Genomic DNA, 115,343 nt, shown 5'->3' on the forward strand with positions numbered 1-115,343 from the left:
ACGGCTGAAAGTTATCTTGGCTTTGTTGACGTCACTTCAATCCGGCTCTGGGTCCGCCATTTGTCAACATGACCTAGGCGACATTGCATTGAAAAATCTTTTAGTGCTGGCAGGTGTGCCGATTGCCTTTCTGCTCGCTCTTTATGAAACAGTGACGCTCTTTTGGGAGGGCCAATTTAGGATCTTCTGCGCAGTCTTTCTGGTCGGCCTCCTTCTGATATGGGTCGGAGCGTGCAAGCTGCAACCGGTCCAAGGCGTTTGGGCGACCCTCTTACTGCCCCCAATTCTTCTGGTATTGGCATCATCTCTGCAGGCCCAGCTTACTGACAAAAAAGTCGCCGCGGCCATAGTCGAAATCGCACCAGACTGTGCTGTGCACACCCCGTTTGCTGCTTATTTTTGGAGCTCTAAACACAACAGATTCTCCTTCCACACATACATTCGTAAAGACAGCACCTATTTCAATTGGAGCTACCGGCAAGATCGTTTTGTACCGATCCCGAATTCACGTATTTCAAACGCTTCAAAATGCCATAAACGACTCTGAGCTGCCGACCCTGCCACAGCGCTGCCTCACTCTCCCGTCGGCAAGGCGCCATAGGGTCGACAAAAAAATTCCAAAAATCGCATAAAATCAATTCCCTACTCACCCCACGATAAGTGCAGATATTTTCACGTGACGGCGGCTTCCTCGCCCTGCCCGACAAGGTTTCAGAAACCTTTTGCTGCCAGTTTATGGGCTCAAATAGCGAGATGAGTTTTTACGGCCACTTGACGTGTGCGGCCGGAGTTTCAGGAATTTCAGATGCAGCAGATGCAGCGCCCGTATAATCCCCATGCGCCCCGCCCGCAGCCAACGCAGCCCGAAGCGCGTAAACTGACGGCGGAGGACAAGCAGAAGATCGGCGATTGGGTGGCCTCTAAATGCACCAGCCATGACTGCCCCGTCTGCGGTCAGAATTCATGGGCGATTGGCGATTATCTGATCCAGAACGGCTCTTATGTGGCGGGCAGCTCCAAACCCGGTCGCGCGTCCTATCCGGCGGCGATGCTGATGTGTTCGAACTGCGCCTATTTGCGCACCTTTATGGCCGCCCCCATCGGGCTGGTGGAGTAAGGCCACAGGCGTTCAGCCTCTCTTACCCATTTTGCGTTAAACCCATCCCCATCCTGCGGGACCCGTGATAGGGTCACCCCATGTAACGAGGAGTGGTTTTGCAATGAGATTTGGGAACATCAGTCGCGGTTTCTCTGTTATCACACGCATGCTGGCGGCGCTGTTGGTCTGCACCCTGCCCCTGTCGGCCTTTGGTGGTGAAAGCGGTGGCGGTTATGACGACGATGACAGCGGCGCAGGCGGCACGGTCAACCGGCGCACCACCAATGAACTGGTTCGCGCGCTGAGGGCCGGATCCGATCGCTGTGAACGGGAACAGAAGATCTATAAATGGGACTGCTACCGGTTGGTTTACCGCGATGTAGCCCGGATCTCCAAACGCAACAGCGATTATGATGAGGCGACCAAAGCGTTGAAACTGGTGGAAACCCGCATCGATGCCGTGGTGAGCAAGAACCTGGATCCTGAAACGCCCAAACGCCGCAAGCTGCTGCACACCTATCGCGCGGTAAAGCCAGAAGCCCTGCCCGAGATCAAACGCGAGACCGCAAAGGCGCTGGATGACGCGCAGAAAATCCTGCTGCGTTCGCCTGAGCGGAAGTCTCTGCATTACACACGGATCGCGGACGCGCTGGAATCAAACAAGGTTCTCTTGCGCTCAGCCCTCTTGTTGCTGCCTGACCCCATGGCCGCGCCGCTGGCCGCCGGGCTGCGCATCGCTGGTCTGGCGCTCGCCCTGCGAACGCCAGCCTAAGGCAACCGGGTCACCGCTTAATCAAACGTGGCGGTGACCTCATACATCACCGGTTCAAAACTGCGGCACATCGTGTTGAACGCGCGGGAGCGCTCTCGCATCTCGGGCGTGCGCAACATGGCCATAAAATCCTCACGGCGTTGCCATTGGGAATAATTGGCAATCCGGGTCTGCGCATCATTGACGTGCAGGCCAGCCGACACAAAACCCGGCTGTTTTGAGATGAACTCCTCCAGCGCGACCTGCAGCGCCTCCAGCAGGTCCTGGCAGGTGCCCGGCGTCACTTCAAATGTGGTGATCACGGTCTGGATATCGTTGGATGTCTTGATCGTTGGCATAAAATCCTCCCTCTCCTGACCAGCTTAGGACGTTTACGCCGGATGCCGAGGATTTTTTGATCGACGGATGCAAAATTGTCGCCTTGGCGGGCGTGGTCCCCCCATGCAAGATGCGCGGAAACGGAGGCACATTATGGTCAACCCCATCCGCGAAACCGATGACGCGGCACGCACGCAAGCGCAGAGCTTTCTGCAGACATGCCGCCACGCGGCGCTTGGGGTCTTGATCCGGGACGGCCAGCCCATGGTCACACGCATTGCCTTTGCCCCCGATCTGGACGGCCAACCGATCAGCCTCATTTCCGATCTGTCCGCCCACACCCAAGCGTTAAAGGCCCGCCCTGCCTGTTCCCTGCTGCTGGGCGAGCCGGAAGAGCGCGGCGACCCGCTGACTCATCCCCGCCTCAGCCTGATGGCGCAGGCAGAGTTTCTGCCCCGCGACAGCGCAGATCACGCCGCCCGCGCCGCCCATTATCTGCAGATCAACCCCAAAGCCAAACTCTACCTTGGGTTTTCTGATTTCACCTTTGTACGGTTTCGCATCACAGAGGCCGCCCTGAATGGCGGCTTTGGCAAGGCCTATCAGCTAACGCCACAAGACCTTGGCCTTTAGAAACGCGAGATCACGTATCCATGCGGAGCTGAACCATCACCGTGCCACGCAGGCTTTCGGACCAATGGAGTGTCACCCGATCACGCTGATTGCCCTGGCGAAGGTTCACAAAGGGAAAGACAAATCGATCCGCGCCACCTGCGGTCTCAATCGGCCCCAACGGCACGATACTGTCCACGCCCCGCGCCTCTCCCTCAAAGGGCAGCTGCCCCTCCGCATCCACAGTCCAGGTGCCCGAAGCCGAGCCCTGACTGTGGCGCAGCCGCAGCGGGTTGGCCACCTGAACATCCACATTGTGAAACGTATTGCCGTCAAAGAACACATCATTGGCACGGTTCATATCCAGATCGGAAAAGCTTGTATCGACCCGCTCGGCCCGTTCGATCCGCCCGCTGGAGGTTCGAAATTTATTCCCGGACACCGTGACACCATTCAGGAAATGGCCCGACCCATAAGGTTTGACCACGATCGGCGTGAACCAGGGCACCACATGGCTGGACAGGAACACATTGTCGCTGATTGACAGCGCGGAAAACGAAAACCCGCCGTCGAAATCCGGATCCTCATCCTGCTCATTGGTCCATTCGATAAAACAATTGTCTACGTAATTGTCCGAAATTGTGGTCGAGCAATAAGTCGACGTCAGCACAATGCCCGCGGTGCGCACCCCTTCGGTTGTGTCATCACCCTGAAAGAAGTGATTGCCGATGATCGTATTGTTCACCCCCGCCAGGACGCAGAAATGGCGGAACCGCGTGGCCCGGCAATTGCGCACCTTGGGGTCATTGGCGTTGACGTTAAACGCAATCGAGACGCGATCTGGCACCTCAAGCCCTTCTTCGGCAGAGAGGAACTGACAGTGATCCAACAACATTCCCTGGCAGCCCGTGTTAAAGGAGGTGATTCCACGGTCTTTGGGACGAGAGATAAAGCAGTTTTCCATGGAAAACGTGGCGCCGGTCTGCGCCAGCCGGATAGCGCTGCAGCGAGAGTTACACTGCAGTTCGATCTCAGCCATGTTGAATTTCGACAGCCGGTCAAAACCCGAAAAATCCAGCATGCATTTGAAATGACGGAAGGTGAAAGTCTGGGTGCCGGCCGCATCAAACAACCCTTGGTTCAGGGTCACCTCTCCTGCGCCCACATTCACCGCTGCCACATAGATCTCGCGCCCGACCCCATTGCCTTCGACCACCGATCCAACCTTGATATTGGCGGCATTGGACACATTGGTCAGCTTGCGTTTGTCATCGGGGTCATAGGTCGCCTGCGCGGTCACCGTTTCCGTGTCCCAGTTGCTGCTGTCCGCCGCCGTAAACTGCCCGTTGCGGATCATCCGACGGGTGGAATAAGAGCTGTGATTGGACACCGCCGCCTGCATATCAATTGGCGCGTTCACGGTGATCATACGCCCGCCCAGATCCAGTGAATCGTGATCCACATTGTTCAGCAACGCCTGAAACGCCTTTTTGAACCCTTCTTCCTCATCGCCAAAGGCTGCCGCATAGCTTGGGAAATCAAAGGTCTTGGTCAGCAACAGGATCCGGTTTTCTGGCATCCTCAGCCTGCCTTCAAACACCACCTCATGGTTCAACGACAGGGTATCGCCCAGGTAAAACTGCCCCTCAGGCACCAGAATACGCCGCCCATCGGCGGCTTGATCCGCGGCCTCAAATGCGGCGGTATTGTCGGTGGAATTGTCGCCCACCGCGCCAAAATCCACCACATCTACCAGGCTCAGCATGTCCCGCAGATAGATCCCGGTGACATCTTCCACCACCAGATCCTCAATGCGCACAACGGCCCCATTGGCTCCGGTCAGATCCAGCCCCACATGGCCATATTGCGCATCACGCCCCCAGGCCATATCCACGCCGCCGCGCTGGCCAGAGCCGATAATGGCGCTGACGTCAAAGACCTGCCCATATTGGGTCAGTGGTACAGAAGGCCCAACCTCAACCACCCCGTCCAGATGCGTGGTCCCGCCCGAACTGGCCCAGGCCGCAATCCGCACCGCAGGCAAGGCGCCGCTCAACACTTTGATGCGCGCCCGCACCTGCAGATAACAGCCGGGCGAAACCGGCGTCTGCCCCATATACCGCAGGCGCTGGGTGTTGTTTACTTTCTGCAGCTCCAGACAATCACCAAAATCCGCATCCGCCGCCACAAGCGTCGCATTGGCCGCCCCATCATAGGTATCAGACCCCGCGGTCCCATTGCCACTGGACCATTGATCCAGACCTTCGGCAAAGGCGGGGGGCATCAGGTTCAGGTTTTCGGTGATGGCCTTGTTCATGGGGGCTTCCTTTTCCAGCTGAGGATCGGATCACAAGTGGCCTCCGGTTCTACGGCCTGCGTCTTAAAAACCCCGATCCGATGCGCGCGCTGGGGGCGCAACACCGCTACCGATGCTTCGCTTGTGGAGCCGCCCATCGCCTGCGCCCCAAAGGACAGCGGCATAGGTCTTTGGGGCCAGAAAAATTGCGGAGGCTCCGCGCCCCTTGGGGCGTGGAAACCGTCATTTTACTTGCCGTAAAGGGCGGCGCTGTCATGCCGGGCAGCTGGGGATGGGCGGGGGCACAAGCTTCGCTTTGGAGAGTCCCTGAACCCCCTTTTCTTTCTTCCAAAAACAAAAAGGGCACCCATTGGATGCCCTTTTAAATCTGGTCTCAAACTTGGATCAGCCCAGCTCGCCCGCCAGACCCCTCTCGATCAGTTTAATGGTATCCTCAACACCATAAAGCGCGATAAACCCGCCAAAACGCGGACCTTGGCTTGCCCCCAGCAGCACCTCATAGATCGCCGTGAACCAGTTGCGCAGCGGTTCAAAGCCGTGGATTTTCCCGATGGCAAAGACCACGGACTGCAGGAATTCTTCAGAAGCAAAATCAGCCTCCGGCAGCGGATCCTCATTGCCGACGATCTCGTTTTTCTTGGCAATCGCCGTCAGCGCCGCCTCGGGAGTGCGCAGCGCATCGGCCAGATCCTGCAACGCAGCACGCTCTTGGTCGGTGGGCGCGCGGAAGGTCTTGGTCGGGCGGACCTTGTCGTTGAAATAGGCCACCGCAAAGCCTGCCGCCTTGTCCATGCCGGGGTGGGTTTCAGCTGTTGCATCGGGGGCGTATTTGTTGATGAAGCCCCACATGGTTTCCTTGTCCTCAGCGCTGGACGCCGACGCCAGATTGAGCAGCATGGAGAATGGCACCACCATATCCGATTCCGGCACGTCGCCGCCATGGATGTGCCACACAGGGTTGTTCAGCTTGCCCTTGGCATCCTGCGTCGCATAGGCGCGCAGCTGCTGGTGATACTCGTCAACCGCCTTGGGGATCACATCAAAATGCATCCGCTTGGCGGTTTTGGGCTTTTGATACATGAAATAGGACAGGCTCTCGGTCGAGGCATAGGTCAGCCATTCGTCGATGCTGACGCCGTTGCCCGAAGACTTCGAAATCTTCTGCCCGTTCTCATCCAGGAACAACTCATAGGAGAAATGCTCTGGCTGACGGCCGCCCAGCGCACGGCAGATCGCGTCATAGATCTTCTCGTTCGTGGCGTGTTCCTTGCCGTACATCTCAAAATCGACACCCAGCGCGGCCCAACGCGCGCCAAAATCCGGCTTCCACTGCAATTTCACATTGCCACCGGTCACCGGCAGGGTCCATTCCTTGCCGTCCTCATCGTCAAAGGTAACGGTATAGGTCTCGGCGCAGACTTTTTTCATCGGCACGTACAGAACACGGCCGGTTTCCGGGTGGATCGGCAGGAAGATCGAATAGGTCGCCGCACGCTCTTCGCGCAGGGACTTCAGCATGATCTTCATGATCGCATCATAATTGTCGACGGCCTTTTTCAGGATCTCGTCGAACTGGCCGGATTGATAAAACTCCTTGGCCGAATAAAATTCATACTCAAAGCCAAAGGTGTCCAAAAAGCGGCGCAGCATGGCGTTGTTGTGCGCACCAAAGCTGTCATGGGTGCCAAAGGGATCCGGCACCGAGGTCAGCGGGCGCTGCAGATGTTCTTCCAGCGCTTCGGGGTTCGGCACGTTCGATGGCACTTTGCGCAAGCCATCCAGATCGTCCGAGAAGCAGATCAGCTTGGTCGGAATGTCCGAGATTTCCTCGAACGCGCGTTTGATCATTGTAGTGCGCGCCACCTCACCAAAGGTGCCGATATGCGGCAGACCCGAGGGGCCATAGCCGGTTTCAAACAGCACATAACCCTTCTCTGGCGCGCCCTTGGCGTAACGTTTGACGATGCGGCGTGCTTCTTCAAACGGCCAGGCTTTGCTCTTCAGAGCTTCTTCGCGCAGTTCAGACATGGGTGTTCTCCAAAGGGTGTCTGTGTGTTTCAGGGATAACAGGTGCGGTCCAATCATAGTCCACAGGCGCACCGACGCACTCCTCTATTGTGCGTGGGGGGAGCGAGTCAACATGGCCCCGCGCTTTCACAGGGAATTCAGATAGGTTTCGTAAAGAAAACAAGGCGGTTTTCGTCCATTCCTCGGGCATCACACCTTGTCGGCGACCGGTGGGCCGCTTATCCTTGAACACTGTGCGTTATGGAAAAGGACCGTGCCCATGTCTGAACAAGACCCGCATCTGTTGACCCCGCAGGATTGCCTGGTTGCGCTCATGGTTGCGGTTTCCGCATCGGATGAGAACATCCGCACCGCAGAGCTGGTGAAAATCCAGAATGCGGTCAATATGTTGCCTGTTTTTGCCAGCTATGACGCGGATCGCACCAATGCGGTCAGCCAGACGGTTTATGACCTGTTTGAACAGGAAGACGGGCTGGATGCGCTGTTTGGATTGATCCGCGACAACCTGCCAGAGCGGCTGTTTGAAACGGCCTATGCGCTGGCCTGCGATGTGGCGGCGGCCGATGGCAGCCTTGCAGAGCCAGAGCTGCGCCTGCTGGAAGAGATCCGGTATGAGCTGAATATCGACCGGCTGCATGCGGCGGCGATTGAACGGGGCGCGCGGGCGCGTCACATCACCTAACGACGCCCAAACCAAGAGAGCCCGCAGTGTGAAAGACGTCCACAGCACCATGATTTTGGATGTGCTCGAGGCCGAGATCGTCTCGGGCCAGATCGAGCCGGGTGCGCGTCTGAACGAGGCTGCGCTGGCGGAACGCTTCGGCGTCTCGCGCACGCCGATCCGCGAGGTATTGCAGAACGTTGTTTCGCGGTCTCTGGCAGAGCGGGTGCCGTTCAAGGGTGTGGTTGTGCGTGCCTTTGACGAGGCGCGGATCCGGTCGATGTTTGAAGCCATGGCCGAGATCGAGGCGACCTGTGGCGGCCTTGCCGCACTTAGAATGGGGCCCGAGGCGTTGGATGCCCTGGAAACCGCGCATCTCAGGATGTCCGAGATGGCGTCATATAAGGCTGCGCGGGAATATGAGGCGATGAACATCGAGTTCCACAACCAGATCTTTCTCGGGTCGGGCAATGATGATCTGGCGCAGATGGCGATGGATATGCGGTTGAAGCTGGCGCCCTTTCGCAAGTCACAGCTGATGAAGCTGGACCGGATGCTGCAGTCCAATCGCGAGCATGGGATGATCGTGGCGCTTTTGCGGGCGCGCAACAAGGGTGGTGTCGAAACCGCCTTGCGGCAACATCTGGCGGGCGCTGCGGAAACTGTGGTGCAGACCCGCCAGTAAATCGACGTCTTTTGCTTAGCCCAGCAACATACGGATCGCGGTGATCCCCAGAAACAGCGCAAAGCCGCGTTTGACCCATTGCGGCTCGACCTTATGAGCCAGACGCGCGCCTATGGGGGCCAGCGCCGTGGTAAACGGGATGATCAGCACAACAGCGGGCAGGCTGACATAGCCCAGCGACAAAGGCGGACGTCCCGGCACCGTCGCGCCCGAGATCATAAACCCAATGGCCGCAGGCACTGCAATGATCAGGCCAAAGGCCGCCGCAGTGCCAACCGCACGTTTGATTGGAACCGAAAAGGCCGAAAGGGTTGGAACCCCAAGCGTGCCGCCGCCAATCCCCATCAAGGAGGAGACAAAGCCAATCGTGCCGGACATGCCGTAATTGGCCACCCGCGATTGGGGCAGCGTATCCGCCAGAACCAGACTGCGCGGCATCAGGAAGTTCGCCGCAACCAGCAGCCCCACGATGCCAAACACCGCCTGCAGGCCCGCCGGGTCGATAAACCGCGCCACCAAACCGCCTGCCAGCGCCCCCAGCGCGATGGGCGCGCCCCAGGCCCGCAAAAGCGCTGTATCGACACCGCCGCGTTTATAGTGGGAGCGGGCCGAGGAGATCGCGGTGAAGACAATCGTCGTCAGCGAGGTTGCCACCGCCATATGCATCGACAACGCCTCGGGAAAGTTGATCAGGTTAAACATCCAGAACATGGCGGGCACCAGCACAATGCCGCCGCCCACCCCCAGAAACCCGGCCAAAAGCCCTGCAAAAACCGAGGCACCGGCCAGTCCCAGCACCAGCGGGACAAAGGTCATCAGATCATGCCCCATCTTACCACCCGATCGCCTGGGGCAGCCAGGTCGCGATGCTGGGCACGCAGAACAGCAGAACCAGCGCCACCGCCTGAATACCGATAAAGGGCAGCACTCCGCGATAGATCATCGAGGTCGACACACCCGGCGGGGCCGCCCCTTTGAGGAAGAACAGGGCCCAGCCAAACGGCGGCGTCAGGAAGGACGTCTGCAGGTTCAGCGCAATCAACGTAGCCAGCCAGATCATATCGGTGCCCTGCGCCTGGAAGAAAGGCAACAACAGCGGTAGCGCGATATAGCTGATCTCGATCCACTCCAGGAAAAAGCCGAGGATAAACAGCAGCAGCATCAGGAAAATCAGCGCGCCGGTTTCGCCACCGGGCAGGACCGCCAGCATATCCTTGACCAGATCTTCGCCATGCAGACCCCGGAAGGCGATAGAGAACACCTGCGAGGCCACAAGAATGAAAAAGATCATCGCAGAGATGCGCAGCGTGCTTTGCGAGGCTTCCCAGATCATCGGCAGCGTCAGGCGGCCATAGATCGCGGCAATCAGGATGGAAAACACCGCGCCCACACTGGCGGCCTCGGTCGGGGCCGCGAAACCTCCAATGATCGACCCCAGCACACCACCCACCAGGATCAGCGGCGGTGCCAGCGCCTTTATCGCCTGCAGCGCCAAGGGCCAGCCGGTGATTTCGCCGCGTTCCTGTTCGGGCAGGGCCGGCACCATATCCGGACGGATTTTGCCCAGGATCACGATAAAGACGATGTAAAACCCAGCCAGCATCAGACCCGGCATCATCGCCGCCGCAAACAGCGTGCCCACGCTTTCACCCATAATGTCCGCCAGCAGGATCAACACCAGCGACGGTGGAATGATCTGTCCCAGCGTGCCGGATGCACAGATTGCCCCAGCGGCGATCCCGCCGTCATAGCCGCGTCGAAGAAGGACCGGCATTGTCAAAAGCGTGAGCGTCACCACGGTTGCTCCGACAATGCCGGTGGATGCGCCCATCAACACCCCAACCACGATGAGCGCAATGGCCATGCCGCCGTTCAGACGGCCAGAAAACCGCCCGACGACCTCTAACATATCTTCGGCGGCGCGGGATTTTTCCAGCATCACCCCCATAAAGATAAACAGCGGGATGGCCATAAATTCGTATTTTGTAACAACGCCATAGATCCGCGCAGGCGCCAGGTTAAAGAGGAAATCTCCAAATCCCATCCAGCCAAAGATAAAGCCAGCAACAGCAATGCCGATGCCCACCTGCATGCCCAGAAGCAAAAAGCCCATAAAGCCGAGGATCAAACCAATTGCGAGAATGCTTTCCATCGCCTTATGCCTCCCCGTTCAAAAAGGCATCGCCGTGGCGGATGGCATTGGCCAGACATTGCAGCGCCAAAAAACCAAAACCCACGGGAATAAACCCTTTGACCAGCCAGCGCCCCGGCAGACCTCCGGGATCGGGGGACCCTTCGAGGATGGAAAAGGAATTGGCGACATAGCCGCTGGCGTATTTGATAAACAGCAGCGACACGCAGACGCCCAGGATCATGGTCACACAGTCGATGGCGTGCTGGACCCTGCGGGGAAAACGGTCATACAGCATATCCACCCGCACATGGCCGCCATCCATCATCAAAACGGTGATGCCCAACAGGGCAATGGGCACCAGAAAATGCCATTCCAGCTCTTGCATCCAGATCGGGCTGGCACCGAACACATATCGGCCGGCCACATTAAAAAACACCAGGGAGATCATTCCCAGCAACAGGGCCGAGGCGATCCGGCCAATCAGCCGGGTCAGCCAGTCGATGCCATCCGCGAGGCGAAGCGCGTAACTCATGAGGGTCTCGTGTCTTGTCTTGAACGTGAAAAAGGGCCAGGGAGTCGAACACCCCCTGACCTTGGACCTTGTGCGCGGGGCTGGATCAGCCGTTGCGCAGCTGCTCGTGCCAGACTTCTTCGGAGGCGGCGGCCCAGAAATCATGCTCTGCTTTGAAGGCAAAGTAGTTGTCCATGACCTTCTTGAACAAAGGATCGCTGGCGCCCAGCTCCTCATAGACGGCTTTCATCTCGACACGCAGCGCCTCGACCACCTCTGTGGGCAGGGTGCGGATTTCGGTGCCATTGGCTGCAAACTCTTTCAGGGCAGCAGCGTTGTTCGCCTCACCCCAGCTGTGAGAGATCAGGTTACAGGCCACAGCGGCATTGGTGACAACCGCCTGCAGATCCGGTGCCAGACCGTCCCATTTGGCCTTGTTGATCGCCAATTCGGTAACGGTGGTCGGCTCGTGCCAGCCGGTGGTATAGTAATACTTGGCCGCCTTGTTCAGGCCCAGGATCTTGTCCTGTGCGGGGCCAACCCATTCTGCCGCGTCAATCACACCGCGCTCCAGCGCCGGGAAGATCTCACCACCTGGCAGGACTTTTACGTCCACACCGATGCGAGAGTAGCCTTTGCCCGCAAGGCCCGGAATACGCATGCGCAGGCCTTCCATATCGCTCAGCTGGTTGATTTCCTTGTTGAACCAACCGGTCATCTGAACGCCCGTTGTGCCGATCGGCATGCCCACCAGACCCAGCGGTTCGTAAACTTCGTTCCACAGCTTGATGCCGTCGCCAATATAGAACCAGGCGTTTTTCCCTTGGGTCGACATGCCAAACGGCGCCGCGCCAAAGAACTGTGCGGCCGGGACCTTGCCCGCGCCAAAGTATGAAATCCAGCTGTTCATCTCGACGATACCCTGACGGGCTGCGTCAAAGCCTTCAAAGGCCGGAACCAGCTCACCTGCATGGTAAACTTGGATTTCCATCTTGCCATCGGACATGGCTTTGACCCGATCTGCAAAATCGGTCAGCGAGCCGGGACCATTGGAATAGAACGGCTGGCCTGCCGGAAAGGCAGAGGTGAGCTTCCATTTTACCGGCGCACCGGCGGCAACGGCCGGCGCGGCCAATGAGGCGGCACCAACGGCACCAGCGGAGGTCAGAAAGGAGCGACGATCCATGAGTATTCTCCCAGTTGTATACGATATAGCGCGTTTTCTCGTTTTTCTTCGCCACATCCATGGGTCAATCATCAATTTGTACACAATAATAAAACTCACAAAGGGGCAAGAATTCATTTTTCCCGCTTCAAATGCCTATTTATTAACCCATTTGTCCGGACAAGGCCTAGTTTTCGAACGCACTACGGACAGAATTGTGTACAAAATGTCTCACGCGCCCTAGGGGATAAAGATATGAAACTGAATCACCACAACCGCTACAGCTACTCTGACATCACAACCCGTCCGCAATTTGACTGGCCCAATGGCACGCGGCTGGCGGTTTATCTTGGTATGAATCTAGAATGTTTCTCTTTTTCCGAAGGTCTGGGCGCTGAGCTTGCACCGGGAGGGCCGCAGCCAGACGTGCTGAACTACGCCTGGCGCGATTATGGAAACCGGGTTGGCGCGCCCCGCATGTTGGAGCTGTTTGACCGGTTAAACCTGCCAACAACCGCGTTGATCAACAGTGAATTGTACACAATGGCCTCAGGGTTGGCGCAGGCCTTTGCCGCACGCGGGGATGAAATTGCAGGTCATGGACGCAGCAACGCCGAGCGACAGGGCACCCTGGATGAGGCGCAGGAACGCGCCCTGATCACCGAGGCAACCGAGGTTCTGACAAAGCAGCATGGGCGCGCGCCCAAAGGGTGGCTGGGCCCTTGGATCTCACAATCTCTGGTGACGCCCGATCTGTTGCAGGAGGCCGGGTATGAATACTTGCTGGACTGGTGCCATGACGACCAGCCGACCTGGATGGAGACCCGCCAAGGGCGGATCCTCTCGGTGCCCTATCCGCAGGAACTGAACGACATTCCGCAAATTGTCGGACGCAAACGCGAAGGCGCAGAGTTTGGCGATATGATCATCGACGCCTTTGACGTGATGCTTGAGGAAAGCCAGAGCCGCCCTCTGGTGATGGGGATCGCGCTACATGGCTATCTGATGGGGCACCCACACCGGCTGAAACATCTGGAACGCGCGCTGCGCCATATGCTGGACACCGGTGGCGATGCGGTCTGGTGGACCACCGCCGGTGCCATCAACGACCATTTCCGCGGGCTCGGCCTTTAACGGGCGTAGCCTGCACCATCAGATCGGGGATCTGTTGCCGCCTCAACCAGACCATCGTTGTGGCGCACCACGGCACCGGCCTGCCCCATAACTCCGTGATGGGGCGGCATGACTTCCAACTCGTGCCCCGCTGCCCGCAGCGCCTCGATCAGCTCTGGGCCAAAGTCCGCTTCGACCTTCAATGTGGTTGAATCCTCGCCCCAGGATTTCCCCAACAGCCAGCGCGGCGCGGTGATGGCCTGCTGCAGGGGCGTGTCAAAGGCCGCATAGCGGGTAAAGATCGCCGCCTGTGTCTGTGGCTGCCCCTCGCCGCCCTGGGTGCCATAGGCCATGACGCGCCCGTCCGACAGCTCTGCCAGCGCGGGGTTCAGCGTGTGGAACGGGACCTTGCCCGGTGCCAATTGATTTACCCCCGGCGTCAGGGTGAAATCCGCGCCCCGGTTCTGGAACAGAACACCGGTTGTCGGGCATGTCAGACCGGATCCGAACTCCCAGAAAATCGACTGGATAAAGCTGACCACCGTGCCATCGGCATCCGCTGCACCCATCCAGATGGTATCGCCGTGCTGCGCCACTTCGGGCCAGTCCATTGCGTGTTTGGGGTCAATCTCAGCCGCCAGCGCATCCAGCCGTTCGGGCTGCAACAGCTCTTGCGCTGCGATCCGCATATGCGCGGGGTCGCCCAATTCCGCATTGCGCACCCGATAGGCACGTTTGATGGATTCCACGGCACCATGGATGTGGTCAAACCCTTCGCCCGTGGTGATGCCAAGGCGTTCAAAAATTCCAAGGATCGCCAAAGACGCCATCCCTTGGGTCGGGGCCTGAGTGTTATAAAGCGTGCCCCATTTGGTTTTGAGGCTCAGAGGCTCTGCAACCTTGGGCGCATAGGCGGCCAGATCCCCGGCGCGCAGAGGGCTGCCGACTTGCTCCAGAAAGGCCGCCATCGCCTGGGCGATGTCGCCTGTATAAAAGCTGTCAACACCGTCGCGGCCAATGGTTTCCAGCGTTGCGGCCAAAGCGGTCTGGCGCAGCACAGCCCCCGGTGTCGGGGCCTGCCCCTGATCCAGGAACACCTCTGCAAAGCCCGGAACATCCTGCAATTGGTCCAGCTTCGCAGCCGCAAGCCCGGCCTGATGACGGCTGGTGGCCACCCCGTCGCGCGCTGCCGCCACAGCCGGGGCCAACAGATCCACCAACGGGATATGCCCGCCCGGCAGCTGGTCCAGCGCCGCCTGCCAGCTGCCAACCGCCCCTGGCACCGTCAACGCCGCCTTGGGTCCACGGCTGGGGATCGCGTCAACGTTTGTATACCATTCGGGCGTCGCCAGCCCCGCCGCCCCACCGCAGCCCATAATCGACACCGGCGCTTGTCCGGGACGTTTGATCAGCCAGAACGCATCACCGCCGATCCCGTTCATATGGGGGTAAACCGCAGAAATCATAGCGGCCGCTGCCACCATCGCTTCAATCGCAGAGCCGCCGGCCTCCATCACGTCAGCGCCAGCTTTGGTTGCGATACGGTGGGGCGCAGTCATCGCGTAGCGCCGGCCCAATGCGGTCTCGATCATGTCAGCTCTCGATCTTTGTATACAATTCTACGGCATCTGTCCCCGTCTTAGGCACAAAGTCAAGTGCCCCCGCCCTCCAAAAGGGCAAGGCATTGCAACCGTTTTCCAACTTGAATGTGCAATCGCTGTCAGCGGCCGTACACCGCGTCCCAGCGTTCGATCAGCTGTTGCTGCAACTGTTTGGCGCGTTTGTTCCAGCTGCGCGCGCCTTGGGGGCGTTCGCGATTGGCGCGGGAAATCCCGGCACGCGCATCTTCATCTGCCGTAAAGATCGCAAAGGCCAGCTCGCGCCCATCCTGCGCGGTGACAAAGCCACCAAGGCCCGAAACAAAATTCAACGTGCCGGTTTTGGCCGCAACTTTGATCGGGTGCCCTTTGACAATCCGCCCCTGGCTATCGCGCAGCGCAAAGGGTTTGAGCAAGGGTTTCAACTGCCCATCCCGATGCGCCACAACCAATGCGCCCACCAGATCATTTGGCGTCATCCGAGATTTGGAGCCAAGCCCCGAATGATCCACCAATTTGGTCTGTGTCATGCCAAATCTGTCGGCGGCCCAACGGTTCATCTCGGAGGCGGACTGCGCCAAGGTTTTGGCCGCGACACCACGGGCGCGGCTGGCCGACAGCCCGATCATCTCGGCCATCAGATTGTTTGAATATTTCAGCATGCCCTTCAACATCACGGCCAGCTCGGGGCTTTGATGTACGGCAACCACCTGTCCACGGGGCGCAAGCTTGGCCCGTTTCGGCGCACCAAGGATCACGCCATGGGACCGCGCAAGGGTGCGAAACACATCCCCCGCATAGGCCGCAGGCCTGCGCACCGGCAACCAGCGCGCCCCCCCTTTGCCAAGGGCTGCGCTGGCGACGGTCCACTGATCCACGCCGCCCTTGTCCGCATAGGTATAGATCGGCGTTTTGCGCTGCGCGATCTTCATCCGCGCCATGGTGACGCCGGGTTTGTATTTGGCGGTGCGCGCATCCATAGCGACATTCCAGCCGCCGCTGCCACGCTTCCATTCGAAATGCACCCGGTTGAAATTCAACGCAATTCCGGAAATCGCAGGGCTATATCCCACGTGATCAGGCTGGCCGGGATCAATTGTGTCCACTTCGGCCAAAGCGCCGGACCAGACCCGAAAATCACCGCGCACCTCGCGGATGCCCGCGGTTTTGAGGCTGCGGGCCAGCTGGGCCAGATCATCGGTCGACAACATGCTGTCACCGCCGCCTGACAAGACCAGATCCCCCTGTAGAACCCCACCAGATACGGGGCCTGTGGCCACCAGCTCTGTGGAAAACCGATGCCCCGCGCCCAAGGTGTCCAGCGCATAAAGCGCCGTCAAGGCTTTGGCCACGCTGGCCGGTGGCAAAGCGGTGGTCCCGCCCGCCTCCTCCAGCCGTTTGCCGGTCTTAACATCTGCCACGGCACAAACGGCACGCCCCGGCAGGCCCGCGCGCTGCAAAAGCCCCAAAAGCCCGCCATTTGCATCGGCCCCCAAGGGACCGCCTGCGCGCGCCAATGGACGCAGCGACACAAGCGGCGCATTGGCCTGTGCCACATTGGCGGATACAGCAGCCCACAGCCCAGCAGCTAGGCTGTTTCGAAGGAAGGAACGACGGTTGGTCATCGCGCTCATTATGTTGTCAAACCCTTGCCAAACGACAAACGATCAGACCGGATTTGACAAGTCACTCTTTTGTATTTTCCTGGATTTGCGCGGCTTGGCCCCGCTCTGTTGCCCAGCCGCCGCGCGCCCGGATTTCAGAAGACGACAGATCCACCATCGGGACATTCACAAAACACCAGGCCGATCCCCCCCGACGGGCCAAAGCCTGGCTTTGCCGTCCTGTTAGACGTTTGTGCCGGAACATCCGTGCCGCAGGCGACAGCCGGGCGGAAATCTGGTCTCCCGGCCGGGCCAGAACACCGACGGACACAGTGTCCAGGATCTCACGCCAGTCGCGCCAGAGGTGAAAATGTTTGAGATTATCCGCCCCCATCAACCAGACAAAATGCACACCCGGATGGGCATGGCGCAGCAGGCGCAGGGTCTCGGCCGTATAGCGCGTGTTCAGATGCGCTTCGATGTCGCTGACATGGATCCGTGGATGGCTCTGCATCTCGCGCGACACCGCGATGCGGCGCGCCAGCGGCGCGGGCGCATGGGCTTTGAGCGGATTGCCCGGCGAGACCAGCCAAAACAGATGGTCCAGCCCAAACCGGCGCAGCGCCGCATGGCTGATCGCCACATGACCCCGGTGCGGCGGGTCAAAAGACCCACCGAGCAGGCCCACGGTCTGGCCAGGTCGGATATGAGGCAATCGATGCAGCACGCAAGCACTGATGCACAGAAAATTGCGCAAGTTCAATCGGAAGAGGCATATTTTCTGCGCAACCTTCAGTATGTTGACTCGTGCAAACTATTTGCCTATGTCAACCAAATGACTTTAGACCCGATATCCCGCATTCGCCGTTTCAACCGCGCGGTCACAACCGAAGTGGGCGCGTTGAACCAATCCTTTCTGGGGCGCGGACGCCCCCTGGGCCATGCCCGTGTGCTGCATGCCATTGACCACTTTGGCAGCGATCTTGGCACCATCCGCCGCCATCTGGATCTGGACAAAACCGTTCTGAGCCGGACGCTTAAGGCGCTGGAGCACGAGGGGTTGGTGCAGTTTGAAGACAATCCCAACGACGCCCGCAAACGCCGCGCGCTGTTGACAGAGACCGGCCAGGCAGAGGCCGCCGCCTATAATGCGCTGTCAGATGCGCAGGCACAGAAAGTGCTGGACCGCCACCCGCGCCCCGATGCCCTGTTGGCGGCGATGGATCTGGTGGCCTCGGCCTTGGCGGCAGAGCGGATGGAGATTGTGACCACAGATCCCCGTGCGCCGGATGCAATTGCCTGCCTTGAAGCTTATTATGCGGAGCTGGCCCAACGGTTGGAGCGCGGCTTTGATGTGTCTCTGTCTGCGGATCCAGAGGCTGCGGATATGCTGCCCCCCCGCGGCGCGTTTTTTGTCGCCCTGTCGGATGGGCTTGCGCAGGGCTGTGTGGGGTTGAAAGGCACCGACAAAGGTTATGCCGAGATCAAGCGCCTGTGGGTTGCGCCATCCGCGCGCGGATTGGGTCTGGCGCAACGGTTGATGGACTCTTGCGCGGCAGCGGCGCGGGACCTTGGCATTGACCTGTTGCGTCTGGACACCAATTCAGCCCTGCCCGAGGCAGCCGCACTTTATCGCAAATTGGGTTGGGCAGAGATCGATCGGTTTAACGACGATCCCTACCCGGATCTGTTCTTTGAAAAGCGGCTTTAACGTCAAGGGCCGCTGGCGTCGGTTTTTGGCGCGACCCTTGGGTCTAAGTACTTTTGAAAAGATGAAAGCAAGGGCTTACACCCGGTCTATCCGCGCCGCAAAACAGCCGCGTTGGGCAAAATGGGCGTGGATATAGGCGATGTCGGGGTTTTCAAACAGCCGCAGGATCAGTGGTTCGATGGCATCGCCGGTGGCCAGATCGGCGTCGACGATGTTTCCTGCGTCGTTTATACCCCGCAGTGCCAGGGTGCGGCGCTTCATCACTGCGGGCACCTCATCCGTCTGGCTGTAGGGGGTTGTTGCGCCTTCTTTGACATAGATCGCGTGGCGCGACCGATAGGGGCTGTCGACCGGCAGGTGTTCGTAGTTCAGCAAAAGTGCGGTTTCACCCGGTTCCAGATCCACCATGGTGATGCGATCCGGGCAGGCGTTTGGCGCGCTCACGTGGTGGCGCTGGATATGTCTTTCGGCAAGCTCCGCGTCCGAGAGGCCAAAGAGCGGCGCAAACTGCGCGGGGTCCAGGCCGGTGATGTGATAGGTCATAAGCGTCTCTCCAATTTAATGAGGTCTGCTTGTGGGTTTATTGGGGGTGAATGATCTGAGCAGCCCGGATCTTGCGGAAAGGTTGAGCGCAACTTTCTCGGGTATCTTACCGAGAACTATCTCGAGGTGTTTCAATTATAGAACTCGCTGTCCCTCGGTTTAGACCCGGCCCCCAGTGGCCCACCCGGTGTACCACATAAGGCCCGGGCCTGACCTTGGGGAGGTGCGAATGCGCCTTCCCGGGGGGAAGGTCAGGCGCGGGCCGTGCGGCTGACGCCTCACGTCCCAAAGACCAATTTGCGTTGGATCCAAAGACGAGTATGCGAAACGTAAGTATACAGGCTGCGTCCACTGTCCTCTTACTGCATCCCGCATTGCCCCCGCCCCTGCCATCCGCTATCACATCCGGCAAACTCATTCCCCTCTTTGACGGAGCTTTGCCATGGCGGCCTATCAATATGTCTACCACATGCAGGGGGTCTCTAAGACCTACCCCGGTGGCAAGAAATGCTTTGAAAACATCCACCTGTCCTTCCTGCCCGGTGTGAAAATCGGTGTGGTCGGCGTCAACGGTGCCGGTAAATCGACGCTGATGAAGATCATGGCCGGTCTCGATAAGGATTTCACCGGCGAGGCCTGGGCGGCGGAAGGGGCCAAGGTTGGCTATCTGCCGCAGGAGCCGCAGCTCGATGAAAGCCTCACAGTGCGTGAAAACGTCATGCTGGGTGTGGCCGAGAAAAAAGCCAAAGTGGATCGGTTCAACCAGATCGCGGTTGAGATGGCCGAGAACTACACCGACGAGCTGATGGAGGAGATGACCAAGCTGCAGGATGAGATCGACGCGGACAATCTGTGGGATCTGGACAGCCAGATTGACGTCTCGATGGAGGCGTTGCGCTGCCCGCCGGATGATGCTCCGATCAAGGATCTGTCAGGTGGTGAAAAACGCCGAGTGGCCTTGTGCAAGCTGCTTCTGGAAGCGCCGGACATGCTGCTGCTCGACGAACCGACCAACCACCTGGACGCCGAGACCATTGCCTGGCTGCAACAACACCTGATTGATTACAAGGGCACCATCCTCTGTGTGACCCACGACCGCTATTTCCTGGACGACATTACCAGCTGGATTCTGGAACTGGATCGTGGGCGCGGCATTCCTTACGAAGGGAACTACTCCAGCTGGCTGGAGCAGAAGGCCAAACGTCTGGAGCAGGAAGCGCGCGAAGACAAATCCAAGCAAAAGACGCTGGAACGCGAATTGGAATGGATGCGTCAGGGTCAAAAGGCCCGTCAGGCGAAATCCAAAGCGCGTATTGCTGCCTATAATGAGATGGCCTCGCAGTCCGAACGTGAGAAGGTCGGCCGCGCCCAGATCGTCATTCCAAACGGTCCGCGCCTGGGGTCCAAAGTGATCGAAGTGTCCGGTCTGAAAAAGGGCTTTGGCGACACGGTGCTGGTTGAGGGGCTGGAGTTCTCTCTGCCGCCGGGTGGCATCGTCGGTGTGATCGGCCCCAACGGCGCCGGTAAGTCGACCCTGTTCAAGATGCTGACCGGTCAGGAGCAACCTGACGAGGGCACCGTGGAATATGGTGACACCGTCAAACTGTCCTATGTGGATCAGTCCCGTGATGATCTGAACGACAATGAAACCGTCTGGGAAGCGATTTCCGGCGGGGCCGAGATTATTGAACTGGGCGACGCACAGGTGAACTCGCGCGCCTATTGTTCCTCATTCAATTTCAAAGGCGGCGACCAGCAAAAACCGCTCAACCTTCTGTCAGGGGGTGAACGCAACCGCGTCCATATGGCGCGTTTGTTGAAAGAAGGCGGCAACGTTCTGCTGCTTGACGAACCGACCAACGATTTGGACGTGGAGACCCTGCGGGCCTTGGAAGACGCGCTGGTGGATTTCGCGGGCTGCGCCGTGGTCATCTCGCACGACCGTTTCTTCCTCGACCGGATCTGTACCCACATCCTGGCGTTTGAAGGCGATGCGCATGTGGAGTGGTTCGAGGGCAACTTTGAGGATTACGAGGAAGACAAAAAGCGCCGCCTCGGCCCCGATGCGCTGGAGCCCAAGCGCCTGAAGCACAAGAAGTTCGCGCGTTAAAAGGTGGATGCCGATCATTTGATCGGCATCCTACCAAAGGGGTTGCGTGCCGCAACTTAGTTGCTAATATGTTCTCATTCACATAGAGCTTTTTGATAGTGTCCGTCGGTCTAAAACTGAGCCGCTCTCAACAAGGAGCCGCAAGTTACGACCCACCGTCGTCTGTCGAGACTCTCCATTTGACTAGCGCTTAGCGGCGCTGTGTGATCCCCTAGCGGGGTGAGCTAAGGCGGCCTCGAAAACGGGACGTTTTCGAGACAACCGCCGTGGGGTCGGACCAAGTGGCCATAGGTTTCGACCGAACTGCTATAAAGGGCAGTATAATCCACTGAGCGAACTTTAACGCTCATCCGGATGAGCATCGCTAGAGGCTTTAGCTAATGCGGTTTTCATTTAGATTGGAAGGGCGAGTGACTTATGGTGACGTAATCGGAACCGTTTCACTCTTGCTGACTATCATCGGATTATTCCTTTGAAGTTGGGCGGCCTTAGGCCGCCCTTCCCGTCATCTATTGCGTGAAAACCGCCAATATTCTTGGGGGCACTGTGCCTTTACGGCAGAAAAAACAAGTACTGGAGGAGCAACTTTGTGATATCCTCTAATGTCTCCGAGGAGTGATCAGCTACAAAAGCGCGCGGCAGCGGTCCTGTTACTCGGAGCACCACTAAGCGAACACATAAAGAACACTTCGCCGGGGCTGCTGCCCCTTCGCCGCTACTGCACATCCTATGTGCCCTGTGGACAAGTTTTACGAAGAACTACCTAAGGGGCGCATTTTCCACATTTCTCCCCACCAGAATCTCTTGCCGCACGGGGTTTGGACTGCCATATCTATAGGTGCTACTGCTTCTTTATCGACCTGCTGTTGTCCCCACTTGGGCGGCGTTCAGTCTTTCGATCAAGACTTGAATGCCGGGCTGTCGCATCTACGTGGACAGCAACAAACTTGGAGAGACCCGATGCCCTCAGGCACCGTGAAATGGTTCAACACCACCAAAGGCTATGGCTTCATCGCACCCGATGATGGCGGCAAAGACATCTTTGTACATATCTCTGCCGTTGAACGCGCCGGTTTGACCGGCCTGGCCGACAACCAGAAAGTTACCTTTGAACTGCGTGCCGGCCGTGACGGCCGCGAAAGCGCGGATCAGATCGAACTGGCATAAGCCCTTTTTCGATTAGGTTACCGAAACAGCCCGCCTTTGGTGGGCTGTTTTGCTTTGTCGCACCCCATGTCTCTCAGGGTTTCTGGGCATTGCATACTTATTCGGGCATTGGTAAGAAAAATTTACCAGTCGCCGAGGAGAGCATAGAATGCCGGTCATTACCAATATCCAGGATCTCAAGCGGATTTATGAACGTCGGGTGCCGCGGATGTTCTTTGATTATGCCGAAAGCGGCAGCTGGACCGAGCAGACCTTTCGCGACAACTCCTCCGATTTCGACCTGATCCGCCTGCGTCAGCGGGTGGCGGTGGATATGGCGGGGCGGTCAACCGCCAGCCAGATGATCGGCCAGGATGTGGCGATGCCTGTGGCGCTGGCTCCGGTCGGGCTGACCGGCATGCAGCACGCGGATGGGGAAATCAAAGCGGCCCGTGCCGCCGCCGCATTTGGCGTGCCCTTTACCCTGTCGACCATGTCCATCAATTCAATCGAGGATGTTGCAGCCGCGACGGACACGCCGTTCTGGTTCCAGCTTTATACGATGAAAGACATGGATTACACCGCGCGGCTGATCCAACGGGCCAAGGACGCGGGCTGTTCGGCGCTGGTGATCACGCTGGATCTGCAGATCCTGGGCCAGCGGCACAAAGATCTGAAAAACGGCCTGTCCGCCCCGCCAAAACTGACCCCCAAGACCATTGCCAACCTGATGACCAAATGGCGTTGGGGCATCGAAATGCTTAGCGCCACACGGCGAGAGTTTGGCAATATCGTGGGCCATGTGGATGGGATCTCGGACAATTCCTCGCTCAGCGCTTGGACCGCGGAACAGTTCGACCCCTCCTTGGATTGGGGCAAGATCGAGAAACTGATGGAGATGTGGGGCGGCAAGGTGATCCTGAAGGGGATCCTGGACGCCGATGACGCCAAAATGGCCGCCAAACTGGGGGCCGATGCGATTGTGGTTTCCAACCATGGCGGTCGTCAGCTGGACGGGGCGATGTCTTCGATTCAGATGCTGCCCGCGATCATGGATGCCGTGGGCGACCAGGTCGAAGTGCATCTGGACAGCGGCATCCGCTCGGGCCAGGACGTGTTGAAGGCGCTGGCACTGGGGGCCAAGGGCACGATGATTGGCCGCGCCTTTGTTTATGGTTTGGGCGCGATGGGCCAGGCGGGCGTGACCCGCGCGCTGGAGGTGATCCACAAAGAGCTGGACACCACAATGGCGCTGTGTGGTGAGAAGAACGTGGCCAATTTGGGCCGTCACAACCTGTTGGTCCCCCAAGACTTTGGCGGCCGCTGGCAGGCGTAACAGCGCCGCTTTTACACCGGGTCCGGGGCTGGGGCGTCGCTTGCGTCTCCCTGCCCGCCGGACCGCGCCAGATGGCGCAACATGGGCACCAGAACCAGCGTGATTGACGCCAGCGACGCGGCAATCACGGTAAAGGCAATGCGCAGGCCAAAGACCTCGGACAAAACGCCCAGCATCGGTGGGCCAAAGAAGAAGCCGGCATAGGCCACCATCACCACGCGGGAAATCGCCTGCGCGCGCAGATGGGGTGGCACAACCTTGCCCACCCAGGCCAGCGCCATCGGACCAGTGACCGAAACGCCCAGCCCAAACAGCGCAAACCCCAGATAAGCCAGCCAAAGGACCGGCGCCCAGACCCCAATCAGCACGCCCAAGGCCGAAAGCGCCCCAGCCATGCGCAACACGCGCCCTTCGGGCCAGCCCTGCAGCACAACCTGCCCCGACAGACGTCCGATGCCCATTGTCAGCCCCAAGATGGCGGGGCCCAAGGCGCTTTCATGGGCACGCACGTCGAACATCCGCTCCAGATGGAGGGCCGACCAATTGTCCACGGCCTGCTCCGACATAAAGGCAAACAACGTCACCAACCCCGCCATCAGCAACAGCATGTGTGGCAATCGTGGTTTGGTGACGGTTTCCTCAGGTGCCTGGTGCGCCGGATGGTGGCGCATCCCAAGACACAAGGCCAAGGTCATCAAAGCGGCGATGAGAAAACATTGCGCCGCGCCAAGCCCCTGCCCACGTGCGACACCTGCCAGGATCGCCGCCAGCCCATAGGCAAAGGAATAGATCGCGTGGTTCAGGTTCATCAGGGACCGCCCTGTCTCCGCTTCGATCTGGCTGACACGGGTGTTCATGATCACGTCCAGAACGCCAGTGAACCCCATGGCAAACAGCATCGCAATGGCAAACGGCCACCAGCCGGTCACGAGCCCCGGCACAACAAAGCAGACCGCCATCAGCCCCGCGCTGACGGACATGGCCCAGCGCCCAAGCTGGCGGTCCACCCAAGGGCCCAGGATCATCGACAGCGCCGCGCCAAAGGCCGCCAGAAACAGCGCCCCGCCAAAGGCCGCATCGCCCAGATCCACCTGCGCCTTGATCGCCGGGACATAGGCCCCAAAGATGCCCCAGAACAGCCCCATCGCCAAAAAGGCGCGCGCCGGTGCGCCGCTGGCGCGAATGTCAGTCACAAGTCTCATGACGCAAGCGGTAACAGTCGCGCTCCCCCTTGGGCCAGCAAAAAACGCAGGCTCCAAAACCTGTGGCGGGTGTGGGGGAGGTCACACCCGCCTGGACCGCGCGCTTAGGCTGTGAACATCGCCTGATACTGCGCGCGCAGAATGTTCTTTTGCACTTTGCCCATCGTGTTGCGGGGCAGCTCGTCCAGAACCACCAGTTTGCGGGGATGTTTGAACCGGGCAAGCGAGCCTTTTACCGCCTCCATCAGCTGATCCGTATCCGGCGTGGCACCGGGCGCGGGCACAATCACCCCCAGAACGGTTTCGCCAAAATCAGGATGGGGCACGCCGATCACAGCGCTTTCCAGAACACCAGGCTGGTCATCCAGGACCAGTTCGATTTCCTTGGGATAGATGTTATATCCACCCGAGATGATCAGATCCTTGTTGCGCCCAACGATATGGACATAACCATCCGCGTCGATCTTGCCCAAATCCCCGGTGATAAAGAACCCGTCCGCGCGCAGCTCGGCGGCGGTTTTCTCGGGCATCTGCCAATAGCCTTTGAAGACATTGGGGCCGCGGACCTCGATCTGGCCGACCGTGTCCTTGGCCAAGGTCTGGCCGGTTTCGGGATCGGTGATTTTCAGCTCCACGCCCGGCAGCGGGAAACCCACGGTGCCCGCCCGGCGTTCGCCGTCATAGGGGTTGGACGTGTTCATATTGGTTTCGGTCATACCATAGCGTTCCAGGATCCGATGACCGGTGCGTTCCTCAAACTGGATATGGGTTTCCGCCAAAAGCGGTGCCGAGCCCGAGATAAACAGGCGCATATGGGCGGCCAGGTCTTTGGTGAAACGCGCATCTCCCAGCAGACGGGTATAAAATGTGGGAACCCCCATCATCGTGGTCGCCTGCGGCATCTGACCAAGGATCTGATCCAGGTCGAATTTTGGCATAAAGATCATGCTGGCCTCGGCAGCCAGCACCACATTGGTGGCGACAAACAGACCATGCGTGTGAAAGATCGGCAGCGCATGCAACAAGACGTCGTCAGCTGTGAACCGCCATTCTTTGACCAAAGCATACGCGTTTGACAGCAGGTTGTTTTGGGTCAGCATGGCCCCTTTGGAACGGCCGGTTGTGCCGGATGTATAGAGGAAGGCGGCCAAATCTTCACCATCGCGGTCCACGGTCGAAAAACTGGCGGGCATGACCTGGGCCTGCGCCATCAACGTGCCGCTGCCATCGCCATTCAGCGTTTCAACCTTGGCCCCCAAGGTGGCGGCAACCTCGCCCAGTTTCTCTTCGCTTCTTTCATCACAGACAATCAGCGCGGCGCCGCTGTTTTCAATGAAGTAACTCAACTCATCCACGGTATAGGCGGTATTGAGCGGCAAAAACACCAGCCCAGCCTGCGCACAGGCCGCATAAAGCGCCAACGCTTCGGGGGATTTTTCGACCTGAACGGCGACGCGATCGCCCGGTTTCAACCCGATTTGCGCCGTCACATTGGCAATCTGGGCGCTGGTCGCAAGAAAGTCCTGATGGGTGATCACCTGACCGTCGGCCAGACGCAGGAACGGAGTTGTGTGCCCGGCGTGCTTGCCGAACAGACCGTCATAAAGCGGGTTGGACATGGGGTTACCTTTCTTCGGTCGTAGGAAGCGTGACCAGCCCGGCCAGAGATTGGACATCAGGCGTGGCAACAACTTCACGTGTATTGGCAAAGTTTTCGTGGTTCTGCGCGATCCGTGGCAGGTCGTAAAGATAGTTGACCATTGTTCCACCGGACTGGGCCCGGCCCTTGTCCGAGACATCGGCATCTGCGTGGACCGCATGGACAATGGCCCCATTGCCCAGGTGGAAGCGTGCCACCGGATCAAAGGGAAGATCACCGCGGGATTTGGCATTCAGCAGGTAATGCGCCGCAAGCGCCTGCATGTGTTCAGGCGCATCCGTGTTCCATGTCAGCCCCACCTGATCCAGCCATTTGGTCAGACCTGGAATGGGCGACAGTGTGACAAAGGTGCTGAGCCCCGACAATTCGGCCGAAAGATCCGCAGCAACCTGTTTGATCAGCGAATTGCCAAAAGAAATGCTGGCCAGACCTGCCTGGCAGTTGGAAATCGAATAAAACACCGCCGTATCCGCCGCTTCCGCAGGCAGCGCGTCCCGGTCCTCGGCCAGCAGCGCCTGTACAGATCCGGGCGTGCCCTTGGTCAGGGCCACCTCAACAAAGATCAACGGCTCGTCCGGCATCGATGGGTGAAAGAACGCAAAACAGCGGCGGTCTGTTGGCTCTAACCGGCGGCGCAGGTCGTCCCAGCTGTCGATGGCATGCACCGCCTCATAGGCGATGATCTTCTCCAGAATATGAGCCGGGCTTTCCCAGCTGATCGGGCGCAGCACAAGGAAGCCGCGATTGAACCACGAGGCAAAGAGATGGCGAAAATCCAAATCCAGCGCCTGCAGCTCTGGCTCCTTGCCACCCAGCCGCAACAGATCCGCGCGCATTTCAACCAGGCTGCCGGTGGCGCCCGGCACCCGGTTCAAGCGGCGCACGAACTCTTGCCGGGCTGGTTCCGCCGCCGCCGCAAAGGCGCGATAGGTGGCTTTGGACGGGCTTTCTTCATAGGCATCCAGAGTGGCGCGCACCGTCTCGGGATCCAGGTTCATGGTTGATGCGATGTTCCGGAAAAACGCAAGTTTTTCATCATCATCCAGCGCGCCAAACCGGGTCAGGATCTCTCGGGCCAAGGCCAGGCCCGAGGTTTCGCCAGCCGATCCCACCAAAGCGGTGGCCATTTCGGTTAGGGGGCGGCCATCCTCGGCCCCCTCTGATGCCTCGCGGCGATACCGCCGTTCAAACACCGTGGACAGAAGATCGGCAAGCAAGGTCATACTGCAACTCCCATGATTACATTGGGCAGCCAGGTCGCAAGGCCCGGGAACAGACACAGCAGGACAATCGCCAGCACCATACAGGCCACAAAAGGCAGCGACCCGGTCAGGATGGTTTTCAGCGAAATATCCGGCGCAATCCCGTTGATCACATAGAGGTTCAGGCCAACGGGCGGTGAAATCAGTCCAATTTCCATATTGATCGTCAACACCACCGCAAACCAGATCGGGTCAAACCCGGCGGCGTCAATGATCGGCAACAGGATCGGCGCGGCCATCAGGATCACGGCCACGGGCGGCAGAAAGAACCCCGCAATCAGCAGGAAGACGTTCACAACCCCCATCAAAACCCAGCGGTTCACGTCCAGCGTGCCGATCCATTCGGCAATTGATTGGGTGATGAACAGCGAGCTGAGCATATAAGAGAACACGCCAGCGGCTGCGATGATGAACAGGATCATCACGCTTTCCTTGGTGCTGTCGCGCAGGACCAGCCACAGATCTTTGGGGTTCCACAGTTTATAAATGATCATCGCGATCATCAGGCACAGCAAGGCCCCAACCGCTGCGGTTTCTGATGGTGTGGCGATGCCACCGTACATGGCATACAGCACGCCAAGGATAATCAGCAGGAACGGCAGCACCCGTGGCAGGATTTCAAAGCGTTGCGCCCAGGTGTAGCTGCCCGCGCTCAGCCGGGCGGCGTTGCCGGATTTCCAGGTCGAATAAAGCGACCAGACCATAAACAGGCCCACCAGCAATAGCCCCGGTATGACACCCGCCAGGAACAGGCGACCAATCGAAGTCTCGGTTGCGATGCCATAGACGATCATGGTGACCGAAGGCGGGATCAGAATGCCCAGCGTCCCGCCCGCCGCAATGGATCCCGCCGCAACACCATCGGGATAGCCGCGTTTGCGCATCTCTGGAATGCCCATCTTGCCAATGGCAGCACAGGTGGCAGGGGACGAGCCGGACATGGCCGCAAACAGCGCACAAGCGCCCAGATTGGACACAACCAGCCCACCGGGAACACGGGTCAGCCAGCGCTCCAGCGCCTCATACAAATCGGCCCCAGCCCGTGTCGAGGCAATCGACGCCCCCATTATGATAAACATTGGGATCGACAGAAGCGCAAAATTGTCCAGCTTGCCAAACAGCAGCTCGGGCATCAGCTCCAACGAGCGCGGCCCATCAAAGATCAGCAGAAAACTGGCCGAGACGATCAACAAGCCGATGGCCACGGAGACGCCGGAAAAAAGCACAAGGATGGTGGCAATGGCCACAATCGCGCCAAGCAGAAGCGGGTCCATCAGCGATCCTCCAGACCAAAAGGTTTGTCAACACCGGTCAAAACAGCGACCAGATCCGCGACCAGTTGCAACAGCAGCAATCCAAAACCAACCGGAATGGCCAGATAAGGAATCCACAAACGAACACCCCAGACCGTGTCGGATCTCCATCCGCGGTCCCAGGCAAAATGCCAGTACTCATAGCCGTAAAACAGCATGACTGCGGTGATGGCGATGGACAGGGATGAGGTCAGGATCGCCATGTAAAACCGCGGACGCGGTGGCAATGAGATCGGGATCAGGTCCACATTGACGTGCCCGCGCAGACGCTGAACATAGGGCAGCCCCACAAGGGTTGCGGCAATGACCAGATAAATGACCGCCTCGGTTTGCCAGACCGTCGACTTGTTCAGCACAAAGCGCACAACAATCATCTGGCAGGTGATGGCAACAGCGCTCACGATCATGGCCGCAGAACACCACCCGGCCAAGGTGGACAGGACCGCAACAAGACGGAGAAAGGGGTTGTTCCCGGTATGGGACACCACGGCAGAGCTATGGGTAGCCATCTGCACCTCCTTTATTTTTATTAGAATTTCAGGGGGGTGGCATGTGGCAGGGCACACATCAGGCGCCCCGCCGACAGATCATTCAACCGCCAACGCCATGTCGAGCAGCGCCTGTCCATCGCTGACTTCTTCGACAAATTTGGCATAAGAGGTTTCCATGGCCAGCGCCCGCCATGCGGCGAAATCCTCGGCGCTCATCTGAGCGATTTCTACACCTGCATTGGCAAAAACTTCGGCCGATGCCGCATCCTGTTTCTTGGCTTCTTCCAGGTAATAGGCTTCGGCCTTGGCCGAGGCCTCCAACAACGCGGTTTGCTGGGCCTCGGTCAGCCCGTCAAAGGTGCGCTTGTTCATCAACAGCGGCTGGTACATGAACCACAAGGCCACATCCCCCGCTGGCGTATAGCAGCTGACCTGTTCATAGATCCGATAGCTGACAAAGGACGAGGACGAGGTGTTCGCCGCCTGGAGAACACCGGTCTGCATTGCGTTGTAAATCTCGGACGAGGCCATCGACGCGATTGAGGCATCAGCCCCCGCCAGCATCTGTTCAAACGATTTGCCTGCCGCGCGGGTCTGCAAACCCTTTACATCCTCAGGCTTGGTGATGCATTTGTCCTTGCCTGCAAAACCACCAGCCAGATAGCCGTGTACCAGAACCATCACGTCATCTTCTGCCATCTTGGCTTCCAGCGCTTCCATAAAGGGCGAGGCGGCCAGGCGTGCAGCGTGATCATGATTTTTGACCAAACCGGGCATCAGGGTCAGGTTATACGCGGGTTGTTGTCCTCCGGCATATGACAGCGGCAGAACCGTCATATCCAACTGACCGCGGCTCAGGGGTTTGTACTGCTCACGGGGTTTGAACAGCGATTTCGAGCCAAAGATCTTAATCTCCAGATCCACGTCGGCGGCGGCGACTTCATCGGCCACAATCTGCGCGACCTGATGGCGAATGTCTTTGGTCGACCATTGGTGCGACAGCCGCAGTTCCGTTGCATGGGCCACTGCGCCGACCGACGCAAGCGCCAAAGCCGCGACGGCGGACTTAAGAATAGTTCTCATGGTTTCCTCCTCCAAGAATCCAACCCCAGGGTCACCAGGGCAGCTTCATGATAGATATGAGAAGTTTTTTAAGTCAATATTTTTGTATACAAGAATGATGGTCTTGAACGTTAAGACCATATTTGGTAACACAAATACATGGAAAAACGCCGCGCAGATATCATCGCTGAACAGCTGGAAGAACGCATCTTTGACGGAACCTTTGCCGATGGGGATCGCCTTGACGAAGCGCGTCTTGCTGAGCAGTTCGGCGTCTCGAGGACTCCATTAAGAGAGGCGTTACAAAGGCTTGCACGTTCTGGCCTGGTGGAGCTAATCCAACGCCGCGGCGCCTTTGTACGCCAGCCCGGCCCGGTGGAACTGCTGGAAATGTTTGAGGTCATGGCAGAGCTGGAAGCTGTCTGTGGGCGTCTGGCAGCCAAGCGGATTTCGGACACGGCGCTGGTGCATCTGGATGAGGCAAACCAGAAATGTCAGGCTGCGGTAGAGGCGCGCGACCCCGACGCTTACTATTCCGAGAATGAGCGGTTTCACAAAATCATTTATAAGGAATCAGGTAACAGCTTCCTGGAGACCGAAACCGTTCTGCTGCACCGGCGCCTGCAACCGTTCCGACGTCAACAGTTGCGGCTGCGTGGTCGCATGGTGCAATCCATGAGCGAACACACCAGCATTCTGGAGGCCCTCGAACGTGGCGACGCGGAAGCTGCCGCAAGCGCGCTGCGGGGGCATGTGGCCATCCAGGGGGAGAAATTCCACAGCCTAATGTCCACCCTCAAAAGCGCCGCGGAATAACGGGCTAATGCGCGCTGCTTTGCAGGCGACACCCCGCCCTTGGCAGCCTTAGTTTACAGCTTGAAACCTCAGCCGCGCGACAGATCTTGTCGCGCTCTCATCGTGCGCCTCGCATTCACATGCCCGTGGTGATCCGTTCTTGAAACCAGATCAGGGCGGGGTAAGCGCAGAGCCAGATCCAAAAAAACCGGTTCAGCCCAAAGAAACAGGCATTGGACAGGTGAAAGGCTGCGGTGCACAGCAGGGCAAGTTTCAGCATCACCGGGTCCAGCAAGGCCAGCGGAAACACCAGCTCAAGGAGGATCACGGCCCAGCCCATGGCCCATATAACACGGGGGCGATCAGCCCAACTGCGCAGCCCTTCGCTGACGGGATAGGCGGAATAGCGGAACACATCGTTCAGCGCAGAGCCTGACCGCCAGGCGGGGTTCCAGACCTTGACCCAGCCCGAGACAAAATAGGACAGCACCAGCTGCACCGCCAGATAGGACAGCGCCATTTCCTGCCAAAATCGGTTTGGGGCCACTTGCACCAGACACAGGCAGGTGAGGATCAGCAATGTCATCTTGTCACTGCCGCCATTGTAAGGGCCCTGAAACCGGTGCAGCATCCATAAGGCGATGCCCCACAGCCCATACATCGCCCAGGGCGCGCCATAGCCCACCGCAACCGAGACCGCGAGCGCCAGTCTGGCAACAAAAATCAGCCGGTGTCGCACCTCCAGATGAGGGGGAAGAATGTGCTCAAGGCTTTGCTGGGCAATGGCAAGGCCCAGCAGGATCTCCATCAGGCGCAGGGTGAATTCAAACGTCATGCGCCACCTTTGAGGGTTGAGATTGGCACCGGATCGCTTTCGTATTCGACTGTTTTGACCAGCGCCTCCCCTTCACGCGCGATAAACACCAGCCGGATTTGCAACAGCCCTTCCTGCGCCTCCAACAGACGGGCCACACGGATCAGGATCTCATTCAGACTGTGCGGGCTTGGCTCTTCGATCATCCGTTCGGCACAGGACACCAGAAACAGCTGTTCGTTCCACGCCGGGTTCCAGACCATCCGCCGCACCAACGTGGCAACCGAAATGGTGGCAGGTCGGGGCCGATCCTCCTGCCAATCCTGCGCATGAGCGCCGCCGATCACCCGGTATTCGACCCGGGGCGATGGCGCCACGGATTTGAAAAACCGCCAGGAGGGAATCAGCGCAGGCAGCAGCAGTGAAATCACGCGCAAAATCGCAGGCAGCACGGGCAATCCTTTGGATCAGACATCACAAAACCCGCCATTTCAGGCGGTCTGACCCAGTTTAAATCAGTGAATTTAACAGAGGGTTCCCAATACCCCGCGCTTTTGCCATTCCCCCCTTTGCAAACGGGGGAATCTGGTGTAAGCGGCGGGCTTCACGCGGGGTGACAGCCTTGGAGGCACCCTGCCCTAGAAACATTGGAGAATTCAAATGGCAAAAGAGATTCCTGATCTCGTCGCCCAGGAACGTGCGGGGACAGGCAAGGGCGCCGCTCGCGCAGCACGTCGTGCTGGCATGGTTCCGGGTGTGGTTTACGGTGGTGATGTTGATCCGCTGGCAATCCAGATCCCGTTCAACGAACTGCTGAAAAAGCTGAAAGCTGGTCAGTTCAAGTCCACATTGTGGAACCTGAAGGTTGAAGGCCAAGACGACGTTCGCGTCATCTGCCGCGACGTTCAGCGTGACGTTGTCAAAGACCTGCCAACCCACTTTGACCTGATGCGCCTGCGTCGTACTTCGAAGATCAACCTGTATATCCCGGTTGAATTCATCAACGAAGAAGCCGCACCTGGCATCAAAAAAGGTGGCGTTCTGACCGTTGTCCGTTCCGAAGTCGAGCTGATCGTAACCGCAGGTGACATCCCTGAGAAACTGGTTGTTGACCTGACCGGCAAAGACATCGGCGATGTGATCCACATCTCTGACGTTGATCTGCCTGCTGGTGCCAAGCCGACCATCGAGCGTGACTTTGTTGTTGCAAACCTCGCGGCTCCGTCCGGTCTGGCCGCCGCTGCTGACGACGAAGCCGAAGGAGAAGAAGCCGCTGCAGAAGCATAAGCCAAACGTCCCAATCGGGTATGTTTGCAAGAAGGGATCCCATCGGGGGTCCCTTTTTTGTTGCGCGGTTGACTGGTGACGGCCACCCTTGGTGAACATGCGTCAACACTGCAGTCAAACAGGACAATATGTCGAAGGTCCTTGGGAACACCGCCCGGAAATATGGCAAGCACAGGCCATCGGTTGTTCTGGTCCACGGCGGGCCGGGTGCAGCAGGCGAGCTGGCGCCCTTGGCCAAGCTGCTGGCCGCACGAGGGTTCGGCGTCTTGGAACCCTTTCAAACGGGCACCAGTGTCGACGCTCAAATCGCAGAGCTGCGTGATTTTCTGCAAGCCTTGAACCGGCCTGTGGCGCTGGTGGGCTGGTCCTGGGGTGCATGGCTGGCCCTGATGGTCGCTACGCGCAATCCAGAATTGCTGTCCCGTCTAGTGCTGATCGGCTGCCCGCCTTTTCTGGCTGAAGACGCCCGCAGCATTAACGCAACACGCATGGCGCGCCTGTCACCTGCCGCCCAAGACCAATGGGATCAATGGATGCCCCGGTTGGAGCAACCTGGCGTTATGGATCAGGCCATGACCCTGTTTGACACCACCGATTGTTTTGCCCGCGACGACAGCCCGCGCCCCAAAGTGTGCTTTGACCCCGACATCCACCATCAGGTCTGGGCAGAGGCTGCCGCGCTGCGCCGGAACAAGGCGCTGATCGTGGAACTGACACGGCTCCGCCTGCCGGTTCTTGCACTCCATGGGGATTATGACCCGCACCCCGCCGACGCTGTGCAGCGGTCCCTCCGGTTACACCAACCAAAGGCCGCGTTTCACCTTCTGCAGAACTGCGGCCATAAACCCTGGCAAGAGGTCCACGCAAAATCAAGCTTTCTGACCCTGCTATGCGCGGGATTGCCCCGCCAGGCCTGACGCAAAGCCACCCATCGATGGGCTGCCTTGCCCCAGCGCGACGATGTCCAGGGCCAGCTGCTCCAACATCTGGCGTGCCTGCTCCTGCCGGTTGGGCCGCAGGACCAAGGTTGAGATCCCCGCCAGCGCCGTTTGCACAGACTGGGCCAACGCGCGGCAATCCGCATCCGTCGCCAGCTCTCCGGCGCTGCGCGCCTGTTCGAACATCTCAGTGAATTGATCCTCAAATGCATCCGCCAACCGGTTGAGCGCCGCATGCACTTCGGGGGAGTCAATTCCGGTTTCCATCAGCGATTTACAGATGAAACAGGCGGCCTTGGGACCGTCGTGCTGGGCAATCGGATGGCTTTGACGCACGGCCTCTGCCAGCGCGTGCAGTTTGGTCTCGCCGACGCAGTCGGCGTAATGACCTGACATCATCTGATCAGCATAAAGCTGTAGCGCCCGCGCAAACAGCCCGGCCTTGGAGCCAAAGGCCGCATAGATCGAACCAGGATGCATCCCCAGATGATGCTCCAGATCCTTGATCGAGGTTCCGTTGAACCCCTTCTCCCAAAACAGATAAAGCGCCTTGTGCAATGCTTCGGCGCGGTCGTGTCGCTGTGCCATAGGGGCTTATAACCTGCCTTGGCGCAGGGCGCTATGTTTCCTGCCCTGGTCACGCTTGAGTGATCGCTTTAAATGAAACTTGAGCGATCACTCACCCCTACTTACATCCTTGGGACATCCAGACACTGGACCTCTAACCACAGGATACCGAGATGACCGAATTCAACACCTACACTGCGGAAACTGCGCCCGAAGGCTCCAAAGAGATCTTGAAAGGTGTCGAGGCAGAATACGGCTTTATCCCTGAGCTGATGAAGGTACTTGCAGGCTCGCCCGAGCTGCTGGCGACCTATATCCAAGCCCATACGCAATTCGTCAGCACCTCGTTTACGGCTGAGGAAAAGACCGTTGTCTGGCAGACCATCAATGTGATCCACGAATGCGTCTATTGTGTGCCGGCCCACACCGCGATTGCCAAATCCATGAATGTTGATGACGCGATCACCGACGCGCTGCGCAATGAAACCGCCTTGGGCGATGCCAAACTGGAAAGCCTGCGCGATTTTGTGACCGCCGTTGTGGTCAAGCGCGGCCATGTCTCTGGCGAAGATCTGGAGGCGTTCTATGGTGCTGGCTATTCGGAACAGAACGTGCTGGAGATCATCACAGGTCTGGCTCAGAAGGTGATCACCAACTACACCAACCACATTGCCAAAACCACTTCGGACCCGCAGTTCGCGGCCTTTGCCTGGAGCAAAGCCGAGAAAGTCGCGGCAGAGTAATCTGCTCGCCCCGTGAGACCCAGGACATGCGGGGGCGCTGATTGGCGTGCCCGCAACCACGACGAGCAGAACAAAGACCGCCATTTCCAAGGCCCTGATCAAGACCCCTGGTGAAAGGGGTCAATCCCGGCGCTCCAGCTTTGAACCTGGCCTCAGGCTGCAAAAAGCCGCCTACGCGCTATTTGTGAATCGCGCCTTTCTCCTCAAAATGCGGCGGGGCGCAGGCCTCCGGTCTGGATTTCCCATCTGAAACCAGTCAAAACCTGGCCAAGCAGAAATGGGGTCATGGCCATGAAACTCTTTGTCGGTCTGGGCAATCCGGGCGGGAAATACGCGCGCAATCGTCATAACATCGGCTTTATGGCGCTGGACCAGATCGCCAGCGACCACGGGTTCGCGCCGTGGAAGGGCAAGTTTCAGGCCGAGCTGAGCGAAGGCAACCTCGGCGGCAACAAGGTGCTGTTGCTGAAGCCACAGACCTTTATGAACAATTCCGGCCAGTCCGTGGGCGAAGCCATGCGGTTTTACAAGCTGACGCCGGCGGATGTGATTGTGTTGCATGATGAACTGGACCTGGCGCCTGGCAAATGCCGCGTCAAACAGGGGGGCGGCCATGCAGGCCACAACGGTCTGCGCTCGATCCATGCCCATATCGGCGCCGATTATGCGCGTGTGCGTTTGGGCATCGGCCACCCCGGTCACAAAGACGCCGTGGCCGGCTATGTGCTGCGCGACTTTCCCAAGGCGGATGAGGGCTGGCTTGACGATCTGATGCGCGGCATCTCGGATGGGGCGGCAGAGCTGGCCAAGGGCGACAGCGGCAAATTCATGAACGCCGTGGCCCTGCGCGTCGCCCCGCCCCGCAGCTCGACCGGAACCGCCAAGACAGGCGCGGCTGCGCAGAAGGCCGCGCAACCTGAGCCTGAAGAAAAGGCAGAGGACAAACGCTCTCCGGTCGAGCGCCTGATTGACAAATTCCGCTGACAGAACAGCGCTTTGTTTTGCATCAACGCTGCGCTAGGGTGAGCATATGGAAATGGATGACCGCATAAATGTCCTGGGCGCGCCACTTGCGCCCTGCTCAACCGATCCGCTGACCGGGTTCTTCCGTGACGGCCATTGCAACACCTGTGCGGCGGATGAGGGCAGCCATACCGTCTGCGCGGTCATGACCGAGGAGTTTCTGGCCTATTCCAAATACGTCGGCAACGACCTGTCGACGCCCCGGCCAGAATTCCGATTTCCGGGTCTCAAGGCGGGGGATAGCTGGTGCCTTTGTGCGGCGCGGTTCCTGCAGGCCGCCGATGAAGGCTGCGCCCCCAAGGTCGACCTGAACGCAACCCATCAGCGGGCATTGGACATTGTACCGCTTGAGCTGTTGCGCTTCCATGCCAGTGACAAGGCCGAGTAAGCTTGGTCAAAGCGCCCGAGCTGACACATAAGCAAGGTCACACACCCACACGCTCCGTCGACCCCAGAAACAGGTGGATCTCCCGCCCGTTGCGGATCACGTTTCACGTGATCCACGCCCGTTGGGTGTAGCGCCGGGCTGTGCCCGGCGCTACACCCAAGGCCGCCAAGGGGTGGCTGGCCCAAAGGGCCAGAACACCTGCGGGCGCGGGAGCTTTCCGCTCCGATCCAGCTGCCGCAGGTGCAAAATAAAAAGCGGCCCCCATGGGACCGCTCAAAGACCAATACATTGGCCTCGACGATTGGATTATTCGTCCAAATCCCGCCCTTCGGTGTCGGACATGTCAAAACCCAGATGCCGCGCCACGGTAAAGATATCCTTGTCGCCGCGCCCACACATATTCATCACGATGATATGCTCCTTGGGCAGGGTCGGTGCCAGCTTCAGCACATGCGCCAATGCATGGCTGGGCTCAAGCGCCGGGATGATCCCTTCGGCCGCACAGCAGACCTGAAACGCCTCCAGCGCCTCTTTGTCGGTCACAGAGACATATTGCGCCCGGCCCGTCTCATGCAGCCAAGCGTGCTCTGGCCCGATGCCAGGGTAATCAAGCCCCGCCGAGATCGAGAAACCTTCCTGGATCTGGCCATCCTCATCCTGCAAAAGATAGGTGCGGTTGCCATGCAGAACTCCCGGACGGCCGCCGGTTAGGGAGGCACAGTGCTGCATCTTCTCATCCACACCTTTGCCGCCAGCTTCCACACCAATGATGTTCACGGAAGGATCATCCAGGAACGGGTAAAACAGCCCCATCGCATTGGATCCCCCACCAATCGCGGCAATCACCGTATCGGGCAGGCGTCCTTCGCCCTCTTGCTCGGGCAGCTGCCAGCGGACTTCCTTGCCGATGATGGCCTGGAAATCACGCACCATTGCCGGATAGGGGTGCGGGCCTGCAACCGTGCCGATGCAATAAAACGTATCATGCACATTGGTCACCCAATCGCGCAGCGCGTCGTTCATCGCATCTTTCAATGTGCCCCGCCCTGAGGTCACCGGGATCACCTCGGCCCCCAACAGGCGCATGCGGAACACATTGGGTGCCTGACGCTGCACATCATGCGCGCCCATATAGACCACACATTTCAGGCCGAACTTGGCACAGACGGTCGCAGTCGCCACGCCGTGCTGACCCGCACCCGTTTCTGCAATAATCCGGGTCTTGCCCATCCGCCGCGCCAGCAGAATTTGCCCCAGCACATTGTTGACCTTATGCGCCCCCGTATGGTTCAGCTCGTCGCGCTTCATATAGACTTTGGCCCCGCCCAGGTCTTCGGTCAGACGCTCCGCGAAATACAAAGGGCTCGGACGGCCCACATAGTGTTTCCACAGGTCATCCATCTGCGCCCAGAACGTCGGATCATCCTTGGCCTTGTTGTATTCTTCTTCCAGGCTCAGGATCAGCGGCATCAGGGTTTCGCTCACGAAACGCCCGCCAAAAATCCCAAAGCGGCCCTTGTCATCAGGGCCGTTCATGAAGCTGTTGACTAGATCATCGGCCATCGGTCTCTCCATCGTCGTACCCAAGTGGTTCTAGTGCTGAACGCCAGCCGGGGAAACCTGTTTTCGAAAGATTTTTACCGCCAGACAGGGGAGAACGATCAATCTACCAGCAGGACGCGCCTGCATCGTTGCTCTATGGCAGATGATCCACAAAACCCGCCGCCACAAGTTGATCAAAGGCCGCTGTGACCGCGGGCGGGATCTCAACCGGTGTCTGAAATCCAAGATCAGGATAGGTTCGGATCCGGGACAGACTCACAATCCCAAGGGAGGGATTTCGCTTTGGGTGAAACCCAAAGCGACCAGCGCTGCGCCGCCTTCGGCGGCGCAGCGCTTGGCCCAACGGGATGATGGGGCCCAAAGGGCCACAAAGACGGGCGGGAGCGCCCCGTGCGTTCTAAAATTCAACGACCGCTGGCTGCAGCCACAAAAGCGCGGATCAGATCAGGGTCTTTTTGACCCGGCGCGCTTTCAACACCCGAGGCCACGTCAACCTGGCGCGCGCCTGTGCGGCGGATGGCCTGGCCAACATTTTCCGGCGTCAGCCCTCCGGCCAGCATCCAGGGGCATTGCCAGTATTTCTTTTTCGCAAGGATCGACCAATCAAAGGTCACCCCATTGCCCCCGGGCAGAACCGCACCCTTGGGGGCTTTGGCATCCACCAGGATCTGATCGGCAACCTGTTCATATTCGGCAATCCGTGCCAGGTCGGCAGGTTCGGAAATACCCAGAACCTTCATCACAGGCAGTCCATGGCGCGCTTTCAGCTCAGCCACGCGCTCCGGGCTTTCGTGGCCGTGAAGCTGCAGCATATCCAGCGGCACGCCCGCGACAATCGCATCCAGCTCGGTATCGTCCATATTGACCACCAGCGCGACTTTGCACAGGCCCACCGGGGCCTCCACCGCCAGCGCAGCAGCCTCTGCCACCGTCACCGAGCGCGGAGATTTTGGGAAAAAGTTAAACCCGATATAGGCGGCGCCGGCCTCGGCTGCCGCCTGAATATCCTCTGCAGTCTTCAAACCGCAGATCTTGCTTCTGATCTCTGTCATGTCAGCTCTGCTGCCGCCGCACCCGGCGTCAGCCTGCGTCTTCCAACAGGGCCAGAACCTCGTCCTTGCCCTCGTGCTTTTGCTTCTTCAGCTTGTTGACCTCACGCGACAGCTTGCGCACCTCGCGTTTCTGGGCCCCGGCTTCGCGGCGGTGTTTGCCTTCACGCAGGTATTCCGCAAAGAACCCCACCAGCAGCCCGGCACCGACACCGGCCAGGACAACTGCAAACAGCGGCAAGGAAATGCCAAGATTGAAACCCACCAGCTCAGCCAGCGCATCGGGCATCAGCTTCAGATCTACAAAAGCGCGATTGGCCAGAGCAATCGACGCAAGTACCAGGGCGAGTGTGCCCAAAACCGCATAGCGAATATAGCGCATCTATTCTTTTCCGTTTAGTCGGTCCCGCAAGAGCTTGCCGGTCTTGAAAAAGGGAACATGTTTCTCTTCAACATGGACTGTTTCACCGGTGCGGGGATTGCGACCTGTGCGCGCATCCCGCTGTTTGACCGAAAAGGCACCAAAGCCGCGAAGTTCAACCCGGTCGCCGCGGGCCATCGCCTCGGTCACCTCGTCAAACACCGTATTCACAATCCGTTCTACATCACGCTGATACAGGTGCGGGTTTTCGTCTGCAATCTTCTGAATCAATTCCGAGCGGATCATGTCGTCTCGGTCCTCCCAAGCCAGTTCAATCTTTATCTTTTCAAAGACTATAGGAAAAAAACCTTTATCCGGGAATAGTTTGGCGCAACCCCAAAGGATAAAAAGACGCGGTTTTCGCAGGAATACGCGCGGTAAAACCGGCGTGATGCGAGAAAAGCTGCCCAAGCATCCGTTTTCCAAGATGTGTGTGAAGCCCCCCGGAAATTGATTCGAACGGCAAAAGCCCCCCGTTCCACCGCCTCTAAACGCAATAAGGCCCCGCAGATTTGCATCTGCGAGGCCCAAGAATTGGCGTTTGAACGGACCTTAGTCGTTGTTCAGCGCAGCGCCCAGGATGTCGCCGAGGGACGCGCCAGAGTCGGAGGAGCCATACTGTTCGACGGCCTCTTTCTCTTCTGCGATCTCGCGGGCTTTGATCGACAGACCCAGACGGCGGGTCTTGGCGTCGATGTTGGTGACGCGCACGTCGACCTTGTCGCCCACGTTGAAACGCTCGGGACGCTGGTCGGCACGGTCACGGGACAGGTCGGAGCGGCGGATGAAGGATTTCATGCCTTCATATTCCACCTCAATACCGCCGTCTTCGATCGCGGTGACTTCAACAGTCACGATCGAGCCGCGTTTCACGCCGCCGGTTGCTTCGGCAAACTTGTCGCCACCCAGAGCTTTGATGGAGAGCGAGATACGCTCTTTTTCAACGTCCACTTCGGAGACAACGGCCGAAACCATGTCGCCTTTGCGGTAGTTCTGGATCGCATCTTCGCCACGCTCGTCCCAAGACAGGTCGGACAGGTGAACCATGCCGTCGATGTCGCCTTCCAGGCCGATGAACAGACCGAATTCGGTGATGTTCTTGACTTCGCCTTCGACCGGGGTGCCCTCGGGGTGGGTTTCTGCAAACACTTCCCATGGGTTGCGCTGAGTCTGCTTCAGGCCCAGAGACACGCGACGCTTGGCGCCGTCGATTTCCAGAACCATGACGTCGACTTCTTGCGAAGTGGAGACGATTTTGCCCGGGTGTACGTTCTTCTTGGTCCAGGACATCTCGGAGACGTGGACCAGACCTTCAACACCGGCTTCCAGCTCAACAAATGCACCGTAATCGGTGATGTTGGTGACGCGACCTTTGTGGACGGACTCCAGCGGGTATTTAACCGCAACAACATCCCACGGATCGTCCTGCAGCTGTTTCATGCCCAGGGAGATACGGTGGGTTTCTTTGTTGATCTTGATCACTTGAACTTTGACGGTTTCGCCGATGTTCAGGATCTCGTTCGGGTGGTTCACACGGCGCCATGCCATGTCGGTGACGTGCAGCAGGCCGTCAACGCCGCCCAGGTCAACAAACGCACCATATTCGGTGATGTTCTTGACCACACCTTCAACCGAGTCGCCTTCGGCCAGTTTGCCGATGACTTCTGCACGCTGTTCGGCGCGGGATTCTTCGAGGATCGCACGACGCGATACAACGATGTTGCCACGACGACGGTCCATTTTCAGGATCTGGAACGGCTGCTTCAGACCCATCAGCGGACCCGCGTCACGTACGGGGCGGACGTCAACTTGCGAGCCGGGCAGGAAGGCCACGGCGCCGCCGAGGTCGACGGTAAAGCCACCTTTGACACGGCCAAAGATCGCGCCTTCGACACGTGCGTCGTCTGCGTATGCTTTTTCCAGGCGGTCCCATGCTTCTTCACGGCGCGCCATCTCACGAGAGATAACAGCTTCGCCGCGGGCGTTTTCAGCCGCGCGCAGGTAGACTTCGACCTCATCGCCAACTGCGATTTCAGGTGCCTCGCCAGGATTTGCGAATTCTTTCAGATCAACGCGGCCTTCCATTTTGTAGCCGACGTCGATGATGGCTTGGCCGGCTTCAATCGCCAGAACCTTGCCTTTGACAACAGAACCCTCATCGGGTGTGTCCATTTCGAAGCTTTCTTGCAGGAGGGCTTCGAATTCCTCCATGGATGTATTAGCCATGTGGCGTTGTTTTCCTTTAAAACGTTTTCTGGCCGTGCGGTTGTCTCCGCCGGTCTTGGGGTTGGTCGTTTTCGTTGCAAGGCACCGGATGGTGCAGCGCGGTCAAAGGTTCAAACGTGCCAAACACACACATAACACAAAGGGCCGGAGGTTGCCCCGACCCTGCTCAAACCGATGTCCGTGCGATTCCCGCATCTTTATAGACAGCCGCCTTATAGGCAGAAACTGCGTTTCAGGCAAGGGGCGTTCTTTTCCCGCACCGACCTGCGTCTTGCACGTTTAAGCCGCGACCATCAAGCTTCTGTCACGCGCAAATAGTAAATTAAATTTACGTCAATCTCGGCCCGCGTTACGGTCGCCGAGTTGTTGGTTTGTGTTTTTGTGTAAAAGGTAGGGTCACATGCGTACGTTCACTGGTAGCACCGGGGATGATGTCCTCAACGGGAGTTTTGGACTTGATCTGATTGAAGGGGGCGACGGCAACGACACCCTTTATGGTCGGGCGCATCGAGACACATTGATCGGCGGTGATGGCGACGACAAGATCATCACGGGGGCCGGTCCCGATCTGGCCTATGGCGGGGCCGGCAACGATCTGATCATCGACGACTATACCGACGGCGGCGTCGAAAACCTGTATGGTGGCAGCGGCGACGACACGATCCGCGCCATAACAGGCGGCAACCTCGGTCCCTTTCCAAAGAAGACGGACTGGTGGATGTTTGGCGAGTCTGGCGACGACGTGCTGATTGGTGGTTTCGGCGGCACCTCTCACCTTTATGGCGGTAACGGCGATGACATGCTGGTCATGTCATCCTATGGCGGCGGCGATGCGCATGGCGGCAGCGGCCGCGACGTGCTGCTGTCCGAAGCCCGCAGCCGGGTGAACGAAGAGGTCGTGGACTTTGATAAATACGGACCCGGCGCGCGGGTCACCCTGGACGGCGGAACCGGCAATGACCGCTTGTTCGGCTACAGCTACAATTTTGACACCTTCGTGTTCCGGCCCGGCGATGGGCGCGATGTCATCCACAACTTTGACGGCGGCGCATGGGGGCTTGATCGGATCGACCTCACAGCTTTTGATTTCGATATGACCGCTGAAGAGGTCTTTGCCCTGTACGGGCATGAGCAGGAAAACCGAATCCTTCTCAACTTTGGTGCCGACAGCAAGATCATCATCAATGACACCGACTATTTGGGTGGCACAGATATCATGCCGCAGGATATTATCGACGCATTGATCCTGTAGCCGGGATGATCAAGTAACCATAGGCCGCCGCCGCCCCTCTTGTCGGCGTCGGCCTGTCTGCCTATGCAGGGCCTGCCCCGTGTCACATGGACCCCATATGCAGATCCTACACATATCAGCGGCCGACACCCTGCCCGTGCGCCAAATGGCGCTGTGGCCGGACCATCCCATGTCCGCCAGCCAGGTGGACGGTGATGACGATGCGTTGCACTTTGGTGGCTTTGTTGCAGATCAGCTGATCTGCGTGGCGTCGCTGTTTCCTGAGGGCGACAGCATCCGTCTGCGTAAATTCGCAACCCACCCCGAATTCCAAGGCCAAGGGGCCGGCAGTCTGATGGTGCGCCATCTCCTGGCCGAGGCCACGGCGCGGGGCCACACCCTGTTCTGGTTTGACGCCCGCGAAACCGCCCTGCCCTTTTATGTGCGGTTTGGATTTGAAACCAAAGGCGCGCGGTTCTTCAAGCGGGATCTGCCCTATGTCCGCATGGTCAAAAGGCTTTAGATCGCCTCGCCTTTTTTCAGCAGTTCCTGGATCAGCTCCTGCTGCAGATTGTTGCTGTCGCCGCCGCCATATTGCACCCCGCCCCCGGAATACAGCGTGCCATAGGTGCGCGCCACATTGACGGTCTGTCCCAGCCCCGAGATCAGCTGATCTTTTTTCAACGGCGACAGTGGGTGAATAAAGGTCGCCCACAAAGTTCCATTGGCCACCGCATATCGCGCATCCAGCGCACTGTCGAAATTGGCCTGCATCATCCGCATCATCTCTTCGGAGGTCAGCCCCTCAGCCCGGCGGATTGGCACCATCGCCCGCATCCGGTCCGCCCCTGTATCGGTGATCACAAAAACCGGGAAATCCAGAATGGTCAGCTGAAACGCCGGACCGCTCGGTTGCAGCTCGGGATCCAGTGCTGCCAGGATCCGGCCCAGACGTTCGTAATCCATCGGCGGCTCACTGGTGATTTCTGGCAATGGATCGGGCGTTGGCACCACATCCGGCTGCGCCTCTTGCGCCATCACCGCAAATCCCCCGCCAAAGGACAAGATCGCCACCAAGGACAGACAAGGCAAAACGGCGGGCAGGATGGGACGTGCGGGCATGGGGCTCTCCTTTGGGATCATCCTATCAAAGGTAGGGCGCATAGGCCGGTAAATCGATGCACGGATTGGTGAGACGCCTGTAACGCAGTCCTTGCGGCCGGAAACAGGCCATGATCTGCCCGTTTTACAGGCGGGGCGTATCAGGCCGCGCCGCGCTCGGTCACGGCCTGGATCGCAGCGGCAATCGCCGCGTCCACGTCCAATTCGCTGGTGTCGATCAGAACCGCATCCTCTGCCGGGCGCAGCGGCGCTTCGGCGCGGTTCATGTCCCGCTCATCCCGTGCTTTGACATCGGCCAGAACCTCTTCGAGGGAATTCGCCAGACCTTTGGCGGCCAATTCCTGAAACCGGCGTTTGGCCCGCACCTCGGCACTGGCGGTCACAAACAGCTTGGCTTCGGCGCGGGGGCAGATCACGGTGCCAATATCGCGCCCATCCATCACCGCACCGCCCGAACGGCGGGCAAAGGCACGTTGAAAATCAACCAAGGCCGCGCGCACTTCGGCGATCACCGCAACTTTGGAGGCCGCCTGCGCCACTTCGGGGCCGCGCAGGTCAGGATCGTCCAGGTCCTGCGGCAACAGGTTCTGCGCCGCCTCAACCGGGGGAACACCCGCCATCATCTTGGCCCCCACCGCGCGATAAAGAAGTCCGGTATCAAGATGCGCAAATCCAAAATGCTCTGCCACCGCGCGCGAAATTGTTCCTTTTCCTGCCGCGGCCGGGCCGTCAATTGCCACACAAAACATTCCTGTCCGTCCTCAAAATGCGTAAGTCTTCCGTTTCACCCCATTCCGCTACCGTTTTGAAACGGGAAAGACAACGCTTTGCGCTCGTGTTTCGCCTCATCAAAGTGCGCGAAGATGGCTGAATTTCGCGGCCTATTGACGGCGCTACGGGTAAAATGGCACATAAAAACACCCAATTCACCACCGCATCGAGATCTGGTAACCGTTACGCGGTTGCAGTGGGGCGATAAGTTCCCTCATAATGTGTCTAGTGCAGTTATCTTAGGGACAAAAGGGTGCCAAGCAGGTTCTTCAACAATCGGCTCTTGGATTTTGCAGACGCTCAGAACAGCCTGACAGCTCCCGAAGCTGCCTTTACTCTTCTTGATACCGAACTGAAAACCTTTGGTGCCAAAAGCGCGGTTTACGGCATGCTGCCAGCCCCATCCGTTCCGGGCGCAGAGCAAGTCAGCAATACGTTGAACCAGGCCCATACGTTTTTCAGCTACCCCGAAGAATACGCCGGCCATTATATGGTGGACGAATTGATCGGTGACGATCCCTTTGCCCGTTTCTGTGCCACCACCGAAGGCGGTGCCATGGGCTGGCATGACCCGCGCGCGGCCGCTTTTGCCACACAACGGTCCAAACAAGTTCTGTCCCTCGCCGCTGATTTTGGCCTGCAATATGGCATGAGCGTCCCCTTGCGGGACGGGTCTGGACAGGCTGTGGGCGGCATCGGCGTCGCGCTGGATCTGAATTCCACCCGCGAAGCTGATGACACGCTGCGGGCCTATGGTCATGATATCGAGATGGCGGCCCTGTTGTTCCATGCCAGGTTTCATGATGAGCTGAGCCCAAAGGACGTGATCAGCCTCTCCAGCCGCGAAATCGAATGTCTGAAATGGGCCGCTGCGGGGCTTTTGACCAAAGAGATCGCCTTCCGCTTGTCCCTGTCTGACAAAACCGTGGAATTTCACCTCCGCAACGCGACCAAGCGGTTGAATGCGCGCAACCGAACCCATGCGGTGGCACGGGCGCTCGTTTACGGCCTGCTTACACTATAAGCAATTCCACCAAGTCCATGCGATTCTTACTAAAACAAGAAATGCATGACACTACTCAACCAGTGATCGAAATTTATGGACAAAATGTCCCTGACGATACGCGTTTAGGTCATTTTGTCCCAAAAGTTCCGTAAACCTACAGTGAGAACTAGGGAATCCCCTAGCTAACTCCACATGCTCACGCGTGGAATATAGGGATCGACGGGATTGTCCTGTCGTTTTCCCAAGTGTCTGTACCCACACATATGCAGACAGGTCTGTGTCCAAACCCACCACAGACGGTATACACGTGGCACTCGTTCTGGTGAGTGAGATTGAGTGCCACGTGTATTCAACACCCCAGGCTTAAAAACCAGCCTGACGTTGATAACAATTTGGTTATTTCTCCACAAACGGGCAAAAATCCGCCGAAAGCGGAGGAGACCCCAATCTGATCGAGCGGGCTAAAACTGGCGGCAAACCCCGGAACAGGCTCTGCCGCCGCAGTTGAGATCAGCTGTTTCTACGCTCAATCTGAGCGCCAAGATTGCGCATCAGATCTTCGAAGATCGGGAAAGACGTGGCAATCGGGCTGCCATCATCCACAGACACGGCCTTTTGCGCGCCAAAACCCATGACCATAAAGGACATGGCAATGCGGTGATCCAGGAAGCTTTCACAGGTGGCACCACCCGGCACCCCATCAGGGCCCAGCCCCTCAACACTCCACCAGTCTTCGCCCTCGTCCACGGTCACGCCGTTGGCCCGCAAACCCCGTGCCATTGCATCTATCCGATCACTTTCCTTGACCCGCAGCTCTTTGACACCGGCCATCATCGTGGTGCCCGTGGCAAAAGAGGCCACAACCGAGAGAACCGGATATTCGTCAATCATCGAGGCCGCGCGCGCGGGCGGCACGTCGATGCCCTTCATATTCGGGGAGAATTTGGCCCGCAGATCCGCAACCGGCTCACCGCCTTCTTCGCGCTCGTTCTCATAGGTCAGATCCGCGCCCATCTCACGCAATGTGGTAAAGAGGCCCGCCCGGGTTGGGTTCAGACCAATCCCTGGCACCAGAACATCCGACCCCGGTGTCACCAAGGCGGCACAGACCGGGAAGGCGGCCGAAGACGGATCGCGCGGCACGGCAATGACCTGCGGTTTCAACTCGGGCTGCCCAGTCAGGGTGATCACGCGGCCCTCATCTGTGTCTTCCACCGTGATCTCGGCACCAAACCCGGCCAGCATCCGCTCGCTGTGGTCGCGGGTGGCTTCGCGTTCGATCACAACGGTCTGACCCGGTGCATTGAGCCCCGCCAGCAGCACCGCCGACTTCACCTGCGCCGATGGCACCGGAACCTCATACCGCACGGGGATCGGGTCTGCCGCGCCCACCAAAGTCATCGGCAAGCGCCCTCCGCTGCGCCCCACGGTCTGCGTGCCAAACAGCGCCAAAGGATCCGTCACCCGCGCCATCGGACGTTTGTTGAGCGAGGCATCCCCGGTAAAGGTCGCAGTGATCGGCTGGGTGGCCATGACCCCCATAATCAGACGCACACCAGTGCCCGAATTGCCGCAATCGATCACATTATCCGGCTCCTGAAAGCCACCAACGCCGACGCCATGCACTGTCCATTCGCCGCCGCCGTGGTCCGTGACCTCGGCCCCAAAGGCGCGCATGGCCTTGGCGGTGTCCAGCACATCTTCGCCTTCCAGCAGGCCGGTGATGCGGGTCTCACCCACAGCCAGCGCCCCCAGGATCAGCGCCCGATGCGAGATGGATTTGTCCCCGGGAACCTCAGCCACACCGGTCAGAGGGCCTGCGCGGCGAGAGGTCATCGGAATGGGCGTGCTGTGTCCGGACATGGGATCTTCCTCGTGATCTGCGTTGCCTAGGCTGTTACCGCATGACAGAGGGCGCGTCCACGGGGATGGCGTGTTCAGACAGCTATTCTTTTACTGGCCAGCAGCCCGCACCCTTACCGCCCCAAAGGACAACAGTTCGAACGAGGTCCTGCGGTACAAAGCACAGGTGTTCTCGCTCAATATTGGCGCAGCAGAGGTGTTGCGCCGCGCGATGCGCGTCGCGGTGGGGGCAGGGCCGCGCCTTCGGCGCGGCCCTGCCCGGCCCAAGGGGATGGCGGGCTTTTCCAAAGCACGCAAACCGCGCGGGAGCCGCCGGTTATGGATGCCTAGCTGCAGGAGCGAAAAAACCGAAACGCCGCCTCACCCCAACCGGCGGAAGGTCAGGTAATGCGGCCTGCGCCCCTCACGCAGCGCCTTTTGCTCGTAGCGCGTCGAGATCCAGTCACCCCAAGGTTCACGCCAATCTTCAGGACCTTCCGCCAGCCATTCAAAACCGGCCTTTGGCACCTCTTCCAGGGTCTGGCGGACGTAATCCGGAATATCCGTCGCCACCCGGAAGATTGCACCCGGTTTCAAAACCCGCGCCAAAGGCTCCAGATGTTCTTCGGTCACAAAACGGCGGCGGTGATGGCGGGCTTTGGGCCAGGGATCCGGATACAGAAGGAACGCCTTGGAAATCGACTGCATCGGCAAAACATCCATCAAATCCCGCGCATCGCCCGGATGAACCGCAATATTGCCTGTGGTCGCCGCGCGGATTTTGCCCAACAGCATCGCAACCCCATTGATATAGGGTTCCGCCCCGATGATCCCCACATCCGGATTGGATTTGGCCTGATGCACCAGATGCTCACCACCGCCAAAGCCGACCTCCAACCAGACATCACGGCCGCCAAACAGCGCCTCCAGATCCAATGGCGCGCGGTCCGGATTCACATCCCAGCCCACCGCACCTGGGCTCAAGGCCGCCAGGTCCTCGTCCAAATACCGCTGCTGCGCAGGTTTCAACTGCTTGCCTTTAATCCGACCATAGAAATTGCGCCACGGCGCACCGCTTGCGTGTTTATCCGCGGCAGAGGGCTTTTGATCGTCAGACATCACATTGGGTTCCTAGGCTGGCAAAGGAGGCATCGGGCTGCGCGCCCCTGTGCCGCATCTGATAGCTCAGGTCAAGCAAGAGGGCGACCTCAGTCACACCTTTGACCCACCGCGCGGCGATCTCATGCCGCGCCAAACACCGCCTGCCACACCCGGCTGACCTCACCCAGCGCGGGCGAAGGAAACCGTGCCAGAAAACGCAACCGATCCGCCCGCGCCACCAAAAATTGTTCTGCGCCCGCGGACTGTGGGTCTGGCAGGATCAACGCATTGGGGCGCGCGCCAATTGTGTGGCGTGGTGGCAGCTGTTCGGCCAGGGCATGCAGCACTCGCTGCGTCTCCGCTGCGCCGCCACCGTCTCGCTCCCCTTCAGCCCCGATCAACACCCAAGCCGAGCTTAGATCCGCAACACGCGTTTGAAACCGGCGCATCGGGCAGCCATGCGGGTTTTGCACGCCCGCATTTGACGGGCCAAAATGATCACGAATGGCCGCCACCGACAGGCTCTCGGCGCCGATGGGCGCTTGGGTGGCTTTTCGCTCAAACCGCAATGGTTCCTCACCACAGAGGCTCAAAAGCCGGGCGAGCCCCTCCATCAGATCGCCCTGCCAGCCACCGGTCAGGGCCAGTCCGACCAATCTGCGCTGGGACACCACCAAATGGGCAACCGCGCGCCCGGCGGCAAAGACAACGATCTGGCGCGGCAGCATAATGCCATCAACCTCGGACAGGATCTGATCCAACACAGAGCTCGCAGCACCCGAAACAGTTGGCCGCACCAAATCCATCAGGCGCTGCCGTAAATCCGCCGCCTCATTGGCTTGTCCCGAAACGGTCATCGCCGCGCCCCGCGGCGCAATACTTGCAAAGGATCGGCCCTGTGCTGTCTCAGCGCTCATCCCTCCGCCCCATCCGGAGCCACTGCCTGCAACACGTCTCGGGCCGCCGCTACAAGATCCTGCGCCGTATCCAACCTATCACAGGCCAAAAAGACCGCGTCGTCAGACTGTTCCGCCCGCAAAAACAAGCGTGTTTCCCCCGGAACCCAGGCCATCACCGGATCGCTGGCTCGCACCGGGCTGCCCAGGTTCTCGACCAGATTTTCGGCCAATTGATCCGCCAAGCGATCGGCCAGCGCATAAGCTTCGGCAGCCTGCACGCAAAGATCATCCAAAGCCTCTTGTGGTCGGGCCCCCGCCGGTTCCGCCCGCAACACCAATCGCGCACCCAGATCCCCGAACCCGGCCAAACGGCAGCCCTCAGCGCTCTGCTCCAGGGCTGTCAACGCCTCTGCCAGAGGGCCAAGCGCGCCAGATACTGGCGCAGGAGAAGAAGGGGGGCGAGTGGTCATGTCACCCTCAGCGCGGGGCCATCGGTGCACGGCCTGCCGCTGCGGTGGCGCGCCGTTCGGGGCGGGCACTGTGACGTTCACGTTTCACCCGGCGCGGCACCACACGGCCTTCGACCATGGCTTCGGGCTGGGGGCTTTCGGTCTTGCCACGATCCCGCGCCGCCTCGCGGGCCAGTTTTTCCGCCATCGTCACCTCAGGCGCGTTGGCAGAAGGCGCGGTTTTTGGATCACTCCACCGCACCAACAGTTCAATCAGGCTTTCGACAAAGGCATCCGCGCCGCTGGCCTGCCAGGCTTCGGCGTCATCTTCAGCCTCAACAGCCTGCAACAGTGAGATCGGGAAGACTGATTGGAACTTGTCTCCCGCTTCGCGCATCACCCGTTTCAGAACCCGCGCCTGATCGCGTTCGTTCTGTAACTTGTCAAAATGGGTGACCAACAGGGTCGAGGGCCCGGACAGACCCGCGCGAATGCTGTCCCAGGCCGCAGCCTCGGACTGGCGCCAGGCCTGGGTGGCATGGGTGCACCAGATCACCGCGTCCACCTCGGGCATCAGCGCCCGCCAGACCGAGGTCGGCATGTTCGGGTCCGAAATCCCCGGCATATCAATCAGATCGCACAGCTCCAGCGCCTCTGCCGGGAGGGTCAGGCGGATCAGCGCGGTGCTGTCCAGCGGCACGGTTTCAATCTCTTCCAGATCGATCGGCGTTTCCGCGCCATCGGTGCCCACAACCGTGGCCGAGGTGGGGCCATGGGTGATCCAGACAGGCGGCAGACGGGTGGCCGTCACCTTGACCGGCAGCGGTTCCAGCCCAACCAGCAGATGGGTCAGCGTGCTTTTGCCTGCGCTAAACTCCCCCATCAGCGCAAGGCGCGGCTTTCGTGCGGTGGGTTTGCTAACAGGCATGTCTACTCCAATCATCGACGCGCCGCACTCACCCGGTCGCATAGGTTTTTAACACAAGCATTGCCGCCCGGCTGGCTTTGCTCTGCGCTTCGGCGGTATGATTGTTGAACCGAGCCCGCAGATCACCGTCCTGAGCGTCAGTAATCTCCGCCAGGATATCACGCTGTTCGTCAAAAAATCCTTGCAGCCGCGCCAGAAATTCGGCGCGGGTGTCGGCAACCTGCACAGATTTCAGCTGGACCATGAAATCTTCGGTCTCTCCTTCGATTAAGCTGCGGAATTGATTAGCAAAAGCGCGATATCCCCGAGTGCGCCGCCACCAGCTGGCCCACCAGCCATCGTTGAAATCCAGCGCAATGGTCTGCCCCAAAGCCACAGGGGCGGCCACATCCGGCACCTGGGGCAAGGCCAGCTGCACGCCTTCGACCGCGCTGCCAAACCCTTGATGCAGCAATCCTGCCACATCCCGCACCGCCGCCTGATACCGCGCCTCAGCCGCCGCTTGCAGGCGGCTCGACATCACTGAATAGGCGGTGCGCAGCAACAGACGCAGACCCGCAGGATCATATTCCCAGACGCTTTGGTCGCCCCATTGCTCCAGATGTTCAATCAAGGCCCGCGTTGCACGATCTACAAAGGTCGCATGGGCCCGGTCCGCCCGCCCGCGATAGGCGGCCAGCACCTCGTCCAGCGCGCGTTCCAGCGCGTCCATATGCTGGTCGGCCAATTGCTCAAACGTCATTCGCACGGTGTTGGTGTCCAACCCGTGAACCGCATCCCCCTCGGTGCTGCCGCGCTGCGCCTGCACCCGGATGGCATGGGCCGCCTCTTGCCCGCTGGCCACGGTCAGGGCCGAGGTGGCAACCCGCGCCAGCGTCGCGCCGCCTTCGCCGACCAGGATCTGCTCCCCCAGGGTCCGATGCAGAGCCGGCAGGCCCGACAGCTGCCAGACCATATCCTGTGCCGGCCCTTTGGCGATCTGATGGGTGCCCGCTTTGACACTGGCCTCCGCCCAATTCAACAAGGCCGCCGCGCTGGCCGGTGGCAGGTTGTCCAATTGCCCCATCAGGGCCGCATTGGCCCAATAGGCGCTGCCAAACAGGATCTCGGCCTCTTGTGGTCCGTGATGATCACGCAGAGTCTCGCGGATGGCCGCCTCGATCTCGGGGACCTGTTGGGCCGGGTCCTGCAACTCATCGATCCGATTGACAAAGATCACCACCTCGCGCGCGTCCAGGCTGGCGATCATCCGGATCAAGCCAAGATCCACCGAGGTCAGCGCCTGCCCCGCCGACAAGACCACCACACACAGGCGACTGTCCCGCAGCGCCTGAATGGTGATCTGCTCGCGCATCATAAAGGTGTCATTCACCCCCGGTGTATCCCGCAGACACAGCGCATGGGGGATCATCCCGCTGTTCAGATAAAGATCCGCCGAACGGGTGATATCGGCAAACCGTCCCTGATCTGCCTGATCCGGCTCCAGATCCTCAAAATCATCGCCCAGGCAGATATAGCGTTCGATCAGGTTCTTGTCGAAATAGCCGTAATCATGGGTCTGCCCCATCAACATCTCAAACTTGCGGCCCAACCGAGCCCGCGACCGGTCCCGCATGGCTTCGATCTGTTCGCGGATCTTGTCCAGCTCGCTTTCGGCACCAGCGCGGCCTGCCATCTCTCCGATGCGGCCACCTTTGGTCAACAGGCGGTCCCATTCGCCTTCGGTCATAAACTGGAACCGGGCGCTGGTCTCAGCCCGCGCGGTATCCGGCGACAGGTGCAGCGAGGTCACAACAGACGTCCAGGGGTTCACATCGCTTGGCAAAAGATCGGACCAGCCGGCCATGGCATTGACCAGCGCGGTTTTGCCGGATTTGACCTGCCCCAGAACGGTGATGGCGGGTTCAAAACTGGTCAGCTCACCGCTCAACCGCGCCAGCGCGCGCTGCGCGGACTCCCCTGAAACCGCCGACAAACCATCCAAAGCCTTCAGGATCTGCTGACGCTGCGCCGCCAATTGCGCCAGCGGCTCCAGCCCTGCGGTCAGATTTCCAGGCGCCGCCGCAGACCGGATGTCCGCAGGTTCCGCCGCTGGTTTTGCAGGCGGCACAGAGGCCGTTTGTGGGTCGTGAATTGGATCAACCATCGTCATGAGCGTACCCCCGGTTTGGCAGGCAAGGCGGGATCTGACAGCTCTTTTTTCAGCTGCAACAACAGGGTCACCGCATCCACGGCGGCCTCTTCATCCTGTTCCAGCTGCAACAGCATCACCATCTCTTCGCCATCCTGACTGGCCTCTCTCGCGGCTTTCAACGCAGGCCCATCGCCGGGCGCATTGACCAGAACTTCGGCCATGTCACGCACGGCCAGCAGACAATGATCCAGCACTTTGGCGCTTTTGGGATCATCGCCCGCATCTGCCAGCATCGCCTCGGCCTGAGATTGCAGCTGCCCCAACGCCTGTTCCAACACCGCCGCCCCGCGGTTCTCGCTTGGGTTCGGCTGTGGGGCCGCCTCGGGAGGTTGCTGGGTGTGGGGACGGGAGTGTGAACGGGGGGCTGGATCCGGGGCCGGAACCGAAACAGGATTTTGACCGGTCGCCTGCGCCGGGTCCGGTAACGTCAACTGCCACAACAAGGCCTCGGCCTGATCCTGGGTGGCTTGGCGTCCCTGCGCCACCCGGCGGCGCAGATCCTCGGCCAGACGCTGGCCGCCACAGGCCCGCCACAGCTGGCGATCCGCGCCGGGCGCGCCGCCTTTGGCCTGCAGACCCTGTCGCGCGGCCACGGGATAAAGCCCCCAGAAGCTCTCCTCCACCACTGGGGCCAGCCGCGCCACCGTCTCGGGCAGGCTGCCACGCATGATCTGCTGGTCGGCCAAAGTCAGCACCAGAAAGCCATTGTCGCGCTTGCGCTCGGGCACCTCGGCCCACAGGGTCTGCTCATCGGTCTCAAAGGCGGGGCTGCACCACAGGATCACATCGCCATACTCCACCGCATGGCGCAACAAGGTCCGGCGCTGGTTCAGATCCCCCGCCAGCGTAATCTCGGTCAGATGCAGGGATTTCAACATGGGCAAGGGCAGCATCTGCCGCGCGCTCAGCGTGCCGGGCGGGATCTCGTAATCGCCCAGGGTTCCAGGACACAGCGCACCATCGCCATTGGCATCCTCAAACCGCACCTGGGGTTCGGCGCCATAGGCCAGCTCCACCAGCGCCAGCCGGTTGACCAGCCCAGCGACCTGAGTGCCTAGCAGCATATCAATCACCGCCGATTTGCCGCAGCCCGCGTCGCCCACCACAACCACCTGCACTGGGCGGGTCAAACGGGCCAACAGGCGCGCACCCCGCGTCGCCAGATCCGGGGCCACCCCCGGCGCAGCAAGCGCTGTGCGCAATTGCGCCTCAAGCGCGGGCGCGCCATCCGGCGCAAAATCCGGTGCGTCCTCAAAGTCAGAGCCATGGTTCGGGCCAGGGTTAGCGCCAGTGTTAGCGCCGGTCTGGGCGTGAGCGGTCTGGGTCAAAGTCTGGGTCATGGTTCGGGTCACTGAGACCTCTTGGAGAGGCTGTGGAAATGGAAATCGCCGCCCTGCTGATGGGCCGAAGCCACCAGCGTGGTCTTGCGACGACGGAAATGCGTGCGCGGCGCAGGCTGCTGGGCCGGGCGTGGACCCTGCCGCGTGACAGGCGCCATCGGTGGCAGCACCCGGATCAGGCAAAACGCCAGATTGTCCTGATCCAGACGCCCCAGCCCCGCGACCTCAGCCAGAACATGCTGGGCCATCTGCGCGGCGGGCTGGCCTGCGGCGCGGCTCAGCACCTGTTCCAACGCCGCCGTCTCCAGCGACATCACCCCATCACTGGCCGCCACAATAATGTCACCGGCCTGCAGGGTCAGCGGCGCGGGCGGGCAGTCCACCTCGGCAATCTCGCGCCCCGACAGGACCGAGGTGACGCAGGCCCGGTCCGGATGGCTGCGTGCGGTCTCTGGGTTGATACGCCCGGCCGCAACCGCCTGCGCCAGCCGGGCGGCCATGGAATGATCCGCATTCAACCGCCGCAGTGTCCCGTTGCGCCACAAAAACAACGGCGAATCCCCCACCGAGATCCAGAACAGCTTGCGCCCAACAAAAACAGGTGCCAGCAATGTGGCCCCCATGCCGTTGCGCTCCGGATTGCTGTCGACAAATTCCGCCAGACAGGCATTGGCCCCCTCTGCCGCGTCGCGCAGGATCGCGGTCACGTCCTGTTCCAGCGCTTTGGGATCGCCGCTGCGCAGTTTCAATTCGGCAAAGATCTCGGTCACCACGATCTTGCTGGCGATATCACCGCCAGCATGGCCACCCATCCCATCGGCCAGCACCGCAAACCCATGATCGCAGCCGGTCTGGAAATCGGCGACCACCGCATCCTCCTGCCGATCACGCCGCCCTTGGCTCAGCGCGGTGGCGGTATCAAACACCAGATCAGCCAAGATGCGCCCCGTTCCCTGCCTCTGTGCCAGAGGTGTCCTGCCAGGCAAAATCAGGCCCGCACAGCGGTACAAAGCGCAACGTGGTCTCTCCCACGCGGATCAGATCATTGGGTGCCAGCGCTTCGGTGCTCAGAACCGGACGCCCATTGCGTCGCACCAGATTGGCCTTGCCACCGTGACCGATGAAAAACCCCTGCTGTTCCGGGTCAAAGGCAATGGCCGCATGTTGATCTCGCGAAATGCTGCTGTCGCCAAAGTCCAGCCGGATGGTCTGCCCTTCGCCACGCCCCAGGGTGCTGACGCCCGCAAACAGGGTAAAACCCGCGCCACGGCCGGGCCCTTCGACCACCACCAGCCAGCCGACCGGGAACTGGGTCACACCGCCGTCACCCTGGCTGCCGGTCTGACCAAAGGGGTCGCCTGCCTCCATATCGCTCTCAAAGCCCAACAGACGTGTTTTCACCCGCCCGGCCCGGCCCACCGACAGGCCCAGATCCGCCTCGCCCAAGTCCAGTCCGGCTGCGGCGGCGGTTTCTGCAAATGCAGGCTCTGGGAAGGCCGCGCCCAGCTCGGGGCCAGACGCCGCGCGCGGGCCTGCGACCACAGGTGTTTCTGCCACAGGTGTTTGAACGGGCACTGTCGCGGGAACGTCCACAGGTGTTTGAGACCGCGAGATGGGCGCAACATCAGCTGGTGCCGGATCCGTGACCAGCTTTTCCAGATCCGGCACCATTGCCTGTCCCGATGCCTCGCCCAGGTCTGGTTCGCCATCCAGATCGTGGTCCTGTGCAAAGGGCGTGTGGCCTTGGGACGGGGCATCTTGAATTGGGTCTTGGTCTTTCAGCATGTCTGCCACCGCGCCCGCGAACTCTTCCACCGCTTCGGGCTCCGTAGGGGCGGCTGTGTCTTCTGTCGCCTGTCCCACATGCAGGAACTCATCCTCATCCAGATCCAACAGCCGGGTGTGGGCGCTCTGAGCGGCGTCGGTGTCTGGCAGGGCTGCGGTGTCTTGCGCCTGATTTGCAGCTTCGGCGGCGGCTTCCAGTTGCAACATTTTGGTCCGGTTGCGGCGGGTGAAAATCCGGTAAGGGCGCTCTAACCCGTCCGGCTCGTCCCCCTCTTGCCGGTCACCTGCGGATTTAATCTGCGGCGATGGAGGCGCTGGCTCAGCAGCGGATACATTACTCAACGCTTGGCTCTGCTGGGCCAGAAACGCCTCCAGCGCATCGCTGGTGGGGGTGACCGCCGCCGGGCGTGCCGGTTTTTCCGGCGCAGCAACCCGCGCGGCGGCCTCCAGCTTCAATGGAGCCGACTTCAATGGGGCCGGCGCTGCCTGTTCCTGCGTGCGCACCTCAGGCTGTTGTTGACTGCGGCTTTCCGCCAGGATCGCTGTCAACATATCACCCGGAGGGGCCTGCGGCGGAGACTCCACAGCCGTCAAACCCGGATCCAACGGCCCCTGTTCACGTTTTTCGCCGATGATGTCTTTGATGAACTTCATGTTGTCTTCCCGTTCATTGTCACTTTGTTCAGCCGTGGCTCACCACCACCCCAGATCCGGGCCACACGGTCCACCCAACCGGAGTCGCGGTTGCGTGGCAGCGGGGTGTCAGCCTGGGTTTTGGGTGGCGTATTCACAGGCTTTGCCGCGGGTTCCGGCGTACGTGCACGTGCCGTCGGCACCTGACCACGCGCCTGTTGATCCTGCGCCTCCAACCAGCGGTCCACATCGCCGATGGGTTCGCCAAACAGATCCACCATCTGCGTCGGTTTCTTGGGCTTTGGCGCCTCTTCGACCTTGGGCCCACGCCGCGCGGAACGTTGTTCCAACGCACGATTGGTCGAGGCAACCAGATCCGAGATCACCGCCGCAACGGGCTCCGCGGCGGGCATATCCGGGGCGTTTTCCTCGGGCACCAGCGTCGGGGCGGCCTGTGCAGACGTGTCACCCGCGACCTCTTCGCGGACCTCAGGTTCCGGCAGGCACTCCGCCCATTCCCCCGCGGATTGAAACCGCATCCCCGGCAAGATCGACATCGCCTTGTCAATCGCGCGTAAAAAAGCGGGATCAAAGGGCCAATCCCCCTCTTCCAACAGCGGGCAGGGATCGTCAAAACCCGCTGTCACCGCTTTGAGACGCGCCTGCGCATGGGCGGGCGGCTGGCCGGTGACCAGAAAGTGAAACGTCGCCCCCAACGCATACAGATCGCTGGAAAACCGCTGCGGCATATCGGGCTGATAAAACTCATGCGGAGAATAGCCATCCTTGACCGACAGCATCGCCCCCAGCGCCGTATCCGCATCCCCATGGGTGCCCCCGGCCGAGCCAAAATCAATCAGCGTCAGGTGATCCTTGGCATCAATCAGAAAATTATCCGGAGAGATGTCGCGGTGCAAAATCCCCTTGGCATGCAGAACCGACAGCGCCTGCAGGGATTGCTCCATCAGCCAGGTCATCAAAGACTGGTCCAGCCGTCCGGGATCGCGCTCACGCAGGGTGACCAGATCACACCCCGACACGTAGTCCATCGCGATATAGGCGGTGCCGTTTTCTTTGAACACCTGATGCACCGCGACAATATTGTCATGCTGGGCGCGAGCCAGCCACTGCGCCTCACGCAGGAAATGGCGCAGCACATTCTTGAAGGATTTCGCCCGATACGGCGAATGCGTGGCCACTTTGGCCCCTTCACGGGTGCAGAACCCAGCCGGAAAACACTCTTTGATCACCATCTGCCGATCCAGACTGTCACGCGCCAGATAGGTGATGCCAAACCCTCCCGCCATCAGCTCCCGCTCGATCCGGTATTGGCCCTGCAACAGGCTATGCCCAAAGGGCAGCGCCTGCGCGTCTTGGGGCGCGGCGGTGATCTCGGGCTGAGCAGGCGTGGAACACGGTTGAGGCTGCACGGGGTCTTTATCCTTGGCGATGGAGTGAGCGGGACGGCGATTTTGCGCCACGTCGCACCACCAATTCAGACAGTGCGGAAACTGCCTTTAAGGCTCATCAAGACCCGTGGCGGGAATGTGTCAGGCTTGCGGCAAATGCGGCAAGCCCGCCCAAAAGACGCCACAATTCGCGGTAAACGCATTGTAAACAAGGCGTTTATGCAAGCTTAACTTTATCAGTGAAGTTTTGGTAAAATTGCAGGAATTCAGGGATTTAAGGGAGAATCCCACAATTTTGGCCGCAAAACCTGCGTGGCGCTGCCCCAGGGCCATTTCCGACGGGTGGTTCGCATCGATGATTCTGCATATAGAACACCGCCCGGACAGTCTGCCTCAACCAGCGGGCAAGGGTTTTACACCGGCGTTGACCGATCAGTTACAGGGCGCAAATCCGGCAGAGTGAGACGGAACTCATTGCCAAAGCCTGCCACTTCGCAGGCAGCTACCCGCAGGGTGCCCCCCATCTGACGTGTGATCTCCAAAGCCACCGCAAGGCCAAGGCCAGCCCCGTCGACCCGATGCGGCAGATGGTCTTCGACGCGGGCAAACCGTTCAAAAACCCGGTCGCGGTCGCCATAGGCAATCACCGGCCCGCTGTCCCGCACCAGCACTTCCAATCCGTTGTTACACCCGTCGTCCTGCAAAGCCTTATCTTCCAAAGAGCGTAACAGGATCGCCACCTGCGCTCCCTTGGCCCCGCTGAGGCCTGAAAACTTCACCGCATTGTCAAGCAAACATTCCACCACGCGCGTTACACATTGGCGGTCCAGCCAGTATGCCGCCGCCAGCCTGGGATCCTGTTCAACCAGGACACGGATGTCCGGCCTTTCTGTGGCGCCTTGTGCATCGACCAGAAGCTGTGCATGATTTTTCCAGCTCTGCACCAATGGCTCCAGTTCGCTCACAGATACCAGCGGAGTGAAATCGTCACTGTCCAGACGGGAGAGATCCAGAATATTGTTCAGTTGCGAGACCATAGCATAGGCCGCATGCTGACCCAGTTTTGCTTGTCCCCGTGGCTTGTTGGGAAGGCTCTCATCCTCAGAGATCAGCTGAAACAAACCCCGAATGGATTTGAGCGATGGTTGAACATCTTGCCCAACATTGGCCAGAAACTGATTGCGCATCTGCTCGGCGCGGCGCGCTGAAATCTGTGCGGCGTCACGTTTTTCGATCTCTTGGTTCAGCTGCTGAACGTAACCCTCGACCCGGGTTTCAAAGCTGCGTATGGCCTGCACAATCTGATCCAGAACATCCGGATGCCGCGGCGGTTCCCGATCCAATCGCAGCCGCACCGCAGGCTCTTCGGGCTGCGCGCCCGAGGCAAACTTTGCCACTTTACGCAGATGCCGGATCACCATGTGGTGGACTAAAACCAACATCAAGACCGCACCCAAATAGGCTTTGACCACGTTGGAAATCAGCACTGTCCAGAACTGGATCCAAACCCGCGCATTCACCGTCTCAAACGACAGCTGGGCGGTCAGCCTGCCCACAGGCACCCGTTTCCCGTCACTGCCTACTGCCGTCAGCTTGAAGCTGCCCAAGTTATCCGCACCCGCAATCGGTTCCCCGCGCTCCCACCGGTGGCCCGTGGGGGACACCAGCGAAAGATGGCTCACTTCGCTTTGCGCCATTAACCCGTCCAGAATGATATCAACCTGGTCAAAATCAAATTCCCACAACGCCTGTTCCAACTGGCGCTGCATAAGGCGTTCAACCCGTTCAAACACATTTAAGACGTCGGCTTTCTGACGTGTGTAACTAGAGTAGACCTGAATTCCGGTGGCCAAAAAGGACAAGACCGAGCTGATCAACAAAGAGGCCAAGACCAATCGAAGGCTCAGATAATCCGGCACCACAGCGCGCAAACGGTTCCGCAGCATCGGCCGCAAGCGACGAAACTGGCGACGACCGAACCGTTGCCCCGGCGCATTCACCTCGCGTGCCACTGATCTCTCAGTCGGCCAATCCCCGCCCGTAGAACCCATCAATTCCACCGCCAAACTGGCTGTGGATCAATGGTCAACACCGTTGAAAAACACTGGCGCATCCCTGTTTCTGCCAACGGCTTATTTGTCATGACCAATGCACCATTTAACCGCGTAAACTTCAAAACAGAAAGCAGCGAACGACTGCGCAAAACTCAAACAACATGTCTCGCATTCGACCGACCGCCAAATTGCGATGGCCAAATTGCTACTTAGCAGCTGTTAAATTTCGGTATTTTGCGCTCGAAGAACTCTCCGAATCTCCCCGGCGCACTTTATATCTCAGGCATCAAAAAAAAACCGCAAAAAAATTCACGACCATAGTATATCGACGAAACACCGCAGCATAAAATTTGACCCATTGGTAAAATAGAGCTTTTTTTGCAACGAAGTTACCCAATTTCTTTTTATACAGGCGCTAGACCTTAAACCACCGGAACAGAAACGAAATTTTTGAAAAACCGCATCTTGTCAAGGTAGGCATTGCGCCCTTACCTATGCAGCCATGCGCACCGTTTCTTCCCCACTGCCCGACCTCATTGGCCCTATTCTCTTTCTGGACAGCATTGCGCCGGATGGCGACGCGATGCAGCTGGCAGCATTGTTTATTCAGAAGGTCGACGCCAATCTGCCACCGCTGACCGTAAACGGCGCGCTCTGCCCATTTGAAGAGATCGCCGAATACGACACGCACAAGGTTCAGGTGGCGCGGTTTGCGCTGCCTGCCGATGGCAGCGGCCAATATCACTGGAACGAGACTGAATACCCGGTCGCGGGACCGCTGGACCGGGATATGCAGATTGCGTTTGTCTCGTGTAATGGCGAGGAACACGGCGATTTGCACCGCGCGCCCGAGGAGCGCAACGCCATGTGGGCGCGCCTGTCGGATCAACATCGCGACCGCCCCTTTACATTGTTGCTGCATGGCGGTGATCAGGTCTATGCGGATGAGGCAACCCACGGCCACCCCTTGTCCGAGGACTGGCCGGACACCCTGCCCAAGGATCCTGCGCGCGCGGATCTGGACAGTCTGTATCACCACCTGCGACACAAGTTCTTTGAACGCTACGCGCATCTTTATGCCGCCACCGACTTCGCCTGGATCGCGGCGCGGGTGCCGTCGCTGATGCAGTGGGATGACCATGATATCTGTGATGGCTGGGGATCCCTACAACGGTCGCGCACCTACTCGCCAGTGGGGCAGACGCTGTTCACCGTAGCGCGCGAAGCCTATTTGACCTTTCAGGCCGCCACGCGTGAGGGGGCTTTGCCCGAACGGTTTGCCGATCCACGCGGCCATCATCTGGGCTGGCAGATCCAGACCCAAGGGTTGCGCATTCTGGCTCCGGACCTGCGAGGCCAGCGCACCCGCCGCGATGTGATGGGGCCATCGGGCTGGGCGATGATGGAAGCTGCCGCAACGGCCGCCTTTTCGGGACGCACGCTGTTGATGTCCAGCGTGCCTTTGTTGGGGCCGCGCCTGTCGATCCTTGAAGCCCTGCTGGTCGCGGTGCCTTCGATGCAGAAATATGAAGACGACCTGCGCGACCAATGGCAAAGCCGCGCCCATCGCGACAGCTGGCGGCGGATGCTGAAACTGGTGCTGCGCATGGGCGAGGCACCGGATCAGGATCTGACGGTGCTGTCCGGCGAGATCCACCTGGCCACCCGCGCCACATTGGATCTGACAGATGGCGGCGTCTTGCACCAGCTGGTGGCATCCGGCATTGCCCACCGTGCCCCGCCGGCGGCCTGGGCCCGCATCCTGGGCGCGCTGTCCTGGCTGGGCGAAGACCCGTTGCCAGAACACCCCGTCCGCATTCGCCGCATTCCCGGACAATCCTATCGCTATGTGGCGGAACGCAATTACCTGGTGTTGGAACGACAAGGTGTGGATTGGTCCGCACAGTGGGACATCGAATCTTCTGGCCGCTCCCCGGCGCTAGACCTTTAAATTTGCGGGAAAAGACCAGGTAATTTCCCCTGGCAAATTTTTCGGCCTGTGCGGTGACCACCCTGCAGAACCGGGAATCCGCGGCCTTTGGACCAAATGGTTAACAAATTCTTGATATTTTCACGTTCGTCATCTTTCTGTCATGGCTTGCGTTGCATCTCCGCTGGGAAATTTTCTTTTCCCTTTTCCGACAGTGGAGAAACGTATGTCCTTTGGTCGATTTGGCTTTTTTGGCCTGCAATTTCAGATTGGCAACAACCGCGACAACGTGCTGACCGGCACAGATCGCTCGGATATTGCCATCGGTCGCGGCGGCAATGACCAGTTTTTTGGAGGTCGTGGCAACGACTTCTTCTTTGGTCAGCGCGGCTTTGACACCTCAATCTACACCGGCAGCATCAACGATTACAAAATCGTTCAGCGCAGCGCCATCTTTGGCAACGGTGCGGTTTATGTGACATCCATCAACGATGATGTTGCCGATGCAGGTCGTGACCGTCTGGTTGGCGTCGAAGCGCTGCATTTCCAGGCGGACGACTACACCCTGTTCCTTGACGGCACCAACAACGCAGTTCTGGCCGGCGATGACGCGGTGGACGCTGGCGAAAACGGTGTCAGCTTTGCAGCGTCTGATCTGTTGGCCAACGACCAGGAATTTGACGGCGACGCCATTTCTGTGACCGGCGTTGACGCCACCTCAGCGGCGGGCGCCAGCGTGTCCTTGTCCGGCGGCGTCGTGACCTACACGCCCGGCACCCTGTTTGACAGCCTGCAAGCGGGTGAAACCGCAACCGACACCTTCACCTATACCGTTGACGACGGCAAAGGCGGCACCGACACCGCAACCGTGACCGTGACCATCCACGGTGAAAACGACGCGCCTCGCTTGGAACTGCCCGAGACCCTCACAGTGCTGGAAAACACCACCACTGTTGCAATCGTCTCTGCCACGGACGTGGACAGCTCGGATCTGACCTATGCGATCTCCGGCACGGACGCCGCGCTGTTTGACATCGACGAAGACACCGGTGAGCTGACGTTCCGTGCAGCCCCCGATTTCGAAGCGCCTGACGATCAGGACACCAACAACAGCTATGAGATCACCGTCACCGTATCGGATGAAGACGGCGGCGAAACCAGCCAAGACGTCTCCGTCGAGGTTCAGGACGTTGTTGAAATCCCACCGGTCACCGCCCGCATCAACGAGATCCACTATGACAACGCCGGCACCGATGCAGGCGAATTTGTTGAGATCCGCGTCAACGCAGGCGACGATATCTCGCAAGTGACAGTCGAGCTGTACAATGGCTCCAACGGTGCAACCTATGCCACAACCGCGCTGGCAGATCTGGTGATGACCACCGATGGCACCTTTGACTACTACGTCTGGAACCGCCCAACCAATGGCATCCAGAACGGCGCTCCGGATGGCCTGGCGCTGTCCAACGGCGGCGAAGTGATCGAGTTCCTGTCTTACGAAGGCACTCTGACAGCCACCAATGGCACCGCAGCGGGTCAGACCTCAACAGACATCGGCGTATCTGAAACCAGCGGCACCGAAGTTGGCCACTCTCTGCAGCGTGAGCTGGACGGCACCTGGCGCGCCGAGGCTGAGACCAACACAGCCGGTGCGGCCAATGTTGCAGCCCCGATCGCCATCACCGATCTGCGCATCAACGAGATCCACTATGACAACGCTGGCAGCGACGAAGGCGAATTTGTCGAGATCCGCGTCAACGCAGGCGCGGATGTGTCGGGCGTCACGCTGGAACTGCTGAACGGCTCTTCCTCTCAGCGCCGCGTCTACGCCACCTTCGATCTGGCTGAGGCAACTGTCTCAAGCGACGACACTTTTGACTATTATGTTGTTGCAACCCCCGGCATCCAGAACGGCAGCCCGGATGGTCTGGCCCTGGGTCTGGATGGCGCGCTGGTTGAGTTCCTGTCGTATGAGGGCACATTCACGGCGGTTGACGGTCTGGCCGCAGGCGAAACCTCAACCGACATCGGCGTTGCCGAAAACAGCGGCACCGAGATCGGCCAGTCCCTGCAACGCGGTGCAGATGACGCATGGTTTGAACCCTTCAGCAACACCGCAGGCGAAGCCAACATCAGCGGCAACGCAGCGGTCACCGATCTGCGCATCAATGAATTCCACTATGACAATGACGGTGGCGACGTTGGTGAATTTGTCGAGATCCGCGTCAACGCAGGTGCGGATGTCTCGGGCCTTGCGCTGGAGCTGGTAAACGGCAACGGCGGCGGCGTTTATGACGACTTCACCGTTTCGGACTTCAATGTCACCACCGATGGCGAGTTCGATTACTATGTTGTCAATCTGCCCGCCAATGGCATCCAGAACGGTCCGGACGGCCTGGTTCTGGGTCTGGACGGCGAAGTGGTCGAATTCATCTCTTACGAAGGTGAGATCACCGCAACCCAAGGCTTGGCCGCTGGTCAGACCTCAACCGACATCGGCGTGGCAGAAAGCTCCTCGACCGAGATCGGCCAGTCCCTGCAGCGTGACGCAGACGGCGTGTTCCAAGCGCCCGCCAATGACACCATGGGTGGCGCAAACGACGCTGACGGTGGTGACGGTGGTGACGGTGGTGATGGTGGTGATGGTGGCGACCTGCCAGACATCCAGCTGATCAGCGAGATCCAGGGCAGCGGCGCGGAAAGCGCCTTTGTGGGCGCGCAAACCCGCGTCTCGGCCGTTGTGACCCGCATCGAAAGCAATGGTTTCTGGCTGCAAGAAGAAGACAGCGACGCCGATGCGGATGCGCTGACCTCCGAAGGCATCTTTGTCTTTACCGGTGGCGGCTTTGCCGTGGCGCTGGGGGATCTGGTGGAAGTCACCGGCACCGTTGACGAGTTCTTTGGCCTGACCCAGATCGACACTGTGACCAACGTCAACGTTGTGAACGCAAATGCGCCAACCCCAACCGCGGCGCAAATCATTCTGGACCCAGAAACCGCGCAGAACTTTGAAGCCATCGAAGGCATGCTGGTCTCTGTTAGCTCGGGTACCGTTGATCCGCTGACCGTGATCACCAACTTTAACCTGGATCGCTTTGGCCAGATCGAAATCAGCGCCGGTGTGCAATACCAGCCAACCCAGCTGTTTGACGCACAAACCCAAGCTGAAGAAATCGAAGATCTGCGGGTGGCCAATGAAAACGCGCGCCTGCTGCTGGATGACGGGTCCAACCAGCAAAACCCGGATGAATACGCCTATCTGCCGGGTGGCCCTGGCGACAATGGCAACGGTATCCTGGATGCCGGTGACTTCTTTGGCGAAGACGGCTCTACCCTGCGTCTGGGTTCCGAACTGACCGCCCCGGTCGAAGGTGTCCTGACCTTCTCCTTTGGCAACTATCAGGTCAATGTCAGCGAGCAGCTGCAAATTGACGAAGCCACCAACTCTGGCGCACGCGAAGCCGCGCCGGCGGATGTGGGCGGAGACATTCAGGTCGCCTCCATCAACGTGCTGAACTACTTCACCACTCTGGATCAGGGCGGCAACGGCACCGGCCCCAGCGGCACGCTGGACCCGCGCGGTGCAGACAACGCCGAAGAGCTGGTCCGCCAGACCGACGCTTTGGTCGAGATGTTCCAGGGCACCGGCGCCGAAGCCTTTGCGATCCAAGAGATCGAAAACAACGGCTTTGGTGAAGACAGCGCAATTGCCACCCTGGTGGATGAGCTGAACAGCGCCGAAGGCTCCATCGGAACCTATGGTTTTGCCAACCCAACCGAAGGTCTGGACAGCGAATTCCTGGGCACCGACGCCATCACCACCGGCATCATCTATGACACCGCAAAACTGCGTCTGGTCCACAGCGAGTTCATCGTGTTCGAGGAAGCCTCAGCCGCAACCACCTTTGCGCTGGCAGAGCCTCTGAACGCGGTTGCATCCTCCGATGACCAGCTGGGTGACTTCCAACGCAACCGCCCGTCTGTTGCCGCCACCTTTGAAGACATCGAGAGCGGTAAGACCTTCACCCTCGTCTCCTCGCACTTCAAATCCAAAGGCGACAGCAACCTGCAGGATGTTGTGGATGACGCACAGGCTGCGCTGGACGGTGGCAGCACCGCCATCACCCAGGCACAGATCGACGCGCTGATCGCAGATCCGAACTTTGATCAAGGCGACGGTCAGGGCTTCTGGAACCAGGTCCGTGCCGATGCGGCAGCTGAACTGGCCGACTGGCTGGAGAACGACTACAACGGCGGCGGTACCACCAACTACCTGCTGCTGGGCGATCTGAATGCCTATGCGCAGGAAGATCCGGTTCAAACCTTGACCGATGACGCTGGTCTCACCGATCTGATCGATACGTTCATCGGTCAGGACGAAGCCTACAGCTTTGTCTTTGACGGTCAGCGCGGCGCATTGGATCACGGTCTGGCAGATGATGCGCTGGCCAGCCTGGTGACCGGTGCAACCGAATGGCACATCAACGCAGATGAGCCTGACCTGTTGAACTATGACACCTCGTTCAAGAACCCAGGCTTCTTTGCCGGTGGCCCCTTCGCCGCATCCGACCATGATCCGCTGATCATCGGTCTGGATCTGGATGGCCCTGACGCAATCGTCTAAGCGACGCCCGCCATACCGGGTGACCCCGGACGTTACAGCCAGCCGCACCTTTGGGTGCGGCTGGTTTGGTTTCAGTGCCCCCGACCTTGACCCTTGTTACTCTGTAACATATGAGGCCAGAGGACTCTTCTTGCGCAGGAACAGGACTCCCATGGCCGACAACCGCTTGCCTATCACGCTGCTCACCGGGTTTCTGGGGGCCGGAAAATCCACGCTTTTGAACCGGGTTCTGTCCACCACGGATGAAAAGATCGCCGTTGTCGTCAATGAATTTGGCGAAGTGGGGCTGGACCACGACCTGATCGAGACCTCGGATGAAGAGGTGGTGCTCCTGTCCTCGGGCTGTATCTGCTGTTCCATCAGTGGCGAGCTGTCCCAGACCTTGATGGACCTGATCCGGCGGCGCGCCTATGGAGAGCTGGATTTCGACCGTGTGGTGATTGAAACCACAGGCCTGGCCGACCCGGCTCCAATCCGGCAGCTGATTCTGGGCGATCACTACCTGTCGCGGGTGGCGGTAATGGACGGGGTGGTGACGCTGGTGGATGCGGTCAACGGGCAAAAGACGCTCGATGACCAGTTCGAAGCTGTCTCACAGGCGGCAACCGCCGATCTGATCCTGATGACCAAAACCGATCTGGCCGCGCAGCCCGAGGTCGACGCCCTGCGCCAGCGGATCGAAGGGCTTAATCCCACCGCTCAGATTCTTGAGGTCAGCGCCGCCGTTGCCGACCCGACGGTGTTGTGGGGGCTCTCGGCGATCCGGCGGGGGGCGGATGCCGACACGGCGCTGGCTTGGATGACCCGTGCGCCCAGCCCAGCACCTGCGGCAGATCCATTTGCCAATCTCTCAGGCCTGACCAAATCCGCACCGGTCCAGCACGGGTTTTCCGCCCATGACGCGCGGATCGCCTCGGCCTCTATCACGTTGGACGCGCCGCTGGAGGATGCGGTGTTTGACCGCTGGCTGGAAACTTTGGTGGCCGTCAAAGGCCGCAACCTCTTGCGGGTCAAAGGCATTGTCTTCCTCAAAGGGATCGACACCCCCTTTGTATTCCACGGCGTCCAGCATCTGTTTGAACCACCTGTGCCGCTCAAGAACTGGCCCGAAGGCGATACCACCACCCGCGTGGTGGTGATTGCCCGCGACATGACAGAGGCCCAGCTGGAACGCAGCCTCGACATGCTGCGGGCCGAGGCTGTGGAAAAATCCAAGCCCCTGTTTCCCGGCTGGAAAAAGACGGAAGGGGCCAATTGGGAGTGATGCTCCCGTGATCGCCCCCTTGGCGCAGGGGTCGGGTTTTGGCGCCCAGGCCCGGTTGCGGCACTTACCGGTTCTGAACCCGTCCGCTCCACAGCAACAAAAACCCAGCGCATAAGATCAGCGCCGAGCCCATCAACATGCTGGGTCGCAGGGCTTCGTCAAACCACAGAACCCCGATGCCAATGCCAATCAGCAGACGGGAGTATCGAAACGGCGTCACGGCCGAGACTTCGCCGGTGCGCATGGCCTTCATCAGCGACACATAAGCCAGAGCCCCAACGGCCACTGTCATCGCCAAAATGCCAAGCGCCGCCGCATCGGGCCACAGCCAGGCCGCGCCGCTCCAAATCCCAAAAAGCAGACCCGCAACCATAATGGCCACATAGCCATAGACCCCCAGAACCGCCGGGCTCAGGCTCTTGGGCGCGGCGCGGCTTGCCAGATCCCGCCCGGCAAAGCCCAGCATGCCGCAAACTGCCAGAACCGCGCTCCACTGGAAACTGTCGGCTCCGGGTTGCAAAACCACCAGAACGCCCAGAAATCCAATGGCAATGGCCGCAATGCGCCGCGGTCCCACCCGTTCGCCAAAGACCAGCGCGGCAGCAGCCACCACCACAACCGGCGTCGCCTGCAAGATTACCGTCGCCGCAGACAGGGGCGCAACCGCCAGCGCCAGCACGTAAAACAGCCGGCCAAAGACCTCAAACCCCATCCGGATCTGCATCGGCCGCGCGCGGGTGTCCCTGCTGAACACGCGGTCCCCGCGCAGCTGCGCAATGGCTGCAAAACCTGCGATACCCGCGAGCCCCACCAGAAACAGAACCTGCGCCACCGGCAGTTGGGTGGATGCAGCTTTGAACAGGGAATCCTCAATCGCGAACCCCAGCATCGCCAGCACCATCCACAGGCTGCCGATCAGATTGTCGCGCCGCAAGGCCGCAGCTGCGGTTGCGCTGGTCATCATAACTGTCCTCCCCCAGGGCGCATTTGCGCCACCCGGAGGTTGTGCAGCCCTTGGCGACAGAAGTCAAAACGCTTCTTCGGGCCAGAGGTCAGGTCCCGCGCAGCAACACCGCCAGCATCCCGGTCAGCGCCAAGGCGCCCAGCCCAAGCCCGCCCGCAAAATACCGCATACGCTGCTGCAAATCTCCGGTGGTTGTGCGCCACAGCCAAAGCGCCGCCAGAAAACCTTCGGCCACCACCATGGTGACCCCCACAACCCCAGCCAAAGGGGTTACGCTGCACATCCAATCGCTTTGCGCACCGTTGTCCGCTTGGCCCAGAACCGCAATCACAGTGCCCAGCACCACGCCCTGACAAAACCCGGCCGCCATGGACCCCAGGCAAAACGCCGTGCCCCAGGCACCGCCCCAACGGGTCTGGCTCCAGCTGTGCAGCACCGCCCAGGTCCGCAAGGCCAAAGCCGCCGCCATGCCCAGAACCGGCAGCGCAAGGGCAGGCCAGATGTGCATGAATTGTTCGGACGCCAGCGCCCAGACCAACAGCGCCGCCGCACCCAGGATCAGGCTTGGCCCGCGCCAGCCCTGCGGAACCGCCGCCAACATGCCCGCCCGGTCCCGCAGGCGTCGTGCAGTCGGCAACAACAGCCCGACCCCCAGATCAACGCCGCCCACCACAAGATGCCCAGTCATCAGCAGGCCCACCACGACCGCCCATATCACCGGCATATCCATTCCAGACCCTCGCCATCACCACTTGTCCACCCATGCTCAGGGTCGCACGGGTCTGTGACCAGGTTTATGTGGCAGCCCACCGCGCGACAGAATGCCCCGCGCAAAAAGAAACGGCCGCCGCAAAAACCGGCAGCCGCGTCATGTTGTTGATGTGGGCCCGTGCGGCAGGGCTTATTCGCCCCGTTGCAGGCTCATCCGATAAGAGAAGCGATCGATCGGGTAAAAATTGGCCGACCCCACCAGCATCTCACCGGATGAATTGGTGCAGCGCCGCAAGAATTTCACGGTCAACGCGCCCGGTTCCAGACCAACCGCAGAGGCCGCTTCCTGCGGCACCGGTGCCACGGTGATTTCCTGATGCACCTCATGGACCTGATCAGCCACCGCTTCGCTCAGCAGGTGACACAGGTCGCTGCCCTCCGGTGCGGCTTCAACGATGTGGCGCAAAGAGGCGTCCAGGAACATCATCGAATGGCAAATCGCCTCGCCGGTTTTGGCATCGCTGCGCACCCCCGTGACCCGCAGCCACGTGCCGGCCTCCGACAGGTTCATAAACGGGCAGCTAAAATCCGCTGCATCCACTTCGGCGATCACCGATGCGGTAAACCGCGCTTCCTGAACTTCGCGTAGGATTTCGGTAAAGGAAGAGATCGAATGCACATATGAGGTCTCTTCGGTGCGGCTCAGCACCCGGCTTCCGGACCCCTGCCGCCGCGCGATCAACCCGGCGCCGATCAGCAACCGCAAAGCCTCGCGTACGGTGTGGCGGCTGGTCGCAAACTCAAGACACAGCTCCGCCTCTGTTGGCAAGAAACTATCCAGCGGATAAAATCCGCTGCGAATGCGTTCCGTCAAGGTATCCGCCATCCGTACATACTGTGGCCGATTGATTGACGTTACGGCATCTGCTGTCCGTTTTATCGCTAACTGTCCGCCCATAAAACGGTCTCCCTGCCTATTCCAGCATACGTTCTTTCAGTAACATCATAGACTCGAACCCAGAACACTTCAGCGTCCAACATATCATAGATGTGTTATCTCAGAACTCTTTACTTCCCATCGGCGAACTGTCGCCATACGAGTTTAGCGTAACTGGCAGTCAGTTCTTAATGGTCGCGCGAGATCATATGGTGTAGCCTATTGCGACACAAACCTTTTATGAAAACACTCTCCCTTTGCGAGAGTTAAATCCTCAAAACGCACGCCGCACAAGGGGCAAATTTTGCAAAATCTCCCCGTAGTTACCGCAGATTGCGCAAATTGCGAGCACCCGGTCCCATGAATAAAAATATACAGCATCTTGAAGAGAAAATCGCCCATCTGACCCGTACCATCGATGACATGAGCGATATTCTGACCCGGCAACAAGACGACATTGACCGCCTGAACCGACGGGTGCAAATGTTGATGGAACGCGAAGCCGGCCGCGAGGCGGACGGCGGCGGCGGCGTAGTCTTTGGAGACGAACGCCCGCCCCATTACTAACCCGGCTGGCTCCATCCCTGTCACAAAACCGGGCACAGCGACAGCATCCGTCTATCGACCCTTGATCCCCAGACCGCCCTTGCGGCAGACTCTCAGCAGCGTTTCTTTTGCGCGTGTTTGGTTAAAGAGTACAAGAAGGGAGGGGCCAGGATGGCGCCGATAAATGATCCGATGACACCGGTTGAAAACCAGCTGACCACCCTGCATCGGCAAGTTGAGTTCTACTACAAGAAGCTTTGGAAACGCATATCCGCCAGCGTGGCCCCGCTGTGCAGTTTCCTGAAAAACGTGATCTCAGCGGCCAAAAAATTGGCCCAGACCGTCGGCAAAGCCGCGGTGGACAGCCTGATCACCACGGGTCGCTTTGTGCTGAACCTGATCGACAACCTTGCCACCGGACTCAGGCAGCTCTGGACCATCGGCAAACACATTCTAACCGGTTTCAAGCGCAAGCTTGAGGCAGATCGCGCTAAACTCATCCGAGTTCTGAAAACCAAACTCCGCAATTTTGTGGTCCTCTTTCGCAAGATCTTTGCCTGGGTCAACCAACTATGGGACCAAATCGCGCCCCTCGACCGCGCCCTGGCCATCCTTGCCCAGTTCCGCGGCATCCTGAAGCTGGTCCTTGGATGGATCGCCGATGTCACCCAGGTGATGGGCGCGTTGAACAAGATCAAACAGCTGATGCGTAAGATCTGGAAACCCATCAAACGCGAGGTGAAATCCGCCATCCAACTTGGCAAAGACATCGCCCGCATGCCGGTGCCCAAAAGCGCTTAGAATTGCTCTGTGCGCCTTCCGGCCATTTTTTTGCGAGGCTCTGCCTCGCGCTCCGAAGTATTTTCAAAAAGATGAAAGGGCGCCGCGCCAAGGACGGCTTTCATCTTTTCCTAAATACTTTGGGGTGAATTGGCGCAGCCAAGAGGGGCAAAGCCCCTAGATCTCTTCGACATCCATCACCCCATCCAGTGATTTGAGCGCACCTTTGATCTGGGGGTTGATGGGAAACATCTGACCCAATTCCAGCTCTACATCTCCGGGCAGGGTTGGATCCTGGAGATAGACATAGATCTCACCCGGGCTGGCGTTTCGGGCGGCTTTCTTGGCGTCTTCCAGCACGGTTGCCACCGTCTGTACGGCGCTTGCGCTGTCGAGGTACACCCGCAATGACGACCGTCCCGCATCGGCAATGGCGCTGTCGACGGGGCCAACCGAGCGCACCAACAGCTTGAGCTGGTCGCTTTCCATCGTGGCTTCGGCCGTGATCACAACCTTGGAGCCAGTGTCCAGAAACTCGCGGCTTTTCTCCAGAACCTCCGAAAACAGCGTGACTTCAAATGCGCCCGAGGGATCGGACAATTGCGCAAAGGCGAAACGGTTGCCGCGGGCGGATTTGCGTTCCTGGCGTCCCGCCACCACCCCAGCCATCTTTGCCATAAAGGGCCCGCGCTCGGCCTTGGCCGTGACCTCATCCAGTGTCAGCACATCCTTGCGTTTCAGCGCGGGCATATAGTCATCCAGTGGATGGCCCGAGAGATAAAAGCCGATGGCGCGAAACTCTTCGGACAGACGTTCCGCAGGCAGCCAATCCGGCACCCCGGCCATGCGCGGTTCGGGCAGGTCGTCACCCGCCTCACCAAACAGCGACACCTGGTTTGAATTCTTCTGTTCCTGAATGGCGGCAGAGTAATTCACCAGCCCTTCCAAACTGTCAAACACCCGCCGACGGTTCTTGTCCAGCTGATCAAAAGCCCCCGCGCGCGCCAGCATTTCAAGCGGGCGTTTGCCGACCTTTTTCAGATCCACCCGGCGCGCCAGATCATAAAGCGTGGCAAAGGGTTTATCCCCCCTGCCCTCCACAATCAGGTTCATCGCCTCAACGCCCACGTTTTTAAGTGCGCCCAGCGCATAGACCAGCTCACCCTTCACAACGTTAAACGTCGCCAGTGACCGGTTCACGCAAGGGGGCACATAGGGCAGCCCCAGCCCCTTTTTGACCTCTTCAAAATAGATCGCCAGCTTTTCCGTCAGATGGATATCGCAGTTCATGACACCGGCCATAAACTCAACCGGGTGGTTCGCCTTCAGCCAGCCGGTCTGATAGCTGACCACCGCATAGGCGGCTGCGTGGGATTTGTTAAAGCCGTAGTTCGCGAATTTCTCCAGAAGGTCAAAGACCTCGGACGCTTTCTTGGCCGGAACTCCGTTTTCGGCCGCGCCTTTTTCGAACTTGGGCCGCTCGGCGTCCATCGCCTCTTTGATCTTCTTACCCATCGCCCGACGCAGCAGGTCCGCGCCCCCCAGGGAATAGCCCGCCATCACCTGGGCAATCTGCATCACCTGTTCCTGATAGACGATGATGCCCTGGGTTTCCTCCAGAATATGGTCAATCAGCGGATGCACCGACTGGATCTTGCGCAGGCCGTTTTTAACCTCACAATAGACTGGAATGTTTTCCATCGGGCCCGGACGATAGAGCGCCACCAGCGCCACGATGTCTTCGATACAGGTCGGCTTCATGCGCTTCAGCGCATCCATCATACCCGTGGATTCCACCTGGAACACAGCGACGGTTTTGGCAGCGGAATAAAGGTCATAGGTGACCTTGTCATCCAGCGGAATGGCGTTGATCTCATTCACCGCACCTTCGGGCGGATCATAAAGCTGGCGCCCATCGGCCGCCACATGCAGATCGCGCCCCGACTGGCGGATCAGGTTCACCGCGTTCTGAATGACAGTCAGGGTTTTCAGACCCAGAAAGTCAAACTTGACCAGCCCCGCCTGTTCCACCCATTTCATATTGAACTGGGTCGCGGGCATATCGGATCGCGGGTCTTGGTACAGCGGCACCAGCGCATCCAGGGGCCTGTCACCGATTACCACACCCGCCGCGTGGGTGGAGGCATTCCTGAGCAGCCCTTCGACCTGCTGGCCATAGGTCAGCAAGCGATCCACCACCGGTTCTGACCGCGCTTCTTCCTTCAGCCGCGGTTCATCCACCAGCGCCTTTTCGATGGAAACGGGTTTCACGCCCTCAACCGGGATCATCTTGGACAGGCGATCCACCTGGCCAAAGGGCATCTGCAACACCCGGCCAATGTCGCGCACCGCCGCCTTGGACAACAGCGCACCAAAGGTGATGATCTGCCCCACCTTGTCGCGGCCATATTTCTGCTGCACATAGCGGATCACCTCTTCCCGGCGATCCATGCAAAAGTCGATGTCAAAGTCCGGCATCGAGACCCGCTCCGGGTTCAAAAACCGTTCAAACAGCAGGGAATAACGCAGCGGATCCAAATCGGTGATCGTCAGCGCATAGGCCACCAGCGAGCCCGCACCAGACCCCCGGCCTGGCCCCACCGGAATACCCTGATCCTTGCCCCATTGGATAAAATCCGCAACAATCAGGAAATAGCCAGGGAATCCCATGCTCTCAATAATACCCAGCTCGAAATCAAGCCGTTCCTGATATTCTTCGACCGTGACCGCATGGGGGATCACCGCCAGTCGCTTCTGCAGGCCTTCATTGGCGATGCGGCGCAGCTCTGCCACCTCATCATCGGCAAATTTCGGCAGGATGGGATCACGGCGATAGGCCATGAACGCACAGCGCTGCGCAATTTCCACCGTGTTTTCAATCGCCTCGGGCAGATCCGCAAACAGCGTGATCATCTCTTCGGGGCTTTTGAAATAATGCTGCGGCGTCAGGCGGCGACGCCCCTCCATCTGGTCGACATAGGCCCCTTCGGCGATGCAAATCAGCGCATCATGGGCCTCATACATCTCAGACTTTGGGAAATAGACGTCATTGGTCGCCACCAAGGGCAGCTCCATTGCATAGGCCATCTCGATCATCGGGCGTTCCGTCAGACGCTCCGCCTCGGGCTGGCCGTCCTCGCCCGGATGGCGCTGCAACTCCACATAGAGGCGATCCGGGAACATCGCCTTCAGCCGCAGCATCAATGCCTCGGCCTCAGGCCGTTTGCCCTGTTGCAACAACATCCCCACCGGCCCCAAGGGTCCGCCGGTCAGACAGATCAGCCCCGGCGCATTGGCCTCCAGCTCCTCCAGCGTGACCTGCGGCAGCTGACCGTCCCCATCCACATACAGGCAGGAGGACAGCCGCATCAGCCCCTCATACCCTTCTTCGTTCTGGGCCAAAAGAACAACCGGCGCGGGCAGTTTGGGCTTACCGCCGGGCTCTGCGGCCTCAAACGTCAGATCCACCTGACAGCCCACAATGGGTTGAATGCCAGCGCCGGACAGGGTGACGGAAAACTCTAACGCGGAAAACATCGCATTGGTATCCGTCACCGCAATGGCGGGCATATTGTTGGCTTTACACAGGTCGGGCAGCTTCTTCAGCCGCACAGCCCCTTCCAGCAGGGAGTATTCGGTATGGGTGCGCAGGTGAATGAATCGAGGAGCAGTCATACCCCAGACCTATCCCAACCCACCCCCGACAACCAAGCGGGTTTTCATCCACAGCCCTTTGCCGTAATGGTGAAAAATAAGGCATAATTATCAATTATTGTTTGAAAGTCTTAAACCCAGGCACCCCCGCAACCTCCTGCTTTAAAAGACGAACCCTTTGGCACCTGGGCATCTCCTGCCCGTTTCCACCTCACAGACTGGCCCAAAATGTGAAGTTTTTGTTGCCTCTTTGCGCCCCCTGTCCCTAGGCTAAGGCCAGCACGTTTTAAAACGCCCGCCACCTTCTACGTCGCATCGAAGGCCCGGCACGACCCCGCCGCATTTTCCACGGCAGGTCAGGGCACAAAGGGGTAAGGCGACGGGTAGACCAAATGACGCTCACCTTTCTCTTGAACGGTGAAGAAATCCAGGTGGAGCCTCCCTCCTCCACCACCACTTTACTTGATTTCCTCCGCGAGACCCGCGGCCTCACCGGCACCAAAGAAGGCTGCAACGAAGGCGATTGCGGCGCCTGCACCGTGATGGTGCAGGATGGCACCACCACCCAGGCGCTCAATGCCTGCATCCTTTTCCTGCCGCAACTTCATGGCAAATCCATCACCACCGTCGAAGGGCTCGCCGCCCCCGATGGCACGTTGCATCCGGTGCAACAGGCGATGATCACCCATCACGGCAGCCAATGTGGCTTCTGCACACCGGGCTTTGTCATGTCGATGGCCACCGCCCACACCAATGGCGACACCGACCATGCGGACCAATTGGCGGGCAACCTCTGTCGCTGCACTGGCTACGCGCCAATCCTGCGCGCCGCCAAAGCCTGCGAAGACGCGCCTGTCCCGCCCCATCTCACCGCCACCCCTTTCATCTTTTCCGAAATACTTCGGGGGGAGGTCGAAGACCGGGGGGCAGCGCCCCCCTCAATCAAACCGGCGCCCTCGCTCAACCACCCAACCAGCGCCGATGACCTGGCTGCAGCCTATGCCAAACAGCCCGATGCCACGCTGATTGCCGGGGCCACCGATGTGGGGCTCTGGGTCACCAAATCCCTGCGCGACCTGGACCCGGTGATCTTTCTGGAGGGCTGCGCCGATCTGAAACAGATTTCGGAAACAGACAGCGCATTCACCTTTGGGGCGATGGTTGACCTGAACCGCACCCGCAAAGCCCTTGAGCCCCATTACCCCTCGCTTGGGGAAATGCTGCGCCGCTTTGCCAGCCAGCAGGTTAGGAATGCCGCCACTTTGGGGGGCAATATCGCCAATGGCTCCCCTATCGGAGACAGCCCACCGCCGCTGATCGCCCTCGGCGCGACCCTTACCCTGCGCCACGGTGACCGGCGGCGTCAGATTCCGTTGCAGGATTTCTTCCTCGACTACGGCAAACAGGACCGCGCGCCCGGAGAATTTGTTGAAACCATCACGGTTCCCAAACAGGCTGATTCCTTGCGCGTCTACAAACTGTCGAAACGGTTTGATCAGGATATCTCTGCCGTCTTGGGCGCCTTTAACATCACGGTGCAGGACCAGATAATCACCGACGCGCGCATTGCCTTTGGCGGCATGGCGGGGATCCCCAAACGCGCCGCCCATGTGGAACAGGCCCTGATCGGACAGCCCTGGTCTCAGGCCAGTATCCAAGCGGCCAAACCCGCCTTTGCCCAGGATTTTGCGCCGCTCTCGGACATGCGCGCCTCATCTGAGTATCGTCTGGCCACGGCGCAAAACATGCTGGAGCGTGCTTTTGCGGATCTGTCGAACCCGCCAAAACCAGGTCACTCCACCTCGGTTCTGGAGGTGCACCCATGAGCGTTGCAAAACCTTTGCCCCACGATGCGGCGAAACTGCATGTGACGGGGGCTGCGCGCTATGTGGATGACATCCCCACCCCGCGCGATTGTTTGCATCTGGCCTTTGGCCTGTCCACCGTAGCCCATGGGGACATCACCGCGCTGGACCTGGACCCGGTGCGGGCCGCCCCCGACGTTGTGGCGGTGCTTGAAGCCTGTGACCTCCCCTTCGCCAATGACGTAAGCCCCTCGGCTCATGACGAACCTTTGCTGGCCACGGGATCCGTGCATTATCTGGGCCAGCCGCTGTTTCTGGTGGTCGCCACCTCCCACCGTGCCGCACGGGTGGCGGCGCGCCTTGCGCAGGTTGCCTATGCGGAAAAGCCTGCCCTGTTGACGGTTGAGGCGGCGCTGGCGGCCAACAGCCGTTTTGAGGATGGCCCCCGGATCTGGTCCCGTGGGGATGCGGACATGGCACTGGCCAAGGCCCCGCGCCGCCTGACCGGCACGTTTGACATTGGCGGGCAGGAGCATTTCTATCTGGAAGGTCAGGCCGCATTGGCGCTGCCCCAGGAAGATGGCGGCATGCATGTGCATTCCTCCACCCAGCACCCGACCGAGATCCAGCACAAAGTGGCCGAGGCCATTGGTTTGCCGATGCACAGCGTTCGGGTTAAAACCCGCCGTATGGGCGGTGGTTTTGGCGGCAAGGAAAGCCAGGGCAATGCGCTGGCGGTGGCCTGCGCGGTGGCGGCGGGGCTGACGGGACGCGCCTGCAAGATGCGGTATGACCGCGATGATGACATGGTGATCACCGGCAAACGCCATGCGTTTTCGGTGACTTATGATGTGGGATTTGATGACAGCGGCCGGGTGATGGCGGTGGATTTCACTCATCTGGTCAATTGCGGCTGGGCGATGGATCTGTCGCTGCCGGTGGCGGATCGCGCCATGCTGCACAGTGACAATGCCTATTGGCTGGAACATTTCCGCGTCACCTCGCACCGGTTGAAAACCAACCTGCAAAGCGCCACCGCCTATCGCGGCTTTGGCGGCCCACAGGGCATGTTGGCCATTGAGCGGGTGATGGATCATGTGGCGCATGATCTGGGTCTGGATCCGGTGATTTTGCGCCGCAGGAATTATTATCTGGACCCCGATAGCGGCGCGGACATGGAAACCGAGAAGGCGGGTGCTGCCTCAGATTCGATGGAGGGGGGCTCTGCCCCCCGGCCTGCGGCCTCCCCCCGGAGTATTTCGGAAAAGATGAAAGGCCGGCTCACGCCCTATGGGATGGAGGTGCGGGATTTTGAGCTGAACGGGATCACCGAGCGTTTGTTGACCTCGGCCGATTATGGGCGGCGCAGGGCCGAGATTGCGGACTGGAATGCGGGGCAATCCCATCTGCGGCGCGGGCTTGGCTTTTCACCGGTGAAATTTGGCATTTCCTTCACGCTCACGCATCTGAATCAGGCGGGCGCTTTGGTGCATGTCTATCAGGATGGGTCGATCCATCTGAACCATGGTGGCACCGAAATGGGCCAGGGGCTGTTTCAGAAGGTGGCGCAGGTGGCCGCGCATCGTTTTGGCGTGCCCTTGGACGCGATCAAGATCACCGCAACCGACACCGGCAAAGTGCCCAATACATCCGCCACTGCGGCCTCTTCCGGGTCGGATCTGAATGGCATGGCGGTCAAGGCCGCCTGTGACAGCATTCGCGACCGTATGGCCGCACATCTGGCGGCCGAACATCAGGTGAGCGCTGCGACAGTGGTGTTTGAGGGCGGGCATGTGCAGGTCGCAGGCGAGGAGATGAGCTTTGCTGAGGCGGCCATGCGCTGTTACACCGCACGCGTCAGCCTGTCGGCCACTGGGTTTTATAAAACGCCCAGTTTGGAATGGGACCGGATCAAAGGCGAGGGACGGCCGTTTTTCTATTTTGCCTATGGCGCGGCGCTGAGTGAGGTGGTGGTGGATCGCCTGACCGGCGAATACCGGATCCTGCGGGCGGACATTTTGCATGATGCCGGGGCGTCGCTTAATCCGGCGTTGGACATCGGTCAGGTGGAGGGCGGATACGTGCAGGGTGCGGGCTGGCTCACGACCGAGGAACTGGTCTGGGATGACAGGGGCCGTCTGCGCACCCATGCGCCATCGACCTATAAGATCCCCGCCGCATCTGATGCACCTGAGGTGTTTAATGTGGCGCTTTGGGATGGGCAGAACCGCGAAGATACCATTTACCGCTCCAAAGCGGTGGGGGAGCCGCCGTTTATGCTGGGGATCTCAGCCTATCTGGGCTTGAGCGATGCGGTGGCGGCCTTTGGCGATGGGCGCTATCCGGCACTGGATGCGCCGGCCACGCCCGAAGAGGTCTGGCGCGCCATCACCCGTGTGACAGGTGCGGTATGAGTTTTGATCTGGATGCATTGCGTCGGGCGGTGGCGGACCATGGGCGCGTGACGCGCGTGGTGATTGCTGCGATCCGGGGCTCTTCCCCGCGCGAGGTAGGCGCGGCGATGCTGGTTTGGGAGACGGGGCAATCCGGCACCATTGGCGGCGGCGCATTGGAATATGAACTGGCCGCGTCCGCCCGCAAGCAGCGCGCCCCAACCGCGGTGATCCGCCGGGCCCTGGGACCGGATCTGGGGCAATGCTGCGGTGGCGCGTTGACCCTGGTGAGCGAGGTCTATGATGCGGCGCGGCTGGCGGCGTTGGACACAGAGGTCATCGCCCGCCCGGTTGAAGCACCCGGCGATATGCCCCTGCGTGTGAGCCGTCTGCTGGCAGATGCACGGGGACAGGGGGAACGTCCTGCGGCCCAGCTGGTTGACGGCTGGCTGGTGGAGCCTGTTTTGCGCCCTGAAACCCCAGTCTGGATCTGGGGCGCAGGTCATGTGGGGCGCGCCATGGTAGATGTGATGCAGCCGCTGCCCGATCTGGACATCACCTGGGTGGACACAGCCGCGAACCGGTTCCCGGCCAAGATCCCCGAGCGTGTCACCGCGGTGCCCACCGCAGATCCGCTGGTGTTGGTGCCCCATGCGCCGCAAAATGCCCAACACCTGGTCCTGACCTATTCCCATGCGCTGGATCTGGCGCTATGCAACGCTTTGCTTGCACATGGGTTTGCCTTTGCAGGGGTGATCGGATCGGCCACCAAATGGGCGCGCTTCCGCCGCCGTCTGGCAGAGATGGGGCACAGCGCCGCCCGTATCGACCGGCTCACCTGCCCCATTGGCGACCCAGGCCTGGGCAAGCATCCGCAGATGATCGCCATTGGCGTCACGGCTGACATGCTGCGCCGGGCGGCGCAGGACCAACAAAGACCGGATCACATCCGGCAGGGGAACAGAGAGGACAGACGCGCGTGAGTGACGTATTGCTGAGCCTGAAGGGCCTGACCAAGGCCTATCCCGGAGTGGTGGCCAATGATCAGGTCTCCTTTGATATTGGCGTGGGCGAGGTCCATGCCTTGTTGGGGGAAAACGGCGCGGGGAAATCGACGCTGGTCAAGATGATCTATGGTCTGGTGAAGCCCGACAGCGGTGAGATGGTGCTGAACGGCACGCCCTATGCGCCGGCTGAGCCGCGCGCCGCACGGGCCGATGGGATTGCCATGGTGTTTCAGCATTTCTCCCTGTTTGATGCGTTGAATGTTGCGGAAAACATTGCGCTTGGGATGGAAAACCCGCCACCGATGCGCGATCTGGCGGCCCGCATTCGCGCGGTCTCGGAAACCTATGGCCTGCCGCTGGATCCCTATCGCACCGTGGGTGGCCTGTCGGCGGGGGAACGCCAACGGGTTGAAATCATTCGCTGTCTTTTGCAGGATCCCAAGCTGTTGATCATGGACGAGCCCACATCCGTGCTGACGCCCCAAGAGGTTGAGATCCTGTTTGAGACCCTGCGCAAGCTGAAGTCCGAGGGGACATCGATCCTTTATATCTCGCACAAGCTGGAAGAGATCCGTGCCTTATGTGATCACGCAACCATCCTGCGGCTGGGCAAGAATGTGGGCGAATGTGTGCCCCGCGACACCTCGGCACGTGACATGGCGGAGATGATGGTGGGCACCGCGCTGAAAACCCCGGAACGATCGGGGCGCGCGCTGGGGCCTGTGGCGCTGTCGATCAAAGGGCTGTCGGTTGCTGCGCCCTCGGCCTTTGGAACCGCGCTGAAAGATGTGACCCTGACCGTGCATCAGGGCGAGATCCTGGGCATTGGTGGTGTGGCGGGCAATGGGCAGGATGAGCTGTTGTCGGTTCTCTCTGGCGAAGTGCTGTGCGCCCCGGGTGAGGTGCTGTTACATGGGGAGGCCATTGGCCATCTGAACCCAATCAGACGCCGCAAGCTGGGGGTGCTGGCTGCGCCCGAAGAGCGGTTGGGCCATGCGGCGGCACCAGATATGAGCCTGACGGAAAACGCGCTGTTGACCGGCTCGGTTCGCGAAGGTCTGGCGCAGGGGGGCATGATCAACTGGGGCGCCACGCGGCGCTTTGCCCAACAGGTGATTGAGGCCTTTGACGTGCGCACCCCCGGCACGGAAAACGCCGCACGGTCGCTTTCGGGTGGCAATCTGCAGAAATTTGTCATTGGCCGCGAGGTGTTACAGGACCCGGATGTGCTGGTGGTGAACCAGCCGACCTGGGGTGTGGATGCCGCTGCGGCCGCCGCGATCCGGCAGGCGCTGCTGGATCTGGCCGCCAAAGGGGCTGCGGTGATCTGTATCAGTCAGGATCTGGATGAGCTGATGGAGATCTCGGATAATTTTGCGGCCCTGAACGAAGGGCGGTTGAGCGCGCCGCGCAGTGCCGAAGGCCTGAGTGTGGATGAGATCGGCCTAATGATGGGCGGGGCGCATGGGATGGAGGTTGCGCATGTGTAACCTCTGTTGGCGCCAAGAGGCGGCTTTGGGGAGCCTCCGGCGGAAGTATTTGGGAAAAGATGAAAGCGCGCCCGGACCAGAGGCGCAGATGTTGGGAGCGGCGTGATGGTGAGACTTGAGAAACGCGCCGAACCGTCGCGCGCCTGGTCGATGGCCACGCCGGTGGTGGCGGTCTTGGCCACGATGATAGCCGGGGGCTTGTTGTTTGCAGCCCTTGGCAAAGACCCGGTGGAGGCGATCCGCACCATTTTCTGGGAGCCGCTGTTTGGCGAGTTTTCCTTTTATTACCGCCCGCAGCTGGTGGTGAAAGGCGCGCCTTTGGTTCTGATCGCGATTGGCCTGTCCTTGGGGTTCAAGGCGGGGATCTGGAACATTGGCGCCGAAGGGCAGTATATTATTGGCGCGCTCACGGGTGCGGGCGTGGGGCTTGCGTTTTATCCGATGGAGAGCGTCGTGATCTTCCCGCTGATGGTTCTGGCCGGGGCTTTGGGAGGCTGGGCCTGGGCGATGATCCCGGCGGTGTTGAAGACGCGGTTTGGCACAAATGAGATTCTGGTGTCCTTGATGCTGGTCTATGTGGCGGAACAGCTGTTGGCGTCGATGTCCTTGGGATTGTTGAAAAACCCCGAAGGATACGGGTTTCCGGGCAGCCGCAACCTGCAGCAATATGCCAGCGCCCATAATGGCGATCTGATCGCGGGATCGGGTCTGCATTGGGGGGCTGCGGCGGCGCTGATTGCGGTGATCTTTGCCTATGTGCTGCTCAACCGTCATATGACCGGGTTTCACATCCGTCTGACGGGGGATGCGCCGCGTGCGGCCCGGTTTGCCGGGGTGTCGCCAACCCGGTTGGTGCTGTTCTGCATGGGGGTTTCGGGCGCTTTGGCTGGCCTTGCCGGCCTGTTTGAGGTGTCAGGCCCTGCCGGTGTGGTCAGCATTGATTTCAACGTAGGCTATGGGTTTACCGCGATCATCGTGGCGTTCCTCGGCCGGTTGCATCCCGTCGGAATTCTGCTCGCCGGCGCGTTGATGGCGCTGACTTACATTGGCGGCGATATCGCCCAGTCCAATCTGGGGCTTCCGTCCGCCGCAATCCAAGTGTTTCAAGGCATGTTGTTGTTCTTCCTTCTGGCCTTTGACGTATTGACCAATTTCCGCATCCGTCTGGGTGCCAGCGAGGTGGCGTGATGGATCTTTCTGCAATCAACCCGGTCCAGTTGATCGCCTTTTTGATGGTGGCTGCAACGCCGGTTCTGCTGGCGGCCATTGGCGAATTGGTGGTGGAAAAATCGGGCGTTTTGAACCTGGGTGTTGAGGGCATGATGATCACCGGCGCCATTGCCGGCTTTGCCGCCACGGTGGAAAGCGGATCACCTGCGGTGGGGTTTGTCGCGGCGGCTTTTGCGGGCGCGCTTTTGTCCTGTCTGTTTGTGGTGCTGACGCAGTTTGCCCTGGCCAATCAGGTGGCCTCGGGGCTGGCGCTGACGTTGTTTGGGCTTGGGCTTTCGGCTTTGATGGGGCAGACCTATGTGGGCGTAAAACCCCCGGCGACGGGTAAGGTCGACATCCCGGTGTTGTCTGATCTGCCGGTGGTGGGTCCAATCCTGTTTAACCATGATCTGATGGTCTATTTCGGAATTGCGTTGGTGGCCGCGACCTGGGCGGTTTTGAAGTACACCCGCGCCGGGTTGATCCTGCGGGCGGTGGGGGAAAACCATGATGCGGCCCATGCTTTGGGGTACAAAGTGGTGCGCATCCGCATTCTGGCGATCCTCTTTGGGGGGGCCTGTGCGGGTCTGGGCGGGGCCTATATCAGCCTCATTCGCGTGCCCCAATGGACCGAAGGCATGACCGCGGGCGTGGGCTGGATTGCGCTGGCGCTGGTGGTCTTTGCCAGCTGGAAACCCTGGCGGGCCTTGCTGGGTGCCTATCTTTTTGGCGGTGTCACCGTGGTGCAGCTTAATCTGCAGGCAGCTGGCGTTGCCATCCCGGTCGAGTATCTGGCAATGTCACCCTATCTGATCACCATCGTGGTGCTTGTCATTCTGTCTGCGGACAAAAGCAGCGCGCCTGCTGCGCTTGGCCGTATCTTTCACGCGTCACGGTAAAAGAGCCGCGGCGTGGACCTAACGCCTGGACCGGGTCAAATCCTGGCTGGGCCTCATAAAACCAACATGGGGGAACCCTTTGATGAAAATTACTGCACTTCTGGCAAGCGCTGCCATGGCGCTGGGACTGGCCTCTGCCGCGGTGGCAGACGACAAGACCAAGGTCGGCTTTGTCTATGTGGGCCCGGTGGGCGATGGCGGCTGGACCTATGAGCACGACCAGGGCCGCCTGGCGGTTGAGGAAGCTTTTGGTGACAAGGTTGAAACCGTCTATGTCGAGAGTGTTGCCGAAGGTCCAGACAGTGAGCGCGTGATGACGCAGATGGCGCTGGAGGGTGCGGATCTGATCTTTACCACCTCGTTTGGGTATATGGATCCGACCATCAATGTGGCAAAGAAATTCCCCAATGTGAAATTCGAGCACGCCACCGGCTATAAGCGCGCGGACAACGTGTCGACCTATTCCGCACGTTTCTATGAAGGGCGCGCAGTGCAGGGCACCATCGCGGGTCATATGACCAAATCCAACGTGATCGGCTATATCGGGTCCTTCCCGATCCCGGAAGTGATCCGTGGCATCAACGCCGCCTATATCCACGCCAAGAAAGTGAACCCGGATGTGGAGTTCAAGATCGTCTGGGCCTTTACCTGGTTTGATCCGGCAAAAGAGGCCGATGCGGCCAAGGTGCTGATCGAACAGGGTGCAGATGTGATCCTGCAGCACACCGATTCCACCGCGCCTCAGGCCGCGGCGCAAGCAGCGGGCAATGTTGTGACCTTTGGTCAGGCGTCTGATATGGCGGAATACGGCCCTTTCCCGCGGGTGTCCTCGATCATCGACAACTGGGCGCCTTATTACATTGCACGCACCAAAGCTGTGATGGATGGCACTTGGACCAGTGTTGACACTTGGGACGGGATTGCGCCGGGCATGGTTGGCATCGGTGAGATCTCCGATGCGGTTCCAGCAGAGGTGAAAGCCGAAGCGCTGGCGCTCAAGGAGGCGATCGCTTCCGGCGAATACCACCCGTTCACCGGTCCGCTGAAAAAGCAGGACGGCAGCGACTGGCTGGCAGCGGGCGCTGTGGCCGATGATGGGACGCTGGCTGGCATGAACTTCTTTGTTGAAGGTCTGACCGGCGACATCCCGCAATAAGCTGGATGTGACCTGAAGTAGTGTGAAAAGCCCGCCGGTTTCGGTGGGCTTTTTGCTGCGCGTGACGTCGCCAAGGATCCCGCAACACGCGAAGCCCTCCCGCCCGTCGCCCGATCCGCCACAGGCGCATCGGCTCCCGTTGGGCCAGGCTCGGCGCATGCGCCGAGCCTGGCCCAAGGCCGACATGGGGTCTTGCCACAGGCAAGGCATCTTGCGGGCGCGGGAGGGCTTGTTTGCGGTGGATACAACCACCGGGAACATATGCGTCGGCCGGGTGATGCCAAGCACCGGACTGTGATGACGCCCCCCTTTGCCCGCGCCACACATCATGAGAGAGTACCCTCACCTCAGAACCAAATGCGCCCCATTGCCCAACACAAGGAGGGTTCCCATATGCCCCTACGCAGCGTTCCAGGCTCTGCCTCTATTGCCGAAACCGATGCCGTTGGCCGCCTGTTTGCCCCCAGTGCCGCCCGCAATCAGGAAGCGCTGCTGGCGCAGCTTGTGCGGCTGGCCCCCCAGAGCGGGCGGGCGTTGGAGTTGGCCAGCGGCACCGGGCAGCATATCATTGCCTTTGCCGCCGCCCTGCCCGGCCTTCAGTGGCAGCCAAGCGACGTGGACCCCAGCCGCATTGCCAGCATCGATGCCTATATCGACGCTGATGGCACCGACAATATCCTGCCTGCCGCTCAGATCGACGCCACCACAGCGGGTTGGGCCGCTGAGCTGGACCCGCAGGATATGATCGTTCTGGTCAACCTTCTGCATCTGATCAGCGACCAAGAGGCCGAGACGTTGATCCGCGAGGCCTCCTCCTGTCTGGCACCCGGTGGGCGGATGGTGATCTACGGGCCATTTCGCCGTCAGGGGCGGCTGACCAGTGATGGGGACCAGCGGTTTGACGCCGGTCTGCGCGCCCATGATCCCGAGATTGGCTATAAGGATGACAGGGCCATTTGGGCTCTGTTTGAGCGCCTTGGCCTCTCTGTCATGGAACCCATCGAGATGCCTGCAAACAACCTTTTGCTGGTGGCGGAAATCTCGGCAGATGACGCAGGGTCATGACCCAGTGATCTGACCCAGATCAAAGATGCGACCTCCGGAAGATGTTCACGTTATTTTTACTAAAAAGCGAATGACAGGAGGTTGCTGTGACAGATGACAAGCGCCCCACCGGTCCGCATCTGCGGTTGGTGGATGGCACCCCGACCGTGGCCGGAGAGCCCATCCCGCAAGCAACAACACCGCAGGATCGAGCCCCGCCGCCCCCCCACGGCATTGGCCCCTATGAGCAAGCGCTGACGATGCTGGCGGTTGCGGTGACCATTGGTGCGCGGGCGCAGTATGACACGCAGCTGCGGGTTCTGCAGTATTGCGGGTTTTCCCGAGATCAGCTGCAAGAGATGCTGGATCTGGTCGCAGGCCTCACCGGTTCTGAAACCAAAACGGCCACCGCCGAGGTGATCGCACGGTATGATGTGATATTGACCGAGACCAGGCGATAGCCCCGACCGAGAATTGAAAAAGCCCCCGACAGCGATGTCGAGGGCTTTCTTCTGTGCGATCAACCGTTCTGTCGGATGGTTTCGTTTTTCGGGTCATAGGGGCTGTCGCAGGTGACAACCGCGTCCCAGAGTTTGTCCTGGATTTTGACCTTCAACTTGGTGCCTTCGACCGCATCTTGGGGGCGGACGTAGCCCATGCCGATGGATTTCTCAAACGCCACCGAATAGCCGCCCGAGGTCAGACGACCAACGCGGGTGCCGTCGAGGGCATAAAGCGCCTCGCGACCCCAGGGGTCGGCATCGTCGGGACCGTCGATCAACAGGGTGCAGCATTTGAAACGCACGCCTTTTTCGACCATCGCCTCTTTGCCGTGGAAGTCTTTTTCCAGGTCGATAAAGCGCGGCAGATCGGCCTCTTGCGGGGTCGCGTCGCGGCCCAGTTCGGTGCCGAACGCACGGTAGGATTTCTCCTGACGCAGCCAGTTTTGCGCACGCGCGCCGACCAGCTTCATCCCGTGTTTCTCACCAGCTTTTTCCAAGAGGTCGAACAGGTAGTTCTGCATCTCGATCGGGTGGTGCAACTCCCAGCCCAATTCCCCGGTATAGGCCACGCGGATCGCATTCACAGGACACATGCCCAGTTCGATCTGACGCGCCGAGAGCCATGGGAAGCGTTTGTTTGACAGGGCGGTTTCGGGATCGGCATCCACGATCACCTCTTTCAGCACGTCGCGGGATTTGGGTCCGGCGATGGCAAAGACGCCCCATTGGGTGGTGACATCCTGGATCTCGATATAGCCGAATTCCTCCATCTTGTCCTCGGCCGCTTTGCGCAGGTAGTCCGCGTCATATTCGGTCCAGGCCCCGGCAGAGACGAGGTAATAATTGTTCTCGCCATTGCGGACGATGGTGTATTCGGTGCGGGTGGTGCCCGCCGAGGTCAGCGCATAGGTCAGGTTGATGCGGCCGACCTTGGGCAGTTTGTTGCAGGTGAACCAGTCGAGGAACTGGGTCGCACCGGGCCCTTTGACCACATGTTTGGTGAAGGCCGTGGCGTCGATCAGACCAACACCGTTGCGGATCGCCTTGGCCTCATCCACCGCGTGTTGCCACCAGCCGCCACGACGGAACGAACGGCTTTCTTCGTCAAAGTTTTCCGGCGCATCCAGCGGGCCGAAATAGTTCGGACGTTCCCAGCCGTTGACCCAGCCAAATTGCGCGCCGCGCGCTTTTTGACGGTCATAGGCAGGTGAGGTGCGCAAGGGACGCGCTGCTGGGCGCTCTTCGTCCGGGTGGTGAAGGATGTAGACGTGTTCGTAGCACTCTTCGTTTTTGCGGGCTGCGAACTCGGTGGTCATCCAGTTGGAGGAATAGCGTTTCGGGTCCAGCGACGCCATGTCGATTTCGGCTTCGCCCTCGACCATCATCTGCGCGAGGTAATAGCCGGTGCCGCCTGCGGCGGTGATCCCGAACGAGAAGCCCTCGGCCAGCCACATGTTGCGCAGACCCGGTGCGGGGCCCACCAGCGGGTTGCCGTCCGGCGTATAGCAGATCGGGCCGTTGAAATCATCCTTGAGACCGGATTCGGCACAGGACGGCACGCGTTCGGTCATCGCCATATACTGTTCGGCGATCCGGTCCAGATCCAGCGGGAAGAGATCGGCGCGGAAGCTGTCGGGCACGCCATGTTCAAAGCGGGCCGGTGCGCCTTTTTCGTAGATGCCCAGGATCCAGCCGCCGCTTTCTTCGCGGGCATAGGATTCCTTATCCGCGTCGCGCACAACCGGGTGTTCTGGGTTACCAGCGGCGCGCCATTCGACCAATGCGGGGTCTTTGTCCATGACGATGAACGTGTGTTCCACCGGGATCGCAGGCATTTTGATGCCCAGCATTTTGGCGGTACGCTGTGCGTGGTTGCCCGAGGCGGTCACAACATGTTCAGCGGTGATGACGATCTGCTCGTCTGACGGCACCAGGTTGCCGCCTTTTTCGACCATTTTGGTGCAGGTGACTTCCCAATGGGTGCCGGTCCAATGGAAGGCGTCGGCCTGCAGTTTGCGGACGATGTCCACACCGCGTTGGCGCGCGCCTTTGGCCATCGCCTGGGTCACGTCGGCGGGGTTAATATAACCGTCTTCGGTGTGATACAGCGCACCTTTGAGGTCGGATGTTTCGATCAGCGGCCAGCGCTCCTTGATCTGATCCGGGGTCAGCCATTCATAGGCGACATCGCAGGTTTCTGCGGTGGAGGCATAGAGCATGAACTCATCCATACGCTCCTGCGTCTGCGCCATGCGCAGGTTGCCCACAACCGCAAAACCTGCGTTCAGGCCGGTCTCTTCCTCAAGCGTCTTGTAGAAATCAACCGAGTATTTGTGGATATGGGTCGTCGCATAAGACATGTTGAACAGCGGCAGTAGGCCAGCTGCGTGCCAGGTGGAACCGGACGTCAGCTCGTCCCGTTCAATCAGCATAACATCGTCCCAGCCTGCTTTGGCTAGGTGATAGGCGATCGAGGTGCCAATGGCTCCACCGCCAACGACCAGGGCTTTGACTTGCGTCTTCATTCTGCCGCACTCCACGAAAAATCAGAATCCATTGGACCTGTTTATGCCCAAACCACGGCCTGCCCCGCCCGGTGGCTCCGACGCAAAAAACGCTAAAACCGACCAAATGCGGTGACGTTTTCTGGTGCTCTCAGGGCTTAGCCCGCGCTGAGGCTGATGTCGGCGAAAAATCCATCGCTGCGGCTGCCGGTGTTGTCACTGTCACAGAAAAACCCAAACACGTCGAGCGTTGGGCTGCCGGTGCCGCCGATGTCGCGGTAAACTTGGCGCAGATCAACGCGGTTGTCCTGCCAAGTGTTCAGCGGCGCGTCGTGGCCTGTGGCCACCAGGTGATAGAACCCATCGATGATTTTGTAGTCGCCTGCTGCGTAGCTTTTGTTGCTCCAGATGATTTCAGTTCCGGTTTCGGTGCCAGTTTCATTGATAAAGCGCAGATAGAAGCGCAGCGCGTGATCATCGCCGTCGCGGGTGGTCTCGTCGATGTCACTGTCAATCGGCTGGGTGAGCTTCCAGGACCAGGACAGGATCGGCAGCGCCGCCAGCGCGATGTCCGTATCCCGCGCCAGGATCGAGGCCGCGTTGTCGGTGGTGCAGCGCAGCGCGGTCCGGTCATCTTCCTGTGTCAGCTGGTAGGTGGTTGGGGTGATGCGAAAGAACCGCCGTTCCTTCCAACCATCCGACGGCGCATCGGGGTCGAGGTCCGCCAGCAGATCCACCGGACCCGTGCGCGCCACCAAAGGCGTCGCTGTGTCCCAGACAGACGGTCGCGTCAGCAGATAGGCGGAGCCGCCTGCCATCACCACGGCCAGCGCCGCGATTAGTTTTACATATTTCTTTTGCATCAATGCACCGGGGTCTGAAAATGGGGTCATGGGATCCAAACGGATCTCCTCTCCCTTTACACCCGGACCGGATCCCGAACGACACACACTCCTGTTATCGCATCCGCCTGCGCCAAAAGCCCCAAGGGCGTGGATGCCGATGAGGGGAGGTTTGATGTCTGCGCGTCCTTTGGGGTTCGGGGTGGAATTGCCAAAGGTGACGTTAAAGGTGGGCGGGCCCGCACACAGGCGGAGGTGGACAGGGTTTCCCCTGCGCGTGAAGTCATCCAGTGCGGCCCGGCTGCCAAACCGGGCTCCTGTTCCTTGTGTGGCGGGGGTGTCAGTCCCGTCACGGATCGCGATCGGGTCCAAGCATCGCAGATTGCAGTAAACTCATCGTGATCCATGCGTGCGCTGGGTCAGCAACGGGCTGCACAATTCATTGGCAGAGGAGCCCTAAAACATTCAATTCTCTGCACAAATAAAACCTGTATTTCCCTTGCGTTTTCACAGGGTTAGTTGTGACTCTTGGCCACATATTTTACTGCGAATTAGAATTGATCTAAGTCAAAGGAGGCCCTAGCGGCGCTTGGTAGCGCGGGATCAGACGCGTGAGCCCTTAGGAGAATTTGAAATGGCTAAACATCTGACACTTGCCTGTGCAGCCTTGGCCCTGAGCGCAGGCAGCGCCTGGGCGGATCTGCGGGACGACGCGCTGGAGACCTTCCGCGCGCTGCCCTCGACCGTGCCCGCCGTCAAGGACAACCCCATCACCCCCGCCAAGATCGAGCTGGGCAAAGCGCTGTTCTTTGATCCGCGCATGTCGGCTTCGGGTGTGTTTTCCTGTAACTCCTGCCACAATCTGGCAACCGGCGGGGATGACAACCTTGAGACCTCGATCGGGCACGGCTGGCAGGCTGGGCCGCGCAACGCGCCCACCGCGCTGAACTCAGTCTTTAACGAAGCGCAATTCTGGGATGGCCGCGCCGCCGATCTGGCAGAACAGGCCAAAGGCCCGGTGCAGGCCAGTGTTGAAATGGCCAATACGCCGGAAAACGTGGTGCAAGCGCTGAATTCGATGCCGCAATATGTGACCTGGTTCGGCGAAGCCTTTGAGGGCGAAGCAGACCCTGTAAGTTTCGACAATTTCGCCAAGGCGATTGAGGCTTTTGAAGCCACGCTGATCACCCCTGCCCCGTTTGATGCCTGGCTGAACGGTGATGACGCGGCGCTGAGCGAGATGGAACTGGCGGGTCTGGAACAGTTTATGGAGCTGGGCTGCTCGTCCTGCCATTCGGGCGTCAACGTGGGCGGCCACGGCTATTATCCCTTTGGCCTGATTGAAAAACCCGGCGCTGAGGTTCTGCCGGTCGGGGACAAGGGGCGGTTTGCCGTGACCCAGACCGTGGATGACGAATATGTGTTCCGCGCAGCCCCTTTGCGCAATATCGCGCTGACTGCGCCTTACTTCCACTCAGGCAAGGTCTGGGATCTGAAGGTGGCCGTGCAGATCATGGCGGAATCGCAGCTGGGTGAGGAAATCTCGGACGAGACCGCAGATCAGCTGGTGGCGTTCCTGGGCGCGCTGACGGGTGAGCTGCCAGAGGTGACCTATCCGGTGTTGCCTGCAGAAACCCGCGCCACGCCGCGTCCAGACAACAGCTTTGTCGGGCAATAAGGGTCTGACAAAACGTAAAAAAGGGGCATTTGCAGATGCAAATGCCCCCAGTTTGGACGGCGCCTACCGAAAGGTGAGGGACGTGCGCCGACCCTTGAGCTGTTTCAGAAGGACCGGCTGGGATACGGAAACACGACAGCTCCGACGGGCCGTCCGAGGGATTAACGTGCCAGAAATTACATCAATGCGTCGGCATTGACGCCAACTGTCATGGCGCCGATCGCCTGACCGGTGGCCGGATCCGAAATAGTCAGCGAAATTTGACCCTGATACTCGCCAGAGCTCTCGTCGAGCTCAATGTCACCCAAGTGGTACGCATCTGCACCAACCCCGTAGGTTTTGGAGAATTTCGCTTCATCGCCCTGCCAGTAATCCGAGGTGATGCCAGAGGCTGCCACGTTCAGACCATGGGCGTCCATAATGAACACTTCGGTGATGACACCGTCGAGTTGGTCAACCTGACCACGCAGGAAACCTGCGGCATCGTTGTCCAGAACCGGGGTGATCGTTGGGGTGCTGTCGGTGCCAACCTCAGCACGCCACTGGGTGTCCAGCTGATCGATCATGGACTGATCGTAGCCGCCGGTTGCGACGTTCTGTGCATTGATGGCCGCAACAATCACATCGGACTGCGCCCAGCTGCGGATTTGGGATTCAAGGAAATTTTCCATTGCAGGGGCGTATTCATTGGCGTGCGCCGGTCCGGTGAGGGCTGTACCGGCAAGGGCAATGGCTGCTGTGGAGGCGAAGAAGAAAGGTTTCATGTCACACTCGTCATAGATGGCTGTTGCTAAACTTACCCCCTGAACCTTCGCCAAAATGGTTGGTTGAATATTAAAACAGTTGAAAAAAACAATTCTAAGGCGTTCAAAATTATCTATTTCATTCAATAGGTTGAACACCCCAGGCAAGATAGATCCAACCTCCACTCACCCTTAGATTTCAGACCGTGTTTTAGATGACGCGGATCAATCCTGGATTATTTTTCCGGGATTCATGATGTTATCCGGGTCCAGCGCCGACTTGATCGCGGACATAAAGCGTGTGGTTTCGCCCAGCTCGCGCTGGACATAGACGCGTTTGCCCTGCCCAACCCCATGTTCGCCAGTGCAGGTGCCTTCCATGGAGATTGCCGTGTCTGCCAGCCAGTTGAGGAACGAATCGGCCAGCGCCTGTTCATCGCGATTGCCTGGTTCGAGCAGAAGAAGCGCATGGAAGTTGCCGTCGCCTACGTGGCCAACCATCGGTGCCATCAGCCCCAGTTCTTCGGCCTTGGCGCGGGCCAGACCCACACATTCCGCCAGACGGGAGATCGGCACGCAGACATCTGTGGACAGGCCCTGACATCCCGGCCGCAAGGAAAGACCAGCCCAATAAGCGTCATGGCGCGCCTGCCAGAGTTTGTTGCGCTCTTCCGCTGTGGAGGTGGCGGTAAAGTCGCTGCCTTCGAATTCCTCTGCAATGCCGCCAAACACATCGGCCTGTTCCAACACCCCGGCCTCTGACCCGTGGAATTCGAGCAAAAGCAGTGGTGTTTCCGGCAGAGCGAGTTTGGAATACCCGTTGACGGCACGCACGCTCAGCGCGTCCAAAAGCTCGATCCGGGCGACGGGGATGCCATATTGAATGGTCATCATGACGGCCTGGCACGCGGCTTCGACGGTCGGAAAAGAACAGCGGGCCGAGCGGGTCGCCTCGGGGATGCCTTGCAGGCGCAGGGTCAGTTCGGTGATCACGCCCAGCGTGCCTTCGGATCCGATCAACAGCCGTGCCATGTCGTAGCCGGCCGATGATTTCTTGGCCCGCGCACCGGTGCGAATGATGGTGCCATCGGCCATCACGGCTTCAAGGCTGAGGATATTGTCTTTCATCGTGCCATAGCGCACCGCATTGGTGCCCGAGGCCCGCGTGGCCGCCATGCCACCCAAAGACGCGTTGGCACCGGGATCAATGGGAAAGAACAGACCCTGATCGCGCAGGTGTGTATTGAGCTGTTCGCGGGTGACGCCGGGCTGGACCACCACGTCCAGATCCTCCGCATGGACCGCCTTGATCTGGTCCATTTGGCTGAGGTCCAGCGAAATGCCACCGGCGGGCGCGTTCAGATGCCCCTCGAGCGAGGAACCGGTGCCAAAGGGGATCACCGGCACCTTGTGCTGGGCGCAAAGTTTGACAACCGCTGAAACCTCTTCGGTGCTGCGGGCAAAGACCACGGCATCGGGGATCTGGTTTTCTAGCCATGTGGTGGTGTGGCCATGTTGTTCGCGAATGGACTGGCCGGTTTGCAGGCGATCCTGGAACAGGTCCCCCAGGGCAGAGATGACCGCTGCAATGCCCACCTCGTTGCGCGGTAATGTGGTGATGTCGGCCATGTGGATCTCCCCGGGTCTTAAACGTCCGGGAAAGATCGCATGTTAAGTATCCATGTCAATGGGGGCTGATGTCGCTTTTGATTATTCCCCCAAGGCGATGCCTTCTCGGCGGGGATCGGCGGCCCCTTTGAGCGTCTGCCCCACCTCAATCGCGTGCAGACCCGAGTTCAGGCTGCGGGCGCTGACCTCAAACCCTTGCGCTTCCAAGGCCGGGTCCAGCGCGGTGGCTGCGGTGCCCTCTTCCACGTCATAGGTGCCAAAACGGTTGACCAGATGCGGCAAGGCCAGCGCCTGTTGCAGGGGCATGTCCCAATCGGCCCAGGCAATGATGGATTTCACCACATAGCCGATGATGCGGCTGCCGCCAGGAGAGCCGATGACCAGCGCAGGTTTGCCGTCCTGCATCACAATGGTCGGCGCCATGGACGAGCGCGGGCGTTTGCCGGGTTCCAGCCGGTTTGCAATTGCCACACCGTCGCGGTGGCTGCGGAAGGAGAAATCCGTCAGCTCATTGTTCAACAGAAAGCCGCCAACCATCAGGCGCGAGCCAAAGGCATTTTCGATGGTGGTGGTCATCGACAGGGCGTTGCCATAGGCATCAACGATGGAGATATGAGAGGTCGAGGGGAACTCGATCGCGTCATCATCCGCCCAGTTCAGCGCGTGGTCGAATGTCGGTTGGCCCGGCGCGACCTCGGGCAGCGCATCGTCACCTGCCAGCAGTTTGGCGCGATCTGCCAGATAGGCGGGGTCGACCAGCCCCTCTGTCGGCATAGGCACAAAATCACTGTCGGCCATATAACGCCCCCGGTCGGCAAATGCGAGGCGCGAGGCGTCGCCGATCAGCCGCCAGCTTTCGGGGTTTTCAGCCCCAAGTGCCGCGAGATCATATTGGCCAAGCATGCCGAGTATCTGCCCAACGGTCAGCGCGCCCGACGACGGCGGACCCATGCCGCAGACCTCGAAAGCGCGGTAGGTGGCGCAAACGGGCGCGCGTTCTTTGACCGTGTAAATCGCCAGATCCGTCGCCGACAGCACACCGGGGTTACCGGGGGCGGTTGTCACGGTTTCGACGATTTGCGCCGCGAGGGGGCCGGTATAGAACGCATCCGCCCCGCCACTGGCCAGCATCTGCAGCGTGGCGGCGTAATCGGGGTTCTTCAAGGTTGTGCCTGCGGTGATCGGGGCGCCACCGGGCAGGAAGTAGTCCGCGGTTGCGGGGAAACGCGCCAGACGTTCCGCGCCGCCCTCCACCAGCTGTGCCAAACGGGGAGAGACGGTGAAGCCCTCGGTCGCCAGATCTGTGGCCGCGTCAAACAAAGAGGGCCAATTGGCGCGTCCCCAGCGGCGGTGCGCCTCTTCCAACAGCGCAGGCGTGCCGGGTGTGCCTACCGAACGCCCCCCCACCACGGCATCAAAGAATTGCAACGGCTCGCCCGCCTCATCCTGAAACAGGCGCGGCGTGGCGGCCAAAGGCGCTGTTTCGCGGGCATCAAGCGTGGTGAGCGACCCTGTGGCCGCATCATACCAGACCAGAAACGCCCCCCCGCCCAGGCCTGAGGATTGCGGTTCAACCAGCCCCAAAACGGTCTGAACCGCCACCATCGCATCCGCCGCCGTGCCACCTGCGCGCAGAACATCCGCGCCGGCCTCAACCGCCAAGGGGTTGGCAGCAGCGATCATCCAATTGTCAGAGGTGACCTCCTGGCCCGCCTCCTTGGTCGCAAGCGCGGCCTGTACGGCAGGTGATGTGCTGGCAAAGGCCCCGGCGGTGGCGGCTTCGGGGGCCACCGTATCAGCGGCCTCTTGTGCCCAAACAGGGGCGGCCAGAAGGCAGGCAACAACGCTGAGAGATAGACGGCGCATGGGAGTTCTCCTCTGTCGGGCAATCCACGCCATGAGACCGCGTTTAGGGAGAATTGTCACGAGGGATTTGTGGGGACGTTGTTGACCAGGGTTAATTTATTAACCGCCCGCCGTGTGGGGCAAAGCGCCATTCTGCATTGGCTGTTTCATGGTTTGCTTAAGGTTTGGCAATACGTGCGCAGCCCTTTCAATCCGCTAGTCTTTCGCGGGCTGCAAAAATTGCGGTCAGCCATGCTGTCGATAGGGCGCGATTACCAGAATGGTCACCGTTCGGCACGACGATCAGTTCGTTGGATATGCCCAAACTGTCCAGATGTTCAGCATAGTTTTGACTAAGTAGAGTTGGCGTGATCGCATCTTGGTTGCCAGAAATCAGAGTGACATGAGCCGCAGTAGATGGGCTGAAATCTTTGGGTGAAACAGACCGAACAATCGTATCCTCCGGCCACTGAGGGTTCAGTTCTTGCCACACGTCAAGGTCACACGGACAAGCCACTAAGATCACCTCGTCGGCAATGTCGTTTCCGAAAGAAAGCGCAAGCGCCAACTGCGCCGCGCCTCCGGAATGCCCGATCGCCACAACAGGTCCATTTTGGCCAATCCGCTCGAGGTTCTTCGCGATCATTTTAGCGTTCTCAATGGTATACTGGTCGCGGCGTCCGAAATTTTCGCCAGGACTTTGCCGCCCCCATGGATCCCGATATCCAGGACGGAGTAACATATGCACAGTGGCTTCGGGAATGCGGCGCGCGATATCCGCACCAAAAGCGAAATAACTCAATGGGTCGCCGCCATTGCCTTCGTCGCCATGCAACATAACAATCGACAATTCAGAGCCATTCCCAATCTGTAGCCCGTCCAAAGTGTCTTGCGATATGGCCGGCGTGCCAAACGCCACCAAAAAAGCGAGTATCAGATGCTTCAAAGCGAATGCTGGTTTCACGTTTCCAAGCGCAGCGGGTTTCATAAGCGATAGGCTTTCCAGTTTCTTTCTTCGCATACAGACATTCGCAGCAGCGCAGAAAAACTGCAACATTGGGCTCGCTGCACCCATTCGCCGACCAACTGCAGAACCTCTCCTTTGATGGACCCCTCACCCTATGCGGACAAACAGATTTTGATCAACTGGCGACGCACGGCGGACTAAGGGTGAATTCGCTGCGCGAGCGCCGAGGTCTGCTTTCAAAAAGCACCCTGCCAAAAACGGTCGTTTGTGACCAATGACGCGCGCTCAATCCACGCGCGAGCGTGAGCTGTAGTTGGAGCACCTGTCGGCCAAGACGTCCGGGTTTGCTTTGTGGACACTCGTCGAAGCGGAGTGACCGTGAAAATCGGACACTGGGGAGCAACCGAAAACAGTTTCCTGGCACTTGTCACAGCCAATGTGCTGATGGAACTACAACCGCACTCAGATGACAGAACTTAGTTTCGCAAGGATTCGCTCGGCATATAGAACCCTCCATACAGCTCGCCGAACCCATGCTTCTCGATCGAGTTCGAAAATTGACTACGGAGCTTCTCAACATAAGAAAATACTTCATTTTTTGGTGGGTTCATTTGTATCTCATTTAAGTGCGGATTCTTTCTTTCAAATTCGCATATTACCGCTATTGCATTGTCGAGGGGAAAGTCGAATCTACACGATTCAACCAGTGGTTTAAGCGCGTCTATTTCGCTCCACGAATAAAATTTGCCCCCAATGTGAGCGCCTCCGTGGCCACGAAGATGTAAGAAAATGACCTCCATGATATATTGATATCTTGCAATTGTGCGAGAAATTATTTTCTCCGATGCTCCACTCAACATACTAAAGTTGGATTCGAAAACGAGTTCACGTAGCGCATCCATAGATAGTAATGATTGCATCACGTGCCCGATTGTTACCTCGAACTGCTCGAATATATTATCATTGAGAGGATCGTATGGGCGCCAGTGCGTCTGCAGAAAGGTTGCCGCAATAGAAACCCCCGCAAAATCTGCATCAACCTCTTCATCAGAAATGCCAATGGCGTTGTTATATCGATTACGCCGAACGCGATCTGCCCTCTCCACATCGTAAGGGAACAGACTTCCTGGACAGTTTCCAACTAAGTGGCCTATCTCATGGCATATGATAGTTGATCGAGCAGATTCCATTGTAGATTCGTGAGAGTCATATCGATACTGCCTATTTATAGGCATAGGCTCGCCGCGAAATTTAGAAAGGCTGGATATAATTGAACAGTAGTAATTCATGAGTTCACTACTCCAATGGAACCGACCGTAACTTAGAGCTGTTTCGCAAACGGACAAAATTGCCTTTCCAGTTGCGACTTCGCGCTGTCGGAAGTATCGGCATTGCAATGCGTAAGATACTGCATCCAGAACGCGGAGTTCGTCATGAATAATCAGTCGGTCTTCTGGCACGCAGTACGCACGACGTGTTATGTCAAACCGCACCTCTAGCTCTATGTCGGATATCTCTTCGGCCCAGTCCAATTTCTTGTTGTATCTTAAATGGCTCAGCCAATCCCTAAGATCAGCTACGCAATGGGCGCTATGCTCGAAAGAAGCACTTTGGCACGTGCGTTTTTCGCAAGCCTGCCTTAGGTACATCTCAATTCAGAACGTTTTTTATGTACTTTGCAATGTCCTTGATTGATGCGACTTTTATATGAATGCCGTCATTGTCAATCGTGAGTATCTTTCCCTTTGCGAGCCAGTAACCAAGTGTGACGTAGATGAATGGATCCTTGTTATCGACAACAAATCTTACTAAATCAGTCCCATCGAAACCATGTTCCTTCGTTTCTCGTAGGATTGGGATCTCTACTTGGTGGACTGTCATAATTCCGCGAAATTCGTCGCTATCACTTTGCTTGATTAGTATTTCCATAATGCTATCCTTATATATTCTAGCCTGTTGCTGAATCAGTCAGTCCTTGGGTGGCGGCATTCATTTATCGTCTAGCATACTTATTGGTGCTTGTAAGGAGCGAGTATCGCTCGGTGTTTCTGAGCGCGATAAGGACATAAGGAAGCGCATTGGGACGTCGAAGGTGGGCTGATCAGGCAAACCAAGCGACACTGAGGCTCGTACGCGGTCAAGCCTTCATGAAAGCGGCTGGGAGGCTATGCTGATGACAGTGTCGGCGTGGTCTCCTTCGCGAATCGGTCCTTCAAACCTCAATTATTGTCAGATCAAAGTGCATTGGCGAGCTTTGAGAGGCCTTGAGAGTTGTCCTTGAGGACGGCGCCAGTTGCAGGAACGTCCGGGATGGAGCTTCATCCTGACTTTCGGTTCATTGGAGGCTTTTCAATCTGGAGATGATCCCGACTCTGCCGTCCGGGGCAAAAACGGTCGTTTTTGTCACAGCCGTTGCGGACGCCGGAATCGTTGAAAAATCTTGTGCCACAAACCCTTGGCAAAACTGCCTTTGATTTTGTCACGTTTTTGGCCGCCCTTGAAATGCGGTCATTGGTGCAAGCTGCAGCATCAGGTAAATTGGGCTCTCAGCCTCCATTCGCCGCGCCTAGTACGAACCTCTCCTTTGATGGACCCCTCAGCCTATACGGACATACAGATTTTGATCAACTGGTGACGCACGGCGGACAAAGCCGCCGTCACTAATGAAGTGTTTAATGACTGCATTCTCCCGAAAGGAACGCTCGATGTCTAATGAGAGATCATCCACGGGCGTTTGGTGGGAAAGCTTTTGGCTCCGTTTGCGTGATGAAGTGTTTTGCTTGGTTTTTTGGTTCCTCCGCCACAACATCCACAACCTGGTCCATGGTTACTGCGTTTTGGGCTATCTGCGGAACGTTCGTTCGTTTCGTGAGCGTGACGCACGCGGCCAGATACCGCGGAAAGACGCGGCACGGTTATCATAACTCGGCGCGCCTCGATGCCACATTCAGGGCAAGGACAGGGGTCCTTGAAACGACTCATTGGTCGCATTTCTTCGAAAACGCCGCAGTCGTCACATTCATATTCATAGACCGGCATGATTTGCCTCCTACTGTGTTAGAAAAACCGCCCCCAGATTGACTGGGAGCGTCGGTCTCATTTACAGATCAGGTGCGAGAGGTACGTCGACGGAACCGTCCAGATACTTGGTTGGCCCTTCCGCATTCGGCATCATGTCCCATTCAAAAATATCGTTTGGCAACCACAGCGTCGCACAAGCGTTTGGTATGTCCACGACGCCTGAGATGTGGCCTTGGACCGGCGCCGTCCCCAAAATAGCGTATGCCTGTGCGCCGGTATAACCGAACTTTTTCAGATATTCGATCGCGTTCAAACAGGCCTGGCGATAGGCTACATGAACATCAAGGTAGTGTTGTTCGCCATATTCATCTACGCTGATGCCTTCAAAGATAAGGTAGTCGTTATATGACGGCGTGATCGGCGATGGTTTGAAGATCGGGTTTTTGACACCGTATTTCGAGACGCCCTCTTTGATCAAAGACACTTTCAGGTGCAGCCAACCCGCCATCTCGATCGCACCACAAAAGGTGATTTCGCCATCACCCTGACTGAAGTGTAGGTCGCCCATGGAAAGCCCTGCGCCGTCCACGTAGACTGGGAAGTAGATCTTTGAACCACGACTAAGGTCTTTGATGTCACAGTTCCCGCCATGTTCACGGGGTGGAACAGTCCGCGCAGCTTCTGCTGCTGCCGCGTCGCGCTCTTCGCCTTTCATCGCGCCCATATGAGCGCTCTGCGTGTTTGGCAGGGCAGCCAATGGAGGTGTGCGATTTGGGTCTGAGTTAAACAACTCAGTTTCGCGAGAGTTCCACATATCCAGCATCTTACGATCTGGCAAACAACCAATTAGACCCGGATGAATCAATCCGGCATATTTCACACCGGGCACGTGGCGCGACTTCGTGAACATCCCGTCGATATCCCAGATCGACTTTTGCGCTTCGGGGAAATGCTCTGTCAGGAAGCCGCCACCATTTTGCTTTGAAAAGAATCCGTTAAAGCCCCAAAGCATGTCTTCTTTGGCACCGATATCCAAGATTTCTACGACCAAAAGGTCACCCGGTTCAGCGCCTTTCACACCAATAGGGCCCGATAGGTAGTGAACCTGTTCCAGCTCGACATCGCGGACATCGCTCGCGTCGTCGTTGTTCTTGATCTGGCCGCCGGTCCAGTCATAGGTTTCGATTTTGAAATCATCGCCGGGCTCAACCCAGACATTAATCGGGATATCTGGATGCCAACGGTTGTGAATGTTCTCGTTTGTATGTGGGCTTTCACTAAGGTCCACAGAGATGAGCGTATCGGCCATAACGCAATCCTTTCTTTTGACTTCCGTTAAACTGAGAGAAATTTTGAGACCTTGGCCTCATCCACCCCATCGCGGGGGCTGTCGTGCACGAAGGTGCCATTTTCGATGACCATCACACGATCGGCGACGTCCAAAGCAAAGCTCAGAACCTGTTCTGACACGATGATGGTGAGGCCCTTCTGGTCGCGAATTTTGCGCAGGGTGCGTGCCATTTCGCGGATGATCGACGGCTGAATGCCCTCGGTGGGCTCATCCAGCAGCAACACCTTGGGGTTGGATGCCAACGCGCGGGCAATGGCGAGCTGCTGTTGTTGCCCACCAGAGAGATTTCCACCGCGCCGGTCTTTCATTTCCAAAAGAACCGGGAACAGCTCATAAATATCTTCGGGCACCTTTTTTTGTCCGGTGACGGTCAGACCTGTTTCAACGTTTTCTTGCACCGTCATGGAAGAAAATATCATCCGCCCCTGCGGCACATAGGCGATGCCATTGGCCACACGTTGGTGGGACTTCATGCCTGTGACGGCTTTGTCGCCAACCACGACATCGCCACCCTTTTCAGGCACGATGCCCATCAGAGTTTTCATCAATGTGGTTTTGCCCATGCCATTGCGGCCCATGATGGCGACGATCTCACCTGGTTTGACCTTCAGGTCGAGGCTGTGCAGGATTTCACTTTCGCCATAGGAGGCGCGCAGGGATTCTACGTTCAACATTTGGAATGCCCTTTCTTAATGGCCGAGGTAGACTTCAACGACTTTGGGATCGTTCTGGACGTGATCCATGGAGCCTTCGCTGAGCATCTCTCCGCGATGCAGAACCGTGACACGTGTGGCGATGTCCGCCACAAAACCCATGTCGTGTTCGATCACGATCACAGAGCGGTCCTGGATGATGCGGTTGAGCAGCTCAGCGGTTTTCTTGCGTTCTGCGACGGACATGCCCGCAACAGGCTCATCCAGCATCAAAAGCTCGGGATCTTGGATCAGTAACATTCCGATCTCTAACCATTGTTTCTGGCCATGACTGAGATAGGCGGCTTTTTCATCCAGCTGATCAGCGAGGAAAATGGTCTCGGCAATCTCCTGAATACGGTCTTGGACAACCTGATCCTGATTGAAAAAGATCGCGCCAAACACGCCGTGACCTTTCGGATAGCTCAGCTCCAAGTTTTCAAAGACCGAAAGGTCTTCGTAAACGCTTGGGGTTTGAAATTTCCGCCCGACACCCGCATGCACAATCTGGTCTTCGCGCATATCAAGGAGGTTCATTCCCTTGAACTTTACGGTTCCGCCTGTGGCTTTGGTGCGTCCGCAGATCAGGTCAAGGACCGTGGTCTTGCCGGCCCCGTTTGGCCCAATGATCACCCGGCATTCGTTTGGTTCGACATAAAAGCTGAGGTGGTCGACCGCCTTGAAGCCATCAAAGGAGACAGTCAGGTCTTCGACACTGAGAATAAAACGTTCTGGCATGGTTCGCTCCTATTCCGCGGGTGCTTTGTTGGGGTTAGCCGCCTCTGCGGATTGGGTTTTGCTGATCAAGCGGTTGAGCAAGGGCTCGACTTTTTCAGACCACAGACCGGCCAGACCGTTGGGGAAGGCCATCACAACCGCGATGAACAATCCGCCGAGACCCAGCAGCCAGAGTTCTGGGAAACCTTCGGAAAACGTGGTCTTGGCCAGGTTCACCAAGAGCGCGCCATAAACCGCGCCCAGGATGGACAACCGTCCGCCAACGGCGCAGAAGATCACCATCTCGATCGAGGGCACGATGCCGACAAGGGTTGGCGACATAAATCCAACCTGCAGGGTGAACATAGCGCCGCCCACGCCAGCAAAAGCCGCGCCAAGGCAGAAGATAAAGATCTTGAAATTCGCGACGTTATAGCCCGAAAACCGCACCCGGTCCTCTTGGTCGCGCATGGCGATCAACAGACGTCCAAGTTTTGATTTCCGCACAAACTGCGCAATCAGCAGCACCACAAACAAGAGCGCGCCATTGACAAAGTAGAGAATATTCTTGGCTTCATCCGTGCGGATGTCCCAGCCCAGCAGCGTGCGCAGGTCAGTGATCCCGTTTACCCCGCCAGTGTAACCTTGCTGACCAATGATCAGGATCGTCAGGATCGCCGCGAAGGCCTGTGTGATGATGGCAAAGTAGACGCCACCCACACGACGGGTGAACATCGCAAACCCGATGATAAAAGCAAAGACAACCGGCACCATTACCACGGCAAGCATGGTGAACGCGAGGCTATGGAACGGCTGCCACCAGATCGGCAATGCGGTCAGTTGGTTCCAGTCCATAAAGTCTGGAATGCCAGGGGTGGATTGGATCGCGGTGTTCTCTGGCGTTGAGGCCTCAAGTTTGAGAAACATCGCCATGCAGTACCCGCCAAGCCCGAAAAAGATGCCCTGGCCAAGGCTCAAAATACCGCCCGCCCCCCAGCATAGGGCCAGGCCAATCGCAACGAAGGCATAGGTCAGATATTTACCAAAGAGGTTCAGGCGGAAGGTGTCGAGTGCGAGGGGAAGAACGATGAAAATCACCGCCGCAAGGATCAAGAACCCCAGTAACTCTTTTCGATTCATATAGTTGGTGAGTGTCATTCCCAGGGTTCCTTATTTGCGGAGTTTCAGGGCAAAGAGACCTTGTGGGCGGATCATGAGGATGCCGACGACCACAAGCAGGGTGATGACCTTGGCCATCGAACCGGAGAGGAAGAACTCCATGATCGACTGCGCCTGAGAGATCGAGAATGCACTGGCAATGGTCCCCAACAGAGACGCCGCACCGCCAAAGACAACCACCAAAAAGGTGTCCACAATGTAGAGCTGCCCTGCGGTTGGACCGGTGGAGCCGATCATCGTAAAGGCTGACCCGGCGACGCCTGCAACACCACATCCGATGCCAAAGGTCAGCCGGTCGGTCCATTCGGTGTTGATCCCAACCGCACCCGCCATCACCCGATTTTGGTTGATCGCACGGACCTGGCGGCCCCAAGTGGAGCGGAACATCATGATGTAAACGGCTAGTGAGATGCTGACGGCCAGGACCATCACAAAAATACCGTTGATCGGAATTTCAATCAGATCGGTCAGCGGCAATGAGCCCATCATCCAATCCGGAATAGACACACCCACTTCGCGCGCGCCGAACACGCTGCGGTAGATCTGTTGCAGAATGAGGCTGAGGCCCCAAGTGGCCAACAGGGTATCCAGCGGCCGCTTGTAAAGGTGCCGGATCATCGCCCACTCGATAAAAAGCCCCAACGCACCAGAGGCAATAAAAGCGAGAAACATTGCAATGAAGAAGTAGATCCCAAACAGCGAAGGGAGATAGGCGGCAAATATGTTCGAGACGATATAGGTCACATAAGCGCCAAGGATCATGAATTCTCCATGCGCCATGTTGATTACACCCATCTGTCCAAAGATGATCGCCAGGCCGAGAGCCATCAGGACAAAGACGGAAAAGAGAATTAGGCCTGCAAAGCCTTGCATGGCGAAAATAGCGCCAAGCTCGGCCATAGAGTAGTCAGCAAACATGCCAGCCTCCGGTCAGGGACAACGTGGGGAGCCAGCCCGGGGGAATGCGCGGGCTGGCTTGGGGAAGTTCCAAGAGGGGTTTATTGGTACCCTTCTGGGAACGGATCAGGTTCCACGAGGTCCGCTGTCTCAAAGACAACTTCGTATTGACCATCAGCCAACGCCTTGCCGACGCGCGTTTTGGACCACAGGTGATGGTTTTCGTGGACCTTCACATACCCTTCCGGTGCTGTTGGAAGTTCGATCCCAACCTGGGCTTCGCGGACCTTATCGACGTCAAAGCTACCGGCTTTTTCAACAGCAGCTTTCCAGAGCCACGGGCCAAGATAGGCGGCCTGGGTCACGTCTCCGATCACAATGTCATCGCCCCACATCTCTTTGAACGATTTGACGAATTCCAGATTGTTTTCGTTCTCCAGAGACTGGAAGTACTTCATACAGGCGTAAGAACCCGCAATGTTTTCACCACCGATGCCGCGAATTTCGTCTTCGGTCACGGAAATGGTCAGGACCAGCGGCTTTTCTGCTGCTGGGTCGATACCGGCCGCCGTCAGCTGTTTATAGAAGGCGACGTTGGAGCCACCCACAACGATCGCATAGATCACGTCAGGCTTTTTCAGGCGGATTTTATTGATGACAGAGTTAAACTGGGTATGACCCAGCGGGTAGTACTCTTCCCCAACAACCTTACAGCCTTCCATAAAGTTCTCGATGTGCTTGCGTGCGATTTTGTTGGAGGTGCGCGGCCAGATGTAGTCAGACCCCAAGAGATAGAAGGACTTGGCGCCTTTCTCTTTGTTGACCCAATCCAATCCCGCAATAATCTGCTGGGTGGCTTCTTGGCCGGTGTAGATGACGTTGGGGCTTTCTTCCAAACCTTCATAGAACGTCGGATAGTAAAGGAAGCCGTTGTACTGCTCAAAGACTGGCAGAACAGCTTTGCGGCTTGCGGACGTCCAGCAGCCCATAACGCTTGCCACTTTATCGTTCACCAGAAGCTTCTTGGCCTTTTCCGCAAAGGTGGGCCAATCGGATGCGCCGTCTTCCTGAACATATTCGATTTTGCGACCCAAGATTCCGCCTTGTGCGTTGATCTGTTCAATCGCCAGCTTTTCGGCCTGTACCGAGCCGGTTTCAGAGATCGCCATTGTGCCGGTGATCGAGTGCAAGATCCCGACGGTGACCGTATCATCCGTCACGGCAAGACCGGTCGTGTTCACCTCGGAAGTTGGGTAGTCGGCAGCCTTCAACCCCTTTGGTGTAAACAGGGAGGCGGTTAAAGCCGCGCTGCCCGCGAGCATGGCGCGACGGCTCATACCCAGTGAATCAGTGGATTTTCCCTTGTCAGACATATCGCTTCCTTCTCAGTGCGCTTAAAAAGCGGGCGATTCAGGCTCACCCGTCCGACAAGAAGGTTCGTTGGGAATGCTGCACTGCAGTATACGTCAAATGACGTATACCCCTGCGCGTTTTGAGCAGTAACCTACTTTTCAATGACAGAAATATAGGCGGGTGGTGGAACCGCATTTGACGACAGGACCCTTGGCACCCCTGTTGCGATGCGATGTGGGTACGGGGGTAGCCAATTGGTCACGACATTTGGCGCAACGCGCGAAAAACGGAAATACAATCGTTGGGTTGCCAACGAAACAATGGAAGATTTTGCACTGCGTTTTACCGCCCGCCGCGCACGGCGGTGGAGCTATGCGCGCGTCGCAAATACAGCCTTGGGCTCAATCTCATTTCTTGCGCTGGAAGCAATTGGGGCCGCCATAACGCTGACATATGGCTTCGATATCGCGATATTTGCAATTATGGTGGTTGGAGCGATCCTGTTCCTCACGGGTATGCCCATCTCATATTATGCGGCCCGCTATGGTCTTGATATCGATCTGCTCACACGTGGGGCAGGCTTTGGATACATCGGCTCAACCATCACATCTCTGATCTACGCATCGTTTACCTTCATATTCTTCGCGCTGGAGGCCGCGATATTGGCGCTTGCTTTGGAGTTCTGTCTCAGAATTCCTCTGTTTGTTGGCTACGTCATGAGCTCCTTGATCGTTATCCCCCTGGTGGTCCATGGCTTCTCAAAGATTTCAACTTTTCAAACCTGGACGCAGCCATTTTGGGTCCTGTTACACGTTATGCCTTTCGTGTGTTTGGCATTTGTTGGCTATGACATTGACACGTGGACGCGCTTCACCGGCTCTTCTGACGTTCCGGACGGTTCGCGTTTGTTGATGATCGGTGCGGCATCAGGCGTCATCTTTTCGCTTGTCGCGCAAATCGGCGAACAGGTTGACTTCTTACGCTTTCTCCCAGAACCCAAATCGCCAGAAGAACGCAGGAAGTGGTGGGCTGCCTTGATCGCTGCGGGACCGGGGTGGTCGATTTTGGGTGTTCTGAAAATGCTCGCAGGCTCATATCTCGTCACCCTGGCGGTTCGCGAAGGTGTTGCCATAGAGGCGGCAACCGACCCAACTCGAATGTATTATGTGGCGTTCGAACAATTCATTGAGTCACCCTTGGTGGTTTTGACTCTGACCGGTGTTTTTGTTTGCTTGTCGCAGCTCAAGATCAATGTGACCAATGCATATGCGGGCTCGATCGCTTGGTCGAATTTCTTTTCACGGCTGACCAAGACCCATCCTGGGCGCGTTGTCTGGCTCGTCTTTAATGTCTGCATCGCCTTGATGCTGATGGAGCTTGGCGTCTTTACCGGTCTGGAGCATGTCCTGAGCGTTTATTCCCACGTGGCCGTGGCATGGATCGGCGCACTGGTGGCGGATTTGGTGATCAACAAACCGCTGGGCCTGAGCCCGAAGGGGATCGAATTTCGCCGCGCGCATCTTTATGACATCAACCCGGTCGGGATCGGTTCGATGTTTGCCGCCTGCCTCTTGTCTTTTATGGCCTATGGCGGGCTGCTTGGCACCCTGCTTCAAGCGCTTTCCTCCTTTGTGGCGCTGGGGGCGTCTTTTGTCCTGGCACCGGTGATCGCTTATGTGACCAAAGGTAAATATTATCTGGTGCGCGAGACGGTGCCTGACCTTAAGGGCATGCAGACATGTAATGTCTGCGAATACCACTTTGACGCGGAGGACATGACACATTGCCCTTTTCATTCTGGGCCGATTTGTTCGCTCTGCTGCACCTTGGAGACGTCCTGCCACGATGAGTGCCGAACACAGGCCGGGTTGAAAGAAAACATCCAAAGGTGGTTGTTCACGTATCTACCCGACCAAGTCGCACACATGTTGATGACGCGACTGGCGCAGTTCTTGTTGGCGACCCTGGGGATTTCGGTGTCGGTGGGCACGCTGTTGCTGGTGATCCGCAATTTCGAAGGCGAGGCCAATTTCGATGCGGTGCTGACAATTCTATATGGCTCAGCAATTATTGTGATTGGCATATGCGTTTGGATGTTCCTGCTGATTGGGGAAAGCCGCAAGAAGGCCACCGAAGAGGCAGAGCGACAGACCGATCGGTTGCTCAAAGAGATCCGCGCCCATGAACGCACAGACCGCGCGCTGCAAAAGGCCAAGGAAAAAGCAGAAGCCGCCAACAGCGCAAAGACCCGTTATATGTCAGGCCTCAGCCACGAACTGCGCACCCCGCTCAACGCCATCTACGGCTTTGCGCAACTTCTTGAGAAAGACAATGCGCTGACGCCTTGGCGGTCGTCGCTGTCCAGTATTCGCCGCTCTAGCGAACATTTGGCCGGTTTGATTGATGGTCTGCTGGACATATCTCGGATCGAGGCCGGGCGTTTGGAGATCATGAAAGACCGCATCAACTTGGTGGTTTTCCTCAATCAGGTGGCGTCGATATTTGAGGAAGAGGCGCGCAATAAAGGCATTTCGTTTGAGCTAAAAACCAAAGGCAATCTGCCTGCTTTCGTCAAATCGGACGAAAAACGCTTGCGCCAGATCATCATCAACCTGCTGTCAAACGCCATTCGTTACACCAATACTGGCTCTGTGTGTCTGAACTTTTCTTACCGCAATGAGGTGGCCATTATCGAGGTGGTCGATACTGGCGTTGGGATCGCCCCGGCGCATTTGGACAGCATCTGGAGACCGTTTGAGCGCGGCGAACGGCGTGGCGGTCAAGGTTCGGGACTTGGCCTCACCATCACCCGGCTGCTTGTTGAGGTTCTGGGTGGGGATATTGACGTTGAAAGCACGCGTGGAAAAGGGAGCACTTTCACCGTGCGTCTCATGTTGCCATCGGTGACCCCAAGCGCGTTTGAACCACAAGCCAGCGAGGCCGACAGCAGCTCTCTTCCGGTCACGGGGTATGAAGGGCCACGCAAAACGGTGCTTGTCGTGGACGATGACTTTAACCACTTGGCGCTGATAGACAATTTCCTCAGCAAGTTTGGGTTTGTGGTTCTGAGCGCCTCCACCGTCCTAATGGCCGAAACCTTGCTTGCGGATGCCAATGCAGACATCATCCTGCTTGATATCGACATGCCCGGCCGCGACGGATGGAGCTTTGCACGTGAGCTTCGCTCGGGCGAGCATGCCAACACTCCCATCGTCATGATCTCAGGCCACGCCCATGAAGAGGGGCTGCACCGGTCAGAAATTGGTCTGCATGATGCGTTCTTGGCCAAGCCTTACAATTTGGATGACTTGCTGTTGCAGATCGCAGAGCTGCTCAAAATCAAATTGGTATTCAAAGAGGTGCAGGCCTCTGAAATCCTGCGTTTACTGACGGATGAAGATGCGGACCGCCTGGTTGAATTCGCCCAAATTGGTCACGTCAGTGCCCTGCGAACTCTGCTTTTGGAACTCAAGATCGCGCGGACCGGACCTGACGCGCTGATGACTGCAATCAATGGCAAGCTTGAATCCTTTGATATGGCAGGGCTGGTCGAAACTGTTAGGGAGCGTAAACCATGATTGACTTTGGATCGCAAAGCATCGCGTTGGTGGTGGATGATAACCCTGAGTCCTTGGGAATGGTTTCTGCAGCCTTGGAAAAACAGGGATTGACCGTTCTGGTCGCGCGGGACGGTAAAGCTGCGATCCAACTGACCGAACGCGTACAGCCCGATGTGATCCTGATGGACGCTGTGATGCCCGAATTGGACGGGTTCGAAACATGTCGTATCCTCAAGACCGGCCCCAACCCAACACTTGCACCCATCATCTTTATGACTGGCCTCAGCGACCATGAACATGTGGTCAAAGGGCTAAACGCAGGCGGTGTCGACTATATCACCAAACCGGTTGTCATCGAAGAACTGCTCGCCCGTATGACCACCCATATTCTGAATTCACGTCTTCTTCAAAGCGCCCGTCAGGCCATTGATGTATCGGATCGCCTTGTCCTGGCATTCGATAATCAAGGCGTATTAAAATGGGGATCACAAAAAGCGATTGAGGAAACTGAAACCGGCGCAGTTGATGTTAATGCCGCATCCTTCAAAGCGTGGTTGCGCAGCTGTATTGCGCAGCCGGTGTCATCGGTGGAGCCGTTTGAAAACGCCGATTTTGCGATGCAGTTCATCGGTCATTCCGACGCGCAGGAAATATTGGTCAAACTTGTTGTTCAACGCTCCGGAACAAAAGAAGATTTACTCCAAAGAGCCTTTGGCCTCACGGCGCGAGAAGCAGAAGTTCTGTATTGGCTCACGCTTGGGAAAACCAACCGCGACATCAGTGCCATCCTGTCTCTCAGTGCCCGAACCGTGAATAAGCACCTCGAACAAGTGTTCCAAAAAATGGGTGTCGACAACCGAACCTCAGCTGCGGTCTTAGCAGACAGGCAATTGCACGTGGGAAATTGAATTGCGCAAAGTCCCAGGTCTATTGGACGAGAAGCAAAACTTGCGTGGGACAAATATTGGTCAAATAAGCTGCAACACGCATAACCACTCAGGCTTTGAACCTGACCATAATTGATGTTTCGGCGAAAAAACCTACCGCGCCCGCACTTTGCGCGCCCAATTGCATCTGTAAGCGTTTATCGGCCGTTCTCGCAAAGCGCAGAGAGTGCAATTCTGAGCGCGCAGCAGTCATTCGATCCAGCGCGCCTCACAACATCGCGGGCACCACCAGGTCTGGTGGGCGGTGGCCGTCCTCAAATGTTTTGATGTTCAACAGCACCTTCTCTCCCATCTCGATCCGGCCTTCGCGGGTGGCGGAGCCCATGTGGGGGAGGAGGACGACGTTTGAGAGCTCGCGCAAGCGGGGATTTACCTCGTGACCGTTTTCATAAACATCAAGGCCCGCGCCTGCGATCTCGGACGCGCGCAGCATGCGAGTCAGGGCGTTTTCGTCGATGACCTCCCCGCGCGAGGTGTTCACGATCACCGCGTCGGGTTTCATCAGCTTGAGGCGGCGCGCATTCATCAGGTGGTAGGTCGATGGTGTCGCCGGGCAATTGACGGAAATCACATCCATGCGGGCGATCATCTGGTCGAGGCTTTCCCAATAGGTGGCCTCTAACCGGTCTTCTATGTCGGCGTGCAGGCGGCGGCGGTTGTGATAGTGGATCTGCATGCCAAAGGCCGAGGCGCGTTTGGCGACGGCCTGACCCACGCCCCCCATGCCAAGGATGCCAATCCGGCGCCCGGCCAGACGTCCGCCGAGCATCGCAGTGGGGGCCCAACCTTCCCAGCCGCCCTGTTGCATCAGCGCCAGACCTTCGGGGATCCGGCGTACCACGGCCATGATCAGCGCCATGGCCATATCAGCGGTGTCATCGGTCAGAACACCGGGTGTGTTTGACACCAGAATGCCGCGCTGGCGGGCGGTGGCCACATCGATGTGATCCACCCCTGCCCCATAATTGGCAATCAGCTTCAGCTGCTCTCCAGCCTGACCCAAGAGGGCGGCATCCACCGTGTCAGTGACTGTGGGCACCAGGATATCCGCCGTTTTAACCGCCTCCAGCAGTTCAGAGCGGGACATGGGCGTATCGTCGCTGCGCAAAGAGACGTCAAACAGTTCACTCAGACGGGTTTCCACAGGCTCGGGCAACCGTCGCGTAACAACAACACTCAGTCGTTCTCTGGGCACTTTGCGCTCTCCTCAGCTTTTCTCAGTCAGGCCTCATGTGGCATGGTGACCGAGGACGCAGGCAGGCACAAGAACCCAAGTCATTATTGGTTGCAGCTTTTACAGAAAATCCCGTAAGGAGCTGGTGAAAGAGACCAGAAATGGCCAAAAGGGTCCGCCCCGATTCTGCGCCAATACAGGTCCGATGCACCATATCAAAACGAGTGAGCAGGCAGTGACACGATCGACAATTCAATGTCTCGCGGGGATGCGCGGGGTGCTTGTGGTTTTTGCATGTTTTATTGGGTGTTTTCTGTGTTTGGCCGCGCCGGTGGCGGCGATGGAGCGGGGTCCGGTGACCAATTTGCCCTTGCCGCGCTTTGTCTCGATGAAAGCCTCCGAAGGCAATGTGCGGCGTGGACCGTCGCTGACCCATCGCATCGACTGGGTGTTCAAGCGGCGCGGCATGCCTTTGGAGATCACGGCAGAGTACGGCCACTGGCGGCGGGTGCGGGACCGCGATGGTGCAGGCGGCTGGGTGCATTATGCGCTGTTGTCCGGTGCGCGCACCGTGTTGATCGAACAGGATATGACCCAAGTATACGCCCGCCCCGATCAGCGCGCGCAGGTGACGGCGGCGTTTGAACTGGGCGTGATTGCGCGGCTGGGGGAATGTAATCTGGACTGGTGCCAGGTCACCGCCGGTGGCTATCGGGGGTGGGCGCTCAAAGCACAGCTGTGGGGGGTCGCCCCCGAAGAGCTGCGCGAATAAAACCCAGCGTTATAGCGCGGCGTGATAAATCCGCTGCGCATCCTCAAAGGTCACAGGACGTGGGTTGTTCACCAACAGGCGGGTTTGCCGCATAGCATCCTGTGCCAGACGGCCAATATCCGCAGCAGAGATACCCACGCTTTTGAGCCCCGACTTCATGCGCAGCGAATGGATCAGGCTGGAGAGGCGGTCGATCAGTTCAGCGGTGGTGGTTTCCGCATGCTGGCTGGGCGTGATGTTTGGGAAGATATGGGGCGCAAGGACTGCATATTCCGTGGCGCAGGTGGGGGTGTTAAACCGCATAACCTCGGCCAGAACCAAGGCGTTGCTGAGGCCATGGGGCACGTGAAACTGGCTGCTGACGGGATAGGCCAGCGCATTGACCGCCGCCACCGGCGCATTGGCAAAGGCCTGACCGGCCAGCATCGACCCCAACAGCATATTGGCCCGCGCGGGCTTGTCTGTGCCGTCAAAAACGGCTGTGTGGATATTGGCGGCCAGCAGATCCAGCGCCTGCAGCGCCAGTTTCTTGCTGATCGGATTGGCATTTGGGCTGCGTGAGGTATAGGCCTCGATCGCGTGGACCATGGCGTCCACACCGGTGGCTGCGGTCACCTCTGGCGGCAGGCCCAGGGTCAGGTCCGCGTCCAGCACGGCCAGATCCGGCAAGAGGATTGGCGAGGATATTCCGCGCTTTTCCGCAGTGCCCGAGTGATGCCCTGTAGTCAGCACCGCAATCGGCGTCACCTCGGACCCGGTTCCAGCCGTTGTGGGCACCAGAACCAACGGCAGCCGCATGCCCCGCGCCGCATTCACGCCAAACATCTGCGCCAAAGGCTGGTCGCTGCCCAGACAAAGCGCCACGGCCTTGGCCACATCCATGGGGCTGCCGCCGCCAAACCCCACCACGGCGCGCGCGCGGGCTTTGCGGGCCAGGTCGGCCACATCTTCGACGGTTTCGACTTTGGGGTCGGGTTCCACCTGATCAAACAGCGTCACTGAAAACCCAGAGGCGCGCAAACTGTCGATGGCAGGCTGTGCCAATCCCAGTTTCATCAATCCCGGATCGGTCACAAACAAAACAGAAGCGCCCGTGGCGACGCGCCCTGTTGCCGTCAGCAGATCTCCCAATCTGCGGCTGCTGCCGGTGGCGCAATGAATCGACGGGGTGGTGCTGAATGTGAACTCAACAGCGGTCTCTGGCATCTTGGGCCCCTCCTGTTCCCAAACAGTATCAGGAGGGCGCATGGGGCAGACAACCCTGCGTTGACGTCAACTGGCATCAGAGCCCAAGATTTTACGCCGGTTTTGCTATGGCGCGTGGAGGTCCGGATGGGCGTCCCGAATGGCGGGGATCTGTTCTATGTGCGCCAGAACGCGTCTGGTTTTGGGATAGGGCGTCAGGTCCACCTCCCAGCGGCGCGCGTTATAGGCCTGCGGCACCAGACAAAGATCCGCCAGCGAAAGGCGGGCGCCGAAACAGAAATCACCCTCTGCGATCATCGCTTCAAATGCGGCAAGCCCG

At 58.9% G+C, this 115,343-nt stretch carries 99 protein-coding genes (1 of these 99 running past the window's edge); 38 read left to right on the top strand and 61 right to left on the bottom strand.

Annotation, left to right across the window (positions count from 1 at the left end):
* The 3 genes from GFB49_RS10905 to GFB49_RS10915 form a co-directional block, all read left to right on the top strand.
* Positions 1-547 (top strand): hypothetical protein (locus tag GFB49_RS10905; RefSeq protein WP_214644952.1); only part of this gene is annotated, 547 nt, incomplete at its 5' end.
* Between the two features lie 258 nt (positions 548-805).
* Entirely contained in the window at positions 806-1,117 is a 312-nt protein-coding gene (locus tag GFB49_RS10910; protein ID WP_153215912.1) for a hypothetical protein, read from the top strand.
* 103 nt (positions 1,118-1,220) lie between these two features.
* Entirely contained in the window at positions 1,221-1,871 is a 651-nt protein-coding gene (locus GFB49_RS10915; RefSeq protein ID WP_153215913.1) for a hypothetical protein, read from the top strand.
* Between the two features lie 17 nt (positions 1,872-1,888).
* Here the strand turns inward: GFB49_RS10915 and GFB49_RS10920 are convergent, their stop codons facing one another.
* Positions 1,889-2,209: an antibiotic biosynthesis monooxygenase family protein gene (locus GFB49_RS10920; protein WP_153215914.1), complete on the bottom strand. Its 321-nt coding sequence runs from the start codon at positions 2,207-2,209 to the stop codon at positions 1,889-1,891.
* A 133-nt stretch (positions 2,210-2,342) separates the two neighbouring features.
* On the opposite strand from GFB49_RS10920, the gene GFB49_RS10925 reads away from it, so the two are divergent.
* Positions 2,343-2,822: a HugZ family pyridoxamine 5'-phosphate oxidase gene (locus tag GFB49_RS10925; RefSeq protein WP_153215915.1), complete on the top strand. Its 480-nt coding sequence runs from the start codon at positions 2,343-2,345 to the stop codon at positions 2,820-2,822.
* A 10-nt stretch (positions 2,823-2,832) separates the two neighbouring features.
* On the opposite strand, the gene GFB49_RS10930 is transcribed toward GFB49_RS10925, so the two are convergent.
* Together GFB49_RS10930 and GFB49_RS10935 are read right to left on the bottom strand one after the other, a co-directional pair.
* Positions 2,833-5,118, bottom strand: coding sequence for a glycosyl hydrolase family 28-related protein (locus GFB49_RS10930; RefSeq protein WP_153215916.1), 2,286 nt, complete (start codon positions 5,116-5,118; stop codon positions 2,833-2,835).
* A 384-nt stretch (positions 5,119-5,502) separates the two neighbouring features.
* Positions 5,503-7,146, bottom strand: a complete 1,644-nt coding sequence (locus GFB49_RS10935; protein WP_153215917.1) for a lysine--tRNA ligase — start codon at positions 7,144-7,146, stop codon at positions 5,503-5,505.
* A 259-nt stretch (positions 7,147-7,405) separates the two neighbouring features.
* On the opposite strand from GFB49_RS10935, the gene GFB49_RS10940 reads away from it, so the two are divergent.
* A complete protein-coding gene (locus GFB49_RS10940; RefSeq protein WP_153215918.1) occupies positions 7,406-7,828 on the top strand; it encodes a tellurite resistance TerB family protein in 423 nt (140 codons plus the stop codon).
* 28 nt (positions 7,829-7,856) lie between these two features.
* Complete coding sequence (locus GFB49_RS10945; RefSeq protein ID WP_214644953.1) at positions 7,857-8,492, top strand: GntR family transcriptional regulator; 636 nt, start codon at positions 7,857-7,859, stop codon at positions 8,490-8,492.
* Between the two features lie 15 nt (positions 8,493-8,507).
* Here GFB49_RS10945 and GFB49_RS10950 read toward each other — a convergent pair whose 3' ends face one another.
* The 4 genes from GFB49_RS10950 to GFB49_RS10965 all read right to left on the bottom strand — a co-directional run bounded on the left by GFB49_RS10950 (position 8,508) and on the right by GFB49_RS10965 (position 12,323).
* On the bottom strand, positions 8,508-9,323 hold the full coding sequence (locus GFB49_RS10950; RefSeq protein WP_153215920.1) for a sulfite exporter TauE/SafE family protein: 816 nt from the start codon (positions 9,321-9,323) through the stop codon (positions 8,508-8,510).
* Position 9,324: 1 nt separating this feature from the next.
* On the bottom strand, positions 9,325-10,644 hold the full coding sequence (locus GFB49_RS10955; protein ID WP_153215921.1) for a TRAP transporter large permease: 1,320 nt from the start codon (positions 10,642-10,644) through the stop codon (positions 9,325-9,327).
* 4 nt (positions 10,645-10,648) lie between these two features.
* A complete protein-coding gene (locus tag GFB49_RS10960) occupies positions 10,649-11,158 on the bottom strand; it encodes a TRAP transporter small permease subunit (RefSeq protein WP_194269318.1) in 510 nt (169 codons plus the stop codon).
* 85 nt (positions 11,159-11,243) lie between these two features.
* Entirely contained in the window at positions 11,244-12,323 is a 1,080-nt protein-coding gene (locus GFB49_RS10965; RefSeq protein WP_153215923.1) for a TRAP transporter substrate-binding protein, read from the bottom strand.
* 234 nt (positions 12,324-12,557) lie between these two features.
* Here GFB49_RS10965 and GFB49_RS10970 point away from each other — a divergent pair, with 234 nt between their 5' ends.
* Positions 12,558-13,436, top strand: coding sequence for a polysaccharide deacetylase family protein (locus GFB49_RS10970; protein ID WP_153215924.1), 879 nt, complete (start codon positions 12,558-12,560; stop codon positions 13,434-13,436).
* Here the strand turns inward: GFB49_RS10970 and GFB49_RS10975 are convergent.
* From GFB49_RS10975 to GFB49_RS10985, 3 genes are all read right to left on the bottom strand, one after another.
* The gene (locus GFB49_RS10975) at positions 13,433-15,007 is read right to left on the bottom strand and encodes a gamma-glutamyltransferase family protein (protein WP_153215925.1); all 1,575 of its coding nucleotides are present in this window, start codon (positions 15,005-15,007) and stop codon (positions 13,433-13,435) included. The genes GFB49_RS10970 and GFB49_RS10975 overlap by 4 nt on opposite strands.
* Before the next feature lie 128 nt (positions 15,008-15,135).
* Entirely contained in the window at positions 15,136-16,638 is a 1,503-nt protein-coding gene (gene dacB / locus GFB49_RS10980; protein ID WP_153216103.1) for a D-alanyl-D-alanine carboxypeptidase/D-alanyl-D-alanine endopeptidase, read from the bottom strand.
* Positions 16,639-16,699: 61 nt separating this feature from the next.
* A complete protein-coding gene (locus tag GFB49_RS10985) occupies positions 16,700-17,344 on the bottom strand; it encodes a nicotinate-nucleotide adenylyltransferase (RefSeq protein WP_343032546.1) in 645 nt (214 codons plus the stop codon).
* Positions 17,345-17,452: 108 nt separating this feature from the next.
* On the opposite strand from GFB49_RS10985, the gene GFB49_RS10990 reads away from it, so the two are divergent.
* A complete protein-coding gene (locus tag GFB49_RS10990; protein ID WP_153215926.1) occupies positions 17,453-18,328 on the top strand; it encodes a bifunctional helix-turn-helix transcriptional regulator/GNAT family N-acetyltransferase in 876 nt (291 codons plus the stop codon).
* 75 nt (positions 18,329-18,403) lie between these two features.
* On the opposite strand, the gene GFB49_RS10995 is transcribed toward GFB49_RS10990, so the two are convergent.
* On the bottom strand, positions 18,404-18,871 hold the full coding sequence (locus GFB49_RS10995; protein ID WP_153215927.1) for a DUF1203 domain-containing protein: 468 nt from the start codon (positions 18,869-18,871) through the stop codon (positions 18,404-18,406).
* Positions 18,872-19,313: 442 nt separating this feature from the next.
* Between GFB49_RS10995 and ettA the strand changes: the two genes are divergently transcribed.
* From ettA to GFB49_RS11010, 3 genes are all read left to right on the top strand, one after another.
* A complete protein-coding gene (gene ettA / locus GFB49_RS11000; protein ID WP_153215928.1) occupies positions 19,314-20,981 on the top strand; it encodes an energy-dependent translational throttle protein EttA in 1,668 nt (555 codons plus the stop codon).
* A gap of 960 nt (positions 20,982-21,941) precedes the next feature.
* Positions 21,942-22,148 (top strand): cold-shock protein, encoded by a 207-nt coding sequence (locus tag GFB49_RS11005; RefSeq protein ID WP_153215929.1) that lies wholly within the window; start codon positions 21,942-21,944, stop codon positions 22,146-22,148.
* A gap of 148 nt (positions 22,149-22,296) precedes the next feature.
* On the top strand, positions 22,297-23,463 hold the full coding sequence (locus GFB49_RS11010; RefSeq protein ID WP_153215930.1) for an alpha-hydroxy acid oxidase: 1,167 nt from the start codon (positions 22,297-22,299) through the stop codon (positions 23,461-23,463).
* Between the two features lie 11 nt (positions 23,464-23,474).
* Here the strand turns inward: GFB49_RS11010 and GFB49_RS11015 are convergent, their stop codons facing one another.
* The 6 genes from GFB49_RS11015 to dctP form a co-directional block, all read right to left on the bottom strand.
* The gene (locus GFB49_RS11015; RefSeq protein ID WP_246149682.1) at positions 23,475-24,665 is read right to left on the bottom strand and encodes an MFS transporter; all 1,191 of its coding nucleotides are present in this window, start codon (positions 24,663-24,665) and stop codon (positions 23,475-23,477) included.
* Positions 24,666-24,769: 104 nt separating this feature from the next.
* Complete coding sequence (locus GFB49_RS11020; protein WP_153215931.1) at positions 24,770-26,284, bottom strand: malonate--CoA ligase; 1,515 nt, start codon at positions 26,282-26,284, stop codon at positions 24,770-24,772.
* A 4-nt stretch (positions 26,285-26,288) separates the two neighbouring features.
* The gene (locus GFB49_RS11025; RefSeq protein WP_153215932.1) at positions 26,289-27,548 is read right to left on the bottom strand and encodes a malonyl-CoA decarboxylase; all 1,260 of its coding nucleotides are present in this window, start codon (positions 27,546-27,548) and stop codon (positions 26,289-26,291) included.
* Positions 27,545-28,861, bottom strand: coding sequence for a TRAP transporter large permease (locus GFB49_RS11030; RefSeq protein WP_153215933.1), 1,317 nt, complete (start codon positions 28,859-28,861; stop codon positions 27,545-27,547). The genes GFB49_RS11025 and GFB49_RS11030 overlap by 4 nt, the downstream gene beginning before the upstream one ends.
* Entirely contained in the window at positions 28,861-29,409 is a 549-nt protein-coding gene (locus GFB49_RS11035) for a TRAP transporter small permease (protein ID WP_153215934.1), read from the bottom strand. The genes GFB49_RS11030 and GFB49_RS11035 overlap by 1 nt, the downstream gene beginning before the upstream one ends.
* Positions 29,410-29,487: 78 nt before the next feature.
* Complete coding sequence (gene dctP, locus GFB49_RS11040) at positions 29,488-30,474, bottom strand: TRAP transporter substrate-binding protein DctP (protein WP_153215935.1); 987 nt, start codon at positions 30,472-30,474, stop codon at positions 29,488-29,490.
* A gap of 138 nt (positions 30,475-30,612) precedes the next feature.
* Between dctP and GFB49_RS11045 the strand changes: the two genes are divergently transcribed.
* On the top strand, positions 30,613-31,269 hold the full coding sequence (locus tag GFB49_RS11045; RefSeq protein ID WP_153215936.1) for a GntR family transcriptional regulator: 657 nt from the start codon (positions 30,613-30,615) through the stop codon (positions 31,267-31,269).
* 115 nt (positions 31,270-31,384) lie between these two features.
* Here the strand turns inward: GFB49_RS11045 and GFB49_RS11050 are convergent, their stop codons facing one another.
* Entirely contained in the window at positions 31,385-32,083 is a 699-nt protein-coding gene (locus tag GFB49_RS11050) for an HTTM domain-containing protein (protein ID WP_153215937.1), read from the bottom strand.
* Positions 32,080-32,514, bottom strand: a complete 435-nt coding sequence (locus GFB49_RS11055; protein WP_214644954.1) for a hypothetical protein — start codon at positions 32,512-32,514, stop codon at positions 32,080-32,082. The genes GFB49_RS11050 and GFB49_RS11055 overlap by 4 nt, the downstream gene beginning before the upstream one ends.
* A 208-nt stretch (positions 32,515-32,722) precedes the next feature.
* Here GFB49_RS11055 and GFB49_RS11060 point away from each other — a divergent pair, with 208 nt between their 5' ends.
* Both GFB49_RS11060 and GFB49_RS11065 read left to right on the top strand, forming a co-directional pair.
* Positions 32,723-33,349 (top strand): 50S ribosomal protein L25/general stress protein Ctc, encoded by a 627-nt coding sequence (locus tag GFB49_RS11060; RefSeq protein ID WP_153215938.1) that lies wholly within the window; start codon positions 32,723-32,725, stop codon positions 33,347-33,349.
* A 128-nt stretch (positions 33,350-33,477) separates the two neighbouring features.
* Positions 33,478-34,266: an alpha/beta fold hydrolase gene (locus GFB49_RS11065; RefSeq protein ID WP_153215939.1), complete on the top strand. Its 789-nt coding sequence runs from the start codon at positions 33,478-33,480 to the stop codon at positions 34,264-34,266.
* Here the strand turns inward: GFB49_RS11065 and GFB49_RS11070 are convergent.
* The gene (locus tag GFB49_RS11070; protein ID WP_153215940.1) at positions 34,237-34,875 is read right to left on the bottom strand and encodes a TetR/AcrR family transcriptional regulator; all 639 of its coding nucleotides are present in this window, start codon (positions 34,873-34,875) and stop codon (positions 34,237-34,239) included. The two genes, GFB49_RS11065 and GFB49_RS11070, sit on opposite strands and share 30 nt — an antisense overlap.
* Before the next feature lie 152 nt (positions 34,876-35,027).
* Between GFB49_RS11070 and GFB49_RS11075 the strand changes: the two genes are divergently transcribed.
* From GFB49_RS11075 to GFB49_RS11085, 3 genes are all read left to right on the top strand, one after another.
* Positions 35,028-35,597, top strand: a complete 570-nt coding sequence (locus GFB49_RS11075) for a carboxymuconolactone decarboxylase family protein (protein ID WP_153215941.1) — start codon at positions 35,028-35,030, stop codon at positions 35,595-35,597.
* Between the two features lie 291 nt (positions 35,598-35,888).
* Positions 35,889-36,581 carry an aminoacyl-tRNA hydrolase gene (gene pth, locus GFB49_RS11080; RefSeq protein ID WP_153215942.1) on the top strand — a complete coding sequence of 231 codons (693 nt, stop codon included), beginning with the start codon at positions 35,889-35,891 and terminating at the stop codon, positions 36,579-36,581.
* A gap of 46 nt (positions 36,582-36,627) precedes the next feature.
* Positions 36,628-37,008, top strand: a complete 381-nt coding sequence (locus GFB49_RS11085; RefSeq protein WP_153215943.1) for a DUF2237 family protein — start codon at positions 36,628-36,630, stop codon at positions 37,006-37,008.
* A gap of 103 nt (positions 37,009-37,111) precedes the next feature.
* Here GFB49_RS11085 and GFB49_RS11090 read toward each other — a convergent pair whose 3' ends face one another.
* From GFB49_RS11090 to rpsA, 6 genes are all read right to left on the bottom strand, one after another.
* A complete protein-coding gene (locus GFB49_RS11090; RefSeq protein WP_194269319.1) occupies positions 37,112-37,273 on the bottom strand; it encodes a hypothetical protein in 162 nt (53 codons plus the stop codon).
* A gap of 41 nt (positions 37,274-37,314) precedes the next feature.
* Complete coding sequence (gene trpB, locus GFB49_RS11095; RefSeq protein ID WP_153215945.1) at positions 37,315-38,571, bottom strand: tryptophan synthase subunit beta; 1,257 nt, start codon at positions 38,569-38,571, stop codon at positions 37,315-37,317.
* Positions 38,572-38,975: 404 nt separating this feature from the next.
* Entirely contained in the window at positions 38,976-39,623 is a 648-nt protein-coding gene (locus tag GFB49_RS11100; RefSeq protein WP_153215946.1) for a phosphoribosylanthranilate isomerase, read from the bottom strand.
* Between the two features lie 28 nt (positions 39,624-39,651).
* On the bottom strand, positions 39,652-40,002 hold the full coding sequence (locus tag GFB49_RS11105; protein ID WP_153215947.1) for a lipopolysaccharide assembly protein LapA domain-containing protein: 351 nt from the start codon (positions 40,000-40,002) through the stop codon (positions 39,652-39,654).
* A complete protein-coding gene (ihfB, locus tag GFB49_RS11110; RefSeq protein WP_153215948.1) occupies positions 40,003-40,287 on the bottom strand; it encodes an integration host factor subunit beta in 285 nt (94 codons plus the stop codon).
* A 306-nt stretch (positions 40,288-40,593) separates the two neighbouring features.
* A complete protein-coding gene (gene rpsA / locus GFB49_RS11115) occupies positions 40,594-42,357 on the bottom strand; it encodes a 30S ribosomal protein S1 (RefSeq protein WP_343032551.1) in 1,764 nt (587 codons plus the stop codon).
* A gap of 310 nt (positions 42,358-42,667) precedes the next feature.
* On the opposite strand from rpsA, the gene GFB49_RS11120 reads away from it, so the two are divergent.
* Together GFB49_RS11120 and GFB49_RS11125 are read left to right on the top strand one after the other, a co-directional pair.
* Positions 42,668-43,519 (top strand): calcium-binding protein, encoded by an 852-nt coding sequence (locus GFB49_RS11120; protein WP_153215950.1) that lies wholly within the window; start codon positions 42,668-42,670, stop codon positions 43,517-43,519.
* A gap of 97 nt (positions 43,520-43,616) precedes the next feature.
* Positions 43,617-44,021, top strand: coding sequence for a GNAT family N-acetyltransferase (locus tag GFB49_RS11125; RefSeq protein ID WP_153215951.1), 405 nt, complete (start codon positions 43,617-43,619; stop codon positions 44,019-44,021).
* On the opposite strand, the gene GFB49_RS11130 is transcribed toward GFB49_RS11125, so the two are convergent.
* On the bottom strand, positions 44,018-44,620 hold the full coding sequence (locus GFB49_RS11130; protein ID WP_246149683.1) for a hypothetical protein: 603 nt from the start codon (positions 44,618-44,620) through the stop codon (positions 44,018-44,020). The genes GFB49_RS11125 and GFB49_RS11130 overlap by 4 nt on opposite strands.
* A gap of 140 nt (positions 44,621-44,760) precedes the next feature.
* Positions 44,761-45,369 (bottom strand): (d)CMP kinase, encoded by a 609-nt coding sequence (locus tag GFB49_RS11135; RefSeq protein WP_153215952.1) that lies wholly within the window; start codon positions 45,367-45,369, stop codon positions 44,761-44,763.
* A gap of 275 nt (positions 45,370-45,644) precedes the next feature.
* Between GFB49_RS11135 and GFB49_RS11140 the strand changes: the two genes are divergently transcribed.
* Positions 45,645-46,415 carry a LuxR C-terminal-related transcriptional regulator gene (locus GFB49_RS11140; RefSeq protein ID WP_194269320.1) on the top strand — a complete coding sequence of 257 codons (771 nt, stop codon included), beginning with the start codon at positions 45,645-45,647 and terminating at the stop codon, positions 46,413-46,415.
* Positions 46,416-46,907: 492 nt separating this feature from the next.
* Here the strand turns inward: GFB49_RS11140 and aroA are convergent, their stop codons facing one another.
* The 11 genes from aroA to GFB49_RS21410 all read right to left on the bottom strand — a co-directional run bounded on the left by aroA (position 46,908) and on the right by GFB49_RS21410 (position 60,989).
* Complete coding sequence (aroA, locus tag GFB49_RS11145; protein ID WP_153215954.1) at positions 46,908-48,260, bottom strand: 3-phosphoshikimate 1-carboxyvinyltransferase; 1,353 nt, start codon at positions 48,258-48,260, stop codon at positions 46,908-46,910.
* A gap of 360 nt (positions 48,261-48,620) precedes the next feature.
* Complete coding sequence (gene trmB, locus GFB49_RS11150; protein WP_153215955.1) at positions 48,621-49,358, bottom strand: tRNA (guanine(46)-N(7))-methyltransferase TrmB; 738 nt, start codon at positions 49,356-49,358, stop codon at positions 48,621-48,623.
* A 122-nt stretch (positions 49,359-49,480) separates the two neighbouring features.
* Positions 49,481-50,257: a hypothetical protein gene (locus GFB49_RS11155; RefSeq protein WP_153215956.1), complete on the bottom strand. Its 777-nt coding sequence runs from the start codon at positions 50,255-50,257 to the stop codon at positions 49,481-49,483.
* On the bottom strand, positions 50,254-50,709 hold the full coding sequence (locus tag GFB49_RS11160) for a hypothetical protein (protein ID WP_153215957.1): 456 nt from the start codon (positions 50,707-50,709) through the stop codon (positions 50,254-50,256). Before GFB49_RS11160 ends, GFB49_RS11155 begins: the two co-directional genes overlap by 4 nt.
* Before the next feature lie 7 nt (positions 50,710-50,716).
* Complete coding sequence (locus GFB49_RS11165) at positions 50,717-51,616, bottom strand: dynamin family protein (RefSeq protein ID WP_246149684.1); 900 nt, start codon at positions 51,614-51,616, stop codon at positions 50,717-50,719.
* Positions 51,617-51,644: 28 nt separating this feature from the next.
* Positions 51,645-53,768, bottom strand: a complete 2,124-nt coding sequence (locus tag GFB49_RS11170) for a dynamin family protein (RefSeq protein ID WP_246149685.1) — start codon at positions 53,766-53,768, stop codon at positions 51,645-51,647.
* Positions 53,765-55,150 carry a hypothetical protein gene (locus GFB49_RS11175; RefSeq protein WP_153215959.1) on the bottom strand — a complete coding sequence of 462 codons (1,386 nt, stop codon included), beginning with the start codon at positions 55,148-55,150 and terminating at the stop codon, positions 53,765-53,767. Before GFB49_RS11175 ends, GFB49_RS11170 begins: the two co-directional genes overlap by 4 nt.
* 8 nt (positions 55,151-55,158) lie before the next feature.
* Positions 55,159-56,088 carry a PP2C family protein-serine/threonine phosphatase gene (locus tag GFB49_RS11180; RefSeq protein ID WP_194269321.1) on the bottom strand — a complete coding sequence of 310 codons (930 nt, stop codon included), beginning with the start codon at positions 56,086-56,088 and terminating at the stop codon, positions 55,159-55,161.
* Positions 56,081-57,589 (bottom strand): FHA domain-containing protein, encoded by a 1,509-nt coding sequence (locus GFB49_RS21245; protein ID WP_246149686.1) that lies wholly within the window; start codon positions 57,587-57,589, stop codon positions 56,081-56,083. The genes GFB49_RS11180 and GFB49_RS21245 overlap by 8 nt, the downstream gene beginning before the upstream one ends.
* Positions 57,586-58,998 carry a serine/threonine protein kinase gene (locus tag GFB49_RS11190; RefSeq protein ID WP_343032547.1) on the bottom strand — a complete coding sequence of 471 codons (1,413 nt, stop codon included), beginning with the start codon at positions 58,996-58,998 and terminating at the stop codon, positions 57,586-57,588. Before GFB49_RS11190 ends, GFB49_RS21245 begins: the two co-directional genes overlap by 4 nt.
* A 392-nt stretch (positions 58,999-59,390) precedes the next feature.
* Positions 59,391-60,989, bottom strand: coding sequence for an ATP-binding protein (locus GFB49_RS21410; protein ID WP_194269322.1), 1,599 nt, complete (start codon positions 60,987-60,989; stop codon positions 59,391-59,393).
* Between the two features lie 544 nt (positions 60,990-61,533).
* On the opposite strand from GFB49_RS21410, the gene GFB49_RS11200 reads away from it, so the two are divergent.
* From GFB49_RS11200 to GFB49_RS11210, 3 genes are all read left to right on the top strand, one after another.
* Positions 61,534-62,982 (top strand): alkaline phosphatase D family protein, encoded by a 1,449-nt coding sequence (locus tag GFB49_RS11200; protein WP_153215962.1) that lies wholly within the window; start codon positions 61,534-61,536, stop codon positions 62,980-62,982.
* A gap of 205 nt (positions 62,983-63,187) precedes the next feature.
* A complete protein-coding gene (locus GFB49_RS11205; RefSeq protein WP_194269323.1) occupies positions 63,188-67,585 on the top strand; it encodes an ExeM/NucH family extracellular endonuclease in 4,398 nt (1,465 codons plus the stop codon).
* Between the two features lie 151 nt (positions 67,586-67,736).
* A complete protein-coding gene (locus GFB49_RS11210) occupies positions 67,737-68,849 on the top strand; it encodes a CobW family GTP-binding protein (protein WP_153215964.1) in 1,113 nt (370 codons plus the stop codon).
* Positions 68,850-68,913: 64 nt separating this feature from the next.
* Here the strand turns inward: GFB49_RS11210 and GFB49_RS11215 are convergent, their stop codons facing one another.
* The 3 genes from GFB49_RS11215 to GFB49_RS11225 all read right to left on the bottom strand — a co-directional run bounded on the left by GFB49_RS11215 (position 68,914) and on the right by GFB49_RS11225 (position 71,482).
* A complete protein-coding gene (locus GFB49_RS11215) occupies positions 68,914-69,810 on the bottom strand; it encodes a DMT family transporter (protein WP_153215965.1) in 897 nt (298 codons plus the stop codon).
* Between the two features lie 91 nt (positions 69,811-69,901).
* Complete coding sequence (locus GFB49_RS11220) at positions 69,902-70,537, bottom strand: cytochrome d ubiquinol oxidase subunit II (protein WP_194269324.1); 636 nt, start codon at positions 70,535-70,537, stop codon at positions 69,902-69,904.
* Positions 70,538-70,714: 177 nt separating this feature from the next.
* Complete coding sequence (locus GFB49_RS11225) at positions 70,715-71,482, bottom strand: GntR family transcriptional regulator (RefSeq protein ID WP_153215967.1); 768 nt, start codon at positions 71,480-71,482, stop codon at positions 70,715-70,717.
* Between the two features lie 351 nt (positions 71,483-71,833).
* Here GFB49_RS11225 and GFB49_RS11230 point away from each other — a divergent pair, with 351 nt between their 5' ends.
* Both GFB49_RS11230 and GFB49_RS11235 read left to right on the top strand, forming a co-directional pair.
* Entirely contained in the window at positions 71,834-72,028 is a 195-nt protein-coding gene (locus GFB49_RS11230; protein WP_343032552.1) for a SlyX family protein, read from the top strand.
* A 150-nt stretch (positions 72,029-72,178) separates the two neighbouring features.
* Positions 72,179-72,808: a hypothetical protein gene (locus GFB49_RS11235; protein WP_153215969.1), complete on the top strand. Its 630-nt coding sequence runs from the start codon at positions 72,179-72,181 to the stop codon at positions 72,806-72,808.
* Positions 72,809-72,964: 156 nt separating this feature from the next.
* Here the strand turns inward: GFB49_RS11235 and dnaE are convergent, their stop codons facing one another.
* Positions 72,965-76,462, bottom strand: a complete 3,498-nt coding sequence (gene dnaE, locus GFB49_RS11240) for a DNA polymerase III subunit alpha (RefSeq protein ID WP_153215970.1) — start codon at positions 76,460-76,462, stop codon at positions 72,965-72,967.
* 371 nt (positions 76,463-76,833) lie between these two features.
* Here dnaE and xdhA point away from each other — a divergent pair, with 371 nt between their 5' ends.
* The 9 genes from xdhA to GFB49_RS11285 all read left to right on the top strand — a co-directional run bounded on the left by xdhA (position 76,834) and on the right by GFB49_RS11285 (position 87,905).
* A complete protein-coding gene (xdhA, locus tag GFB49_RS11245; protein WP_153215971.1) occupies positions 76,834-78,267 on the top strand; it encodes a xanthine dehydrogenase small subunit in 1,434 nt (477 codons plus the stop codon).
* Positions 78,264-80,660, top strand: coding sequence for a xanthine dehydrogenase molybdopterin binding subunit (gene xdhB, locus GFB49_RS11250; protein WP_153215972.1), 2,397 nt, complete (start codon positions 78,264-78,266; stop codon positions 80,658-80,660). Before xdhA ends, xdhB begins: the two co-directional genes overlap by 4 nt.
* Complete coding sequence (gene xdhC, locus GFB49_RS11255; protein WP_153215973.1) at positions 80,657-81,622, top strand: xanthine dehydrogenase accessory protein XdhC; 966 nt, start codon at positions 80,657-80,659, stop codon at positions 81,620-81,622. The genes xdhB and xdhC overlap by 4 nt, the downstream gene beginning before the upstream one ends.
* Positions 81,619-83,136, top strand: coding sequence for an ABC transporter ATP-binding protein (locus GFB49_RS11260; protein ID WP_343032548.1), 1,518 nt, complete (start codon positions 81,619-81,621; stop codon positions 83,134-83,136). Before xdhC ends, GFB49_RS11260 begins: the two co-directional genes overlap by 4 nt.
* Before the next feature lie 105 nt (positions 83,137-83,241).
* Positions 83,242-84,324 (top strand): ABC transporter permease, encoded by a 1,083-nt coding sequence (locus GFB49_RS11265; protein WP_153215974.1) that lies wholly within the window; start codon positions 83,242-83,244, stop codon positions 84,322-84,324.
* On the top strand, positions 84,324-85,244 hold the full coding sequence (locus tag GFB49_RS11270) for an ABC transporter permease (protein WP_153215975.1): 921 nt from the start codon (positions 84,324-84,326) through the stop codon (positions 85,242-85,244). The genes GFB49_RS11265 and GFB49_RS11270 overlap by 1 nt, the downstream gene beginning before the upstream one ends.
* 82 nt (positions 85,245-85,326) lie before the next feature.
* The gene (locus GFB49_RS11275) at positions 85,327-86,400 is read left to right on the top strand and encodes a BMP family ABC transporter substrate-binding protein (RefSeq protein ID WP_153215976.1); all 1,074 of its coding nucleotides are present in this window, start codon (positions 85,327-85,329) and stop codon (positions 86,398-86,400) included.
* Positions 86,401-86,793: 393 nt separating this feature from the next.
* Entirely contained in the window at positions 86,794-87,465 is a 672-nt protein-coding gene (locus GFB49_RS11280) for a DUF938 domain-containing protein (protein WP_153215977.1), read from the top strand.
* Between the two features lie 86 nt (positions 87,466-87,551).
* Positions 87,552-87,905, top strand: coding sequence for a hypothetical protein (locus GFB49_RS11285; protein WP_153215978.1), 354 nt, complete (start codon positions 87,552-87,554; stop codon positions 87,903-87,905).
* Between the two features lie 59 nt (positions 87,906-87,964).
* Here GFB49_RS11285 and GFB49_RS11290 read toward each other — a convergent pair whose 3' ends face one another.
* Together GFB49_RS11290 and GFB49_RS11295 are read right to left on the bottom strand one after the other, a co-directional pair.
* The gene (locus GFB49_RS11290; protein WP_153215979.1) at positions 87,965-90,472 is read right to left on the bottom strand and encodes a GcvT family protein; all 2,508 of its coding nucleotides are present in this window, start codon (positions 90,470-90,472) and stop codon (positions 87,965-87,967) included.
* 137 nt (positions 90,473-90,609) lie between these two features.
* Positions 90,610-91,344, bottom strand: a complete 735-nt coding sequence (locus GFB49_RS11295) for a DUF3047 domain-containing protein (protein ID WP_153215980.1) — start codon at positions 91,342-91,344, stop codon at positions 90,610-90,612.
* A 583-nt stretch (positions 91,345-91,927) separates the two neighbouring features.
* Between GFB49_RS11295 and GFB49_RS11300 the strand changes: the two genes are divergently transcribed.
* Complete coding sequence (locus GFB49_RS11300; RefSeq protein WP_153215981.1) at positions 91,928-92,971, top strand: cytochrome-c peroxidase; 1,044 nt, start codon at positions 91,928-91,930, stop codon at positions 92,969-92,971.
* Positions 92,972-93,147: 176 nt separating this feature from the next.
* On the opposite strand, the gene GFB49_RS11305 is transcribed toward GFB49_RS11300, so the two are convergent.
* The 13 genes from GFB49_RS11305 to urtA all read right to left on the bottom strand — a co-directional run bounded on the left by GFB49_RS11305 (position 93,148) and on the right by urtA (position 107,385).
* Positions 93,148-93,735 carry a hypothetical protein gene (locus GFB49_RS11305; protein ID WP_153215982.1) on the bottom strand — a complete coding sequence of 196 codons (588 nt, stop codon included), beginning with the start codon at positions 93,733-93,735 and terminating at the stop codon, positions 93,148-93,150.
* A gap of 204 nt (positions 93,736-93,939) precedes the next feature.
* The gene (locus GFB49_RS11310; RefSeq protein ID WP_153215983.1) at positions 93,940-95,343 is read right to left on the bottom strand and encodes an FAD-linked oxidase C-terminal domain-containing protein; all 1,404 of its coding nucleotides are present in this window, start codon (positions 95,341-95,343) and stop codon (positions 93,940-93,942) included.
* 81 nt (positions 95,344-95,424) lie between these two features.
* Positions 95,425-97,209, bottom strand: coding sequence for a gamma-glutamyltransferase (gene ggt / locus GFB49_RS11315; RefSeq protein WP_153215984.1), 1,785 nt, complete (start codon positions 97,207-97,209; stop codon positions 95,425-95,427).
* 187 nt (positions 97,210-97,396) lie between these two features.
* A complete protein-coding gene (locus tag GFB49_RS11320) occupies positions 97,397-98,245 on the bottom strand; it encodes an alpha/beta hydrolase family protein (protein WP_153215985.1) in 849 nt (282 codons plus the stop codon).
* Positions 98,246-98,631: 386 nt separating this feature from the next.
* A complete protein-coding gene (locus tag GFB49_RS11325; RefSeq protein WP_153215986.1) occupies positions 98,632-99,345 on the bottom strand; it encodes a hypothetical protein in 714 nt (237 codons plus the stop codon).
* Between the two features lie 460 nt (positions 99,346-99,805).
* Positions 99,806-100,084: a hypothetical protein gene (locus tag GFB49_RS11330; RefSeq protein WP_153215987.1), complete on the bottom strand. Its 279-nt coding sequence runs from the start codon at positions 100,082-100,084 to the stop codon at positions 99,806-99,808.
* Between the two features lie 780 nt (positions 100,085-100,864).
* Positions 100,865-101,194: an FmdB family zinc ribbon protein gene (locus GFB49_RS11340; protein ID WP_153215989.1), complete on the bottom strand. Its 330-nt coding sequence runs from the start codon at positions 101,192-101,194 to the stop codon at positions 100,865-100,867.
* A 61-nt stretch (positions 101,195-101,255) separates the two neighbouring features.
* Positions 101,256-102,485: a formamidase gene (gene fmdA, locus GFB49_RS11345; protein ID WP_153215990.1), complete on the bottom strand. Its 1,230-nt coding sequence runs from the start codon at positions 102,483-102,485 to the stop codon at positions 101,256-101,258.
* Positions 102,486-102,511: 26 nt separating this feature from the next.
* Positions 102,512-103,201, bottom strand: coding sequence for an urea ABC transporter ATP-binding subunit UrtE (urtE, locus tag GFB49_RS11350; protein ID WP_153215991.1), 690 nt, complete (start codon positions 103,199-103,201; stop codon positions 102,512-102,514).
* Between the two features lie 15 nt (positions 103,202-103,216).
* The gene (gene urtD / locus GFB49_RS11355; RefSeq protein ID WP_153215992.1) at positions 103,217-103,957 is read right to left on the bottom strand and encodes an urea ABC transporter ATP-binding protein UrtD; all 741 of its coding nucleotides are present in this window, start codon (positions 103,955-103,957) and stop codon (positions 103,217-103,219) included.
* 9 nt (positions 103,958-103,966) lie between these two features.
* Positions 103,967-105,094 carry an urea ABC transporter permease subunit UrtC gene (gene urtC, locus GFB49_RS11360; protein ID WP_153215993.1) on the bottom strand — a complete coding sequence of 376 codons (1,128 nt, stop codon included), beginning with the start codon at positions 105,092-105,094 and terminating at the stop codon, positions 103,967-103,969.
* Between the two features lie 12 nt (positions 105,095-105,106).
* Positions 105,107-106,033, bottom strand: coding sequence for an urea ABC transporter permease subunit UrtB (urtB, locus tag GFB49_RS11365; RefSeq protein ID WP_153215994.1), 927 nt, complete (start codon positions 106,031-106,033; stop codon positions 105,107-105,109).
* An 80-nt stretch (positions 106,034-106,113) separates the two neighbouring features.
* Positions 106,114-107,385, bottom strand: coding sequence for an urea ABC transporter substrate-binding protein (urtA, locus tag GFB49_RS11370; RefSeq protein ID WP_153215995.1), 1,272 nt, complete (start codon positions 107,383-107,385; stop codon positions 106,114-106,116).
* Between the two features lie 300 nt (positions 107,386-107,685).
* Here urtA and GFB49_RS11375 point away from each other — a divergent pair, with 300 nt between their 5' ends.
* Both GFB49_RS11375 and GFB49_RS11380 read left to right on the top strand, forming a co-directional pair.
* Entirely contained in the window at positions 107,686-110,943 is a 3,258-nt protein-coding gene (locus tag GFB49_RS11375; protein WP_246149687.1) for an ATP-binding protein, read from the top strand.
* On the top strand, positions 110,940-111,833 hold the full coding sequence (locus GFB49_RS11380; RefSeq protein WP_153215997.1) for a response regulator transcription factor: 894 nt from the start codon (positions 110,940-110,942) through the stop codon (positions 111,831-111,833). Before GFB49_RS11375 ends, GFB49_RS11380 begins: the two co-directional genes overlap by 4 nt.
* A gap of 247 nt (positions 111,834-112,080) precedes the next feature.
* Here GFB49_RS11380 and GFB49_RS11385 read toward each other — a convergent pair whose 3' ends face one another.
* A complete protein-coding gene (locus GFB49_RS11385; protein WP_343032549.1) occupies positions 112,081-113,067 on the bottom strand; it encodes a 2-hydroxyacid dehydrogenase in 987 nt (328 codons plus the stop codon).
* A gap of 319 nt (positions 113,068-113,386) precedes the next feature.
* Here GFB49_RS11385 and GFB49_RS11390 point away from each other — a divergent pair, with 319 nt between their 5' ends.
* Positions 113,387-113,818 carry an SH3 domain-containing protein gene (locus GFB49_RS11390; RefSeq protein WP_246149695.1) on the top strand — a complete coding sequence of 144 codons (432 nt, stop codon included), beginning with the start codon at positions 113,387-113,389 and terminating at the stop codon, positions 113,816-113,818.
* Positions 113,819-113,827: 9 nt separating this feature from the next.
* Here GFB49_RS11390 and GFB49_RS11395 read toward each other — a convergent pair whose 3' ends face one another.
* Positions 113,828-115,024 (bottom strand): iron-containing alcohol dehydrogenase, encoded by a 1,197-nt coding sequence (locus GFB49_RS11395; RefSeq protein ID WP_153215998.1) that lies wholly within the window; start codon positions 115,022-115,024, stop codon positions 113,828-113,830.
* Between the two features lie 105 nt (positions 115,025-115,129).
* A protein-coding gene (gene maiA, locus GFB49_RS11400; RefSeq protein WP_153215999.1) for a maleylacetoacetate isomerase crosses the window boundary here: on the bottom strand, positions 115,130-115,343 show its 3' portion. It continues 401 nt past the right edge of the window; the window shows 214 of its 615 coding nt (coding positions 402-615); its start codon lies beyond the right edge, outside the window; its stop codon occupies positions 115,130-115,132.

The sequence above is a fragment of the Tritonibacter litoralis genome, from assembly GCF_009496005.1.
Taxonomy (GTDB): Bacteria; Pseudomonadota; Alphaproteobacteria; order Rhodobacterales; family Rhodobacteraceae; genus Epibacterium; species Epibacterium litoralis.

What these genes read in the sequence shown, in the direction of transcription:
- GFB49_RS10915 (WP_153215913.1), top strand. Translation starts at nt 1,221, where the DNA reads ATGAGATTTGGGAACATCAGTCGCGGTTTCTCTGTTATCACACGCATG.
- GFB49_RS11130 (WP_246149683.1), bottom strand. Translation starts at nt 44,620, where the DNA reads ATGCCCGCACGTCCCATCCTGCCCGCCGTTTTGCCTTGTCTGTCCTTG.
- GFB49_RS11020 (WP_153215931.1), bottom strand. Translation starts at nt 26,284, where the DNA reads ATGTCCAACCCGCTTTATGACGGTCTGTTCGGCAAGCACGCCGGGCAC.
- GFB49_RS11270 (WP_153215975.1), top strand. Translation starts at nt 84,324, where the DNA reads ATGGATCTTTCTGCAATCAACCCGGTCCAGTTGATCGCCTTTTTGATG.
- GFB49_RS11320 (WP_153215985.1), bottom strand. Translation starts at nt 98,245, where the DNA reads ATGTTGCAGTTTTTCTGCGCTGCTGCGAATGTCTGTATGCGAAGAAAG.
- GFB49_RS11060 (WP_153215938.1), top strand. Translation starts at nt 32,723, where the DNA reads ATGGCAAAAGAGATTCCTGATCTCGTCGCCCAGGAACGTGCGGGGACA.
- GFB49_RS10950 (WP_153215920.1), bottom strand. Translation starts at nt 9,323, where the DNA reads ATGGGGCATGATCTGATGACCTTTGTCCCGCTGGTGCTGGGACTGGCC.
- GFB49_RS11010 (WP_153215930.1), top strand. Translation starts at nt 22,297, where the DNA reads ATGCCGGTCATTACCAATATCCAGGATCTCAAGCGGATTTATGAACGT.
- GFB49_RS10975 (WP_153215925.1), bottom strand. Translation starts at nt 15,007, where the DNA reads ATGATCGAGACCGCATTGGGCCGGCGCTACGCGATGACTGCGCCCCAC.
- GFB49_RS11290 (WP_153215979.1), bottom strand. Translation starts at nt 90,472, where the DNA reads ATGAAGACGCAAGTCAAAGCCCTGGTCGTTGGCGGTGGAGCCATTGGC.
- GFB49_RS10990 (WP_153215926.1), top strand. Translation starts at nt 17,453, where the DNA reads ATGACTTTAGACCCGATATCCCGCATTCGCCGTTTCAACCGCGCGGTC.
- GFB49_RS11390 (WP_246149695.1), top strand. Translation starts at nt 113,387, where the DNA reads ATGGAGCGGGGTCCGGTGACCAATTTGCCCTTGCCGCGCTTTGTCTCG.
- GFB49_RS11085 (WP_153215943.1), top strand. Translation starts at nt 36,628, where the DNA reads ATGGAAATGGATGACCGCATAAATGTCCTGGGCGCGCCACTTGCGCCC.
- GFB49_RS11125 (WP_153215951.1), top strand. Translation starts at nt 43,617, where the DNA reads ATGCAGATCCTACACATATCAGCGGCCGACACCCTGCCCGTGCGCCAA.
- GFB49_RS11295 (WP_153215980.1), bottom strand. Translation starts at nt 91,344, where the DNA reads ATGACCCCATTTTCAGACCCCGGTGCATTGATGCAAAAGAAATATGTA.
- GFB49_RS21245 (WP_246149686.1), bottom strand. Translation starts at nt 57,589, where the DNA reads ATGAAGTTCATCAAAGACATCATCGGCGAAAAACGTGAACAGGGGCCG.
- GFB49_RS11210 (WP_153215964.1), top strand. Translation starts at nt 67,737, where the DNA reads ATGGCCGACAACCGCTTGCCTATCACGCTGCTCACCGGGTTTCTGGGG.
- GFB49_RS11380 (WP_153215997.1), top strand. Translation starts at nt 110,940, where the DNA reads ATGATTGACTTTGGATCGCAAAGCATCGCGTTGGTGGTGGATGATAAC.
- GFB49_RS11135 (WP_153215952.1), bottom strand. Translation starts at nt 45,369, where the DNA reads ATGTTTTGTGTGGCAATTGACGGCCCGGCCGCGGCAGGAAAAGGAACA.
- GFB49_RS11310 (WP_153215983.1), bottom strand. Translation starts at nt 95,343, where the DNA reads ATGGCCGACATCACCACATTACCGCGCAACGAGGTGGGCATTGCAGCG.
- GFB49_RS11205 (WP_194269323.1), top strand. Translation starts at nt 63,188, where the DNA reads ATGTCCTTTGGTCGATTTGGCTTTTTTGGCCTGCAATTTCAGATTGGC.
- GFB49_RS11160 (WP_153215957.1), bottom strand. Translation starts at nt 50,709, where the DNA reads ATGACCACTCGCCCCCCTTCTTCTCCTGCGCCAGTATCTGGCGCGCTT.
- GFB49_RS11155 (WP_153215956.1), bottom strand. Translation starts at nt 50,257, where the DNA reads ATGAGCGCTGAGACAGCACAGGGCCGATCCTTTGCAAGTATTGCGCCG.
- GFB49_RS11105 (WP_153215947.1), bottom strand. Translation starts at nt 40,002, where the DNA reads ATGCGCTATATTCGCTATGCGGTTTTGGGCACACTCGCCCTGGTACTT.
- GFB49_RS11340 (WP_153215989.1), bottom strand. Translation starts at nt 101,194, where the DNA reads ATGCCGGTCTATGAATATGAATGTGACGACTGCGGCGTTTTCGAAGAA.
- GFB49_RS10930 (WP_153215916.1), bottom strand. Translation starts at nt 5,118, where the DNA reads ATGAACAAGGCCATCACCGAAAACCTGAACCTGATGCCCCCCGCCTTT.
- GFB49_RS11325 (WP_153215986.1), bottom strand. Translation starts at nt 99,345, where the DNA reads ATGGAATCTGCTCGATCAACTATCATATGCCATGAGATAGGCCACTTA.
- GFB49_RS11075 (WP_153215941.1), top strand. Translation starts at nt 35,028, where the DNA reads ATGACCGAATTCAACACCTACACTGCGGAAACTGCGCCCGAAGGCTCC.
- ihfB (WP_153215948.1), bottom strand. Translation starts at nt 40,287, where the DNA reads ATGATCCGCTCGGAATTGATTCAGAAGATTGCAGACGAAAACCCGCAC.
- pth (WP_153215942.1), top strand. Translation starts at nt 35,889, where the DNA reads ATGAAACTCTTTGTCGGTCTGGGCAATCCGGGCGGGAAATACGCGCGC.
- GFB49_RS11220 (WP_194269324.1), bottom strand. Translation starts at nt 70,537, where the DNA reads ATGCCGGTGATATGGGCGGTCGTGGTGGGCCTGCTGATGACTGGGCAT.
- GFB49_RS11015 (WP_246149682.1), bottom strand. Translation starts at nt 24,665, where the DNA reads ATGAGACTTGTGACTGACATTCGCGCCAGCGGCGCACCGGCGCGCGCC.
- GFB49_RS10940 (WP_153215918.1), top strand. Translation starts at nt 7,406, where the DNA reads ATGTCTGAACAAGACCCGCATCTGTTGACCCCGCAGGATTGCCTGGTT.
- GFB49_RS11025 (WP_153215932.1), bottom strand. Translation starts at nt 27,548, where the DNA reads ATGACCTTGCTTGCCGATCTTCTGTCCACGGTGTTTGAACGGCGGTAT.
- GFB49_RS11005 (WP_153215929.1), top strand. Translation starts at nt 21,942, where the DNA reads ATGCCCTCAGGCACCGTGAAATGGTTCAACACCACCAAAGGCTATGGC.
- xdhC (WP_153215973.1), top strand. Translation starts at nt 80,657, where the DNA reads ATGAGTTTTGATCTGGATGCATTGCGTCGGGCGGTGGCGGACCATGGG.
- fmdA (WP_153215990.1), bottom strand. Translation starts at nt 102,485, where the DNA reads ATGGCCGATACGCTCATCTCTGTGGACCTTAGTGAAAGCCCACATACA.
- urtB (WP_153215994.1), bottom strand. Translation starts at nt 106,033, where the DNA reads ATGTTTGCTGACTACTCTATGGCCGAGCTTGGCGCTATTTTCGCCATG.
- GFB49_RS11100 (WP_153215946.1), bottom strand. Translation starts at nt 39,623, where the DNA reads ATGACAGAGATCAGAAGCAAGATCTGCGGTTTGAAGACTGCAGAGGAT.
- xdhB (WP_153215972.1), top strand. Translation starts at nt 78,264, where the DNA reads ATGAGCGTTGCAAAACCTTTGCCCCACGATGCGGCGAAACTGCATGTG.
- GFB49_RS11050 (WP_153215937.1), bottom strand. Translation starts at nt 32,083, where the DNA reads ATGACGTTTGAATTCACCCTGCGCCTGATGGAGATCCTGCTGGGCCTT.
- GFB49_RS11165 (WP_246149684.1), bottom strand. Translation starts at nt 51,616, where the DNA reads ATGCCTGTTAGCAAACCCACCGCACGAAAGCCGCGCCTTGCGCTGATG.
- ggt (WP_153215984.1), bottom strand. Translation starts at nt 97,209, where the DNA reads ATGCGCCGTCTATCTCTCAGCGTTGTTGCCTGCCTTCTGGCCGCCCCT.
- GFB49_RS11375 (WP_246149687.1), top strand. Translation starts at nt 107,686, where the DNA reads ATGGAAGATTTTGCACTGCGTTTTACCGCCCGCCGCGCACGGCGGTGG.
- GFB49_RS11120 (WP_153215950.1), top strand. Translation starts at nt 42,668, where the DNA reads ATGCGTACGTTCACTGGTAGCACCGGGGATGATGTCCTCAACGGGAGT.
- GFB49_RS10955 (WP_153215921.1), bottom strand. Translation starts at nt 10,644, where the DNA reads ATGGAAAGCATTCTCGCAATTGGTTTGATCCTCGGCTTTATGGGCTTT.
- trmB (WP_153215955.1), bottom strand. Translation starts at nt 49,358, where the DNA reads ATGTCTGACGATCAAAAGCCCTCTGCCGCGGATAAACACGCAAGCGGT.
- GFB49_RS10910 (WP_153215912.1), top strand. Translation starts at nt 806, where the DNA reads ATGCAGCAGATGCAGCGCCCGTATAATCCCCATGCGCCCCGCCCGCAG.
- GFB49_RS11200 (WP_153215962.1), top strand. Translation starts at nt 61,534, where the DNA reads ATGCGCACCGTTTCTTCCCCACTGCCCGACCTCATTGGCCCTATTCTC.
- GFB49_RS11170 (WP_246149685.1), bottom strand. Translation starts at nt 53,768, where the DNA reads ATGACGATGGTTGATCCAATTCACGACCCACAAACGGCCTCTGTGCCG.
- urtA (WP_153215995.1), bottom strand. Translation starts at nt 107,385, where the DNA reads ATGTCTGACAAGGGAAAATCCACTGATTCACTGGGTATGAGCCGTCGC.
- GFB49_RS10970 (WP_153215924.1), top strand. Translation starts at nt 12,558, where the DNA reads ATGAAACTGAATCACCACAACCGCTACAGCTACTCTGACATCACAACC.
- GFB49_RS11035 (WP_153215934.1), bottom strand. Translation starts at nt 29,409, where the DNA reads ATGGCTACCCATAGCTCTGCCGTGGTGTCCCATACCGGGAACAACCCC.
- dctP (WP_153215935.1), bottom strand. Translation starts at nt 30,474, where the DNA reads ATGAGAACTATTCTTAAGTCCGCCGTCGCGGCTTTGGCGCTTGCGTCG.
- GFB49_RS11225 (WP_153215967.1), bottom strand. Translation starts at nt 71,482, where the DNA reads ATGGGCGGACAGTTAGCGATAAAACGGACAGCAGATGCCGTAACGTCA.
- GFB49_RS11265 (WP_153215974.1), top strand. Translation starts at nt 83,242, where the DNA reads ATGGTGAGACTTGAGAAACGCGCCGAACCGTCGCGCGCCTGGTCGATG.
- GFB49_RS10995 (WP_153215927.1), bottom strand. Translation starts at nt 18,871, where the DNA reads ATGACCTATCACATCACCGGCCTGGACCCCGCGCAGTTTGCGCCGCTC.
- GFB49_RS11090 (WP_194269319.1), bottom strand. Translation starts at nt 37,273, where the DNA reads ATGGGGGCCGCTTTTTATTTTGCACCTGCGGCAGCTGGATCGGAGCGG.
- urtD (WP_153215992.1), bottom strand. Translation starts at nt 103,957, where the DNA reads ATGCCAGAACGTTTTATTCTCAGTGTCGAAGACCTGACTGTCTCCTTT.
- dnaE (WP_153215970.1), bottom strand. Translation starts at nt 76,462, where the DNA reads ATGACTGCTCCTCGATTCATTCACCTGCGCACCCATACCGAATACTCC.
- GFB49_RS10935 (WP_153215917.1), bottom strand. Translation starts at nt 7,146, where the DNA reads ATGTCTGAACTGCGCGAAGAAGCTCTGAAGAGCAAAGCCTGGCCGTTT.
- GFB49_RS10920 (WP_153215914.1), bottom strand. Translation starts at nt 2,209, where the DNA reads ATGCCAACGATCAAGACATCCAACGATATCCAGACCGTGATCACCACA.
- aroA (WP_153215954.1), bottom strand. Translation starts at nt 48,260, where the DNA reads ATGTCCGGACACAGCACGCCCATTCCGATGACCTCTCGCCGCGCAGGC.
- GFB49_RS11305 (WP_153215982.1), bottom strand. Translation starts at nt 93,735, where the DNA reads ATGAAACCTTTCTTCTTCGCCTCCACAGCAGCCATTGCCCTTGCCGGT.
- GFB49_RS10960 (WP_194269318.1), bottom strand. Translation starts at nt 11,158, where the DNA reads ATGAGTTACGCGCTTCGCCTCGCGGATGGCATCGACTGGCTGACCCGG.
- xdhA (WP_153215971.1), top strand. Translation starts at nt 76,834, where the DNA reads ATGACGCTCACCTTTCTCTTGAACGGTGAAGAAATCCAGGTGGAGCCT.
- ettA (WP_153215928.1), top strand. Translation starts at nt 19,314, where the DNA reads ATGGCGGCCTATCAATATGTCTACCACATGCAGGGGGTCTCTAAGACC.
- GFB49_RS11300 (WP_153215981.1), top strand. Translation starts at nt 91,928, where the DNA reads ATGGCTAAACATCTGACACTTGCCTGTGCAGCCTTGGCCCTGAGCGCA.
- GFB49_RS11235 (WP_153215969.1), top strand. Translation starts at nt 72,179, where the DNA reads ATGGCGCCGATAAATGATCCGATGACACCGGTTGAAAACCAGCTGACC.
- GFB49_RS11070 (WP_153215940.1), bottom strand. Translation starts at nt 34,875, where the DNA reads ATGGCACAGCGACACGACCGCGCCGAAGCATTGCACAAGGCGCTTTAT.
- GFB49_RS11030 (WP_153215933.1), bottom strand. Translation starts at nt 28,861, where the DNA reads ATGGACCCGCTTCTGCTTGGCGCGATTGTGGCCATTGCCACCATCCTT.
- GFB49_RS11395 (WP_153215998.1), bottom strand. Translation starts at nt 115,024, where the DNA reads ATGCCAGAGACCGCTGTTGAGTTCACATTCAGCACCACCCCGTCGATT.
- GFB49_RS10965 (WP_153215923.1), bottom strand. Translation starts at nt 12,323, where the DNA reads ATGGATCGTCGCTCCTTTCTGACCTCCGCTGGTGCCGTTGGTGCCGCC.
- GFB49_RS11065 (WP_153215939.1), top strand. Translation starts at nt 33,478, where the DNA reads ATGTCGAAGGTCCTTGGGAACACCGCCCGGAAATATGGCAAGCACAGG.
- GFB49_RS11215 (WP_153215965.1), bottom strand. Translation starts at nt 69,810, where the DNA reads ATGACCAGCGCAACCGCAGCTGCGGCCTTGCGGCGCGACAATCTGATC.
- GFB49_RS11175 (WP_153215959.1), bottom strand. Translation starts at nt 55,150, where the DNA reads ATGACCCAGACTTTGACCCAGACCGCTCACGCCCAGACCGGCGCTAAC.
- urtC (WP_153215993.1), bottom strand. Translation starts at nt 105,094, where the DNA reads ATGACACTCACCAACTATATGAATCGAAAAGAGTTACTGGGGTTCTTG.
- GFB49_RS10925 (WP_153215915.1), top strand. Translation starts at nt 2,343, where the DNA reads ATGGTCAACCCCATCCGCGAAACCGATGACGCGGCACGCACGCAAGCG.
- trpB (WP_153215945.1), bottom strand. Translation starts at nt 38,571, where the DNA reads ATGGCCGATGATCTAGTCAACAGCTTCATGAACGGCCCTGATGACAAG.
- dacB (WP_153216103.1), bottom strand. Translation starts at nt 16,638, where the DNA reads ATGACCAACCGTCGTTCCTTCCTTCGAAACAGCCTAGCTGCTGGGCTG.
- urtE (WP_153215991.1), bottom strand. Translation starts at nt 103,201, where the DNA reads ATGTTGAACGTAGAATCCCTGCGCGCCTCCTATGGCGAAAGTGAAATC.
- GFB49_RS11275 (WP_153215976.1), top strand. Translation starts at nt 85,327, where the DNA reads ATGAAAATTACTGCACTTCTGGCAAGCGCTGCCATGGCGCTGGGACTG.
- GFB49_RS11330 (WP_153215987.1), bottom strand. Translation starts at nt 100,084, where the DNA reads ATGGAAATACTAATCAAGCAAAGTGATAGCGACGAATTTCGCGGAATT.
- GFB49_RS11280 (WP_153215977.1), top strand. Translation starts at nt 86,794, where the DNA reads ATGCCCCTACGCAGCGTTCCAGGCTCTGCCTCTATTGCCGAAACCGAT.
- GFB49_RS11045 (WP_153215936.1), top strand. Translation starts at nt 30,613, where the DNA reads ATGGAAAAACGCCGCGCAGATATCATCGCTGAACAGCTGGAAGAACGC.